The sequence below is a fragment of the Staphylococcus sp. NWU MKU2 genome (genome assembly GCF_033283605.1).
Taxonomy (GTDB): Bacteria; Bacillota; Bacilli; order Staphylococcales; family Staphylococcaceae; genus Staphylococcus; species Staphylococcus haemolyticus.
In genome coordinates this window covers 1-115,343 of sequence record NZ_JAVSMH010000001.1, presented here as the reverse complement: position 1 = coordinate 115,343, position 115,343 = coordinate 1, and the positions used below count along the sequence as shown (strand labels likewise).

Genomic DNA, 115,343 nt, shown 5'->3' with positions numbered 1-115,343 from the left:
GACTTAATGAATCATTATAAACGATTCAAAGAAATTGTTCCCGGCAAAGCAGAAGAAAAGCAATTATTTAAAGAATTTGAAGAAAAAAGTAATTATAATAGTTATAAAGTTGTACAAGAAGTAAAGAACAATCCCGAATTAACATCATTCAGTGCAAAATAACTTATAACGATTTAACGTTAATTATTAAAAATCATAATATCTACATCATTAATTTTAATTAATTTCAAAAAAGTATTGAAGTTAAAGCTATATTTTGTTACTTTTATTAAGCATTAAACAAAATGTTTAATATTACTAAACAAAGTATAGCTTTTTTAAGGTGATTAGCGATGCAAATTGGAAATAAATTACGTAATTTAAGACGTCAAAAGAATTTAACGCAAGAAGAGCTAGCAGAACGAACAGATTTATCAAAAGGGTATATATCTCAAATTGAGAGTCAACATGCTTCTCCTAGTATGGAAACATTTTTAAATATTCTAGAAGTGTTAGGTACTTCTCCTAGTGATTTTTTTAAAGAGAAGTCAAAAGAAAAAGTGCTATACACTAAAAATGAACGAACTATTTATGATGAATATGATAGAGGTTATGTACTTAATTGGTTGGTAATGAAATCTAATGAATTTGAAATGGAACCGCTCATATTATCATTAAAACCAGGTGCGTCTTATAAACATTTTGATCCATCTGAGTCAGATACATTTATTTATTGCTTAAAAGGGTGTGTAACACTTACATTAGGAAATTCACGATATCAGGCAAATGAACAAGATGTTTTATATTTTAGGGCTAATGAAATACATCAACTACATAATGAAACAACCGATGAAATTGAAATTTTAATTGTTGCGACAGCATCATATTTATAAAGGGGGAGTATAGTAATGGAGCCATTGTTATCTTTTAAAGGTGTGACAAAAGGTTTTGACGATGTAACGATATTAAACAAAATGGATTTAGAGATTGAGTCAGGACATTTTTATACATTACTAGGTCCTTCAGGTTGTGGTAAAACCACAATATTAAAACTTATAGCTGGGTTCGAACAACCAGATGATGGAGATATTATATATTTAAATAAATCAATAGGTGATTTACCTGCAAATAAAAGAAAGGTAAACACTGTTTTCCAAGATTATGCTTTATTTCCGCATTTGAATGTTTATGACAATATTGCTTTTGGTTTAAAGTTGAAAAAGCATTCCAAAAAAGATATTGATAAAAAAGTAATGGATGCATTAAAACTAGTAAAATTATCAGGGTATGAACAAAGAAATATTAATGAAATGAGTGGCGGTCAAAAGCAACGCGTTGCTATCGCAAGAGCAATAGTTAATGAGCCAGAAATTTTATTATTAGATGAATCTCTATCTGCTTTGGATTTAAAATTAAGAACTGAAATGCAGTATGAATTACGTGAATTACAAAAACGTTTAGGAATTACCTTCATATTTGTTACTCACGATCAAGAAGAAGCATTAGCGCTAAGTGATTACATATTTGTTATGAAAGATGGTAAAATTCAACAATTTGGTACACCTACAGATATTTATGATGAACCGGTCAATCGTTTTGTAGCTGATTTTATAGGCGAATCCAATATTGTTGAGGGTAAAATGGTTCAGGATTTCGTAGTAAATATATATGGTCAAGATTTTGAATGTGTAGATGCTGGTATACCTTCAGGCAAAAATGTCGAAGTCGTCATTAGACCTGAAGATATTTCATTAATAGAAGCAGACAAAGGGTTATTTAAAGCTACTGTTGATTCAATGCTATTTAGAGGCGTTCATTATGAAATTTGTTGCATTGATAGAAAAGGATATGAATGGGTCATACAGACAACTAAAAAAGCAGAAGTTGGAAGCGAAGTAGGACTCTATTTTGACCCTGAGGCAATACACATCATGGTTCCAGGTGAAACAGAAGAGGAATTTGATAAACGTATTGAAAGTTATGAGGAGTTTGACAATGCGTAATATAAATAAAGTACTAATCATTCCATATTTATTATGGATGGTGTTATTCATAATAGTGCCGGTTATTTTACTTGTATATTTCTCATTCACTGATTTAAATGGTCATTTTAGTTTGACAAACTATGAACAAATATTATCAATGAAATATTTAAAAATGATGTGGGATTCGATTTTTTATGCAGCATTAATTACTATAATCACTCTATTAATTAGCTACCCTGCTGCTTATTTTATTCGTTCGTCAAAAAATCAAAATATGTGGTTGCTCATTTTAATTATTCCGACGTGGATAAATCTATTACTTAAAACATATGCTTTTATTGGTTTACTAAGCCATGAGGGTTTAATAAATAGATTTCTAAATTTTATTCATTTACCTTCGGCTAATCTATTATTTACACCGGGTGCATTTTTATTAGTAGCAAGCTATATTTATATACCATTTATGATTTTACCTATATTTAATAGTATGAAAGCTATCCCAAATAATTTGTTACAAGCTTCTAGTGACTTAGGGGCTAGTCCATTTACTACATTTAGAAAAGTTATCGTACCTCTAACTAAAGAAGGTGTCATGACAGGCATTCAAGTAACATTTATTCCAGCATTATCGCTATTCATGATTACAAGATTAATTGCAGGTAATAAAGTTATCAATATTGGTACATCGATTGAAGAACAATTCCTAGTTATTCAAAATTACGGTATGGGTTCTACAATCGCCATATTCTTGATTGTATTTATGGCATTTATTTTAATCATTACTAAATCGAAATCTACGGACGAAAGAAGGTGAATTAAATGAAGTGGTATGGAAAATTATATATTGGCATTTTATTAGCTATATTATATATTCCGATATTTTTCCTTATGTTTTATTCATTTAATTCAGCGGGAAATATGATTCATTTTGAGCATTTTACTTTGGAACATTACCAAAGTCTATTTCAGAATGATCGTCTGATGTCTGTAATTTTTAATACGGTAGCAGTTGCGCTATTAGCAGCTGCAATTTCTACCATAATAGGAACATTTGGTGCCATTTCATTATATTATTTAAGAAATAAAAAATTTAAAGTAACATTATTAACGCTTAATAATGTGCTAATGGTTTCGTCTGATGTAGTGATTGGTGCCTCATTTTTAATTATGTTTACAGCAATAGGGCATTTAACTGGTTTAGGACTAGGTTTTGGAACAGTGTTAGCGTCGCATATTGCATTTTGCATTCCTATCGTAGTTATCGTAGTGTTACCACAGTTATATGAAATGAATAATAATATTTTAAATGCTGCACGTGATTTAGGTGCTACGGAATCACAAATACTTGGACGTGTATTAATACCTAATTTAATGCCTTCAATTATAGGTGGATTCTTTATGGCGCTAACATACGCTTTAGATGATTTTACAGTAAGTTTCTTTGTAACCGGTAATGGCTTTAGTGTATTATCTGTAGAAGTTTACGCTATGGCACGTAAAGGTATTAGTATGGAAATAAATGCAATTTCAACTATTTTATTTGCAGCTATTGTATTAGGGATTGTTGGTTATTATGCAATACAACATACAGTTAAGAGACGACAATTAACTAAGCGAGGTGTAAATCAGTGAAGCAATTTTTACAGTTAATATTAGGTGCAATTGTCGTTGGATTAATATGCTTAGGTATAAGTCACTGGTTTAAATCGCAGGATAATACTAGTACTGGTGAAAAGATATACGTGTATAATTGGGGAGAATATATAGACCCCGCTTTAATTAAACAATTTGAGAAAGAAACAGGTATTCGTGTTATATATGAAACGTTTGATTCTAATGAGGCCATGGAAGCTAAAATTAGAAATGGTGGAACCCACTATGATGTGGCTTTTCCTAGTGAATATACCGTTCAGAAATTGAAGCGTGAAAATTTATTGGAACCACTAGATCATAGTAAAATTCCAAATATAAAAAATTTAGATTCTGATTACATGAACATGTCATATGATAGACATAATAAGTATTCACTACCTTATTTCTTTGGTACTGTAGGCATCTTATATAATAAAGAGGTATACCCAAATGAAGACTTTAGTAGTTGGCAAGCATTATATCAGCCTAAATATAAAAACGATATTTTATTAGTTGATGGTGCACGAGAAATTATGGGATTAGCTTTGAACAAATTAGGATATAGTTTAAATGATACAAATCCAAGTCATTTAAAAGAAGCAGAGAAAGATTTGAATCACCTTACACCACAAGTTCGTGGCGTTGTTGGAGACGAAGTCACAATGATGCTTGAACAAAATGAGGGGAATATTGCAGTAGTATGGAGTGGTGTTGCAGCTCCTTTAGTGCAAGATAGTGACAAATATAATTATGTTATTCCAAAAGAAGGGTCTAACCTATGGTTTGATAATATGGTTATTCCTAAAACCGCTCAAAATAAAGAAGGGGCTTATAAATTTATGAATTTCCTTCTTGATGCTAAAAATAATAAGCAAAATACAGAATGGGTCGGATATGCTACACCTAATAAAGCGGCTCGTCAGTTGTTACCTAAAGAAGTTAGAGATGATCATCGTTTCTATCCTACTCAAAAAGAGCAATCACGATTAGAAGTCTATAAAGATTTAGGTCCTAAAACTTTAGGAGAATATAACGAAAGTTTCTTAAACTTTAAAATGTCTTTAAAATAGACTATAAATAGTAGTTATTTTATAATGAATTAGATATAATTATTTGATAAGTAAAATAAGGAGTTGTAATACATGTCAGGAGAACGTTACACGCAAATCAAACGGCCTGTGAGTCGTCTGACTGAAAAACTTTTAGGTTGGTTTAGTTGGATTTTCTTACTTATATTGACGGTTATTACAATGTTTATTGCACTCGTGTCATTTAGTAATGATACATCAATTCAAAATCTTGAAAACTCAATGAATAGTAATGAACTAATTCAGCAAATTTTAACAAATAATAGTTTAAATACAACACAATTTGTAATTTGGTTACAAAATGGTGTATGGGCAATTATTGTTTATTTCATAGTGTGTTTGCTTATTTCATTTTTAGCACTTATATCTATGAATATGAGAATACTTTCTGGATTCTTGTTTTTAATTGCCTCAATTATTACATTGCCATTAGTATTATTATTCGTAACATTAATTATTCCTATTTTCTTCTTTATTATTGCAATCATGATGTTTGCAAGGAAGAGCAAGGTCGAGACAGTGCCTATGTATGGTCCATCACACGGCTATGAAAATCAATATTATCCTAGAGATGAATATGATGATCGTTATTATGGATCTGATAGAAATATTAATGATGACTATGATTACGACGATCATAATCAATATAATGATTATGATGAAGACTATGTTGAATCACCACGTAAAACCAAAAAATCTGAACGTCGTACACGTCGTAAAAAGCCTTATTACAATGATGATATCGATAGTAATTATCGAGATAACAACTACGATGAAACAACGATTCGTAATGATGGAGAGCAAGATTTAGCAACTGATACTGAGGAAGATAAATATAATCAATATCCAAAACGTGCAATTACTGGAGAGTATCAATCGGATGCTGATGATGTTGAAGCAACGGGAGTACTCTCTAGACAGGCTAAATACAACAAAAAGGCGAATAAAAAATCACAATTTGATAACACTAGTGATGAAGAGTCTTACGATTTTGCTGAAAATGTAGTAGATACTGAGCCAAAAGTTGATAAAAGAGAAGAAAAAGCACAACGTAAGAGAGAAAAAGCTGAAATTAAAGCTAAGAAAAAAGAAAAGCGCAAAGCTTATAATCAACGTATGAAAGAGCGTCGTAAAAATCAACCAAGTGCTGTTAGTCAACGTCGTATGAACTATGAAGAACGTAAACAAATCTTGAATAAAGATGACATCGAATCAGAGAAAGACGTCAACAACCAAGAAGAAGATAATAAAAACTAATATACATTTAAAACGGTTAAGTCATATATGGCTTAACCGTTTTTGTGTCAATATCCACAATTTAATTCATGAAGTTAGTCGCAAACAGATTACAATTTTAGTATGATTTAATTAAATACTTTAATAATGGAGGCTAAGAAAGTGAGTAGAAAAGTAGAGTTAATTCTTGGATGGATTGCTTGTGGTTTAAGTATTATTTATTTAATTATGTCATCACTATCTTACTTTATGGTTAGAAATAACAATAATACTGAACAATATCAACAAATGCTAAAACAATTTGGAAATCAAGATGTTAAAGTTACACCTGAAATGGTCAACTTTGCTATGGCTTTTTCTATGGGAACATTAATCTTTTCAACGTTGTTAGGCATTATTGGTATGTTAATCATTAAAGGTCGTCCTATTTTAGCAGGTTGTCTTTTAATTGTCGCAGCATTAGTAGGTATATTTAATATGAGTTTAATTGCAGGAATATTGTGGATTGTTGTAGCAATCATATTATTTGTTAAAAAGGATCCTAATCTACCTAAACAAAAACCTAAATCAACAAAAGTAAACACGGATGAATGGCAAACTGAAAAATCATATAATGAACGTAAGAAAGATGATCCATATATTTATTAAAATATAAAACTAAAATCTAACGACTTAGTATTTATAATGCTAAATCGTTAGATTTTTTTATAATTCTTTAAAGGTTTCTATTATTAGATAAATATTTAGGAAACTCAATATGATGATCAAACCCCAAGCACATATATTAACCCACTTTTTATTTTTAAACGGACCCATTAATTTTTCATTACTTGTGGCTAATTGCAGAGGTATTAATGAGAAAGGTAGTGCAATACTTAAGAACACTTGTGAAAATACTAGCAATTGTTCCATTTTAGACTCATTGCCTCGGAAAATAACAAGACATATTAAAACAGGTATGACAGCCAAACTTCTTGTGACTAAGCGTCTCATCCAATTTGGTATAGAAAGTTTTAAGAATCCTTCCATAACTATTTGACCTGCGAGTGTACCAGTGATTGTTGAATTCTGACCGGATGCTAATAATGCTATTGCGAATAGTGTACTCATTATACTTCCCATTACAACACCTAACACAGGTTGTGTTCTTAAAGCTTGATATAAATCATAGAAACCACCTAAGCTATTTGAATTGACGCCATAAAACAAAGCAGCCCCTAGAACAAGTAGCAAGCAATTTACAATAAATGCGATACTTAATTGAATATTAGAATCAATTGTTGCGAATTTAATCGCTTGGGCTTTTTCAGTAAAGCTATGGCGATTATACTTACGTGATTGCACGATTGATGAGTGCAAATATAAATTATGAGGCATAATTGTAGCGCCAATAATACCTAATGCAATATACAAGATACTATGATTAGCAATAATTTGATAATGTGGAACAAATCCGTTTAGTATTTCAATTAAATTTGGAGATGAAATGTAAACTTCAAAAACAAAAATCATTAGTACAGTAAAGATTAAAGTACCGACGATTGCTTCAATCTTTCTAAAACCAAATTTCATTATAAAAAGTAATAAAAATACGTCAAAAACTGTTATTAAAGCACCTATGATTAAAGGAATATTAAAAAGTAAATCCAAAGCAATCGCGCTTCCGATTACTTCAGCAATATCAGTGGCAATGATTGCAAGTTCAGCAATCACCCAAAATATAATTGCAGTTGGTTTGTTTAAATAATGACGAGTCATTTGTGCTAAATCTTTATCAGTAGCGATACCTAAACGAACAGTCATACTTTGTAACAACATTGCTGATAAGCTAGATATTAAAATTACAAATAATAAAGTATAACCAAATTGTGCGCCACCTTGCATTGATGTAATCCAATTTCCTGGATCCATATAACCAACAGCTACAAGTAAACCTGGTCCTAGAAAAGCTAAAAATTTCTGACTAGTACGTTGCGAGCCATTAAATTCGATTGTGCTATTAATTTCATCTAAACTACGTTGTCCTTTGTTGTCTATTACACCCATGAAAAAACTCCTTAAACTAATATATTTTATAATAATCTAACTTTATTTTTAGGTCAATCTAATAAAATTGGGTGTAAAAAAAGTGGGACAGAAATAATATTTTCCAAAATTTATATCGTTGTTTCCCCAACTTGCTCTGCTTGTAGAATTTCTTATTTTGAAATTTTCTTTGTTGGGGCCCGGCTCAGCCCGGCAAGGTTGAATCGAATTAAAAAAGCTTGTTACAAGTGCATTTTTAAATCAGTCAACTACTGCCAAAATATATTTGTAGCCTGAGTCATTGAATTATGGCCCAGGCTCTTACAAAGGTAAACATAGTTTACAACTCATATTGAATTAAATGTTTTATTTATTCATAGAATTTTAAAAATTCATCAAAAGTTTCTTTTACGAAAGATAGGAAGGCTTTATCAGATTTTAATTCAGCATCTTTAGGAGAGAGGGAGCGTGCAACGAAAAACTCTCCTTTCTTAACATTCTTAACACGATCAATTGCTTTATGTAATTCATCGTCACTTAAATCTTTAATGTAGGATTTTTCAGGTTTCATGTGGTCTAAACTCACTTGATAGTCCTCAGGCAATTGTTTAAGCACATCAAAGTGTTTATCAAACACTTTTACACGTTCAGCTTTATCTTTACCTTCATGCATAACACCGAACATTAAAAATAAATGGTCTTTAAATAAACCAATTTGGAAATGAGGTAGCATCTTATATCCACGTTTATTTGGAGCAAAAGCTACCCATGTATCTACAGGAGGATTTACACTTCTACGAGCATGTTTTGCAACATGTGCATAAAAAGTTTCTCCAGTTTGAGAAGTGAAATATTCACTAAAATAGTCTCCTAGTTGATTAAGTTGAGGTCTTACATATTCATTTAATGCTTCCATTCGAGCATCTAGGCCTTCAACTTCAAACGCTTTGAAATCTTTAGGTTTAAATGTATATTGTGTCATTAGCGTTGCTCCTTTTCAGAATAATTAATTTAAAGTTATTGTAGCACAGAATGACTCAATCATTCCAAAAGCAGAATTAAGGTTTCAAGCGTTTAAACTCACAATTATAAGGTATACAATGATGTATAGATAATATTGCCAGAAATTCTGTATAATAGAAGACAACAGGAGATGATGATATGTCACTATATGAATTTGCACAAGGTTTAATACTAGAAGCGGGCAACAAAGTTAGAATAATGATGAAAGAAGATTTAAGTATTGAAACGAAATCGAACCCAAACGACTTAGTAACAAATGTTGATAAAGCAACTGAAAACTATATATACGATGCAATTCTAAGAAGTTATCCTGATCATCGCGTCATTGGTGAGGAAGGACATGGACATCATATGGAAGACGTCAATGGTGTGGTATGGGTTGTTGATCCAATTGATGGAACTTTAAATTTTGTTCATCAAAAAGAGGGATTTGCGATTTCCATAGGTATTTATCGAGATGGCAAGCCATATGCAGGTTTAGTTTATGATGTAATGAAGGATGTACTATACCATGCTAAAGTTGGCGAAGGTGCTTTTGAAAACAATCATGAATTAAAAACCATTGATAACACGCAACTTAACCAAAGTTTAATAGGAATTAATCCAAACTGGGTTACTAAACCAAAAATGGGACCCATTTTTTCAGAAATTGTAAACCAAGCAAGAAGTTGTAGAGCTTTTGGAAGTGCGGCATTAGAAATTATAAGTGTAGCTAAAGGACAATTGGCTGCATATATCACGCCAAGATTGCAACCATGGGATTTTGCAGGTGGTTTGATTATTTTAAATGAAGTTGGTGGAATTGGAAGTAATTTAATGGGTGAACCGCTCACTATTGAAAGTGCTAATTCTATTTTAGTTGGAAATAAAGCAACGCATAATGAGATTCTAGAAAATTATTTAAATCCTCATAATGAGGTATTAACAGAGTTACATCAACGTTTTAGAAAATAAAAAATGTCTCGGTCAGTCAACTTTGAAAGGTGAATTTCTTCCAAATTTTGCTACCGAGACATTTTTCTATATTAAAGCCAGTTATTTTCACGATATTTCTTTTTAAGCGTGAATCCAGCGCCAAAAGTTGCAATGAAAAGTATAAATGTTAAAATCATCATTGGAATACTACCAGCTCCAACACTGAAACTAAAAAGCACTAAAAATATTACTGCTATAATAGATAGCACCCAAAATATACCTTTAGACTTAGGTTTTTCCATCCCATACCCCACCTTTTTGTTATCTTTTACTAATAATATGATATAATAAAAAAGTTGTAATTAAAAGTGGGAGTTTATTCGAGAAAGGAATAATAAAATGACTAATAGAAGAGAAGATGTACGTAATATTGCAATCATTGCGCACGTTGACCATGGTAAAACGACTTTAGTAGATGAATTACTAAAACAATCTGGAATTTTCAGAGAGAACGAACATGTTGACGAAAGAGCAATGGACTCTAATGACTTAGAAAGAGAACGTGGTATTACAATTCTTGCTAAAAATACTGCGATTGACTATAAAGGTACAAGAATTAACATCTTAGATACACCTGGACATGCTGACTTTGGTGGCGAAGTTGAACGTATTATGAAAATGGTTGACGGTGTTGTACTTGTTGTAGATGCTTACGAGGGAACAATGCCACAAACACGTTTTGTACTAAAAAAAGCATTAGAACAAGATTTAAAACCCGTTGTAGTAGTAAATAAAATTGACAAACCATCAGCTAGACCTGAAGGGGTAGTAGATGAAGTTTTAGATTTATTTATCGAATTAGAAGCGAATGATGAACAATTAGACTTCCCAGTAGTATATGCATCAGCTGTCAATGGTACTGCTAGTCTTGATTCAGAGAAACAAGATGAAAACATGCAATCATTATATGAAACAATCATAGATTATGTTCCAGCGCCATTAGATAATCATGATGAACCATTACAATTCCAAGTAGCATTATTAGACTATAATGATTATGTAGGACGTATTGGTGTAGGACGCGTATTTAGAGGTAAAATGCGTGTCGGTGATAACGTGTCACTTATTAAATTAGACGGTACAGTTAAGAATTTCCGTGTGACTAAGATCTTCGGTTATTTTGGATTGAAACGTGAAGAGATCGAAGAAGCACAAGCTGGTGATTTAATTGCGGTTTCAGGAATGGAAGATATTAACGTAGGTGAAACAGTTACACCTACAGACCACCAAGAAGCTCTCCCTGTATTACGTATTGATGAACCAACTCTTGAAATGACATTCAAAGTAAATAATTCACCATTTGCAGGACGTGAGGGTGATTATGTCACTGCACGTCAAATCCAAGAACGTCTAGATCAACAACTTGAAACAGACGTTTCATTAAAAGTTACGCCAACTGATTCTCCTGATACATGGGTAGTTGCAGGTCGTGGTGAGTTACATTTATCTATCTTAATTGAGAATATGAGACGTGAAGGTTTTGAACTTCAAGTATCTAAGCCACAAGTTATTTTACGTGAAATTGACGGTGTTCTAAGTGAACCTTTCGAACGTGTTCAATGTGAAGTGCCTTCTGAAAATGCAGGTTCAGTAATTGAATCATTAGGTGCACGTAAAGGTGAAATGTTAGACATGTCGACTACTGATAACGGATTAACGCGTTTAATCTTTATGGTACCTGCACGTGGTATGATTGGATACACAACTGAATTTATGTCTATGACTCGTGGATATGGTATTATCAACCATACATTCGAAGAGTTCAGACCTCGTGTTAAAGCACAAATTGGAGGTAGACGTAATGGTGCGCTTATCTCAATGGACCAAGGTCAAGCAACTGCATACGCTATCATCAATTTAGAAGATCGTGGTGTTAACTTCATGGAGCCAGGTACTGAAGTGTACGAAGGTATGATTGTTGGTGAACATAATCGTGAAAATGATTTAACTGTTAATATTACTAAAGCGAAACATCAAACAAACGTACGTTCAGCAACTAAAGATCAAACACAAACTATGAACCGACCAAGAATTCTTACGCTTGAAGAAGCTTTAGAATATATTAATGATGATGAACTAGTAGAGGTTACTCCTCAAAGTATTCGTTTAAGAAAGAAAATCTTAAATAAATCATTACGTGAAAAAGAAGCTAAACGTGTTAAACAAATGATGCAAGATGAGTAATTAAAGTTTATAACGTAAAATATAGTTTGAAACATCAAATTTGAAAGCCAGTAAATGAAATTTTGTCATTTCATTTACTGGCTTTTTTGAGTAAAACCTAATTAAATTTACTAAAATAATTACAATTCTTCACTCTTAATAAAGTTAAACGGTTGGTGTTTGTTAAGACGTTGTTTTGGTCTATCTAAACGACTTTTACAATCATCGCACATAAAAGTTCTTATAGGATTATTTCGAAGTCGTTTGGCTTCAACCGTATTTTCATCAATTAAAACCTTTGTATCACAAATGATACACTGAACTTCACGCAAATTAGATCACCTCTATATGCGTAACATACTTAAATTCATGTGAGTATCCTTTTTTATCTGGGTTGAAAACAAAGCTGTCTACTGCATTATCATCATACATACGCTTTCCATCTTTCGCAAATTGGAAAAATAGATAAGGTAATAATTCTATTGGAACTTCAATTGAGAACTCATCATTAAATAATTTTATCGCAGTAGCATTGTCTTTTGGTTCTGCAATTTTAAAGAAAGGTGTCATATTGATTGCAAATGAATCTTCTAATACAGAACGCTTACGATATTTTATCTCTGAGTTTAAAGTAGGTGGATTCGTTTGACCTTCAAGAATCGCTCTATTCCATTCGCGATTATCTTCGAATCTAATTGGTTTCGTTCCTTCAAACACACCACTTTCAATGTCTTCAATTTTTACTTTTCTATCATCGAATATCCAAGTTGTACTATCCAAAGTGATAGGGAACTTGACTAAGCCTTTGATTTGAATCATTTTTTTGCCCACTCCCTAATTTCGTTCTAGTCATTATTTTATCACAATTAAATTCTTGTATTCACTGAATAAACTTGCTTTTTAAAAAGTAGTAAGATAAACTTTTGATATGAAGATATTTAATGATAGGGGGGAGTATGTGATGCCGAAGCAATCGAAGATGAGTAACGTGGCTTATGAGCAATTAAATCAAGATGCTGATAGAATCTTACATTTAATTAAAGTTCAAATGGATAATTTAACTTTACCTTCATGCCCGTTATATGAAGAAGTTCTCGACACACAAATGTTTGGTTTACAAAAAGAAGTTGATTTTGCAGTTAAGCTTGGCTTAGTTGATAAAGAAGACGGCAAAAATTTAATGCTTCGTTTAGAAAAAGAATTATCTAAACTTCATGAAGCGTTTACAAATGTAAAATAACTATCGATTAAATATATAAGTAAAGTTTATTCAATTACTTTTCGTTTATAAATTTGAGTTATTTGTAATATTAATTACATACAAATTATCTCACCATAGTGACTGAAATATTATGTTTATAATATTTTCAGTCATTTTATATTTTAAGCATTATTATCATATTAAATATAGAAATTTTGAAAGTAATGAATAGATTTAAATTTAGTTTATATTTGTTAAACAACGAGCACAAAGTATATAATAGTTTAGACGGAAAATTTGGTTTAAAACGTAATTTTATTTACCATTATAATTTTAAAATTCTAGAATTGGATGATCATTTTTATGAGTAATTTAAAAAATATATTTAGATACATAGGTAGAACTGCAAAGTTCATCGATTATCCATTATTAATTACATACGTTGTTTTATGTCTTTTCGGTTTAATCATGGTTTATAGTGCAAGTATGGTTGCTGCAACTAAAGGGACGTTAACAGGTGGACTTGAAGTATCTGGCACGTATTTTTATAATAGACAACTCATTTACGTTATTATGAGTTTTATTGTCGTATTTTTTATCGCTTTTATGTTGAATATTAAAATATTACAACAACCCAATATTCAAAAATGGATTATGATTATAATCTTCGTATTACTATTTTTAACACTTATTATAGGTAAAAATATTAACGGATCTAAAAGTTGGATAAATCTTGGATTTATGAACTTACAAGCATCGGAATTATTGAAAATTGCATTCATATTGTATATTTCATATGTAATAAGTAGAAAATTACCGCAAGTAAGAGAGAAAATTAAAGTAATTGCTGCGCCACTATTTTTAATAGGCGTATGCTTATTTTTAGTATTGTTGCAAGGTGATATTGGTCAAACGTTGTTAATCATGATTATTATTGTTTCAATGTTTATTTTTGCAGGTATCGGTGTCCAAAAATTAGTAAGAGGACCGGTTTTGCTTATTGCAGGAAGTTTCATCGCGATTGCATTGCTCTTTATTGTAAGTGGAATGATGCCACATTATTTAAAAGCGCGTTTTAGTACATTAATGAACCCATTTAGTTCAGAAGCCGGTACAGGTTATCATTTAACTAACTCATTGATGGCAATTGGTAATGGTGGATTATTTGGTCGTGGTTTAGGCAATGGAATTATGAAACTTGGTTATTTACCAGAAGCACATACTGACTTTATATTTGCAGTCATTTGTGAGGAACTTGGTTTAGTAGGTGGATTATTCGTCATTTGCTTATTATTTTTCATAGTTTATCGTGCTTTCGTATTAGCTACTAAAACACCATCATATTTCTATAAATTAATTTGTGTAGGCGTTGCTAGTTATATTGGCAGTCAGACTTTTGTCAATTTAGGTGGTATTTCAGCAACTATTCCATTAACTGGTGTACCTCTACCATTTATAAGTTTTGGTGGTTCATCAATGTTGAGTTTAAGTATCGCAATGGGTCTACTATTATTAGTCGCAAAACAAATAAAAATTGATGAAAAACGATCACAAAAAGCTAGAAAACAAAAACTAGGTATAACTAGATAATCTCTTAAATAAGGATGATAACCTTTACGTGAAATAAAGCTTAATTTCATGTAAAGGTTTTTACATTTTTATGAAAATATAATATACAACGTCATTGTAAGTGGAGTATTATTATTTAAAATGATAATATAAAGTTATAACTAATGATAATTTTTAGTGATTACCACAGAAATATTTATTTTTAATAGTTTATTAATACGGAAATCATTTTCATTCATTTTAGTTACTTTACAAAGTTTACAACAACTATTTAATAAATAAATATAGCTTTATTATTTGAGTTAGTATAAAATTTTATTATCTAATTAGTTAGAATATTCAAACTTTAAAAGGGGAGTGCCTTTTTTGAAAAATATAAAAAAATTATTAGTAGCTAATCGTGGCGAAATTGCAATTAGAATTTTTAGGGCAGCAACAGAATTAAATATTAAAACAGTGGCAATATACTCAAATGAAGATAAAAACGCTTTGCATAGATATAAAGCAGACGAATCTTATTTAGTAGGAAAGGATTTGGGGCCAGCCGAAAGTTATCTAAACATTGAACGTATTATAGATGTGGCTAAACGAGCTGGTGTAGATGCCATTCATCCTGGTTATGGTTTTTTAAGTGAAAATAAACAATTTGCAAAACGTTGTGATGAAGAAGGAATTAAATTCATTGGTCCGCATATAGAACATTTAGATATGTTTGGAGATAAAGTCAAAGCTAGAACAACTGCAATAAATGCTAATTTGCCTGTTATTCCAGGTACAGATGGACCGATTGAAAACTTTGAAGCAGCAAAAGCATTTGCTCAAGAAGCTGGCTTTCCTTTAATGATTAAAGCTACGAGTGGTGGTGGCGGTAAAGGGATGCGTATCGTACGTGAAGAAGGAGAATTAGAAGACGCATTCCATCGAGCTAAATCTGAAGCCGAAAAGTCATTTGGTAATAGTGAAGTATATATTGAAAGATACATAGATAATCCCAAACATATTGAAGTACAAATTATTGGGGATGAATATGGTAATATTGTTCACTTATATGAACGTGATTGTTCGGTGCAACGTCGTCATCAAAAGGTAGTGGAAGTAGCTCCTTCAGTTGGCTTATCAAAAGAATTACGAGAACGAATTTGTGATGCAGCATTACAATTAATGAATAATATCAAATATGTTAACGCAGGTACGGTAGAATTCTTAGTATCAGGGGATGAGTTCTTCTTTATTGAAGTTAATCCTCGAGTTCAAGTAGAACATACAATAACTGAAATGATTACTGGTATAGATATTGTTAAAACTCAAATTTTAGTTGCTGATGGTGCTAACTTATTTGATGAACGCGTTTCTATGCCACAACAAGAAGAAATTCAAACATTAGGTTATGCAATTCAATGTCGTATAACAACTGAAGATCCATCTAATGACTTTATGCCGGATTCAGGCACTATTATCGCTTATCGATCTAGTGGTGGTTTTGGTGTACGTTTAGATGCTGGTGACGGTTTCCAAGGTGCAGAAATATCTCCTTATTATGATTCACTATTGGTTAAGTTATCAACACATGCGGTTACATTTAAACAAGCTGAAGAAAAGATGGAACGCTCTCTTCGTGAAATGCGTATACGTGGTGTGAAAACTAACATTCCGTTTCTAATTAATGTGATGCGTAATGATCAATTCCGCAGTGGGGATTATACGACTAAATTTATAGAAGAAACACCCGAATTATTTAATATTGCACCGACTCTAGATCGTGGTACTAAAACGTTAGAATATATCGGTAATGTAACGATTAACGGTTTCCCTAATGTTGAAAAAAGACTCAAACCTGATTATGAATCGACAGCTATACCACAAGTGTCACATAGTAAAATTAATACGTTGAACGGAACGAAACAGCTGCTAGATAGTAAAGGACCTAAAGCAGTAGCTGATTGGGTACGAGAGCAAAACGACGTATTAGTCACTGATACTACTTTTCGTGATGCACACCAATCACTCTTAGCAACTCGCGTTCGTACTAAGGATATGATGAATATTACTTCTAAAACTGCTGAAGTGTTTAAAGGTAGTTTCTCTTTAGAAATGTGGGGAGGCGCAACATTTGATGTCGCTTACAATTTTTTAAAAGAAAATCCATGGGAACGACTTGAAAGATTACGTAAAGCAATTCCCAATATTTTATTCCAAATGTTATTACGTGCTTCAAATGCAGTTGGCTATAAAAATTATGCTGATAATGTGATTGAAAAGTTCGTAAAAGAAAGTGCGAATGCAGGCGTAGATGTCTTTAGAATTTTCGACTCACTTAACTGGGTAGATCAAATGAAAGTTGCAAATGAAGCGGTTCAAAATGCAGGTAAGATTTCTGAAGGTGCAATCTGTTATACCGGTGATATATTAAATCCTGAACGTTCAAATGTATTTACACTTGAATACTATGTAAAATTAGCAAAAGAACTTGAACGTGAAGGGTTCCATATCTTAGCAATTAAAGACATGGCAGGATTGTTAAAACCTAAAGCAGCATATGAACTTATCGGAGAATTAAAATCTGCGATAAATTTACCGATACATTTACACACACACGATACAAGTGGAAATGGTCTACTTATCTATAAAGAAGCGATAGATGCAGGTGTAGATATCATTGATACAGCTGTTGCTTCAATGAGTGGTTTAACAAGTCAACCTAGCGCCAATTCGTTGTATTATGGATTAAATGGTTTTAATCGAAATCTAAGAGCAGATATTGAAGGATTAGAAGAACTCAGTCACTATTGGAGTACTGTGCGTCCATACTACAGTGACTTTGAAAGTGACATTAAGTCTCCTAATACCGAAATTTATCAACATGAAATGCCTGGTGGACAATATTCAAATTTAGGGCAACAAGCAAAAAGTTTAGGTTTAGGTGAACGTTTCCACGAGGTCAAAGATATGTATCGACGTGTTAATTTCTTATTTGGCGATATCGTAAAAGTAACGCCATCATCTAAAGTTGTAGGTGATATGGCCCTTTATATGGTGCAAAATGACTTGGATGAGCAATCAGTGATCAAAGAAGGCCATAAGTTAGATTTCCCTGAATCGGTTGTATCTTATTTCAAAGGTGATATAGGTCAGCCAGTCAATGGCTTTAATAAGGAATTGCAAGATGTCATCCTCAAAGGTCAACAACCACTAAAAGAACGTCCAGGTGAGTATTTAGATCCTGTGAATTTTGATGAAATCAGACAAGAACTTGAAGCAAAAGATTATGGTGAAGTGACTGAACAAGATGTAATCAGTTATGTATTATATCCAAAAGTATTTGATCAGTTTATGCAAACAAAACAACAATATGGTGACTTATCATTATTAGATACACCAACGTTCTTCTTCGGTATGCGTAATGGTGAAACAGTTGAAATAGAGATTGATACTGGTAAACGATTAATTATTAAACTTGAAACAATTAGTGAGCCGGATGAAAATGGTTATCGAACAATTTATTATGTTATGAATGGTCAAGCACGTCGTATTTCTATAAAAGATGAAAATATTAAAAAAAATACGAACTTGAAACCTAAAGCTGACAAATCAAATCCTAGTCATATTGGTGCTCAAATGCCTGGTTCGGTAACTGAAGTTAAAGTTACAGTTGGTGAAGAAGTAAAAGTAAACCAACCTTTATTAATTACAGAAGCGATGAAGATGGAGACAACGATTCAAGCACCATTCAATGGAACTATAAAACAAGTAACGGTTGTAAACGGCGATGCGATTGCAACAGGGGACTTACTTATTGAAATTGAAAAAGCAGATTAAAATCAAAATTTATTTTAAAAATGAGCTAATTAATAGATTTCATATTGAAGTTTGAATAGATTAAGTCAATGGAGTAATAAATATTTATAAACGTCATCGTTAATAAAATTTTTAATTAAAAAGAGTCCGGGACATAAAGTTCTTGGATAAGTGAAAAAAAGACAATTTCTATTGAAATAATATAGAAATTGTCTTTTTTATAAATTTTTTGATTATTTTCAGCTCATTGAGCTACTACTTTTCTTATATTAAGTGCCATTAATACAAAGCCAAGTTCTCTTTTGACTTTATTGAGTCCTCGGACAGACATCCGAGTGAAACCCAAAATAGCCTTCATAAATCCAAAAAATAGGTTCCACATCAATTTTTCTTTGACTGTATATATTTTTTGTTTCTGGTTCTGAAAGCTTTTTGTTAATTTGGGTTTTAAAATATTCCCAGTTATAATTCTTCATTATTTTTTTGTTTGCTTTTGAATTGAATTTAAAAATGGAATCATCGTTCTAGTATCCGTTGGATTTTGATACACATTATAAGATAAAACAAATTGGGAATTTGTCGCTATTTGTAAATTATACCCTGGCTTAAGTTGTCCATTTTTCATGTGATCTTCTTTCATTCTCATATATGTCGCATCATGATCTGTCTTAGAATAACTATTTCTATCCTTTAAAATAGATTTTTGAAATTCGTATCGATACTTTCGCTCAAAATAATCATTGATTTGCTTTTTGTATTTTTTGATTTTAGTTCTTTTGAGACGTATTTGTTTTCTTGTTTTAGTACATTTTTCATTGTTGATATGTTGGTTTAAATCTTCGATTTCTTTATCTAAGTGACTACCAATCAAATCTATTTCTTCTTTTGTTAATTCATTATCATGATCTTCTTTAATTTCCGGTATGATTTTATTGGTTACCAATTCATGGTAGAGGGCTTTAGAATCCTCATTCATTTTTGATTCATGGTTTTGAATACTCTTTTTCCATACAAATGTATATCGATTGGCATTTGCTTCAATTTTTGTACCATCAATAAAAATAGCTTTATCATCTATAAGATTTTGTTTTACACACTGACTGTAAAATTGAATAAATAAAGATTCTAATAAAGCATCTACTTTTGGATTTACTCTAAATCGATTAATTGTTTTATAAGAAGGTTATTGATTTTGTGATAGTCACATCATTCGGATGCTATCATTAAGTATTTTTTCTATTTTACGACCTGAGAATACAGATTGTGTGTAGGCATATAGAATCACTTTTAACATCATTTTAGGATGGTACGAAGTTGCACCACGGTGATGTCTGAATTCGTCGAATTCATTGTCAGGAATTGTTTCAACAATATCATTTACATGTCGTGAAATATCATTTGTGGGGATAAGAACTGAAGTTTCCATTGGTAGAGTAAGTTGAGTCATGTTATAATTTTTATACATAAGGCACCTCGTTAATTTAGTTTAGTGATGTTTATTAAATTATACGAAAGTGCTTTATTTTTTTAAAGTATTACAATGTAAAATTACATATAAATACAAAGTATTTTGGCGAGACTCTTGAGGGAACAGGACAAGCTGAAGACTACAGGCTGAAGCTGTCCCCTAAGAAAGCGAGCCAACAATACGGAGTATTGTAAATAAAGAAGCCAGTAAATGAATTTGTTAAAACTCATTTACTGGCTATTTCTCTAGGAATTATGTCCCAGACTCTTTTATACTAATAGGTTATTTGATTTTTTCACTTCTGATGGTACGTAGCATTAACATAATAAAGTAAGCTATCATACCGAATAATATTGTGATAAATAAAGCGTGTAAAAGTGCAATGAATAAATTTACATTAGTCATTACAGATAGAGCTCCAGTAATTACTTGTAAGATGATAAGAATAAATGCAGTTGTATACCCATATCGAATTGTTCTATTCTCAGAGTAATTTTTAACTGCATGAATAAACGTTATCATTATCCAGAAGAACGTTATAAATGCCATACCACGATGCGCAAATTGTACCCAATCTTGCTCTGTATGTGGAATGATGTCATGGAAAGGTAAAGGCCAGCCACCATATGCTAAACTTGCTTTTGCATGTCTAACTAAAGCCCCAGTATAAATCGTTAAATATACAATACCTGTCATCATCCATGTTAATCTTCTTAATGGCTTTCTGATATATAGTTCATCAGCTTCATATTTTTTATCGACTTCAAAAATGATAAGCATTAAAACAAACACTGAAGAGAAACTGATTAAAGATATACCAAAGTGCAGTGCTAATACGTATGAATTTTGTTGCCAAATGACAGCTGCTGCACCAATCAATGCTTGAACTAGTAAAAATGCAATACTAATAATTGCTAATGGCTTTACCTCTCTAATATAGCCAATATGTTTCCATGCTGTAATAGCTAACCACAGTACAACGATTAATGATAAACCAGAGACGGCACGATGACTTAATTCGATAATTGTATCGATGGGTAAATTTTGAGGGAGTAATGCACCGTGACATAAAGGCCAAGATGATCCACATCCATCTTCCGAGCCGGTCTTAGTAACTAATGCACCACCAAGTTGTACAAATGCCATTATGATAGTTGCTAATACAGATAACCACTTAAGGTTTCGTTTGTTAAACAATGTTATACACCCCATAATTAATCAAGAGTATTTTGACAGTGTAGATAAATTAGTACTGAATGCTCTTAATTAATGTCTATTTTTATTACAATTTTATTATTAAAATAATTATACAACAATAGGAACTAACAAAAAATTAGTGAAGTAGAATGTCGTTAAAGTGTCACAATTAAATTTGATATAAACTAGTCAATTTTTAGTAATTGCTATATCATAGTATTATATGAAAATTTTAAGGAGGGGGATCATGAGCAAAGAGCAAACTTTGTCACAACCATCGAGCCGTGTATCGTTTAAAGAGTTACAACAAATTATTAAGATGGGTTTAGTTCAAGGTAACTTAATTCCTGCATTTGCAGGTGCTTGGTTAGCTGTTGTGATGAGCAATCATTCCTTCCTATCGTCAATACCTCAAATTCTATTAATGTTGATTGGATCAACATTAATTATGGGTGGCGCTTGTGCATTAAATAATTATTATGATCAAGATATCGACAGAATAATGCCAAGTAAGCAAAATAGACCGACAGTTAATGATAGAATTTCAGATAAAAATTTATTAATTTTAAGTTTTGGTATGATGTTAGTAGGAGAAGCTTGTTTATTCTTATTAAATGTACCATCAGGTGTACTAGGACTCATCGGCATTGTGGGTTATGTGTCTTATTATTCAATTTGGTCTAAAAGACATACAACTTGGAACACAGTAGTAGGGAGTTTTCCGGGTGCAGTACCACCATTAATTGGTTGGGTTGCTATTGATGGAAATATTAGTCTTATTGCAATTGCATTATTTTTAGTTGTTTTTTGTTGGCAACCAATTCATTTCTATGCTTTAGCAATTAAACGAAGTGATGAATATTCATTAGCTAATATACCTATGTTACCATCTGTTAAAGGATTTAAACGTACTAGAATAAGTATGTTTATATGGTTAGTCTTTTTACTTCCACTACCATTTCTATTATCAAGTCTCGGAACAACATTTGTAGTATTAGCGACATTGCTTAATTTAGGTTGGCTATATGTTGGTTTAACTTCTTTTAAGAAAGCGACAGATCAAACTAAATGGGCAACAAAAATGTTTATTTACTCCCTAAATTATTTAGTAGTATTTTTCGTTTTAGTTGTTGTTATCTCACTGATAAAAATGATTTAAAATATACAAATTAAATAAGGATGAAACATATGAATTTACCAATTCTACCGACGATTAGTACAAGTTGTATTGTGATTAGTGCTATCTTTGTTGCCATTGGATGGTGGCAAATCTGGCATAGAGATATAGATAAGCACAAGAAAACAATGTTATGGGCAGCAATCTTTGCATTAACTTTCTTTATTATCTATGCATCAAGAACTATTTTTATAGGTAATACAGATTTCGGGGGACCAGACTCAGTTAGAACGTATTATAAAATTTTCTTAATTTTCCACATTAATTTAGCTACAATTGGTGGCGTTCTAGGGTTAATTCAAATTATTACAGCATATAAAGATAAATTTAAATGGCATAGAAAAGCAGGTCCAATTGCATCAGTTATATGGTTCTTTACAGCTATCACTGGTGTAGCAGTTTACTTACTTTTATATGTATTTTACCCAGGTGGAGAAACGACTTCACTAATTAAAGCAACATTAGGATTATAATCGAATTTATTGTAACAAATTAAATACAAATTGATTGAGACTAAGACGTCATTGTCTTAGTCTTTTTTGTAACATCAATATCAATTTATTTGTAAAAGGATGACTTGGTAAAAGTAGTAATGCTAAGTAGGATGTCTTGATTAATAAAATAGTTATTTTGTACAATAGATATAATTCAAAATAGGTGGGTGAAAGATGGCAAAATTAATAATTAAAGTTTTAAGTGTAATATTTTTAGTATTATTTCTTATATATTTATTTTACTCACCAAGACTTAAATTTGATTTATTAGAAAATCCAAATAAAACTGTTTCAACTAATCATTCAGAACAAGCGCCTAAGACACATAACACCAGTGAAAATCCATCACCAAAAGAGGGTGTAGGTACTTGGATTGGTAAAGATATAGATGATTTAACTGATAAATTTGGTCAAGCAAGTCGTACATATCCATTTAAAGGGCACTATATGAATTACGTATTTAAAAAAGATGAACAATATTATATTGTTTCAACTAAAGAAAATAAAATAAAATCAGTTTATGCAACGGGAAGTAAAGCTAATGTTGCCCCTTTAAAAATTAATGAGAGTGCATCACATATTTTTGAAAATACAAGTATTAACCCGGACCCTTCTATTAAAGTGAATGGTCAAAGTTATAATTTCGAATTATCTGATGAAGATATAAAAACACAAACATTGATTAAATATGGAAATGTTTATGCACAGGTCTATGTGGATCAACAATCGAATCAAATTATGGGTATTCGCTTTCTTGATAAAGAAGCACTAGCATTTCTTAAGCCATATCCTTTAGCTAATGAATCTGATGATAACTATAATGAAGAAGATTTTGATAAAGCTAAGAAAGATAAACTTCCTTATGAACAAAATCCTAATCAATTAATGACGCTATATGAAATTACGAATGAGATGAGAAAGTTAAAAAATATTAAACCACTAAAAGTCAATTCAGATATAGCTCACATTGCATCAGTAAACTTATATGAAGCAACAGGTTCTAATGATGTTGAATTTACTGAGGATGCTTTGAAAAGCCAATTAAGTAACGAAAACATTTCATTTATTTCTACAAGCCAAAATGTCGGATATGATTTTGATGATGTACCGACACTAATTCATAGTTGGATGAATTCTGATATGCACCGTTCTAGAATGTTGAATACTAAATATGAGGAAATGGGTGGAGAAGTTATGAAAGATTATTATTCACTTATTTTTCTAGAAAAATAATCTATTTATGGAAGGGGAACCATACATTGTATACAGAAGAAACAATGTCAATTCTTGATGATATAGAAGGACTATCGGATATGATTGTTCAATCTGAACTTTATCATGATTTTCGCGCAGCACAAGAGATGCTAAACAATGATGATGAAGCACATCTTATGTATCAGGCTTTTTTGAAATCTAAAGTTGCTTATGATGAAGTTATGCGTTTTGGGAAATATCATCCTGATTATCAAAAGGTTATGTTAGAAACAAGAAGACGTAAAAGAGCTTATGAAATGTTACCAGTCGTCATGGATTACAAATCTAAAGAGGTAGCTCTACAAAATTTAATTGATGAAGTAGTAAGTAAAATAGCATTTTCAGTTTCGGAAAATGTCAAAATTGAAGCGGGAAATCCATTCTTTAAAACAGGTCATGATGGATGTGCGACAGGTGGTACTTGTAATTGTAGTTTGTCATAAAATAAGGAGAAAGAAATCATATTGCATTTGATTTCTTTCTCCTTTTACTTTATAGCGCGTTTATTTCTCAATGTTGAGACTTGATTTGAATTGTTTACCTAAATCTGGGCGATCTGTTACTAATGTATGAACACCTTTATGATATAAATCGGTCATTAGGTCAGTGCTATTAATTCCGTAAAATCCAGGCACTATATTTAATAAGTTTAACCATTGAATAAAACGTTTAGAAGTCAATGGAATACCTTTAAATTGGGTCGGCATTTGAAATGTATCAGCAACGGGTTGATACTTATTTCCTAATCCTAAATTAAATTTGATAAATCCTTCTGCAACTTCTTTTTGACTTGCTCCAATAGCAACTTGTCCTTTACTTATTTCTCTAAAGCGATCATTTTGTTCTTTGTAGAAGCTAGTTACAAGTACGCGATCTTGTGCTTGATTATTAATAATATCTTCATACATTTTTGTTGGCGCAACTGTTCCTTCATAACTATCTGGTGCATCTTTTAAATCAACATTAATATACATATTAGGATACATTTTTAAAAGCTCATCAAAAGTTAAAATTTTTGCTTCATCATGACCACGATATGGAAATTGGCCATTAATATCTTTAAAGTGATAACCAGCATCTAAACGCTTTAATTCTGAAACTCTATAATCACTTACTTTGCCTGAACCATTTGTAGTACGATCTACAGTGGCATCGTGAAAGACAATTAGTTTTTCATCTTTAGTAAGTCGAACATCCGTTTCAAAACCATCTAACTTGTTAGCGACGGCGTTATCGAATGCCAATTTTGTTTGCTCAGGTCTCACTGCCATGCCGCCTCTATGTGCAAAAATGTATGGTGCCTTACCATTAAAGAATTTAGGGATTTCTTTAGTTTTATTTACCTTGTTACCTTTATTTATAAAAAATAAGCTACCCAAAAAACTAACGCTTGCTAAACTTAAATTAAGAACCCATCGTTTTTTGATCGTCATTTATATTGCCTCCTTGTTATTATTGAATTAAGCGTACCAAACTTCACACCAACGAAAAAGTAAATAGCTATTTGATGCACAGGGATACAGTTCATGGGATTAAAGGATTTTATAATATAAATAGTCGTGGTATAGTTATTATGCATAATAAATGGAGTGTGTATAGTATGGAATTAATTCCAAGAGTGAGTTTGATCGTTTATTTAAAACATATTAAGCATGAGCGTCAAATTAGAAAGTATGGACATATTATTTATACGAATAAACAACGTAAATATGTTGTATTGTATGTTAATGAAAATGACGCAGATGCAATTGTTCATAAATTAATGAAACTAAAATACGTTGTGGATATAGACGGATCACCGTATAAATATTTGAAAAAAACTTATGAAAAAGAAAAACATGAAATTCTATAATTTTATTGCATGGGTGGAATCCAATTTTGTAGTCGTAATACACTTATCAAATACTTAAAGTATTGGTCTAACGTGTGGAACGCTTCTGGTGGTTGTACATCTATACCGAATATAGGTACATTATATTGATTTGCTTGATTATTAATGAGTTCAAATTTTTTATTGCTGTCAGGATATGGATATTTAAGCGCATCAAGCATGATGTACATAGCTTGGAAATGATTACCTGAAGTTGGATTCATAATCATTGCAACTGATGAAAGTTGTTTTGAAGATTGTGGTGTATGAAAGTATACAATTTTATTTATCCGGAGATGGTTGTATTCTATTAAGGTATTAAATTCAAATAGGTCTGTTAATCCTTCTCCCAATACGATAAATGACTGTTTCATAATATAATCCTTCTCCTTTTTACAACAAATTATAATAAATAACCTAGAGAAATGGAAGTGTAAGTCAAGATGAGAGTTATTGCTGGAAAACATAAAAGTAAAGCCTTAGAGAGTTTAGAAGGTCGTAATACACGTCCAACTATGGATAAAGTGAAAGAAGGTATATTTAATAGCTTACAAGAAGTACATGGTTTAGGTTTAGACTTATTCGCTGGAAGTGGCGCATTAGGTATTGAAGCATTATCTCGTGGTATGGAAAAAGTCATATTTGTAGATCAAAATTTTAAAGCTGTCAAAGTGACACAAGCTAATTTAAATCAATTAGACCTACGTGATCAATCTGAGGTCTATAAAAATAATGCTGATCGTGCACTGAAAGCTTTAAATAAGAGAGAGATTCAATTTGACTATATTTTTCTTGACCCTCCATATAATAAAGGTTTGATTGATAAAGCTTTAGAGCAAATTGCAGAGTTTAATTTATTGAAAGAAAATGGTATCATCATTTGTGAGTTTAGCAATCATGAGCAAATCAACACAAATGGATTTAAAGTGATTAAACAATATCACTATGGTCTTACTGATACTTTGTTACTAGAAAAAGGAGAGCAAAATGGCTAAAACGAAGGCGGTCATTCCTGGTAGTTTTGATCCTATTACATATGGACACATCGATATCATCGAGAGAAGTGCAGGGCGCTTTGATGAATTACATATTTGTGTGTTAAAGAATAGTAATAAAACTGGGACGTTTAATATTGACGAGCGAATGGCATTAATTGAAGAATCTGTAAAACATTTATCAAATGTTGAAGTACATAATTATAACGGTTTGTTAGTAGATTTTTGTGACAAAATTGGTGCTCAAACAATCATTAGAGGCTTGAGAGCAGTCAGTGATTTTGAGTATGAATTAAGACTAACATCAATGAATAAAAAACTAAATAGTAATGTAGAAACGATGTATATGATGACTAGTACAAACTATTCTTTTATTAGTTCGAGCGTCGTAAAAGAAGTGGCGCAATATAAAGCTGATATATCAGATTTTGTACCTCCAAATGTCGAGAAAGCATTAAAAGAAAAATTTAAAAAGTAATAGATGAGGTTAAAATAATTCCACTCAAAATTATACGAGGCAAATTTAATTTGTATAGGTCTACATTTAATCCGCATTAGCCGACTAGGACTGAGAAAAAGCTTTAAATTAAGCATTTCTCAGTCCTAGTTCTTTTTATTAATAATCACAGGTGTATTAAAATCATTAGCCCTTTGACCAGATATTAAATTATAAATATGAGTTGCTTTAATTTCATTTTTAAATAAAGAGGCAGTTTCCTTGTTAATATTTGTTACATAAAAGCGATTAGGGAATTGTTTTTTTAAGTGCTTTAAATACTGTTGCCCTCTTTGATTCATGCCTAGAATTCGCACTCCCCGAATTTCATCATCAAAATCACTTTTGTTAATATTTAGTAATATTTGCATCAGAACGCGCTGTATGTGCGTGTATGTGAAACGTTTAGTTTTAATTAAAGACATAAACGTGTCGAAATCTTGCGCATTTTGAATGTTTGATTTGAGACGATGTTCAAAGCCCTCAGACATGGTATAAATGTGTGATAATTCTTCAGAGGAACGACTTAAAATATTATATTTAATAAAATTAAACGTTTGCTTCTTCAAAAGGTGAGGCGTTTCATATAAATGCTTTATATCTGTTGGTACGACATCTTTCCAGGTATTTTCTTTATTTAATAAAGCGTGTCTAATAGCTGAGCCACTTGCGAAACTGTCATGTTTAATCTCTTGATCGTGATGTGCGGTAGATTGACGTTGGATAGCGATTCTTTTTATAGTTGGAGCTATATTGCTAATGGCCTTTATGTATGCTACACCAAGTATATTGTTAGGAGAGCGTAACACTTGTTGATCATCAATTAGGTCATGTACAATTTTGGCGTAACTGTTCCCTTGTTTAATTAAATCTTGAAAATATGACGATTGTTCAAGCGAGTTAATATTAGATGCTACGTTCTCTAGACGTGAAATGTCATTGGTTTCACTACCAAATGCAATAGTATCGATATCTAAATAGTGAGCTACTTTAATTGCAAAAGTTGCAAAATAATCACTCGATGAAAGACTAGCAATCGCTGGAAGTTCAACAACTAAATCAACGCCTGACAAAGCCATCTTTGTTCTCAAGAATTTATTATAAATTGCTGGCTCGCCACGCATGACGAAATTGCCACTCATAATTGCAATACTTATCTCCGCGTCGGACTGTAACTTAGATTGTTGAGCGTGATATAAATGGCCATTATGAAATGGATTATATTCTGTGATTAGTCCAACACTTTTCATTTGCAATTCATCCTTTCGATATTCATTATTAGTATTGTAACAGATGAAAGTATGTTAAGAAAAAATCTTGACAACTTATACTTGTAAAGTTAAAATAAATTTTGTGTTTGTTAGAGGTGAAGCCATATGAAATGGTCAATAACGCAATTAAGAAAATATCAAGGTAAGCCATTTGAATTCAATCAAACGGCAAATTTTGAACATTTAAAAGAACCTTTAGGCTTGATTGATTTATCAGAAATCAATGTTGAAGGTGAATTAACCGTTAAAGCCAATGAAGTTATTGCAGATATTCATTTAACTGGAACATATACAATGCCTTGTGCACGTACGCTTGTACCTGTGGAAGTTCCTTTAGATGTAAGAACATCTGAAATATTTGATTTGGAAGGTTATAATAGTTATACCGATGAAGAAGTAGAAGAGGATGAACACTATCATCTAGCTACTGATGGTATGATTAATATTCGAGACATTGCTGAAGAATTGGTAATCATTGAGAAACCGATGAGAGCTTTCTCTGAGAATAGCGATCAGATGCTTACAGAAGGTAATGGTTGGGAAGTTATTGACGAAGATCAAATGATCGAACTTGAAAAAGAAAAAGACAATGATGATTCCCAAACGCAACAAGTTGATCCTAGGCTTCAAAAATTACAACAATTATACGATAAAGAGTAATAGCAGGTTGTTTTATATTATTGTATAATGATTTAATGACCTAACACTTAAGATATGTGTTTAATATTAAGGAGGATATATCATGGCAGTACCAAAAAGAAGAACGTCTAAAACTAGAAAAAACAAACGTCGTACTCACTTCAAAATTTCAGTACCTGGTATGACTGAATGCCCAAGTTGTGGAGAATACAAATTATCTCACCGCGTATGTAAAAACTGTGGTTCTTACAACGGTGAAGAAGTCGTTTCTAAATAATCGACTTAATGATTTTAGTGAAGCATGGACAATTTAATTTTGTTCGATGCTTCTTTTTTTATCAATAATCAAATTTTATAATAATCGGCGATAAAAATGGTTATACATATAATGTTTAAGTTTCCATTATAATCGATTTAGTTATGTTAATATAAATTAGTAAACAACATCAATAATAGCTACTATAAAATGGAGAACTATATGGAACAAATTACGTCAGCACAAAACAGTAAGATAAAAAATGCGAATAAATTAAAGAAAAAGCGAGATCGTGATAAAACTGGACAAGCATTGATTGAAGGTATTCATTTAATCGAAGAAGCTTACCAAAGCGGCATTGTCATTAAGCAACTATTTGTAATTGAACCAAATAGAACAGATGAAGCGCTTAAGGATTATGCTGAAGAGACATTTGAAATTAATATGAAAGTTGCAGAATCATTATCAGGTACGATAACACCTCAAGGTTTTTTTGCTGTAATTGAAAAGCCTAAATATGATGTTACGCAAGCAAAACAAGTATTATTAATCGATCGTATTCAAGATCCGGGTAATTTAGGCACATTAATTCGTACTTCTGATGCAGCGGGAATAGATTTGATTGTAATGGAAAAAGGTACAGCCGATCCATATCAAGACAAGGTTTTACGAGCAAGTCAAGGTAGTGTATTTCATATTCCGGTTATTACCGCAGATTTGAAAACATTTATCGCTGATTTTAATGGACCAGTTTATGGTACTGCACTTGAGAATGCGCAACCATATAAGGAGGTAGCATCTCAAGATATATTTGCCTTATTACTAGGTAATGAAGGTGAAGGTGTGAACAAGGCATTATTAAATGAAACATCACAAAATTTAACAATACCAATTTACGGCAAGGCGGAAAGCTTAAACGTAGCTATTGCTGGAAGTATTTTACTTTATCATTTGAAAGGTTGACCCTGAGAAATAAAATCGGCTATACTTAGATGTACACAATAATCAATGTAAATTAATAACTTATGTTATAAAAATTGAAAATATAACCGATAAAAAGACCTTAACTGATATAAAGTGTTGTACAGGGAGAGTAAACGTGACTGCAATTTACTCCAACATGTATTAGTTTCTTTCATCTTTTTGGTTACTTAAAGAAATTTAAGTCGGAGTACGTCTTCGTTACCAACGTTTACAAGTGTATGCATATGCATAAATTTGGGTGGTACCACGGAAAGACTTTCGTCCCAGTTTTGGGATGGAAGTCTTTTTTTATGAAAAAATGTTAACAATAAATAGTGAATATAATGTGAGAGGTGTAAGTCAATGACTCAAAACGATTCAATGGCAGAATTAAAACAACAAGCACTTGTTGATATTAATGAAGCTCAAAATGAACGCGAATTACAAGATGTTAAAGTTAAATACTTAGGTAAAAAAGGCTCAGTAAGTGGATTAATGAAAAATATGAAAGATTTACCTAATGAAGAAAAGCCAGCATATGGTCAAAAAGTAAATGAACTACGTCAAACAATTCAAAAAGAATTAGATGAGAAGCAAGAATTGTTAAAAAATGAAAAATTAAATCAACAATTAGCAGAAGAAACAATCGATGTAACATTGCCAAGTCGACAAATTAGTATAGGTTCTAAACATCCTTTAACACGAACAGTTGAAGAAATTGAAGATTTATTCTTAGGTCTAGGTTACGAAATTGTTGATGGCTATGAAGTAGAACAAGATTATTATAACTTTGAAGCTTTAAATTTACCTAAATCCCATCCGGCACGTGATATGCAAGATAGTTTTTATATTACTGATGAAATCTTAATGCGTACACACACATCTCCAGTACAAGCACGCACAATGGAAAAACGCAATGGACAAGGACCAGTTAAAATTATTTGTCCTGGTAAAGTTTATCGCCGTGATTCAGATGATGCGACACATAGTCATCAGTTCACACAAATTGAAGGACTTGTTGTTGATAAAAACATTAAAATGAGTGATTTAAAAGGTACATTAGAATTAGTGGCGAAAAAATTATTCGGTGCAGACCGTGAAATTCGATTACGTCCTAGTTACTTCCCATTCACTGAACCTTCTGTAGAAGTGGACGTATCATGTTTCAAATGTAAAGGTAAAGGCTGTAACGTATGTAAACATACAGGATGGATTGAAATTTTAGGTGCGGGTATGGTGCACCCGAATGTACTTGAAATGGCCGGATTCGATTCCAATGAGTATTCTGGTTTCGCATTTGGTATGGGTCCTGACCGTATCGCGATGTTGAAATATGGTATTGAAGATATTCGTCATTTCTATACAAATGATGTTCGATTCCTTGAACAATTTAAAGCTGTTGAAGATAGAGGTGAAGCATAATGTTGATTTCTAATGAATGGTTAAAAGATTACGTAGATGCAGGGGTTGAGGTTGAAGATTTAGCAGAACGTATTACCCGTACAGGTATTGAAGTAGATGACATGATTGATTATACAAAAGATATTAGAAATCTAGTAGTCGGCTATATTCAATCAAAAGAAAAGCATCCTGATGCAGATAAATTAAATATTTGCCAAGTAGACATTGGTGAGGAAGAACCTGTTCAAATCGTTTGCGGTGCACCCAATGTAGATGCTGGTCAACACGTCATTGTTGCGAAAGTTGGTGGTCGCTTACCAGGAGGCATTAAAATTAAACGTGCTAAATTACGTGGTGAGCGTTCAGAAGGTATGATTTGTTCATTACAAGAAATTGGTATTTCAAGTAATGTGGTACCTAAAGCATATGAAAATGGTATTTTTGTCTTTCCGACAGAAGTTGAGCCAGGAACGGATGCATTAACAGCACTATATTTAAATGATCAAGTGATGGAATTTGATTTAACACCTAACCGTGCCGATGCATTGAGTATGGTTGGGACTGCGTATGAAGTAGCGGCATTATATCAAACTGAAATGACGAAACCAGCTACTCAAAGTAACGAAACTTCAGAATCTGCAACAAATGAATTATCAGTAACAATCAATAATCCTGAAAAAGTCCCTTATTATAGTGCGCGTGTTGTTAAAAACGTAAGCATAGAACCATCTCCAATTTGGATGCAAGCACGTTTAATAAAAGCAGGCATACGACCTATTAATAATGTTGTAGATATTTCAAACTATGTTTTATTAGAATATGGTCAACCGTTACACATGTTTGATCAAGATCATATCGGCTCTAAAGAAATTGTTGTACGACAAGCGAAAGATGAAGAGACAATGACTACATTAGACAATAATGAGCGCAAGCTAGTAGACACTGATATCGTTATTTCTAATGGTCAAGAACCTATTGCATTGGCAGGCGTAATGGGTGGCGACTTTTCAGAAGTAACTGAACAAACTACTAACGTAGTAATAGAAGGTGCAATATTCGACCCAGTATCAATTCGTCACACTTCACGTCGTTTAAACTTACGTAGTGAAGCCTCTAGTCGTTTTGAAAAAGGTATCGCAACAGAATTTGTTGACGAAGCGGTTGACAGAGCATGTTACTTATTACAAGAATTAGCTTCTGGTGAAGTACTAAAAGATAGAGTATCTTCAGGAGATTTAGGATCATTTGTGACACCAATCGATATTACAGCTGAAAAGGTAAACAAAACAATTGGTTTTAATTTGTCTAATGACGAAATTCAAGCTATCTTTAAACAATTAGGTTTCGAAACAACATTAAAAGGCGAAACATTAACGGTCAATGTGCCTTCACGTCGTAAAGATATTACTATTAAAGAAGACTTAATTGAAGAAGTCGCACGTATTTATGGTTACGATGAAATCCCTTCATCATTACCAGTATTTGGCGAAGTAACAAGTGGAGAATTAACGGATCGTCAACATAAAACACGTACCGTTAAAGAAACGCTTGAAGGTGCTGGATTGAACCAAGCAATCACATATTCATTAGTTTCTAAAGATCATGCTAAGGACTTCGCACTTCAAGAACGTCCAACAATCAGTTTATTAATGCCTATGAGTGAAGCACATGCTACTTTACGTCAGAGCTTATTACCGCATTTAATTGAAGCAACTGCATATAATGTAGCTCGTAAAAATAAAGATGTTAGATTATATGAAGTTGGTCGTGTTTTCTTTGGCAATGGTGAAGGCGAACTTCCAGATGAAGTTGAATATTTAAGTGGTATTTTAACTGGAGAATATGCTGTTAATGCTTGGCAAGGTAAAAAGGAAGAAATTGACTTCTTTATCGCTAAAGGAGTTGTAGACCGAGTTGCGGAAAAATTAAATTTAGAATTTAGTTATAAAGCTGGAAAAATTGAAGGTTTACATCCAGGACGTACAGCGATTGTATCTTTAGAAGGACAAGACATTGGTTTCATTGGTGAATTACACCCACAAGTTGCAGCAGATAATGATTTAAAACGCACGTATGTGTTTGAATTAAATTATGATGCAATGATGCAAGTAGCGGTTGGATATATTAATTATGAACAAATCCCTAAATTCCCTGGTGTGACAAGAGATATTGCATTAGAAGTTAATCATGATGTACCTTCTTCTGAATTGAAACAAATTATTCATAATAATGGTGAAGACATCTTACAAAGTACATTAGTATTTGATGTTTATGAAGGTGAACATTTAGAAAAAGGCAAAAAATCAGTAGCAATCCGACTAAATTATTTAGACACAGAAGACACTTTAACTGATGAACGCGTATCTAAAATTCATGATAAGATTTTGGAAGCATTACAAGCTCAAGGTGCTACAATTAGATAATGAAGTGAAAGAGACGAATTCTGTATTAATGGAATTCGTCTCTTTATAAATTTATTTATATTTTTTAGTCACTAAATTTTGGGCTTTTTGTCGATTTTTAAAATGTTTTTTTGATATCATATCTAATGTTTCTATTCCATGTTTATCAATAATTTGAGCAGCTATCAAATCTACTTTATTACTAGCACCTTTAGGGATATCTTGTTTCATTTTATGTGATATATGATCCATATGTTTAACAAAGGCGTATCTTGAAATAATACTAGCAGCTGCGATTGCTAATGTTTTAGATTCACCTTTCGTTTCAAATTTAGTTTTTTGTGGGTAAGGTAGTGAACTTAAAGCATAGCGTTGATAAACACCACGTACTGCAAATTGATCAATTACGATATAATTTAACTCATTGCAATTAATTTTTTGGGTGACGTTTTTGATAGCTTCATTATGTAATACAGCTTTCATTTTAACTTGGGACCAACCAATAGCCTGTCTATCGTTATATTTTGGATTATCAAGCGTTAAAAGTGAATGAGGAATAAATGTAATCAATTGTTCAGCAAGTTCGATTATTTTTTGATCATTTAATTTTTTTGAATCATCCACACCAAGTGTTTTTAAAATTTTAACATTCTCCTTAGACACATAAGCAGCACAAACAGTTAGAGGGCCGAAGTAGTCACCACTTCCTGCTTCATCACTTCCTATACAATTATAATGATTATAAGCTAATGTTTCACCTGAAGATTGGTTAGAAGATGATGAATTCTTGGAAGTAGTGGTATGATCTGGAAGTAATTGTTGGGCAACAGCTTCCGCATTTTTTCCTTGAAACATGACTTTGCCTGAATTATAAATATTTATCACAGATTGTTTGTATTTAGTTCTCGCTTTCATTCCTGGAGGTAATTGAGATGTTTCAAATGTAATTTGTTGTAAGAGATGTTGGATTTCAGATTCTGATAATTTATGAACGACGTTTGACATAAGCTAGTTGATCCTCACTTTTAAAAATATAATAAAACATAGATAAGCATAACATATTAAGGACGTTCATCAGAACAGTTATATAGTTCAAATTTACATTAATTAAAATGATTACGCGTTAGCTACTTACCAAACAACATATCCTAATGTATAATAAGTTGTGATATTCTACTACATAAATTGCGTAAAGTGCATACTAAATCGAAGTACAAGATGAGATGGTTATTTACATGTAACCATTGATAGGCTTAAAAAATAAATAATGTCAGGAGTTATTGCTATGGGAGAATTTAGAAATCGAATCAATGTCACGATTAACGATCAGAATTATACTATCATTGGTGAAGACAGCCCCGAGCATATTCGTTACGTAGCACATTTAGTTGATGAAAAGTTAAAAGAAATGGGACGTAAATCAACAGGATTAGATACTACAAGAAAAGCAATCCTAACAGCGGTTAATATTATGCATGAAAAGGTTAAATTAGAAGAAGAAAATCGTAAACTATTACAAGAAATACAACAATTAAAACAACGAGAAGAATAGATGATTATTGATTTTACGATAGCTATTATAATTGTGTATGGTCTTATTATAGGGTATAGAAGAGGGGTATGGTTGAATAGTTTACATTTATTTTCAACGATAGTCTCATTAGTTATAGCACATCAATTTTATCAGCGAATTAGTTCGCAGTTAATTGTATTTATACCTTTTCCAAAGACAATTGCATATGATATGAAGTATGCTTTTCATTTTAATGATTTGCAGCAACGCTTTGATACAATTATTGCATTTTTACTAATTGCCTCACTTTGTAAGTTGATTTTATATCTTATAATAATTACTTTTGATAATATAGTGACGTATCGAATGATTAACCAAATCAGTAGACAATTTGGTAGTTTAATAAGTGTAGTGATGGCAGTCGTTGCAATACAGTTATCAATCTATGTGCTAGCATTGTATCCAATTGAGTGGTTACAACACAATTTACAACATGCGTACATAGGCAAACTTATCTTGTTTCATACACCATTTTTCTCGTCTTATATTTTAAATTTATAAAACAAAACTGATATAAGGTCAGGACAAGGCTACTTTGTTAAATGTCCTGGTCTTCTTTTTATGGAGTGATTGGAATGACAAAAAAAGATGTAATTCAATTATTAGAAAAAATAGCTATATATATGGAATTAAAAGGGGAAAATACGTTTAAAGTATCTGCGTATAGAAAAGCAGCTCAAAGCTTAGAAATTGATGAACGACCACTTGATGAAATTGAGGATGTTACTGAATTAAAAGGTATTGGTAAAGGTGTAGGGGAAGTCATTGATGAATATCGTAAAACAGGTGAATCAAGTTATTTAAAAGAATTACAACAACTTGTTCCAGAAGGCTTGATTCCATTGATGAAGATTCAAGGATTAGGTAGTAAAAAAATAGCTAAATTATATAAAGAACTTAATATTACAGATAAAGAAAGTTTACAATTGGCTTGTGAAAGTGGAAAAGTGAGCGAACTAAGTGGTTTTGCTAAAAAAACTGAACAAAATATACTTGAAGCAGTTAAAGCTTTAGGAGCAAAAAAAGATAGCTATCCAATAGACACTATGCGAGGTTTAAATCGTGTCATAATCGATTATTTAGAAACAATTGATAGTATTGAGAGATACTCAGAAGCAGGAAGCTTCCGTCGTTATAAAGAAATGAGTAAAGATTTGGATTATATTATTAGTACGGAGCATCCAGACGAAGTACAACAACAACTTTTAAATATACCTAATAAAGTGAAAGATGTTGCTGTTGGCCAAACGAAAGTTTCATTAGAGTTGACGTACGATGATGAGACTATTGGCGTAGATTTTCGCCTTATTGAGCCAGTTGCGTTCTATCACACATTACAACATTTTACAGGTTCTAAAGATCATAACATTCGTATAAGACAAATGGCTAAAGCGCAAAATGAAAAAATAAGTGAATATGGAATTGAACAGCAAGATGGCTCTTTACTACAGTTACAGAGTGAGGAAGAGATTTATCAACATTTCGGTAGTGAATGGATTGCACCCGCTTTACGTGAAGACGGTAGCGAATTTGATAAAGATTTAAGTGATATTATTACTTTGGATGATATTAACGGAGATATTCATATGCATACCACATATAGTGATGGTGCTTTTTCTATTAGAGATATGATTGAAGCAAATATAAAAAAAGGCTATCAATTCATGGTGATTACTGACCATTCACAAAGCCTTAAAGTCGCAAATGGGTTACAAGTTGAACGTTTATTACGTCAAAATGAAGAAATTAAGAAGCTAAATGAAGAATATGCAGAAATAGATATCTATTCAGGCACAGAGATGGATATTCTTCCTGATGGCTCGTTAGATTATGATGATGATGTGTTATCACAACTTGACTATGTTATAGCTGCTATTCACCAAAGCTTTAATCAATCAGAAGAAGAGATTATGAAACGTTTGGAAAATGCATGTCGAAATCCATATGTACGACACATCGCTCATCCAACAGGACGTATTATCGGTCGAAGAGAAGGGTACAAACCGAATATCGATCGATTAATGAAGTTAGCAGAAGAAACAAATACAATAATGGAAATTAACGCAAATCCTAAGCGATTAGACTTAAATGCTGAAACAGTTAAAAAATATCCTAATGTAAAATTAACAATTAATACAGATGCTCATCATATTGATCATTTAGACTTTATGAAATATGGTGTAGCCACTGCTCAAAAAGGGTTTGTAAATAAAGATCGAGTAATTAACACAATGTCTCGTCAAGCATTTAAGGATTTTGTTGGAAATAATAAAAAGTTGAAGAAATAGAGGGATTGTATGAGACAAAAAACATTAGACGTCTTAGAATTTGATAAAATCAAGTCATTTGTAGCTTCGGAAACAATAAGTGACTTAGGGCGTGAAAAAGTGTCTAAGATGTCTCCAGCCACTGACTTTGAAACAGTAGAATTTCAAATGAATGAGACAGATGAAATTTCACAAATTTATAATAAACATCGTTTGCCAAGTTTAAGTGGTTTAGCCAAAATTTCACCATTGATTCATCGTGCAAATATAGGTGGCGTATTAAATGTTACAGAGCTAAATTTAGTTAAACGTTTAATTCAAGTTCAAAATCAATTTAAGACATTTTATAATCAATTATTAGAAGAAGATGAACAAGTTGTTAAGTATCCAATTTTGAATGATAAAATGAACCAATTACCAATTTTATCGGATCTTTTCCAAGAGATAAATGAAAAATGTGATACACACGATTTATATGATAGCGCAAGTTATGAATTGCAAGGTATACGAAGTAAAATTTCAAGTACAAACCAACGCATACGACAAAATTTAGACCGTATCGTTAAAAGCCAAGCCAATCAGAAGAAATTATCTGATGCTATTATAACGGTACGTAATGATCGTAATGTTATACCGGTTAAAGCCGAATATCGCCAAGATTTCAAAGGGATTGTTCACGATCAATCTGCCTCTGGACAAACGCTTTATATCGAACCATCATCGATTGTAGAAATGAATAATCAAATCAGTCGTTTACGAAATGATGAAGCAGTAGAACGTGAGCGTATTTTAACAGAATTAACAGGTATGGTTGCTGCCGAAGCAGATAGTTGCTTAATTGCTGAATCAGTCATGGGACAAATTGACTTTTTAACAGCTAAAGCACGATATGCACGCTCAATTAAAGGAACGAAACCTACATTTTACAAAGATAGAACCGTTTATTTACCTAATGCATATCACCCACTATTAAATAAAGATACGGTTGTAGCTAATACAATTGAATTTGTTGATGATATTGAAACTGTCATAATTACAGGTCCAAATACGGGTGGTAAAACAGTTACATTAAAGACACTTGGATTAATTATTATTATGGCACAATCAGGTTTACTAATTCCGACATTAGATGGTAGTCAGTTAAGTGTCTTTGAAAATGTTTATTGTGATATAGGTGATGAGCAATCAATTGAACAATCACTATCCACTTTTTCTTCACATATGAAGAATATTGTGGAAATTTTGCAAGAGACAGATAAAAATAGTTTAGTTTTATTTGATGAATTAGGTGCAGGTACTGATCCAAGTGAAGGTGCAGCCTTAGCGATGAGTATCTTAGATCACGTTCGTGAAATAGGTTCATTAGTAATGGCTACAACACATTATCCAGAATTGAAAGCATATAGTTATAATCGTGAAGGTGTCATGAACGCTAGTGTTGAATTTGATGTTAATACGTTAAGTCCCACGTATAAATTGTTGATGGGTGTACCTGGTCGTTCAAATGCATTTGATATCTCCCGCAAATTAGGACTTAGCTTAGGTATTATTAATAAAGCTAAGACCATGATTGGGACTGATGAACAAGAAATTAATTCAATGATTGAATCTCTTGAAAAGAATTCAAAACGTGTTGATGAACAACGAATAGAATTAGATAGACTTTTAAAAGAAGCTAAAATAACTCATGACGATCTAGAGCAACAATACGAGCAGTATAAAAATTATGAGAAAAGATTGATGGATGAAGCTAAAGAAAAAGCAAATCAACGTGTTAAATCTGCTACTAAAGAAGCGGATACAATCTTAAAAGAGTTAAGAACATTACGTGATCAAAAAGGTGCAGATGTCAAAGAACACGAACTTATTGATAAAAAGAAACAATTAGATGATCAATATGAAGAGAGATCAATAAAACAAGATGTGCAAAAACAAAAATATGATGAAATACATGAAGGTGACGAGGTCAAAGTATTATCATATGGTCAAAAGGGCGAAGTATTAGAACTTGTAAATGAAGAAGAAGCAGTTGTTCAAATGGGTATTATTAAAATGAAATTACCTATTGAGGACCTTGAAAAAACTAAAAAGAAAAAAGAGAAGCCAACTAAGATGGTAACTCGACAAAATCGTCAAACAATTAAAACTGAATTAGATTTACGTGGTTATCGTTATGAGGAAGCAGTTGGCGAATTAGATCAATATATTGACCAAGCTGTCTTGAGTAATTATGAGCAAGTTTATATTATTCATGGGAAAGGTACCGGTGCACTTCAAAAAGCCGTACAGAATCACTTGAAAAAACATAAAAGTGTTAAATCATATCGTGGTGGTATGCCAAGTGAAGGTGGTTTTGGTGTGACAGTAGCTGAACTTAAATAAGGTATATTAAAGTGTAAGCAGTGTTGTTGATTTTTTTAGAAAATAACGTACAATTAAGCCAGTGAAAATAAAATGATATGAGTGAGATTCGACAATTATTGATAGATAGTTAATAAGTGAGCAACTGCAATGCACGTACTACTAAAGTCTGTTATAATTTGCTCATCATTCAAAATTTAAGGAGGATTGGCATTTATGGCAATCGTAAAAGTAACGGATTCAAACTTTGATGAAAATATTCAATCAGGCGTTAAATTAGTTGATTTCTGGGCAACTTGGTGTGGACCTTGTAAAATGATCGCACCAGTTTTAGAAGAATTAGCTGGAGATTATGATGGAAAAGCTGATATTTTAAAATTAGATGTTGATGAAAACCCATCAACAGCAGCTAAATTTGAAGTAATGAGTATCCCAACTTTAATCGTATTTAAAGACGGTGAACCAGTTGATAAAGTAGTAGGTTTCCAACCTAAAGAAAACTTAGCTGAAGTATTAGATAAACATCTTTAAGAATAATTTGAACGTATATGAGACTGGGGCATTACATAGAATGTAATAGCTCCGTCTTTTTTATGTGTAGTTAATTTTATGGGAAGGAGGATAAATGTTGTCAGACTACAAAGAGAAAATTAAAAATAAATTAAGTGTAGTTCCATTTGAACCGGGTTGTTACTTAATGAAAGATCGTAATGATCAAGTGATTTATGTCGGCAAAGCCAAGCGTTTAAGAAATAGATTACGTTCATACTTCACAGGTGCACATGATGCAAAAACTACTCGGTTGGTAGGAGAAATCCGAAATTTTGAATTTATAGTAACTTCAAGTGAAACTGAATCCTTGCTTTTAGAATTAAATTTAATTAAACAGTATCAGCCTCGCTACAATATTCTATTAAAAGATGATAAAAGTTATCCATTTATAAAAATTACTAAAGAAAAGCATCCAAAGTTAATTGTTACGCGTACAGTTAAAAAAGGTACTGGAAAATATTTTGGACCATACCCTAATGCTTATTCAGCTCAAGAGACAAAAAAGTTATTAGACCGTATTTATCCTTTTAGAAAATGTGATAAAATGCCTGATAAATTATGTCTTTATTATCACATTGGACAATGTATGGGACCATGTGTATATGATGTTGATCAACAAGTTTATGCACAAATGACTCGTGAAATAAGTGATTTTTTAAATGGTGAAGATAAAACTATACTTAAAAATTTAGAAGATCGTATGATGGATGCTAGTGAAAAATTAGATTTTGAACGTGCAAAAGAATATCGTGATTTAATACAACATATTCATAATTTAACTAAAAAACAAAAAATTATGTCATCTGATAATACGATTCGAGATGTGTTTGGTTATAGTGTCTCTAAAGGGTGGATGTGCATTCAAGTCTTCTTTATTCGTCAAGGTAATTTGATACAAAGAGATGCTACAATGATTCCTTTACAACAGCAATCTGAAGAAGAAGAATTTTATACATTTATAGGCCAATTCTATAGTTTAAATCAGCATATATTACCCAAAGAAGTACATGTTCCTAAAAATTTAGATAAAGATATGATTCAATCTGTAGTAGATACTAAAATTGTACAGCCAGCTCGTGGCGCAAAAAAAGAGATGGTAGATTTAGCAAACCATAATGCTGAAGTCGCTCTTGAAAATAAATTCGAGCTAATTGCTAGAGATGAATCACGTACAATAAAGGCAATAGAGGAGCTCGGTGAACGAATGGGTATTCAAACACCTATTCGTATTGAAGCATTTGATAACTCAAACATACAAGGTGTAGACCCTGTGTCTGCTATGGTAACCTTTGTTGATGGAAAAGCAGATAAAAAAGGTTATAGAAAATATAAAATCAAAACAGTTGATGGACCTGATGACTACAAATCAATGAGAGAAGTTGTTCGTCGTAGATACACACGTGTTCTAAATGAAGGCTTACCATTACCTGATTTGATTATAGTTGATGGTGGGAAAGGACATATGTCAGGTGTATTAGATGTTCTTGAGAATGAACTAGGACTGGATATTCCGGTCGCTGGATTAAGAAAAAATGATAAACACCAAACGTCAGAGTTACTTTATGGACCAAATGCAGAAGTTGTACCATTGAAGAAGAATAGTCAAGCATTCTATTTATTACATCGAATTCAAGATGAAGTACACCGTTTCGCAATTACATTCCATCGTCAAACACGTCAAAAAACAGGATTACAATCAGTATTGGACACTGTTGATGGAATTGGAAGTAAACGCAAGACAAGTTTATTAAGAACATTTGGTTCGATTAAGAAAATGAAGGAAGCGAGTGTAGCGGATTTGAAGAAAGCGGGACTTCCTGAAAAGGTTGCAATAAACTTGCAGCAAGCACTATCAAATGATTAATTAAAAAAAGGGCTATGAGAATTATTCTCATAGCCCAAAAACATATAAAAAATGTTACAATACAGTTAACAAAAAGTTTATTTTTTTAAGAAAGTATGGAAGCGTTTTCTAATTGAGAAACATTATCATTAAAGTGTTTTTATTAATGATTAATGTAATACTAGCATTTCTCATTAAAACAAATATGATTTATTTACTTTTTTAAGTCCTACTTGTTTACATAGTTCTTAATAGAACCGATATTTATTGATTATTGTCACAATAATTTAACAATGGACAAGTACTAAATAAAATAGTAAATCATTATGATGTTTCTTGATTGAAAAGACTTTCTTACAAATAAACTATTTAAATCAATAGTTTTACAGGGGGGACTCCTTTTGGCAAAGTCTAAAAATGAATTCTACCTTAGACGTGTTCACTCGTTACTAGGTATTATTCCAATTGGTGCATTTTTAGTTGTTCATTTAATTGTGAACCATCAAGCAACACAAGGGGCAGAGGCTTTTAATAAGGCAGCTGGCTTTATGGAATCAATTCCATTTTTATTAGCAGTTGAATTTTTATTAATTTATATTCCAATTTTATATCACGGTTTGTATGGTATTCACATTGCATTTACAGCTAAAGAAAATATCGGTCATTATTCTTTATTTAGAAACTGGATGTTTGCATTACAAAGATTTTCAGGTATTGTGACATTCGTATTTATCTTCATGCATTTATGGCAAACTACAATTCAAAAATACTTCTTTGGTAAAGCAGTTGATTTTGAATTGATGCACAAAACACTTGAAAATCCAATTTGGGTTATCGTATATATCGTTTGTGTTTTATGTGTTATTTTCCATTTCTCAAATGGTTTATGGTCATTCTTTGTAACATGGGGATTCTTACAATCTAAACAATCACAACGTGTATTCACTTGGATTTCTTTAATCGTATTCTTAGTTTTAGGATACATTGGAGTATCTGCAATTTTCGCATTTGTATAAAACACAATTTGTAATCATATATAGTACGTTGAATTTTAGATAAGTATTTATATCAAGTACTTATCAAATGAGCTTAAGCAATTACGTTAAGCTATCGATATATTTTAGGGGAGTGACTTTTCTATGGCAGAGAAAAAAATTATTGTTGTCGGTGGAGGACTTGCCGGTCTGATGTCAACAATTAAAGCTGCAGAACAAGGTGCGCATGTAGATTTATTCTCAATTGTACCTGTTAAACGTTCGCACTCTGTTTGTGCCCAAGGTGGTATTAACGGTGCGGTAAATACCAAAGGTGAAGGGGATTCTCCTTGGATTCACTTTGATGATACAGTTTATGGTGGGGACTTCTTAGCAAACCAACCACCTGTTAAAGCTATGGCTGAAGCTGCTCCATCAATCATTCATTTATTGGACCGTATGGGCGTTATGTTTAGTAGAACAAAAGAAGGTCTATTAGACTTTAGACGTTTCGGTGGTACGCTTTATCACAGAACTGCTTTTGCAGGTGCAACTACTGGTCAACAATTATTGTACGCACTTGATGAACAAGTACGTTCATTTGAAGTAGATGGATTAGTAACTAAGTATGAGGGTTGGGAATTCCTAGGAATTGTTAAAGATGAGGACAATGCTGCAAGAGGTATCGTAGCTCAAAATATGACAACTTCTGAAATTAAATCTTTTGGTTCAGATGCCGTTATTATGGCAACTGGTGGACCTGGTATCATCTTCGGTAAAACAACAAACTCAATGATTAATACAGGTTCAGCGGCATCAATTGCATACCAACAAGGTGCTAAATATGCAAATGGTGAATTTATTCAAATTCACCCAACAGCTATTCCTGGTGATGATAAATTACGCCTAATGAGTGAATCAGCACGTGGTGAAGGTGGTCGTATTTGGACATACAAAGACGGTAAACCTTGGTACTTCTTAGAAGAGAAATATCCTGATTATGGTAACTTAGTACCTCGTGATATTGCAACGCGTGAAATCTTTGATGTATGTATCAATCAGAAATTAGGTATAAACGGGGAAAACATGGTTTATCTTGATTTATCTCATAAAGATCCACATGAATTAGATGTTAAACTTGGTGGTATTATTGAAATTTATGAGAAATTTACGGGTGATGACCCACGTAAAGTACCAATGAAAATCTTCCCGGCCGTTCACTATTCAATGGGTGGCTTATACGTAGACTATGATCAAATGACTAATATTAAAGGAATGTTCGCAGCTGGGGAATGTGATTTCTCTCAACATGGTGGTAACCGTTTAGGTGCCAACTCATTATTATCTGCAATCTACGGTGGTACTGTAGCTGGCCCTAATGCAATAAAATATGTTGAGAATGTAGAAACAACATATACTGAATTAGATGACAGCATTTATCAAAAACGTGTCGATGAAGAGCAAGAACGCTTTGATAAATTATTAAATATGCGTGGAACTGAAAATGCATATAAACTTCACCGTGAACTTGGTGAAATTATGACAGCGAACGTAACAGTTGTTCGTGAAAACGATAAATTATTAGAAACAGATAAAAAAATCGTCGAATTAATGAAACGTTATGAAAATATTGATATGGAAGATACACAAACTTGGAGTAACCAAGCTGTATTCTTCACTCGTCAATTGTGGAACATGTTAGTTTTAGCACGTGTAATTACAATTGGGGCTTACAATCGTAACGAATCTCGTGGCGCACATTACAAACCAGAATTCCCTGACCGTAATGATGATGAATGGTTAAAAACAACATTAGCTGAATATCAAGGTAGAGAAGAAGCGCCTAAATTTACTTATGAACCAGTTGATGTAAGTTTAATTCCACCACGTAAACGTGACTATACAAGTAAGTCTAAAGGAGGTAAAAAATAATGGCTGACAATCAATCAGTAAAAGACACTCCCGAAGAACTTAGCCAAAACGACAGCAATACAAATGAAAAAGAGCAAAAAGAACCAAAACAAAAATCAATTAAGTTGATTATCAAACGACAAGATAATCAAGATTCTAAACCGTATGAAGAAACGTTTGAAATTCCTTATAAAGAAAATATGAACGTAATCGCATGTTTAATGGAAATCAGACGTAATCCAGTAAATAACAAAGGTGAAAAAACAACACCTGTTACATGGGATATGAACTGTTTAGAAGAAGTTTGTGGTGCTTGTTCAATGGTCATCAATGGACGTGCTAGACAATCATGCTCAGCAATTGTTGATCAATTAGAACAACCTATTCGTCTTGAACCAATGAGTACATTCCCTGTTATTCGTGATTTACAAGTGGATCGTACTAGAATGTTTGATAACTTAAAACGTATGAAAGCTTGGATTCCGATTGATGGTACGTATGATTTAGGACCAGGACCACGTATGCCTGAGAAAAAACGTCAAACAGCTTATGAGTTATCTAAATGTATGACATGTGGTGTTTGTTTAGAAGTTTGTCCTAATGTAACGCAAAATAATAAATTCGTTGGTGCTCAGGCAATTTCTCAAGTTCGTTTATTCAACTTACATCCAACTGGTGCAATGACTAAAGACGAACGATTAGACGCTTTAATGAGTGCTGGCGGTTTGCAAGAATGTGGTAATTCTCAAAACTGTGTAAATGCTTGTCCGAAAGGTATTCCTTTGACAACTTCTATCGCAGCTATGAACAGAGAAACAACATTCCATATGTTTAAATCATTCTTCGGTTCAGACCACAAAGTAGATTAATATATACATTTAATTATAATTTGAAAAGTAGTTAATGATTCTTAATTGAATTGATTAACTACTTTTTTCTATATAAAGCATTTTAAGTTATGTATATGAATGCTTAATCGGATTAGTCAAACTCTTAGCATGTATATGATAAAATAAATGTATTATGTGTTATAAGGATGAATGAAGATGAATAAACCAATTGGTGTTATAGATTCAGGTGTTGGTGGGTTGACAGTTGCTAAAGAAATCATGCGTCAATTACCTAACGAAACAATTTACTATCTAGGGGATATTGCAAGATGTCCTTATGGTCCAAGACCTGGTGATGAAGTTAAACAATTTACTACTCAACTTGCTAATAAATTAATGCAATTTGATATTAAAATGCTTGTAATAGCTTGTAATACAGCTACCGCTGTAGCATTAGAACATTTGCAACAAATGTTGCCTATTCCAGTTATTGGAGTTATTGAGCCAGGGTCAAGAACAGCTATTATGACTACTAAAAATCAAAATGTTTTAATTTTAGGGACTGAAGGAACTATTAAATCTGAGGCGTATAGACATCATATTAAGCGCATTAATCCAAACGTCCATGTTTATGGTGTAGCTTGCCCAGGGTTTGTTCCACTAGTTGAACAAATGCGCTACGATGATCCTACAATTACAAGTATTGTCATTCATCAAACGTTAAAGCAGTGGAGAAATACTGATGCAGATACGATAATTTTAGGTTGCACACACTATCCATTGTTATATAAGCCTATAAATGATTATTTTGGAGGAGAGAAAAAAGTTATTTCCTCTGGATTAGAAACAGCACGTGAAGTTAGTGCTTTATTAACTTTTAGTAATGAACATGCGAGCTATACACAACATCCAGAGCATAGATTCTTTGCTACTGGAGATACAGTGCATATTAAAAATATCATTTTACAATGGTTAAAATTAGATGTTGAAGTTGAACGCATCAGTGTAGATGAATAATCAAGGAGGAATATGAATGGCAGACATCGTAATTGCTACAAATAATAAAGGTAAAATTAATGATTTTAAATCAATTTTTCCCAATGACAATGTGATAGGTATATCAGAACTAATAAAAGACTTTGATGTAGAGGAAACGGGAACAACTTTTGAAGAGAATGCACGATTAAAGTCTGAAGAAGCTGCAAAAGTATTGAATAAACGTGTGATAGCAGATGATAGTGGATTAGAGGTATTAGCTCTAAATGGCGAACCTGGCGTTTATTCAGCTAGATATGCAGGATTAGATAAGAGTGATGATGCTAATATTGATAAATTATTAAAAAATTTAGATGGTATCGAAAATCGAGATGCACAATTTGTTTGCGTCATTAGTATGAGTGCACCTAATGAAACTACTCAAACTTTCAAAGGTACTGTTTCTGGAGTGATTACTACTGAAAGACAGGGTGAGCATGGTTTTGGTTATGATCCTATTTTCTATGTGCCTGAAAAAGGTAAAACTATGGCTCAACTTACTGCAACAGAAAAGAGTGAAATCAGTCATAGAGGTAATGCAATTAAGAAATTGAATGCTTATTTGGAGAGTGAAAAGTAATGACAAAGTGGCTTATCGTCAGTGACAATCATACAGAATCTGGTATTTTATATCACTTATATGAAGCGCATAAGGATGCTGATGTTTTATTACATTTAGGGGATTCAGAATTTGAATATAATGATACTGAACTAAGTCTATATAGAAGAGTAAAAGGGAATTGTGACTTTTATCCTGAATTTCCTAATGAAGAAGAAGTGGTAATAAATGGTATAAAGGCTTTATATACTCATGGACATTTGTATTCAGTAAATCAAACTCGTATGCATTTAGCACAAAAAGCCAAATCTCAGGGATGTCAATTTGCATTTTATGGTCATACTCATGTTGCAAAATATGAGCATTTAGATGGTGTACATGTCATAAATCCAGGCAGTATATCACAATCTCGCAGTAGTATTGAAGAAACGTTTGCCGAACTCGTTATTGATGAAGTAAATGGTAGTGCTATTCTAAACTATAGAAATCGAGATAATCATATTATAGAAACGATTGAATTTGAAGTTTGATATATAGACACTTAAGCATTTAATTAACTCCTAAGTGTTTATTCCAATACATATAATATTGGTTATTAGAATATTAATATTGAATGGAGTTTTTAAATTGAGAAGTGAAAAACTAACGTCTTTAACGTTTTATTTTGCAATAGTCACTTTGGTCATTTCAATAATTAATTTAATACTTACATTTAAAAACTAAATTATTTAGGTAAAAAAGTTGTTGATCACGTGTCAAATATGTGTCGAAAATTTTTAAACTAACAGTATAACAATATTATCTCAGAAACTCGTCATAACATGGCGGGTTTTTCTATTTTTGGTGCAGTTTAGCTTAGTTTCTATGGTATCTAATTACAAGACAAAATAAAAAGAACGCCGTCATAACAGCGTTCTCAACCTAAAAATATATGTAATTTTTAGTTAATGACGTCCTGGGAGGGATACTATAAACCTTATAACGACGGGTTTCATGGGGTTTTGGGTCCCTAATGGGTCCCTAAAAATCACATTGCGCTTATTATTTGCGTTGCTTTTTCATCTTCTTCTTTGTATGTTTCTTCAAGTAAATGTGAATAAAATTCAGTAGTAACTGATATATTTTTGTGTCCTAGTCTTTTCGAAATGTAATATATAGAAATACCTTTAGCTAATAAATATGAACAGTGAGTATGACGTAAAGCATGTGAAGTGATTTCTTTGATACCTAAATTGTTACAATATATTTTTAAACGTTTGTTAACTGCATTGTTTGTTAGTCCACCAAATATAGTTCCGTCAATTGTTCTAGGTAATTGATCAATAGACTTAATGATATGGTTCATATCTTTTTGACTAATAGACACGTAACGTGGTGACGAATCTGTTTTATGCTCATCAATATATATTTCACTTTTAACTTGGTTAATATATTCACGTTTTAGATTCAAAGCACCACTTATGCGACAACCAGTACAAATCATGATGAATAGTACGAGTGATGATGCGTTGTCTTTAGTCATCAAATGCTGCTTTAATAATTCATAGTCTTTTAGATTGATATACTTACTATCTTCACTTTTGTTTGGGTTACTAGCTCTATAACTAACTTTAAAAGTAGGGTTCTTTGCTATAAGCCCTTCGTATACTGCATCATCTAAAGATGTTCTAATATAACCGTTTAGCTTTCTAATAGATTCTTTAGAATGGTGTTTTGAAAATTCATTAATAAAATCTTGATAATGATATCTGGATAAGTCTTTCAGTTTCTTTTTACCGATAGGGTGATTGTTGATATGTTCAATCGCAGAGGTATAGGACTTATATGTTTTAGGTGTCACTGTTGATTTTTTAAACGTTTCGCACCAGGTTTTGAAATAGTCGTATAACGTTAAATTAGGTTCGTATTCAATACCTTGCTTTAATTCATTCAACTTATCTAACCCAGCAGAATTCGCCTCACGTTTCGTTCTAAAGCCTTTCTTTCTATATCTCTTACCCTCATATTTAAACTCGTATTGCCATTTTTTACCGTCATAACATCGTGTTTGCATGCTATCCCTCCTCAAAAAAGGTAAAAAAATAATAAGGGTACGGTGGTGTACCCGTTAAATTCTTTCTAAAACCTCATTTTCTTTTCGTTTCATGTATTGTTCCATGAAGTAATAGTCGGGTTGGTTGTTTTTAGTGGGAAGTTTAATGATTTGTCTTTTCATTCTTGTACTATTAAATTTATAACCATATTGGTATTTTTCTTTTTGTTTTAAAATCATATTTTTAATAAATAAATACATGTATTTATTCCCATTAATTTTTAACGAAAGTCTTTTTACATCATCAGAAAAAAGAGCTTTATAAGGATGATAAAAATTTTCTACTACACTTCCATTATAATTAACTCCTAAAACATTAAAATCTTCGCTTGAATTATGATTATCCACAAAGTTTGTAACTCCATTATTGTGATCTGATGAGCCAATAAAAGGCTTACTACCTTTTGTAAATTCTTTCTTTGTCAGTCTTTTACCGGGTTTTATTTGGAATAAAGATTCAATAAAATAATCCTCCCACTCAACATCATTTAATCCTCGCCAATCAGTGATTTCATGTTTTTGTTTTTCTTTAATTTGTGATTTTAGATTAAAATACTTTTCTTTAATGTAGTCTTCCATGAAGTTGTAGTCGGGAGTGTTTTCGTTAGTGATTGGAATTTTAAATTTTAGCTTCTTTATTCTTTTTGAAGAAGCCATCCTATTATACGAAAATATATTTTTACCAGACTTTTCTAATACAGCTATAAGAAACATTAATGTAAATGAAGAAATGTTTACCTTAGCTGACAAAATATTAATTCTACCATGTGATACACTATAAAATTCATAAGGATGATAAAAAATCTTTCCAAACATATCAAATGTCAATTTGTCTTTTGAAAACTTTTGGCTTTTTTCATCTCCTTTAATCACAAATTTGACAATGCCATTATTGCTATCACCAGATGAAATTAAAGGGGTATTACCTTTAACTAAATGATTGGGTTTATTATCTCCTTTCGATAATTCAACATGAAAAATATCTTCTAATTTAAATTCTTTCCACTCTCTATCACTCAGTTTCATCATCGAAAAGATACCCCCTGCCGTGCAATTTCATATCAAATTCAAAAGATAAGTAATCAGCGATTGTCTTTTCAAAATCCTCATCTGTAGGGATTTCTTCATTGTAATAGAAGAAACTATGCAACCACTCGTCCTCCCATGTAATAGGGGCTTTAACTAAAAAATTAGTGTCAGCATCTTCATAGTCATTGAGAACGTTTAAAAGATACTCTTTTTTAGATTTCTCTGTGCCGTCTCCAACTAGTCCAACATGTTTACGTACGACATATCCATCATCAGAAAAGTTAACAAAGTTAACACGTTTCTTATCATCCTGTGGGATACCTGCAGTGAAAACCGCAATACATGGATTCACTCCTACTCCATAAAAAGTATCTTTATTAAGCGTAATTACAGTATCTAATGAATGATTTTCTAATATTTCACGCTTATAGTTTTTATCATTCTTAGTCTTTCCTATCATTGTACTTTGAGGGACAATAGCGGCTAACTTAGCCCCGTTTTTCATTAATGATAATGTTTCTTTGATAAAGCTGATCTCTGACAAGTGACTTAAGTTTTTAGTTTTAGCTTGTGAGTAGGGTGGGTTGATTAATGCTTTTGTGATTTTATTTGTATATAACTCTTTTTCAACATGAAATATATCGTCTCGTTTTAAATTACTTTTACCATCGCCACGTAAAATCATATTTGTAGTTGCGATAGTAAATAGTTTTTGTTGCAATTCAATACCGTGTAATTGTTCTTGTTTGATGTGAACTTTTTTACTTTCATCTGTTGTTTGATTTAACATCTTATTCATTGCAGCTATTAAAAAGCCACCCGAACCACAACACGGATCTAATACATAGTCATTTTCGTTTATATCAATTAAATCACACATTAGGTTTGTAATGTGTCTAGGGGTTAAAACAATACCTAGAGAGTTACCGTCACTACCGCCATATTTTACAAACTCTCCATAGAAATTACCTAAAATATCCATATCAGAGTGCTTGATGTTTTTCTTCAATTTCTCATTTAATTTAATAGTGAAGTATTTTAAAGGTGTCATTCCTAAATCTTCTCTTACTCTATTTAAAGTTAAGTCATTTTGAATAAAAGTAAAATTATCTTTTAATTCACCGATTTTAGCATGAGGCATTAAACTATTATTTCTCAAATATTTATCGATAGCATCAAATAAAATTTCACCATCTTTTACGCCTTCACCTTGTAATCCTTGCAGTTTATCGACATTGAAAATAACATCTTCATTTTCTAAAGCTAGTAAAATTGCAGACACAACAGACGCTTTCTTTTCTCCTTCAAGAGAACCATAATTTCTTAAATCTTCGTGTAAGTCAGCAGCGATTTTATTTACTTCTTTTAATTCTCTTTCTTCCTTCGGCAACTCTCCTAAAACTGAAACACGGTAAAACTCTTCGATATTTTCTTCTTTTAAATCGTTGAGATTATTTACATCAGAAATAAATTTATATTCATTTTCGTCCACAAAATAAATGCTAATTTTATTTGAATGTCCATTACCGGAAGCGCCAATAGCAAAAGCTTTGCTTACTATATCGGTATTGTTGATAATATGTTTAGCGTAGTGTATAGCACCATTAACAGCGTATTTAGGTACAATATTTTCATCGTCTAAAATAATCGTGTCATCTTCGGAATAGATATGTAAATTTATGTCATTTTTATCTTCAATAACAACAAGGAATTCTCTACTAAAAAAAGTGAACTCTGGTTTGCCAACATTGCCATTAAGACGTTTACTAGCAGATTTCAAAGCATTCTGTACTTCTATGTTACCGCTGGATTCTCTATAATACTTAACGCCTAACGATTTAATTTCATCATTCATAAATTCATCTATACCAGATTTTTCATTAGGGTTCATAAATTGTTTGCTCCTTTTCAAAATGTTTAAATATAGTTTATATTAAAATGCTTATTATCTCTATTATTCGCGATACGTTGCAACCTAAATACTCTCAACGGCTCAAACGTAATAGCGTAATTGCCGTAGTGAGGTAAAATAATTTATCTCAAACCGCCACTAGGACGCTTATTAAAATAGTTTTTGACTTGCTACAACTCTACCGATTATTTTTACTTCATCGTCTTTGCCATACACTTGTGGGTAGTGGCTAGAATTGTTTGATTCTGGAATTAATATAATTTGGTCGCCATTGTATCTAATACGTTTAACGGTAGCGTTATAACCATTAATCATAACGACACCTAATTGACCGTTTTCAACAACAGAGTCTTTTTCTACCACAACGATATCGCCATCTTGGAAAATCTTATCCATACTATCGCCAGACACTTTTAAACCAAATTCTTCTTTATCAGAATTAAGTTTGTTAGTTGCAAAGTATATGTAATCAATTAAATTTTCTTCACTATAGATAGGTAAGCCGGCAGATATCTTTGAAACAACCGGAATCTTTTTGACTGGTAGAGTTTCTAGTTGACGTTGTTCTTCGTCGATTCCCATAATATATGACGGAGATACTCTTAACGCTTTTGCTAGTTTTACAATTTTATCTCTTTTCATATTTTCTATATCGCCAGTTTCCCATTTTCTTACAGTAGATTTTCCAACGCCTACTAAATCTCCAACTTGTTCTAGAGTTAAATTCAATTCTTTACGTCTACTTTTAATGTCGGGTTTCATGTTAAATTTCCTCCTAATTGGTATGTACTAAATATAGCACTTAAGTATCTTAAAAGCAACACTTATATAGGAAATAAAAATAAAAATGTATTTTTAGACACTTTTGTATTGACTTAGCATTTTATAGCGTGTATTATTAAAGTGTCCTAAAAGACACAGGAGGTGTTAAATAATGAACAAAGCAAAGCTTTATTCTGCTTTGGCGATGAAAGAGATGCATGTAAACGATTTTTTAAAAGAATTAAACGAACATGGACTGAAACTTTCTAAAAGCGCCTATTATAGCAGGATTAGAGGAGAACAGGAATTCGACATCAAAGAAATTAAAACTATTGTTAAAGTTCTCAATTTAACTAGAGACCAAATGAATGATATTTTTTTTGAAGAATTAGTGTCATAAAAGACACTTATAAGGAAGTGAATTAGATTGAATGAATTACAACTTAGTAATGACTTACCAGTCATAGAATCTGAATTAAAAGTTTTTAAAGAAATGAACGGTTATAGCATGTATGAAATTGGTCGAAGATTAAAACATGTTAAAGAAAACGATTTGGTTCACGGTGAGTGGATTGAATGGTTAGAAAAAGTAGATATACATCCTAGAGAGGCTCAAAGGTTCATAAAAATTGTTTCTGACCCTCAATTAAAAACGACCACGTGGTCGCATTTAGGAAGTAGAACCCTATATGAAATTACTGGTGTTCCAGTTGAAGAAAGAGAAAAGAAACATTTAACCGAAAAAGGTGAAGAAAAAACAGTTGATGAAATGACGGTTAAAGAAATACAAGATTTAAAACGTCAACTCAAACAACGTGACGAACAAAACGCTCAACTCCAATCTCAAGTAGAACAAGCGCAACGTTCCGAAGAGATTGCGAAGAAACAACTAGAGGACGCAGAGAGTAGAGAACCAGAAGTGATTGAGAAGTATATGGAACCTGAGGATTATCAAGAAACTAAAAACGCTCTAGCGCAATCAAGACACCAACAAAAACTCATTGAACAACGTAACGAAAAATTAGAAAAAGACATCAAAAATATGGAGCAACGCAGAGATGAAGTGAGTGAGAAGTCACAGAAATATGACGAATTGAATAAAGCTATCAATGACATGAACGCCAAATTGAATGATGGTCAACAAAGATTAAAAGCACAAAAAGAAATTTATGATTTGGTCAAAGGTAGTGAAAAAATCATTCGAGAAGTAGCACCACTTTGTTACTTAGCTTTTTCAAAAGATATCATCGACAACGATTATGCTAGAAAACCTATTGAAAAAATTATCGAAGATTTAACTGATATGGCAAACAGATTAAGAAAACAATTAAAAAAAGGAGAAGTTATAGATGTCTAATCAAATAATGGAATTAACACGAAATCAAATGGAAAACATGGTAGCTCAAGCGAATTCAATTCTACAAATGTATGACGAAATTACAGAAATGAAAAGTGAATTCAGAGGGTTGTACGACGAAATACGAAAAGAGTTTGACGACTTTAGAAATACAGTACCTTTAACTGGTCCACAAGCTGATAGATTACATTCTTTTTGTTCTAGAAAAGGTCATCAATTCACTAGAGAATATTTCGGTCAACAAGTATCTCAAGAATTATATTCAAAAAAATATGGCCATCTAATTAGAGGTATTTTTACAGTCATTAAAAAGAAATATGAAGTTAATAAATACAACCAAGTAAGAAGTGTAGACGGTGAAGATGCGATTGCGTTTGTAGAAAGTTTAACTTTAGATGATTTACCTATCAACTATAAACGACTTACAGATAGTCAGATAGATACAGCAGAAAGACATGGAGATTACGGAGTTTTAGAAAGATTGGGTTAGGGGGATTAGCGTGACAAACGAAGATGTAATAAAAGTTATAGAACTTCAACGTGAACACACCAGACTTTTAGGCCAAATTGAAGCGTACAACAAAACTTTATCTAAAGTTGAAGAAGTCAGAAAATTATTTAACGGATTATTTGATGAAACGGAAGATAAAGGTGTGTATGCAGGTATAACTGTTGTTGAAAATAAAGTAATTAATGAATGCCAACAAGCTATTAAAGAAATAAATAAGATTTCTAAAGAGATTGATGCACTTTCTGGGATTGAAATTAACGATACAGTAACAGATTTAGAAGAGTGGAAGATGTTAAACCGATAACGACATTCTACCCACAATCGAACAAACAACTTAAGGAGGATAACAAATGCGAGAACAAAATAAAAAACCTCAAACTACTCATGGCAGTGAGCAGAATGAGGCTTGCAGTTTGAAAACAATCAAACTAGTTGTTAACAAAAGCGGAAGCTATATCGTTTCTCATGGTGAAACAACAACTAATTCTGTTGAATTCTAGGTAAAAAAGATCCGTTTCCCATATCATCTAATTCCCAATTAGATTTAAGGATAATTTTTTCGGCAGTTTGTATAAATATGATGTGAAATCCGTTTTCATAACGCTGCTCTATAACATGAAGTTCATCGTCAGCATAGATTACATCACGTTCCATCTGATCTATTAAATCTCTATCCTCATCTAACCAACGAATTTCGATATCAAGATTCGATGAACCCCTATTTGCAGGTACTTCAACTTTATATTCAAATGGAAATTTTTCGACATTTGCACTTGAATCCATGAATATCACCTCCTTAGGTTGATAACTAAATTATACATGAAAGGAGTATTTAAGATGACGCAAACTTTAACTGTATCTGTACCAATACCCGACACACACGTACTTGTCGCTAAAGACGAATACGACGAGTTAATAAACTACTCACTAGACCCAGTTTGGGATATGAACGATTTAAAAAAGAAACTCAAAATGACATCTGACAAAACTGTAAAAGAGCGACTATTGGAAAGACATAAATTCATGAAAGAGTTAAGAGATGAAGGGATCGTACATTATCCAGACGAAAATTTTAATCGTTGGAGATTTAACGCTAGAAAGATGAGTAAATTCATCGACGAACATTTTGAAGAAATTCACAAAGGGGTGAAGAAATGACTAACGAAGATAAAACGTTTGTACTAACAGGTTTTATGTTTATTGCAGTGTTCTTTCTATTATTAATCGTATTAAATGTGTTTATCACTAATGCAGCTGCATTTGCATTGTTAGTAGCTATGCTAACCTATTTATTCTTTGACACTTGTTACTACGCAAAAAAAAAAGACTGATACCCACGGCAATGAGTAACAGTCAAGCACTTAAGAAAAAATTCATCTTAATCATATAACGGGAGGCACATATATGCAAGAGGTAACTCTATCTTTAAAAGAATATAACAACTTGCTCAAAGACAGTAGAGATTTAATGCTAGTTAGTTTAGAAAACAAACATCTAAAAAGACAGCTAGATACTGCTAATGAGCATATCAATGATTTAAACGACAATATCAATTTATATATAAGCCTATATCAAAGTGCAGATGCTAGAGCGGACAGAGCAGGTAAACGATTGGAGGAGTACGTGAATGCAAGAGCCAATATTAAATTGTGAAGTAGAGTATCGCATTAAAGATAATCACTTTGGACGCTGGATCACTAATAAACCTACTGCTCAAGAATATGCTAATTACAATGCTTTAAGAAGTAATGCTCGTAAATTTAACGGTTTAGATGAAATAGATATAGATTGGGATAAACATTTGATTGAAGTATCAACAATCGAAACAAAAGAAACACGTAAAGTATACAATTTTGAAGATTTGGAGGAGGTAAACGATGACGTTTAATATATCGAGCGCTAAAGATATTACAACAGACAAATCAACGTATCTTATCTATGCGAAACCTGGCACAGGTAAGACACACACATTAAATTTCTTACCCGGTAAAACACTCTATGTGAATGTAGATAAATCAGAACGACCTTTAAAAGGCAACGAGAACATCGACATTCTGAATTTTAATACCCACGATGCATGGGAAGAGTGGGGCGAATTAATGAAATGGTTTAACGATAACAAAGATATAGTTAATCAATACGACACGATTGTCATCGACAATATATCAGAATTGTTCCGTTCAATGCTAGCTAATCTAGGGCGTAATGGTAAAAACGAACGTGTACCCGAAATGTCACATTATCAACGTGTAGACTTCTTTACGATTGATAGCTTGCGTTTCCTGCAATCTCTAGGGAAACGACTTGTATTTATTGCTTGGGAAACGAACTTTGAAAATTACACTCCAGCAGGTCAACAAATTACTCAAGCAGTACCAGACATTCGTAAAACTATTCGTGATAATGTCGCAGGTATTTGCCAAGTGGTTGCTCGATTAGTTTTTAACGAAAAATCAGGCAAACGTGGTTTTATCTTAAGTCCTAGCAACAATGTATTTGCTAAAAATCAATTAGATAATAGAGAACATTGTTTGCAAGAAGATTTGTTTAAAGTCGGTGATGTGGATGACGGAGTTTAAACTCTACGACTACCAAGAAAATCTTGTTGATCAAGCAAGACATATATTGCTAAAAAAATCTGGTGTACTAATTCAAAGTCCTCCAGGAAGTGGTAAGTCGGTCATGATTGCAGAAGTTGTAAAAAATGCTGTGAACAAAGGTAGCCACATTCTGTTTATTGTTCATCGTAAAGAATTGAGTTATCAAATCGAGAACACTTTAAAAAAACATGGTGTCGATTTAACCCATGTAGATATTCTTTCAGAAAAACGTGCTAAAAATATTTTATCTGAACTTACACCACCTAAGATTATCGTTACTGATGAAACACATCATAGTAGAGCGAAAACGTATAAAGACATTTATGATTATTTTCCTAACGCTTTACGGGTTGGTTTCACTGCAACTCCTTGGCGAGCAAATGGTAAAGGTTTTACAGATATTTACGACGTAATGGTCAAAGGTCCATCAGTTGAGTGGTTAATTAAAAATAACAAACTAGCAGACTACGAATATAAAAGTGTGGTGCTTGCAGATGAAAGTAAGTTAAAGAAATCTAGCACAGGCGACTACACAAAGAAGTCGATGGATAATGCCATACCTAAAGCAATATACGGCAACATCGTTGAGAATTATAAAAAGTTTGCTAACGGCCAAAAAACTATACTCTATGCCCACAGTGTGGAGACGAGTAAAGATATTGCAGAACAGTTTAGAAATGCCGGTATTAACGCAGAACATGCAGACGCTAAAACAAGTGCAAACGAGCGTGACAGAATTATGTCCGATTTTAAAAACGGCACTATCAAAGTTTTATGCAACGTTGATTTAATCTCTGAAGGCTTTGACGTTCCAGATTGTACGTGTGTCATTTTAGCACGTCCTACTGACTCACTTGTTTTATTTATGCAGCAAGCTATGCGATCAATGCGATATCAACCTAATAAAAAAGCTTTAATTATTGATCATGTTGGAAATTATGCAAGACATGGCTTACCCGATACCCCACATGATTGGGAACGTTATTTTGAAGGGTCACAATCTAAGCGTAAAAAGAAACAAAACGACGCACCTGCATTAGCAGAATGTACAGAATGCTTCACAGTTTTTGAAAGCAAATTAAAAAGATGCCCCAATTGTGGCCATGAATTAGAACTTGAAGAACAAAAAGGTTTAGAACAAAAGGATGCAGAACTTACCGACATCAAACCGTTTAAAGTTGATTACACACTTAAACGATATAGCAAAGATTTAAAAGATAAGAAAGATCTAAAGTCTTTAGAAGATTTTTATCTCTATACAAAAGCAAACAACTACAAAGAATCATGGATTAAATTTAATCATCCATATTACAAACAAGCACCATTTCCGGTTTTATATGCAGACTTAAAGCCAATTAAACAAAAATATAATTATTAAGGAGATTTATTATTATGACATTATTTACTACAGATTACTCAAATTTAGAAAGCAATGATTTCAGTCCACTACCTGAAGGCGAATACGAAGTGGTTATTAAGAGCGCAACAGAACGTGCAACTAAAAACGGTAAAGAAGAAACACAACTTCAATTGGTAGTCAGAAACGATTTAAAGAAAACATCAGAATTACAAGCAAAATATGCTAATAGAGTGATTTTCGTTGATGAATGGAAACGCACAATCGATGGTCAATATAAATATAAAATGGATAACTTCATGCACTATTTAAACGGTATAGGTGTGCCAGAGGGTACTGCAATTGAAAGTATCGAACAATTACTTGATATGTTCAGAGGTAAACCAGTCAGAGTTTATGTTAAGCAAGAAGAAAACGAATATAAAGGCGAGAAGCAAATCGTCAATCGTGTAGCACCATGGAACTTTAAAAATACTAAATTCCCACAAGTTAACCACGAGTGGAAGTCAGACGATAAACCAGAACAAAATGCGTTTGCAGGTGGTGTAGATTTAAACAATGATGAATACCCTTTCTAATATTCCAGATGAATTAAAACAACTTAATAACTGGTGTGTGTGGAAGTTTGAAAAGCGTAATGGTAAACGTACAAAAATACCTTTTAATGCCGAAACTGGCGAGTTCGCTAAATCAAATGATAAAAGCACATGGTCTAGTTACGAAACAGCAGTCAATGCTGAAGGTGTCGACGGTATAGGGTTCTTTTTTGAACCCCCATACCTTGGCATTGATATTGATGATATTGATGATGATCTTCATAGATTTAAGCAAGGCGATAAGTTAGACAATATTGTTAGCGAATTTAACGAAGCTTTCAAAAGTTATACAGAGGTCAGTCCAAGTGGTAACGGTTTACACATTATTGTAAAAGGCAAGATACCCGGCACTCGTCGCCGTAAAGGCAATATTGAAATGTACGATAGCGGTCGATTTTTTACCATGACGGGTAAGTCAATCGGTAAATATAAAGACGTAACGGAAGTATCAAAACAAGTATTCAAAACAATCTATGATAAGTATTTACCAGATAACACAGTGCAATATCCAACCACAAACAATTATCAACAAAATATCCATAACTTATCAGAAATCGATGTTATCAATGAAATCTACAAATCAAAGCAAGCTAAATTATTTGATGATTTAATGAAAGGTAACTACGAGCCTTATTACACCTCTCATTCAGAAGCAGATATGGCACTTGCAAATATACTAGCTTTCTGGTGTGCCAAAGATTACTCACAAATGGATAGTATTTTTAGACAGTCAAACCTATACCGTGATAAGTGGGATGAAAAAAGAAAGAATTCCACATACGGTGAACAAACCTTATTCAAAGCAATTAATGAAGCCAACAATATTTATACCCCTAAGCAGCAAACAGATGACAATCCACTTAGATATGCGTTAAGTAAACTATTTGATAATCAAGAAGAAACAAAAGAATATCCAATTCGAAGTTATGACGATACAGGTAACGCAGACCGATTTATAGATAGATACGGCAATCTTTACAAATATAGTTATATCGCTAATAAATTTTATATCTATGACGGTATGAAATGGAAGGTTGATGATAAAGGGTCAATTCGTAAATTAATCGATGAAATGATTGAAAGTATTAAAAATGAAAAAGTACTTCATAGCGAAGATGTAACAGAAGAAGAAGCTAGAGAAGTCTTTCAAAAATATTATAAAAAAACACGTGGCACTCAAGCTAAAAAGAACATCATGAATGAACTCATGCACCGACGACCTGCTACACCTGATGACTTTGATAGAGACGACATGCTTATAAATGTTGCGAATGGTTATATTGATTTAACTTCAAGAGAGCTTTATAAACACGATATCAATAAAATGTTTTCACAAATTACCAACACTGATTATACAGAAAAAATGCAACCCGCAGTATGGTTAGATTTCTTGAACGATATTTTTGCAGGTGATCAAAAAGTTATCCGCTACATTCAAAAAGCATTAGGTTATTCGCTTACTGGTAGTACAAGAGAACAAATCATGTTCATTCTATTTGGTAAGGGTCGTAATGGTAAAAGTATCTTTGTAGAAGTTATTTCTGAAATACTTGGGGATTATTCCAACAACATGCAAGCAAAGTCATTAATGGTTAAGAAAAACGACAATGTTAATACCGACATTGCACGGTTAAGCAAAGCGAGATTTGTAACAAGCTCTGAACCAAATGAAGGTTTTCGTTTTGATGAAGGTTTAATCAAACAGTTAACTGGTGGCGACAAAGTTACAGCACGTTTCTTATATGCTGAAGAATTCGAATATACACCTAAATTTAAAATATGGGTGTCTACTAACCACAAACCTATAATTCGTGGTACCGATGATGGTATTTGGAGACGTTTAGTATTAATTCCATTCGATGTACAAATACCTGAAGAAAAAGTCGATAAAGATCTTAAATATAAATTGTTAAGAGAAGCACCGGCGATTTTAAATTGGATGGCTGAAGGCGCCTATATGTGGATGCAGGAAGGTTTGGCTATGCCAGAGAAACTTAAAGAGGCAGTACAGAAATATCGTAATGAGATGGATACGTTAGGACAATTTATAGAGGATTGTTGCAAAGTTGATAAAAACAGTTCTGAAAAAGTTAGTAATTTACATCAAGCATATAAAACATGGTCTAACGATAACCTTACTTCAACTAAAGTTTTAGGGATGAAAAGTTTTAGTCAGAAAATGGAAGAGCGTTTTGTTAAAGAATCTAGACGAGACGCAAACTATTTTGTTGGAATTGAAATAGATAACAAAAAAAGTTTTGAAGAACAAAAATACCCAGGTATAAGAGCGGTTTTTGATTAGTGTGGAAGGTCGTGGAACTTGTGTGGAACATTAAATGTACCAAGTTCCACCATTCGAAGTATTGATATAACAACGTTTTTATCTATTTGTGGAACGTGTGGAACTTAAAATAAGAAAAGTTAATATACGTAAAATAAAAATTTGTTATATAAAGGTTAGACAGTTTATAAGAAATACCCTCCACACGTTCCACAGATTTATCTAATTCATTGGCACACAAGGGTTTAAAGTGTGGAACTTCAAAAAATAAAATTCCACAAAGTTCCGCAAACCTTCCACAAATTTTTGGAGGTAATTGAATGAATAATAAAATAATACAAATATTGAATACTAATAAAAATGTGGCAGCGCAATACGATAGCGGTGATGGAAATATATTCGAATGCCCAGTCGTATGTTTAGCATTGGTTGAAAATAATGAGGGTCACCGATATGTAGAACTAATGGATATGACGAGTGATGGTGAAATAGACTTTTCCGGCTATGATGATAGTCACTTTCTAGGTGTAAAAGTTTATGACTGAACAACAAATACAAAACGATATCATTTTAGAAATAAATAAGCGCGGTCACAGATTGTGGAGAGCAAACGCAGGTAAGGTCGTAACCAAAGACAATCGCGTTATTAAGTTGTTGCCTAAAGGGTTTCCTGACACATTCGGATATCGAAAAACAGACGGTAAGTTTATCGCAATTGAAGTGAAAACTGAAAAAGGCAAGTTAAGACCTGAACAAAAGAAATTTAAAGCATTCGCAGAAACACAAAACATTTTATATGGCGTAGCAAGGAATGTGGAAGAAGCAATCGAAATTGTGGAAGGAGAATAAATCATGCAGGAAGAAACACTAAAACTCACATTCGATTTAACCGTAGAAGTAGAACAGTCTATTTGGATAAACAAACATGCCGATAGAGAAAACTATATCGAACATTACTCTGATAGATATAAAAATGACCCTGACAATTTACTGGATAATATCAAAAACGTTACAGACGTTAGTGTCAGTTACGCAGATTGGAAGTGAAACAATGCCGAAAGTGAATTTAGACGGTAAACGTTACAGATTATGTGATGTATATAAATATTTTGATGTATCTGATAGCACAGTGCGTAAAAGATATAAAGAAGGCTTACGTGGACCAGAACTAATACATGGCAAAGGAGTTTATGAATATGGTGCAGACATACGAAAGAAACGAAAAGCAATTAACGGCTAAGCAGTTGTATGAGATACAGCAAGCTGAACTTAGACACGAAAGAGCGTTGAAACGTAAACGTAGAGAAGAACGCATTGCTAGGGCTAAACGTGCAGAACGTGAAGTTGCTAGGCATAGAGTGAACACTAGGTACTTTAAAAATCTAGTACAGAATAATCTTATGGTTAAAATCAAAACAGATCAATACGGCAATGTGCAGAGGGGGTAACGGAATGGAAAACGTAAGAATAATTGATTTGAAAGTAGATAATATTGTTCAGTTCCAAGCACCATTTAAAGGTATTACTGCTATGCAAACGGCCATAGTCAATCGTGTGTATGCAAAAGAAAAAGGTTTGAAAACAGTTTGGTATGCAGAGGTTGAGAATGCAGGCGGTTATAAATTTATACTTACTGATAATGATGATTTTATCAGAGTAAACGAGCCATTCACACGTAAAGTTGATATGCAGGAAGAACAAGACATGGTAAACGAACCGCCACATTATCAATTCGGTAAGTTCTCAGCACGAGTGATTATCGAATTAGTAGGCAAGACGTACAAATCAGCGTCAGTATTCTATCACGTAGGGAACGCACTCAAATACTTAATGAGAGCGCCTAGAAAGAACGGTTTACAAGATTTAAAGAAAGCTAAGAAAAGTGTTGAATTTGCGATAGAAAATTGGGAGTGATGGTATATGAGTGTTCATTTTAGCAGTAAATCAAATGAATGGACTACACCGCAATATTTATTTGATGAATTGAATGAAGAATTTAATTTCACGTTAGATCCATGCGCAACTGACGAAAATGCTAAGTGTAGTAAATACTTCACTATTGAAGATGACGGTTTAAGTAAAGATTGGTCAAATGATGTTGTGTTCATGAACCCACCTTATGGAAGAGAAATAAAAAAATGGATCAAGAAAGCGTACGAAGAAAGTTTGAATGGTGCAACGGTTGTTTGTTTGATACCAGCAAGAACAGATACAACATACTGGCACGATTTTATTTTCGATAAAGCAGATGACATTAAATTTTTAAAAGGTCGCTTGAAGTTCGGAAATAGTAAAAATAGTGCACCTTTCCCAAGTGCAATAGTCATTTATGAATGTAAGGAGGCCGAACAATGATCTATTTAGGTGTCAACGGCTTTGTGGTTAAGGTGGCAGGAAGTAGAGTGACGATGTTGGTAAGTGAGAACGATATTAAAAGGAACAGGGAGTGTTTGAGATGAACGAAGAAGAATATGAAATTAGATATTTACAATCGCCACATTTAATGGAACATTATCCGAGATTTGATAACTGTAATCAATACATCTTTGATAGTACAGGCGATTATTTATTAAGTGTTGTTAACGAATTAGATTTACACAACTTACATTTGCATAAGACTGGTTTATATGAAATCGCAAAAGTGCATGGTGGAAAATTAATAAGTGAACCTATAAGAAATTTAACGGTAGATGAAATACTAGATATTGTTAATAAAGAAAATGAGTACGGACCAGTAGAAACAAAAAGATTACCGGAGGACGAGTAAATGACTAACACATTAGATCAATTAGTAGAACAAGTCCAACAATGGAGTATCGATAAAGGGTTGCACAATGGTAATAGCTTTACACAATACGCTAAAAGCTCTGAGGAGATGGGCGAGGTTGCTGCTGCTTTATGCAGAAACGATACAGAAGCTCTCAGAGACGGTATAGGAGACGTTGTTGTTACTTTAGTGATATTGGCCCAACAAAACAATATGACGTTGCAGGAGTGCTTAGAACAGGCTTATGGAGAGATTAAAGATAGAAAAGGAGTTATGTCTAAAGATGGGAGTTTCATCAAAGAAGCAGACCTTAAAGAGTAAGGACATAGTAGAAAAAGTGAAAGAGGTGCTGGGGAAGTGAGTATCATAACTATTCATAAGGCTAAAAAGAAACCTATAGAAATCGAATTTATTCAATTTAAAAATATGGTAAGTGCAGGCGAGATTGAAAGGTGGACTAATTTACAAGCTGTTCATGATGATAGTAGCGGTAAAGATTTAATGTATATTGATACGCTAGAAGGTGTCATGACAGCTACCATAAATGACTATATCGTTAAAGGTAAAAAAGGAGAATTCTATCCAGTTAAACCAGATATATTTGAACGAACTTATGATATTTTACCAGATGTTATTAAAGCTGATTATATATAGGATAAGGAGTGAGACCGTGCCACAATACCTAATACGTCAATTCAAAGACAGCACAGGACACATTCACACAGATATAGAGAAAGCACGTGAAAATGAAACGCTACACATTGTGGAGGCTAAAGATAAGACTGAGGCGCTTAATAAATTTAAGGAGGCAAACAATGATTAAACGAATATTAAAGATTTGGTTTACTATCGCTATGTATGAGTTAGGTAAGTACATTACTAATCAGATAATCATTAAGTTACAAAGTGAGGACGAGGTGGACCAAGCGCCACAGGATTTTAATAAGTATGATCATATCCATTTGAATGCGGAGGTGTCTTACCGATGTTGATAATCGTAATACTATTAACCATAGCGCTCATAACATCAATAGGTGTACAGGTTGAGCAACGTAAGGAGATAGAGTTACTGAGAGATATCAATAGAATGATTAGAGATAGTTTACGTAATAAGTAGGAGGTAATCACTTGTACACACACGAACAAATAAGGGATATGATATTTGAATACCATTGGCGTAGAAATAGATTAGTAGACGAGGGATATACTAAAGAGAGTAACGGTACTGCTCAATATGGTATAGATGCTACTATGCCTAAAGGTAAAGGACATACTTCAAATAAGGTATTGAATATCGTCACACGTAATGACACATTGTACAGAGTGTTGTACAAACATATAGAAGTTGTAGAGTTTATAGATAAGTATGAACATAAGATAAATGATGATATGAACCTTAACATCTTGTATGAGTTTAAGAAAGGAAAGAACTTCACTCAAGTCAAAAAGATTATGAAGATTGGTAGAGATACCTTAAACAAAAGAATAGATGAGATTGTGAACAGTTATATCAATCAACAAGAACAACACAAACAACAACATCAACACAATCAACAACTTCAACAAGATAAGCAACATCAACACTAATTTTAAATATACTTATATAAGTTTTATAATTGAGTTAATACGATATGAATATACAGGCACATCACTGGGGGGTGTGTCTTTTATTATGGAGGCGAACTTGTGGACATCATTATAGTATATGGTCCACCTGCGAGTGGCAAGACTACATATGTTAAGCAACACATAACAAACGACGATATGGTTTATGATTATGATGCAATATCACAATCAATCACACTAAGTGAGTATCAGCACTATATGCCACAGGCTCATGACACTTGTATACTCATACGCAATATGATGCTCGATTATACTCGACATATAAGTAAAGGTAAGTTATATGTCATTACTACTTATTTATCCAAGAAGATAACAGACAGAGTATCTAACTATCACATAGTTAGAATGGATACTGATATAGATACGTGTATCGAACGTGTGAACAACAGTGATAGACCGGACAAAGATAAAGTCAAGCAAGTTATAAGAGAATGGTTTAATGATGGTAAAAGTAAACCCGCAAGTGATCGCCATGTAGATAAAGAGACAATGAGGTTCTATAAATCAAAAAAGTGGCGTGAACTCAGAGAAAAAGTTTTACAAAGAGATAATTATGAATGTCAAGAATGCAAGAAAAACGGCATAGTAAAAACTATTGATCGTACAAAACATAAATCTCTTGATGTAGACCATATTAAAGAGTTAGATAGTTATCCTGATTTAGCTTACGATATGGATAATTTAGTCACGTTATGTGTGAGTTGTCATAACAAAAAGCACAATAGATATCAGAAAGGAAAAACATTTCCTAAAAAAGAATCAAAATGGACTGGTGATGAATGGTGGTAAAAAAATAAAGCGTAGCCCCCCACCTAATTATTTTTGAATAAAATATTTTGCGGGGAAACGGGGCAGGGGAATCTTCTCCCGAGATTTATTATAAAATTCTCATGTGTAACCCCCTAGGGGTATAATTGAAAGAGGTGAAGTACATGGAACGTAACGAAGAACAGATTAAACAACATGAAGCACGTGTAAAAAAAGAAAAACAACGACTGGATAAAATATTTAAATCTATACCTGATGATAAAAAACGAGTGGCTCAAGGTCTTATTGTTCAAGCTGCGAGAATGCGTATATTGTTAGATGATGCATGGGTGGATATTCAGGAAAAAGGTGATTATGAGTTATTTACTCAATCTGAGAATGCTCCTCCATATGAAAGGGAAAGACCTATTGCTAAACTTTTCAATTCAAGAGATGCGGCTTATCAAAAGATAATCATGCAATTATCTAAACTACTGCCAGAAGAAATAGATGTTGTGGTTGATAAAGAGACTGGCAATTTAAGGAGTTTGTTGAATGGAAATAAATAAACATGTCAAATGGTACATCGATAAGTATAAACATGGTGAAATTAGACTTAATAGCGATAGGATAAAACTTATTGATCATTTAGAAAATAATGTCTTATATAGAGATGATTTGTATTTTGATAATGAGCAAATCGAATTGTGTATTGCTTTTATTGAAAGGTTTTACTTTAAATTACAGCCTTTTCAAAAATTCCTAATTGCATTTGTATTTCTCTTTGATGAGGAAGATGAACTTTATTTCGAACAATTCTTTTGGCTTGTTGCACGTGGTGCTGGTAAAAACGGTCTAATAAGTGGATTATCGACATATTTCATTAGTGAATTGCATGGTATCGAAAATTATGACGGAACAGTTGTTGCGAACACAGAAAAACAAGCTAAAACGTCATTTGAAGAAATGCATAGAATGATAATCAAACACGGTTTATACGAGGGCAAGATAAACGAAGTAGAAGGTGAAGGCGTATTCGACCTTACAAAACTGAGAATCACATCTACAAAAACTCAAAGTAAATTTGAATATGCAACAAGTAATGCTGGTAGTAAAGATGGTGGACGTGAAGGTTTTATTATTTATGATGAGGTTCATAGATATGAAAATAATGATATTGTGGACGTATTCTCTAGTGGTTTAGGTAAAGTAAAACACCCTAGAGAATTTTTTATTGGTACAGATGGATTTGTTCGAGAGGGGTTCTTAGACAAAATGAAGGAGCGTTCGAAAGAAATATTGGAAGGACGCGCAATGGATGACCGTTTGTTTCCGTTTATCTGTCGATTAGATCATAAAGATGAGAAAGACGACCCTTCAACATGGTCAAAAGCAAATCCTATGTTTGAAGAGCCTATGAGCGACTATGGAAAGCGTCTTTATCGTAAAGTATTAAATCAATATCATGATTTAAAACATAGTCCTAGCGGTTATGAGAACTTTATGACTAAACGTATGAACCTTCCCGAAGAAGATTCAAGTAAAATTGTAGCGTCACGTGATGATGTATTAGCGACAAGTCGAGATATACCCCCACTTAAAAATAAAACTGCCATTGGTGGGGTGGATTACGCAAGTATTAAAGATTTTGCTGCAGTAGGTCTACTTTTCAAACAAGGAGAAGATGTTGTTTGGTTATCCCACTCGTTCGCTAGAAAAGAATATTTAGATCAAGCACAATTAAAGCCTCCAATCAAGGAATGGGAAAGACGAGGTCATTTAACAATTGTGGATGAACCATCAATTAATCCTGCACACATAGTGAATTGGTTTATAAAAATGCGCGAAAAATATGCGATTCAAAAAGTTGTAGCAGATAATTTCCGTATGGATTTAATGCGACCTTTATTTGAAGAAGCTGGATTTGAGATTGAAGTGTTACGAAATCCAAGAGGTGTGCATAGTAAATTAGCACCTCGTATAGAAACATTATTTGCCAACCATAGAATTATATTTGGAGACAATCCTTTAATGCGTTGGTATACAAATAATGTTGCAGTTCACGTCAAAAAGGATGGCAACAAAGAATTCATCAAGAAGGATGAACATAGACGGAAAACTGATGGCTTTCATGCTTTTTTACATGCGCTCTACGCTGTGGATGAGATACAAGAAATCGATTTAGATAAAGCATTTGATTTATTAGATCAACTTAATTTTTAGTAATAAAGGAGGTGGTTAATTGGGCTTTCTGGATGCAGTATTTAAACGTAATTTAGAATTAAGAGATATGCTCGATTTAGATTTAGCTAACGACCCCGCAAACCGTTCATACTTAAAGAGAATGGCGCTTGAGACATCAATTAATTTTATTGCTAGAACATTTAGTCAATCAGAATTTTGGGTTAAAGATGGTCAAGAATTAAAAAGAGATAAGTTGTATTACAAGTTGAATGTTAGGCCTAACACAGATTCAAGTGCATCAGACTTCTGGCATAAGGTTATTTATAAGCTTGTTTATGACAATGAAGTTTTAATTATTAAAACTGATACAGACGATTTGTTGATAGCTGACGATTTTTACAGAGAAGAATTTGCGGTTTACGAAGATATTTTTAAAGATGTTGTAGTCAAAGATTTTAAATTTGAACGTTCATTTAAGATGAACGAAGTCATTTATTTGAACTATAACAATGATAAATTACAACGTTTTGTAGAAAGTTTATTTGCTGATTATGGCGAATTATTTGGTCGCATGATGGATACACAACTTCGCAAAAATCAAATTAGAGGTATTGTGAGCGTTGATTCTGGGGGCGGGAACATTGATAATGCAAAAATGACAAAGTTACAAAAATATATTGATAAAATTTATAGCCAATTTAAGAATAATGGTGTTGCGCTCGTGCCTCAAGTACCAGGATTTGAATATCATGAGCTTTCGAAAGATAGTACAAATGGTAACGATAATGGTGGGGAGAATTTACAAAAAGTAAAACGGATGATTATTGATGATGTTGCCAAGATTATTGGGATTCCATCGAACTTGATTCATGGGGATGTTGCAGATTTAAGCAATGCTATGACTGCATATATAGATTTCTGCATTAATCCTTTAATTTCAAAAATCGAGGATGAATTGAATAGCAAGTTTTTTACTGAAAGCGAATTTTTAAGTGGTAAACGTATAAAAGTTGTTGGTATCAATACGGTAGATCCAATCAAAAATGCAGAAAAAGTAGACAAATTAATATCATCAAGCGCAGCTAAACAAAATGAAGTTCGTGAAATGCTCGGTCTTGCACCTGTTGAAGGTGGAGACCGTTTTATTTTGACTAAAAACTATCAACCTGAGGATGAATTGAAAGGGGGTGAGAATGAAAATGAAGACGAAACAAGAGCTAATGAAAGCAACGTCTAAATATGATTTTAAAAACGAAGTGAAAGACGATAAAGTTGTTCTCACTCTTAGCGGACCGGTGGCGCAATCTTCTATCTTTGCTGATGAAACCATTAACAGTCAAGATATTGCCGAAGCATTAGATGGTGTAGATAAAGATATTGTAATTCGCTTAAACAGCCCTGGTGGTGACGCCTTTCAAGGAATTGAAATTTATAATTATCTAAAAAATCACTCTTCGCACATCACAATTGAAGTTACTGCTTTGGCTGCAAGTGCGGCATCTATCATTGCAATGGCGGCCGATGAGCTTATCATGAGCAAAGGTGCTTCGCTGATGATTCATGAAGCAGCGACCATCGCAATTGGTAATAAGGCGGACGTTAAGAAGACGCTAAATGCCTTAGAAACAGTGGATGCATCTATTGTTGAAGTTTATAAGGATAAAACGGGACTTGATAATGAAGAGATTGAACAACTCATGACTGACGAAACTTGGTTTACAGCAAAAGATGCCGTAGACAAAGGTTTTGCGGATAAAACGAAAGATAAGGTTGAAACACCTAAAGAAGCTCAAGAAGAAGTGGAGAACAATAGTGAAGTAGTCGCTATGAAGAATGAAATCGAGGGGTTAAAAATTCAATTAGCTAATTTCAAAAATAGTAATAATAAACCAAAGAAAAAACGTTATCTATAGGAGGAAAAATTATGACAATGAAATTTAAAGATTCAATCAACAAAGATGTTGAGAATTTAAAGAATGAATATTTTGAGGCAGTAAGAAATGACGCTGACTCTGAAACGATTGAAAATAAATATGCGGAATACATGGCTGCTTTCTCTTCTAATTTGCAGAACGAAGTGTTAAAAGAAGCGCGTGAAGAAGTTTATAACACTTCGACAGATAAGCAAGTGCGTATGAATCGAGGGGAAAACATTCTTACTGCTGAGGAATCACGTTTCTTTACTAACTTAGTAGAAGATGACGCAAACTTAGACACTTACAAAGAAGAGGTTATCTTACCTGAATCTACAGTATTACGTGTGTTTGAAGATATGCAAAAAGCACGACCTCTATTATCTAAAATTAATTTTCAAATCGCCGGTATTAAAACACGTCTAATCGTCGGTGACCCTAAAGGTGCTGCTGTTTGGGGAGAAGTATTCGGTAAGATTCAAGGGCAAATTCAAGCAAATTTTAAAGAATTGAATTTCTCACAAAATAAATTAACTGCATTTGCCATCGTGCCTAAAGATATGTTGGAGTTTGGCCCAGAATGGATTGAGCGTTATGTTCGCTTGCAATTAGCGGAAGCGATGGCACTTAAATTAGAAGAAGGTATTGTTAAAGGCAACGGTGCAGCATCAAATCAACCATATGGATTAACCAAAGATTTAACGTATGATACAGATGGTGTAACAGTAACAGGTGCTAAAGAAAAGACTGCATCAGGCACCCTCACATTCGCAGATGCACAAACAACTGCAAATGAATTAGCACAAGCGCTTACGACACTTTCAACTAAAGAGAATGGAGCGCAAGTAGATGTTAGTACAGGTGTAACACTTCTGGTTAACCCAGCAGATCAATTCTATGTAAAAGCACAAAACACTATGCAAACAGTAAACGGTGCTTGGGTAACGTCGTTGCCATTTAACGTAGATGTTGTAGCATCAGAGTTTGTAGACCCTGATAAAGCTATTTTTGTTGTGGGAAGTCGTTATTATGCAGTCCAAACCGGCTCAGTAACAATCAAGTCATATGACCAAACGCTTGCGTTAGAAGATGCTGATGTGTTTATCGCAAAACAGTTTGCACATGGTATGCCAGACGATAATAAAGTAGCTTTAGTTTACGACTTGGATATCGCTTCAAAACCATCTGCTGACTCAGTATCACCTGATGTAGGCGCATAATTGAAAGGGGTGATTAAATGATCACTCAAAATCATGTTAAAGAAATGAAGCGACGATTAAAAATATTTCATACGTTCGAAGATGAGCATATACACTCATTACTCGAACAATCCTATGAAGATATTAAATATCGTTGCCAAGAATTTGATATGAATGAGAATAACCGTGGAGCTGAGCTTGTATATGAGCGTACAAGGTATGCTTATAATGATAGTTTAGAATTTTTCCACGATAACTTTCTAGGTCAAATCACCTCTTTCGCACTTGAAAATATGAGGGAGGTAGATTATGAACAAGAATTATAAACCACCTAAAATAAGTAGCGGAGACTTACGAGTACCCGTTACTTTTTTTCGTATGGTAGAAAATGACGGTCCATTTCCGGGAAGTAAAAAGAAAAAAGAGGTGTTTACGACGCTTTGTGAAGTTTATGAAAGTTCTACGAAAGATTTAGAAAAAACAAACGGTATAACTGGTGTCCATAAAATTACGATTAATTTTAGAAATCCGCATGCTGATTATCAAATCAATCACTCAGATACGTTCGAACTTATTTATGGATTGTATGAAAATTCTACATTTAAAATAATCGACTTTGCGCCTAATTCAAGTAACAAAGAAATGATTAAAGTAGTAGGTGTAGCAAATGGCGATTAAATTAAAAGGTATGAAAGAATTGGAACGCGAACTTGAAAATAGATATGGCAGAGCAAAAATGAAACGCATTGTGGATGAAGCTTTAGTTGCTGGTGGTCATGTAATTGTTCAAAAAATCAAAAGCAACTTTGAAAGTTTTAAAGACACAGGTGCTAGTAAAGCTGAAGTAAAATTATCTAAACCTTTCACTTTAAATGGCGTTCGAACCATTAAAATACATTGGAAAGGTCCTAAGGAGCGCTACAGAATTATTCATTTAAATGAATTTGGTACGGTCAAGAACCCTAACCCCCGAGGAAAAGGTGCGGTAGAACGTGCTTTAAGAAGTGGTCAAGAGACTTATTTCCAAATTGTTAAACAAAGATTGAAAAGGGGTTGATACGATTGAGAGATATTTTAATGGAAATTTATAACATTCTTATTAAGGATGATTTAGTACAAAAATATGTCGGCAATCGTATTAAGTTTTATGAGTACCCCGAACCATCAGACATGACAAAACCTTATATTGTAATGAGTGAGATTGATGACACATTACCTGTCGAATACGCTGATAACGACAACCTTGCATTAAGTTATCTAGTACAAATCGATGTATTTGTGCCTGAATCTGAGGAGTATCAAGCATATTTTGTAAGGAATAAAGTCAGTTATCACATTTCACGATTAATGAAAGAACAATTGAAGATGGAAAACACATCAAATGCAAAACCGGAATACGACGAAGAATTAAAAATGTACAGGTCCGCTCGAAGATACGAGGGGACCTTTTATCGTTCTGAATTAAATTTATAGGAGGAATTACGAATGGCAAAAAAATATAATTCATTTACAGGTATTACAGGATTTTACTATATGCCTTTAAATTCAGAGAAGGTTTCAGGTGTAACAGATCCTGAGCGTATTAAATATTTACAAGAAATTCAGGTATCAAAAGAACAATCTATTGAAAAAGCATATGGGGATAATAGTGTTGCTGAATTAGCCGTTTCAAATGGGACTGTTGAATTAGAATCTACATTCCACCACTTACCGATTGAAGATAGAGAAGTGTTGTTCGGTTTAGATAAATCTGATGATGGTGTGATTGGTGTAGGTAATAATACACCACCATATGTAGCAGTTATCTTTGAAAAAACGACAGAAACTGGCGCGTCTGAATATGTTGGATTGCTTAAAGGTATGTTCACATTCCCTGAAGTTAGTGGACAAACTAAAGAAGATGGTGTCGAATTCTCTCAAGATCAATCTACAGCTGAGTTCATGCCTGCAGAAGTTGAAGGCTTTGATAAAGAACAAACAATGCTTCTAGGTCGTGATGAAAAAGGTGTAACTGTTATGCGTGATGCTATTTGGCAAAAAGTTTTCGGTAAACCACACCCTAATGCGACTGTTTCCGAGGAACCAAGTTCATCTGACCTTGGTGCATAATTCAAAGGAGGAATTCGTTAATGGCTAAATATCAAGTGTTAAAAACTTTTAAAGATTTGCAAGACAACGATAAATTATATGAAAAAGGTAAGACATTTCCACGTCCTGCGAACAAAAAAATTGACGAAGAACGTATTCTTGAGCTTTCTTCAAGCGACAATCGTCAACGTAAACCATTGATTAAAAAGATTGAAGACTAATTTCGAGGGCTATATGCCCTCTTTTTATTTGCAAATAAAAATCATTATATTAAAAGGAGTTTTACAAATGGCTAAAAAAATTAATTTCATTAAATTAGTAGCATTAGATAAAGAAGGTAATGTTAAGGAAGATAAAAACGGAAATTTCGAGGTTGAGACATATTTCACGCCTAATTTTATTCCGTTCCGTAAAATTTATGAAGCGACTGATATTATGGAGGGAACTTCTGAAGATGGTAGTGAATTAACAGAAAAAGAAATGTTTAAACGTATGACTGACTTTGTTGTTGATGTGTATAACAATCAATTTACTAGTGATGATTTGTTAGATCGTTTGCATGCTCCTGATGCAATTGAAGAGATTAGATCACAAATTCAATTTATTGCTCAGGGTGAAATGGACGAACAGAGAAAAAAGCAGTTAGCGAAGATGATATAAATAATAAAGTGATTACATGGGCAGAACATAAGCAAAATTTAAAAAAAGTAGCATATGACATGATGAAAGAGGGCGGTAAAGATATCAACGATATCTTGGACATGCCCTTTTCTTTTTTTATGGATGTTATTGAAGATGGTAGGAAGCCAACCAAATCAGTTGATAAAAAAGACAGCATGTTAGACGCATTCACCAATTTATAAGTAAGGAGGTGGAAATATGGCAGAAAGAATTAAAGGTTTGCAGATTGACCTATCTATGCAGGATATGGGCATTGGCTCGACATTAGCTGGCATTAGGCGCAGCTTTAGACAATTGAATTCTGACTTGAAATTATCGAGTAACAACTTTAAATACTCAGAAAAGTCTATGACAAGTTATAAAAATAGAATTCGTGAGCTAGATGCTGCGACTAAGCAACAGAGGAATAATGTTAAAGAACTGCGTAATCAATATATGCAGACTGCGAAAGAGCAAGGTGCAAATAGCGCAAAAGCGGTTAGATTAAGAACTGAATATAATAAACAAGCTGATACATTAAATAGACTCGAACACGAGCTAGACCAAACTGTAGATGGTTTCAAAAGGTTTCAAAAAGAAGCGCAAGAAGCAGCTAGAGTCTCTAATAGTAGTTTTGGTCGATTAGGTCAAAAGTTTACTGATATCGGACCTAAACTTACTAGCGTTGGAGCAACAATGAAAAGCGTTGGTCGTTCCATGTCTATGTATGTGACGGCACCAGTAGTAGCCGGTTTTGGTCTAGCGGCTAAGAAAAGCATAGATTTTGATGACTCAATGCGTAAGGTAAAAGCAACATCTGGCGCAACTAGTGGAGAGTTTCAACAATTAAGAGATAAAGCACTAGAAATGGGAGCTAAAACTAAGTTTAGTGCATCCGAATCAGCAGAAGCTCTTAACTACATGGCCTTGGCCGGATGGGATACCAAAGATATGCTAGGTGGTATCGATGGTGTCATGCAGTTAGCAGCTGCATCAGGTGAAGATTTAGGAGCTGTATCAGACATTGTTACAGACTCATTAACAGCATTTGGTTTAAAAGCAAAAGACAGTGGACGGTTTGCAGATGTATTAGCACAGACAAGTTCTAAAGCTAATACAGATGTACGTGGTTTAGGCGAAGCGTTTAAATATGCTGCTCCGGTTGCAGGCGCGTTGGGATATACTGTGGAAGATACATCAATAGCTATTGGCCTTATGAGTAATGCTGGGATAAAAGGTGAAAAAGCCGGTACAGCATTACGTACAATGTTCACTAACTTGGCCAAACCAACAAAAGCTATGAAAGATAAAATGGAAGAGTTAGGTATATCTATAACAGACAGTAACGGTAAAATGCTACCTATGCGAGATGTAATGGGGCAGTTGCGTGATAAATTTAAAGGCTTATCAAAAGACCAACAAGCAAGTGCGGCAGCTACTATATTTGGTAAAGAAGCAATGAGTGGTGCCTTAGCTGTCATCAATGCTTCAGATGAGGATTACAAAAAATTGACTAAGTCTATTGATAACTCAACAGGTGCTGCTAAACGTATGAGCGACGAAATGGAAGGTGGCATCGGAGGTTCGATTCGAAAAATGAAGTCAGCTATCGAATCAATGGCAATTAGTATAGGTGATGTTCTAGCACCTCATATACGTAAAGCTGCTGATTTTCTTGCAATATTAGCTGATAAGTTTACAAAAATGCCTGGTTGGGTGAAAACAGGAGTAGTAGGATTAGGTATATTCGCTGCAGCTTTAGGGCCTTTAATCTTAACCACAGGTGCGTTTACCGCAGCACTAGGAAGTATTATGACTACAATAGGTCCTGTGATGACAGGTATCACAAAAGCTGGCGGTTTAATGAATTTCCTAGGAACTAAAGCCCCGTTTGCTGCTAAAGGGTTAACTTTAGTAGGTGGCGCATTTAAATTCATGCTTGGACCAGTAGGATTAGCGATAACTGCAATAGTAGCAATCGGTACAGCTTTTGTAGTTGCTTATAAAAAATCTGAGACATTTAGAAATATTGTTCATACAGTCATAGATCCGGTCGTGAATGCATTAAAAAACCTTTGGAATACAGCTGAAGTAGTGTTCAATGCGTTGAAGAATCTATTTTCAGGAAACACTTTACCTACTGTAGACATTCTTTCAAAAATTATGCCTAAAGCCACAGCTATTAAAGTAACGGCAACTTTAATGCAAATTAGACAAGTATTTATTGATGTATTCAATGCCATTTGGCAATTTGGTCAGGATATAGGACTCAAGTTAGGTCAGTTCTGGAATCAAAATGGCGCTACTATCATGCAGGCTGTAACTAATATCTGGAATACGATTGTTACAGTATTCACTGAAGTTAAAAACTTTTTATGGCCGATACTACAAGAATTAGGTGGCGTTGTAAAAACGGTGTTTATGAATGTGATTGTTCCTGCAGTCAAAATAGGTATGCAGATTATCTGGGGAGTCATGAAATTTTTATGGCCGTTAATCAAGACTTTAGTAGTTGATACTTGGAATAATATTAAAAATATTATCAACGGGGCTTTGGACATTATATTAGGTATCGTAAAAATATTCAGTGGATTATTTACAGGACAATGGAAACAAGTTTGGAACGGTATAAAACAAGTGTTCAGTGGAGCATTGACGCTTATATGGAATCTTATCCAACTTTGGCTTATCGGCAAAATACTCAAAGTTGTTAAAATATTTGGTGGATTTTTCAAAAGTATAATTAGTAAGGCGTTTAATGGTGTTAAAAGTGTAATCGGAACCGTACTGAAGTTTATATGGTCTATTATTAGTACTATCTTTAAGAGAATACTTTCAATAACGCGTTCTATTTTTGGTGCTGTATTGAAATTTATACGTTTTATTTTTAATAGTATTAAAAATTTCATTTCAAAAACTGTGAAAGCAGTATATAACAATGTGAAGAAATGGTTTACATCAGTATGGAATGTTACGAAAGCCATATTTGGAAAATTAAAAAATTGGGTCATTAAATTATGGACTTCTTTAAAAAATAAAATAGTTAGCGTTGCCAAATCTTTATATAATAGTGTTAAATCGCGTTGGAATGCGCTTTGGAACACGACTAAGTCTATCTTTTCAAAGCTCAAGAATTGGGCGATAAAAACGTGGAACGGATTAAAAAATAAAATTATTAGTATCGTGAAATCTTTGTGGAACGGTGTGAAAAATCGCTGGAATGCACTCTGGAGTGTAACGAAATCTATATTTAATAGACTGAAAAATTGGGTTGTAAAACTTTGGAGTTCTTTAAAAAACAAAGTAGTAGGTTTAGCAAAAAGCTTGTGGAACGGTGTGAAAAGTAGATGGACAGCCTTGTGGAATGGTACAAAATCTATTTTTAACAGGGTTAAAAATTTCATGACGAACACATGGACTAAAATCAAATCGTCTGTTGTTAATATTGTAAAATCTCTATGGTCTAAAGTTAGAGGTACATTTAACAATATGAATAATGGTCTTAAAAATATCATTGGTAAGATTAAAAATCATATCGGTGGAATGGTTAGTGCAATTAAAAAAGGTTTGAATGGACTGATTAAAGGATTGAATTGGGTAGGTTCTAAATTAAGCTTACCTAAGATACCCGAATTATCTACCGGTACTCAAAGAATCAATCGTCACATTACTACCACTTCAGATGGTCGACTAAAACAAGGTACGATGGCAGTCGTTGGAGATAAAGGTCCAGGTAATGGAAGAGGTATTGATGGTAGACGCGAATTAATCCAATATCCAAATGGACGTACTGCGTTAACACCCGCAAAAGATACTACTACATTTTTACCTAGAGGATCACGTGTTATTAGTGGTGGAATGCGACAAAAATATGAAGAAGCTGAAGGTGCAGGCATGTCACCTCGGTTTAGCACAGGTACATTGCCTAGATTGAGTATAGGTACTTGGTTTGGTAATGCTAAAGATTGGGTTGGAGATAAACTTAAAGGTGCCGGTAAGGCTGTTGGTAATAGTGCAAAGTGGCTTTCTGAAAAGATCGGGGATGTCATGGACTACATGGACAATCCAGGAAAATTACTTAACAAAGTGCTTTCCATGATGGGCGTTGACTTTAGTTCTCTCACAAAAGGTATGGGAATCGTAGGAGATATTACACGTGCTGCATGGAAAAAAATTAAAAAAGGAGCACTAGATTGGATTAAAGGTGGTTTCGAAGCTCAAGCAGGAGATGGTTCTGTTTTCGACGGTTTTAAAATATTACAACCTTATTCAGCACCACCTAAAGCACCTAACCCGAATTATCCATTTAATGGTGGAGTTCATCATGGTGTAGATTATGATACACCTACTGGAACGCCAATACGTACACCGATGGCTGGTCGTGTTAGAAGTTGGTACGATAATTATGGTGGCGGTAAAGCTATCACAGTTCAGAAAGGTAAAACATTCTTATGGTTTATGCATTTGAGCGAACAGTTACGCAAAACTGGTGAACAAATTAAAGCAGGACAACTAATTGGTAAATCAGGTAATACAGGTTCTATGACAAACTATCGTCATCTACACTTCCAGGTCAACCAAGGGGGAGAAGGTAATAGATTCTCAAAAGACCCAATTCCATGGTTACGCAAAAATGATAAAACAGGCAATGGTAAAGGTTACCCTTCAGGAAGTGGTGCAGCATACGCAAGTAGAGTGATTAAACAAGCACAAAACATATTAGGTGGTCGCTATAAATCTAGATATATTCATGATGCTATGATGAGACTGGCCAAACGTGAATCTAATTACCAACCGAATGCAGTTAACAATTGGGATATAAATGCTCAACGTGGTACGCCATCTAAAGGCTTATTCCAAATGATTCAACCGTCGTTTATGGCTAATGCAAAACCAGGATATACAAACTTTAACAATCCGGTACACCAAGGTGTATCAGCATTACAATACATCGTTAGAAGATATGGTTGGGGTGGCTTTAATCGTGCTGCAGCTTATGCATATAAAACAGGTGGCCTAATCAAAAATGCAGGTTGGTACAACCTTGCAGAAGGTGGCTATCCTGAATGGATTATTCCTACTGACCCTAATAGAAGAACAGACGCGATGAAATTGTTAGCACTTGCTGCAAAAGACATTGAAGGTAGAAAAACATCAGGCAATAAACGACCAAGTAATTTTAGTAATAGAATTACCTCATCAAGTAGTAATGATGCAGAAATGCTAATGAAGATGATTGAGTTACAACAACAACAAATCAACGTTCTTGCTGAAATAGCTAGAACTAATAAAGATATTGCGGATAAAGATTTCGAGCCAATCATTGATCAATATGCACATGAAAAACAAGTATTCAATTCAATTGATAAATACAGCAGACAAAAATCAAGAAAAGTAAAATTCAATCCAGTGGGAGGTTAAAGGATGCTTGATACTATAAAAGTAAATGACAAAACACTTCCATGGTTGATAGTAGAAAGAGGGTTTGAAATACCCTCTTTTAATTTTGAAATTGAAACTGAAGAAATTTCAGGGAGACCTGGAAGTATTGTTAAAAATAGAAGGTTAAAAGAATATAGATTTGAATTACCGCTTATAATTCGTAATGATTATTTATCTCCAGGTGGAATGAAGAAAGTAAACGATGTGTTAAATGAAGTCGTTAAGTTTTTTGATTATGATAAAGCAATTAAATTACAGTTCACATCTCAAAATTGGTACTGGAACGCCTATATAGAAGGACCTATTGATTTAAATAAAGATAGAATAGGTTTTTGGTCTTTTAAAATTAATGTTGTTTTAGCAGACCCCTACAAATACGCAGTTGAAGGCACAAAAAACACGGCAATATCTGACCAAGTATCAGTAGTAAGTACAGGAACAGCAGATAGTCCAATCATCGTACAAGCAACAGCGTTAAAGAATGCGAGTTACTTCTCTATTACGAAGAATAACGAAGATTATTTCATGATAGGCGATGATGATTTAGATAAGAAAGTCGAAGATTATACACCGACTTTATTTAATGATGAGATGCGTTCTTTCTTCGGATGGACTAAAGTTACTAACGGTACTATTAACGACAATGTAACTGGCGGAACAGTTGGTGGTGCTATGGCAATGAGTTCTTCGAAAGATGCTTTTATGCTTGATGAAAGTAGCATTACAGGTACAAGTGGATGGAATGGTGCAGAATATAAGCATTCATTCGGTAAAAGTACTCAAGATTTTAGTTCGACAATTAAAATACATGTTAATCAAGGTAAAAAAGGTGCAACACATGCAACTCAATATATATATGACACAGATAACCGTGTGATTGCTTCTATTGGTTATAGCAACCCTAGGGCAACACAAAATATAGGCACAATACATGTGACATTATTCGACCAAAACGGTAATCAAAAGAAAATATACAGTTATACAAACGCACCTAAGTTTTACACATGGAAACATATAGTAATTTATATGCGTTTAAAACGTATTGGAGATAAGTTTTATATAAAAACATGGAAATATGATGAAGTGGACTATCCTAAACGAATAACTCCAGTAGATGTTACAGAAAAGGTGTTTATTGACGCAGGAAACTTCTATCAACGACCTATATCAGCAGTAAGTATCTACATTGCTAAGAACGGTAATAATTATCATATGCCAACAACGATATTAGGTAGTTATAATCATGAGATTTTACCTAAACCACCTAAAGCAAGAGATTTGATCATTAAAAAAGGTGATTTAATTAATATTAATATGGAAGAAAAGACGGTAACAATTAACGAAGAACCTGCACTTGATTTAAAAACATTTGGTAGTGACTTCTTCAACATAAATAAAGGGATGAATGAGTGTATGATTTATCCTGAAAACACATATGATACCACAGTATATTGGCAAGACAGATATTTATAGATTGGAGGTGGGAAAGTGAAAAATGTAGGAATACATGTACTTGATTTTAATGACAATATTATTGATTTTATTAGCCAAAGTGATGGTGCATTGATTAACGCTGAAATGAGTATGAATGTAGAAGAAAAAACAGAAACTTTTGATTTTACAATTGAAAATACTCGAGCAGAGAAATTAAGAGAACGTAATCGTATTATTGCTCAAGACAATAACGGTACATTCAGAGAGTTTATCATCATCCACATTACAGATAATTTTGACGGTACAACCGAAATCGAATGTAATGCAAGTTACTTAGAAGATTTGAAAACAGCTAAACCCATTAAACCTGGTAAATTTGAAGCACATACAACAACACAAGCGTTACTCAAAATACTTGCTGATACAGGTTGGGAAGTGTCTGATGATACAGAATATGGTGGCAACAGAACAACATCATGGACTTCTCATACTAATCCGTTTGATTTAATTTACATGCTTTGTACTACTTATAGTATGGTCCCTGAATTCTATATTGAGTTAAGCGCACATACTGTTGAACATCGTTATGTATCAATCACCAAACCTAAAAACTTATTCAAAGGTAAGGAAATCACTAAAGGTAAAGACTTAACAGGTATGACAAGAACGATTGATCTATCTGAAGTCAAAACTGCTTTACTTGCAGTAGGTCCTGAAAAAGAAGATGGCTCAAGAATTGAAACTGTTGTAGTAGATGATGAAGCACAAGAGATTTTTGGACTTCCTAATCGTTACATTTGGGATGTATATGAACCTGAAAGTAATGATGAGAACATGACACTTGAACGTTTAACCACTCTTGCTAAAACAGAACTCAACAAACGTAATCAAGCAGCAATTAGTTATGAAGTCTCATCTTTAGATATTCATAAATATTATAACGATGTAACAGTACATCTAAGAGATATTGTAAGAGTTAAAGATAGAGATTTCAGACCACCTTTATATATAGAAGCAGAAGTTATCGGTATTAAGTACAACTGGTTAGCAGATGAAAGTGAATTTACGTTTGGTAACGTTATTGAATATGAAGAAACGAAGTTAAGAGAATTCTTTAACAAAAGATTAGATGAAATTACTAAAAAAATGAATGACAACTTCTCAAACGTTCATACGATTGTGAGTGACGTTGTAGCTGGGGAAATGGAATATTATGAACGTAAGATATTCAAAGGTACAGAACCACCAGAAAACCCACAAAACGATACATTATGGTATGATACGTCAAATCCTGATGTTGCAGTATTACGTCGTTACTGGAATGGCGAATGGATCACTCAAACAGCTGATGATGTAGAAAAAATCGGTGGTTTAAGACGTGAGCAAGTGATGTATCGAGATTTAAATAATAGTTTCATCAATTTAACTATCCAACACAGTAAGTTACAAAATGATGTATATGATGTATTAAATAGTGAATACCTTGTCGATGATGATTTGAAAACAAACTTAAATCAAGCATTACTAGATTTAGATAGTGTATATCAAAACATCAAAGCAAATTTAAATAGTATGGATGAAGAGACAGCAACGATAGGTAAGTTGGTTGACACTCAAACTTTATTTACAGTGTATCGAGAAAAGTTACAAACATTATATAAATATGTTACTGAGGCTAAAATTTCTATTGATAGACGTTTAAAGTTACTTCAATCACAGTACACTGATGAGAAATTTAATGACGCAATGGATAAAATAGCACAAACGTTACCTAATGGTCGTTGGGATAGTGAAAATCAACAATTATATGCTGATGTTCCTAATAAATCAGAGCTTAGTGATTTAAGACATTCATTACAAGAATATGCTGATGGAAAAATTCAAGAATTGAATACTGTTTTAGGGAAAGAAATTGATAGTAAAATTAAAAATACTAAAGATGAAATTAGTGCAAATATCAGTAGCGTTGAGCGTAAGATAGATGGTATTGAAGTCGGTGGAAGAAACTTAGTTTTAAAAAGTGATGTGCCATATTCTAATTCAAGTTATTTAATTGCTAATTACACACTTTCTAAACCACTTGAAGTCGGAAAGGTGTACACAATCACAGTAAAAGGCAATGTAGAAAATTCCAACGGTGGTTTAGCGATTTTACGTGATAACGGTAGATACTTTATAACATCAAACGCAGATAAGATTTCAGATGAACTATATAAAGTGACATTTGAAGCAAAAAACGACACATTCATCACAGATAATATTAGCTTATATAACTATCCGAGAGATACCCAAGTAAAATCAAATATCGAGTGGGTAAAGTTAGAAGAAGGTAATATGCCAACCGATTGGATGCCAGCACCGGAAGATATTCAACGATTAATAACACAATCTAAACAAGAAGCAGAAGAAGCGGCAAAAGCATATGCAAAAGCTCAAGACGAAGTAAGACAAACAGAATCAAACGCTTATGCAGATGGTATTGTGTCTGATGAAGAACAAAGAGCAATAGCTGACGCCATAGCAAAACGTGATGAAGCAAAAGAATACGCAGAACAAAAATCGCATGAAGCTCAAGAAATGGCAAATAAAAACACAAATAATTTGCTCAAACCTATTAATTCAAGAGTAATAAAAAATGAAGCTGACATAAAAGCATTAGATGGACAAATCAATCTAATGGCTAAAAGTGAAGATGTATCACAAAAACTACAAAATATAAATGGTCGTCTAACACCACTTGAAACAGATGTGAAAAGCAATAAAGCAACGCTTGATATTTTACCTACACAAATTGACAGTAAGGTATCAAAACAAGATTACACTTTGGATAAAAATAATATAGTTCAACGCTTAGATAGTGCTGATAGCGAAAGAAAACAACTTTCAAATGAAATCACTGATAAAGTTACTTTAACTAAATTTGAGAGTGGTATTTCTGACGCTAAATATTATACAGATAACCAAGTAAATAATTTAAGTATTGGTGGTCGTAATTTACTTGCAGATACGTCAGGACCTTTTACAGAAAACTCTTATTTAATCAAAGAATTTCCAATTGTAGATAAATTAGAACCAGGAGATATAGTTACAATTTCTATTAAAGGTGATTTAGGTGATAATAGAACAGCATTCTTAATTTACAATACTAATTCTATGGTAAAAATTGGAGATCTAAACAATTCAGATAAAAATAATAGTGATGTATTTATTAAGACTTTTGAATGGGTTGATAAAAGATGGGACGGTTCTAATAAAGTAGACAGCTCATCTCTAAGGATATATCAATACCCTAATAGTGCAACTTCTTTCTCTACTATTGAATGGATAAAACTTGAAAAAGGTAATAAAGCGACTGATTGGACACCAGCTAACGAAGATGTTAAAAAAGACATACAACAAGCTGAAACAAACGCTAAAAATTACACAGACGATTATAAACGATCTAATGATGTAGCCATGACTAAACTAGAAACATCAATCACTCAAAATGGCGATAAAATAGCGTTAAAAGTTGATGAACAAAAATTTAATGCAAGTCAAAAAACACTATCACAAGTTATTTCAGAAATATCGGCCACAACTAAGGGGATAAATTTAAGTTACGATGAAAACGGTAATATTCAATCTTACACAATGGATAGAAACGGTATTCAACTTAGAGGCGATAAAGTAGATATTACAGTCAATAAAGACTTCAACGTTATGGCAAGTAGAGTTGATGATAAAGTTGGTAAAAATGAAATTATAAACCGTTTAAATTTAAGTCCAGAAGGCTTAGACATTGATGTAAACAAAGTTGGCATACGCGGTGGCGACAGTACGAATTATATTTATTTAAGTCAAGATAAAATCGAAATGGCTGGTACGTTCCAACGTACTTTTAGAGGAAACACTCAAAAAGATAATGTATTTATGCGAGCGCAAGGAGGTTATTTACGATTTAGAAACAATAACCAAAACCGTTCGCTTTATTATTCTGACTTTGGTATATCAACATATATAGACGGAGATAGTAGCGAGGCGTCTGGTACATTACAATTCTTTGATTATACTTATTCGCCTACTAACAGTGTTAGAGGTGTAACGCTAAATAGTGCGGGTGGTGCAATCGCCTTAAATTCTGAACGCAACCGTATTGTGTTAGACGCCAATGCCACTGTAAACATTGAGAGTAAAACAAGTTCCGTTTATATTAGACCAATGAAAAACAATCGTGCAGGTACAAATGAATTTAGATTTTGGACTAAACTGAATGACAGCGTCGCAGATACAGACGGCGTTTTATCTTATGGAACAATAACTGAATTAGTAGAAAAAGCGCCAGCGTCTTATAGTTTTGGTTCTGGAATACGATTTGATAAATCGCCTAAATCAAGATACATCTACGCAACTGATAAAGACGGTAATATTGGTACTGGAGATTTTTATGCTCGTAATTTATTAGGAGATTGGTGGGCTAAAAATAACAATTTATATGCCTTAGTAGACCCGGAAGAAGGCAAACTAAGAATAACTGATTATAATGGATATAATAATGGAAGCCCTAAATACAAAGATTTGCAGTGCGACGATATACAAGCAAATTCAGTTCGTGTAAATGGTGGAAAAAACTTTTATATTGGAGTATCTACCAATGAACTATGGGTAACTAACAACTTACGTTATAACGGTGGAAATACAGGGTTCAAACCAGTCAGAGCAAGTGACTTTATAAAAGCGTCTAGTGCTGAATTTAAGCATGATATTAAAAAATGGGACTATGACGCATTAAATGTTATTTCTAACGAATTACAGTTATATAGTTACAAATACAACGATGATGAAAAGGAAACAATACATCACGGACCAGTAATTGGCGACGGCTACGACATTCCAGTAGAATTTGTTTTTAATAGTGGTGTGAATACTAATGAAATGCTATCTTGGGCATTAAGAGCAATACAACAATTAAACGAAAAAATTAATACGCTGGAGGAACAATTAAATGAATAATCAATTACAAGCTAACCCTAATTACGTTATTGAGGAGTTAAGTTCACAAAATGCGCAACTAACACAAGAAAATGCAATGTTACGTGCAATCATTAGAGAATATCAAGAACAACAAAATAATGAACAAACAAGTGCTGAAGGAGAGTAACCTTTAGCACTCTTTTTATACCAAATTTTAGGAGGAAATTATCATGGCAAATGAAATCGTAAAAAACACAGAAAGTTATATCTTAGTACAAGTGAATGAAAAAGGAGAAGAAGCTGTTTTAGATAATGATTACAGAGGTCAATTCTATCCAACTAGTAACGTGAATATCGCAACTAAGTTTGACGAATTAGATAAAGTTAAAGCACTTGCTGAACGTTTAAATAGTCTAAACGAATTAAACTATGAATTCGGTATTATTGCTGAAAAAGTGACAGTCAAACCAGTAAAGTTAACAACTTTACTAGAGTACGTGGAAGAAACAACTGAAACTGACGCAGAATAGAGGTGCAAGAATGGAGGATAGTCAAGGACGCGATTATGAAACAAGAATAAAACGGTTAGAAGATAATGACGAAAAGATATTCGCATCTTTGGAACAAATAAAAGATGGGCAACATAATCAAGAACTCATTAATCAAAAAATGAACTTTACCTTAGATAGTATTAATCGAGAGCGTCAAATTGACCAAGAGAACAAAAAAGAGAATAAAAAGAATATCAAAGAAGTAAAAATGTTAACGTTAGGAACGATTTTCACGATCGCCTCTACATTAATAGTTACAATTTTACGTATGGTTTTTGGTATATAAAGGAGGAGAGAACTATGTTGAACTTTGTATTAGGTGCCAACTTTTGGGGCTGTTTTTGGTTTGGTAAATGTAAATAAGGATTAGTTTTAGAGCTGGCGCTATGCGTCGGCTTTTTATCTTGAATAGGAGTGGAAGAAATGGAAAAAGACAAAATCAAACAATATATTTCTCAATTCGGTGGGATGCTTGCACTTTTATATCTAGCATTACAAGCAAGTGGAATTGAAGTAGAGTTTTTAAATCCTGACCATGTGCAACCATGGATAAACTTTTTAATGGTGTTTATCCCAGCATTAATTGGTCTGTATGGTGTGTATAAAAACTCATACATCTTACGTAAAAAGTCACGTGAGCAAGAAAAAGTTTTAAAAGATAACAACTTAAAATAGGAGTGATTAAATGTTAACTGCAATCGATTATTTAACACAAAAAGGTTGGAAAATTAGTTCTGATCCACGTCAATACGACAATTATCCTAATGATTATGGATTTAGAAACTATGTTGAAAATGGTATTAACTATGATGAATTCTGTGGTGGCTATCATAGAGCATTTGATTTATACAATAACTCTACTAACGATATTCCAGCAGTTACAAGTGGTACGGTTATTACGTCTGAAACGCATGGCAATTTCGGTGGAACGATCGAGATTAGAGACGCTAACGGAAACGATTGGATTTATGGCCACTTACAAAGACAATCACTCAAATATAGTGAAGGTGACAAAGTTAATCAAGGCGATATTATCGGTTTGCAGGGTTCAAGTAACTACTATGATAATCCAATGAACGCACATTTACATCTTCAGTTACGTCCTAAAGGCACTAACTTGAAAGATGAAAAGGCAGAAGTATGTAGTGGTATTCCTATTGAAAAATACGATATTTCAAAATTAAACCAAAAACTAGAAAAAGGGAGTAATGTTAAAATGAAAGATATTTATTCATCACATATCAATGGTTCTAAAATCACTAATCGTAAAGCAAGTATTGCAGGAGCAGTTATTCATAACGATTACGGAAGTATGACACCAAGCCAATATTTACCGTGGCTATATGCAAGAGAACAAAACGGTACACATGTAAATGGTTTTGCTAGTGTGTATGTTAATCGTAATGAGCGTTTATGGTATCATCCAACTAACTTTGTTGAATGGCACTGTGCTAACTTTTGGGCAAATAACAACTTAATTGGTTTCGAAGTATGTGAAAGCTATCCAGGACGTATTTCTGATAAGTTATTCCTAGAAAATGAAGAAGCAACATTAAAAACTGTTGCTGAAGTAATGGTATCTTATAACTTACCTATTAATAGAGACACAGTACATTTACACAATGAATATTCTCAAACATCTTGTCCACATAGATCATGGGAAATTCACATTGGTAAAGGACAACCTTACACAAGAAGAAACCAATTAAAATTAATTGACTACTTTATCAGTCGTATTAAGTTTTATGCTAACGGTGGTGAATTAGATACATCTAACGCAGAAGAAGTTACTGAAAAGCATATCGAACAAGAAGTGAAAAAAGAAATCGCTAAACAAGAAGTATTACCTACTGGTTGGAAGAAAAATAAATATGGTACTTACTACAAAGCACAAAAAGGTTCATTCATTAATGGTAATCAACCTATTCAAGCACGTTACGTTGGTCCATTCAGATTGAGAAATAATGAAGCAGGTGATTTACCAGCCAACACTAAAATTGAATATGATGAATTAATGTTACAAGATAAGCATGTATGGGTAGGATATGACAGTTTTGAAGGCGAAAGAATTTATTTACCAGTAGGGACTTGGAACGGTAAAAAACCACCTAAAAACAAAATGAAACAAGTATGGGGAATTTTAAAATAATATGATATAATCAGCAAACATTAACCTATTTGTTTGACACATTTTTGGGGACAAGTTTCGTGCTTGTCCCTGTTTTTTTTATGCAAAATTTTATAGAAAGCTCTTGTATAATAAACATTTGTTTAGTATAATTATATTTGTAAGTTAGTTAATAGCTTACAAACCACCATGAGAGGAGGTGGTTAAATTGGACGACATCATAAAAATGCTGATGCTCATCGTACTTGTTACAGTACAAAGAACACCAGCAATATTAAAACAACTTAGAAAATGGCACCTCGATTATCTTAAAGCCAAGAAAGATAATCAGAAAAATGATTAATCCAACAGGGGCGAAAGCCCCTACCTCTTTTCATGGTTATTATATAACAGATAGGTGATGAATTCAAATGAATATCATTTTTAAAGTAATGCTTATCGTATGTATTTTATTATTGCCCGAAATAATTAAATTTGCAAGAATCCAACATATGAAAAAATTAGGATATAGATATGAAGGTGAAGAACTTGTCAGAATACAAAAAGAAGATAATTGAATTGATTGAAAGTGATATAACAGGATATAAAATATATAAAGCTACTGGTGTATCACAATATGTACTATCACAATTAAGACAAGGTAAGCGTGAAGTTGATAATCTAACTTTGAATACTACAGAAAAGCTATACGCGTACGCATGTAAAGTGTTATAGTAGTGATGAGGAAACAGTGTTTAACACTGGCATACTATCATTTGGTATGTTTTATTATGTGCAGAGGACTTGCTCGCGTTTAACAGTAAGTATCTGACTGCACCGTTTACTTTTAACCACCCACAGATGCCACTGGGTGGTTTTTTTATGTTATAATAAATATCATTAAAGTAAGCTATTGAGATGACAATTAGCTACCGTCTTAGGCCTAAAATTGAAAAGGCTACTCAATTGTTTGCGATTAATCATTAACCGTATCTTAATAGGTACGGTTATTTTTTTATGTTAAAATAATACTTAGCTCGTTCGTATTAAATATTCTAAACCCCGTCGAATTCGACGGGTTATTTTATGTGAGGGACTCGGGTCCCTAAAAAGTCCCTAAAAATTTGTATTATATGGTGTGTTATTAATAAGCAAAATAAAAAGAACCCCGTCGTTATGGGATTCTTAATTTCGAAAAGTGTTTAATTTTCGGTTAATAGCGTCCTGGGAGGGATTCGAACCCCCGACCGATGGCTTAGAAGGCCATTGCTCTATCCAGCTGAGCTACCAGGACATGAATTTTTAACACAAGAATTATTATAGCTAAAGAAACCTTATTTAGCAATAGCTTTAATATAAAAAAAGTTTATATTTTTCACTAATTATGTGTATTTGTAACTCATATCGACTATGTGCAAGTGCAATAACACATAAAGTCGAGCAATTGAATTAATATTTTCAAGCCATATGGACGCAGAAGTAATCAAATGTATAGAACCAATAGGAGACATTATAAGCAACTATGAACAAACTATGAACATCTATGAATGAATAAAGTAATAAATAGATCCTAAGTGTTGAAATAATTCTCATCTACTATTCATATACTCAATCCAATTACTAAATAAAAGTATCATGATAAATAGTGAAATACAGAAATTAATAAAGTTGCAATGATTAACATTACGATTAATTAAATAGTTGAAAAGGACTAGAATATATTCACTTGTCTGTTTAAATAAATGGTTGTATTGAGAATCCTAGACTTGCAATGGATCTACTAGTAGGTTAAAGCGTTTATAAAACAAGGTGAATTTTAAAAAAATATAAAGCCAATGTAAAGTTCTTGTAAACGTTTGCAGAATTGTCAGATTTTGCACAACATATTTGAATGCCTAAGTGTGTTTTATATAATCAAAGGTCTACAGTTTTGATGTCTAATTTATAAGTTAAGAAAGATAGAACGCAAATAGCATAAATCACTATATAGTATAAGTAACAAAACGATAGGTAAACAAAAACTTACCAATTAATCGTTTTTGGTTTTAAGAAATAGCTTAATGTATCTATTGAATTTCATACATTAAGATTTAAATACTTTAAATAAAAAGAAATGGAGCGATTTAAATTTCAAAATTAGTACAAGCAATTTCAGATGCAGTTCAAGCAGGTCAAAACCAAGATTGGGCTAAATTAGGTACAAGCATTGTAGGTATCGTAGAAAACGGTGTTGGCATTTTAGGTAAATTATTCGGATTCTAAGTTTCCACATATAACATTTATTGAAAATATAAATAAACATTATAAAGGAGATAGTAATCATGGAAAAAATCGCAAACGCAGTAAAAAGTGCAATCGAAGCAGGTCAAAACCAAGACTGGACTAAATTAGGTACAAGCATCTTAGATATCGTTTCAAACGGTGTTACAGAATTAAGTAAAATCTTCGGTTTCTAAAACTAAAAGGCAAACAATTTAAATATATAAAATTAAAAGAATGGAGCGATTTAAATGTCAAAATTAGTACAAGCAATTTCAGATGCAGTTCAAGCAGGCCAAAACCAAGACTGGGCTAAATTAGGTACAAGCATTGTAGGTATCGTAGAAAACGGTGTTGGCATTCTAGGTAAATTATTCGGATTCTAAGTTCGACTGATAACATTTTATTAATATAAATAAACAATACAAAGGAGATAATGATCATGGAAAAAATCGCAAACGCAGTAAAGAGTGCAATTGAAGCAGGTCAAAACCAAGACTGGACTAAATTAGGTACAAGTATCTTAGATATCGTTTCAAACGGTGTAACTGAATTAAGTAAAATCTTTGGTTTCTAATTTAACGTTTATTTTAAAACTTAGTTTGAATCATAAAAAAATATAGAGAAATGGAGAGATAAATATGCAAAAATTAGCAGAAGCAATTGCAGCAGCAGTACAAGCAGGACAAGATAAAGACTGGGGTAAAATGGGTACAAGCATCGTAGGTATCGTAGAAAATGGAATCAGTGCTTTAGGTAAAATTTTCGGCTTCTAATTTGAAATTTTAATTATCATGGACCAGGGCAAGCGCTCTGGTCTTTTTTTAATTTATAAATATATTTCTGTTAAAATAGATTTTAGAAAATAAACGTTAAGGATGAAAATATGAAATATAATACAATATTATTAGACTTCGATGATACATTAGTTGATTTTTATGATGCTGAAGATAAAGCTTTTCACAATATGGCCAAACATTATCATCATTACCCAACAGCAGAAGACTTTCAATTTTTTAAACAAATTAATCAGGCACATTGGGAGGCTTTTCAAAAGAATAAACTAACTAAAGAAGAAGTTCTTTCACACAGATTCATTGAATATTTTAATTATTATGGTATTGAAGTGGATGGTAAACAAGCAGATGTTACTTTTAGGGATGAATTAGCAAAAGCACCCATTAAGCATTTTGATTCCACTCTAGAAACGATAGATCGATTAGTTCAAAACAATGAGCTTTATATTGTTACTAATGGTGTTACAGATACTCAAAAAAGACGTATCGCTCAATTACAATTTAAAGACACATTTGATGGTGTATTTATATCAGAGGAAACGGGTTATCAAAAGCCAATGATTGAGTTTTTTTGATTATGTGTTTGAAAAAATTGGTAAGGACAAACGAAAATCTACCATTATTGTAGGTGATTCATTAACTTCAGATGTATTAGGCGGAAAAAATGCGGGAATAGCTACATGCTGGTTTAATGTAAGAAATAAAAAGAATAATTCTGATATAAATCCAGATTACGAAATTAAATCATTGAGTGAATTAGTTGATTTAATTGAAAATGAGTAAAAACATTTTATGCAAAAAGTTGGAGTGGTAAAGATTCTGATAGAATTTTTATCACTCCATAGCTTTTCCATATTCTATTTAATTATTTAGGAGACCATACGAGTACATCATGACCTTCAGGATTTTTAGCGTGTACATCCTCAAAATCTTGATTCATTAAAAATTCTTTAGAATTTTGACGTGCAATGGCTTTGATAGGCATATGATAAGATTTTGCATAATCAATAAGTGACTGACCGTACCCTTTATTTTTATAGTTATCTAAAACTTCTAGTTTCCAAAGTAGTAAATAATCATCGAATTCTGGGAAGTAAATTTCTTCAACGTCACCCTTTTTTAGTAAAGCCATTCGGGCAACAAGGTTTTCACCGTGAAAGATGCCATAGAATGGTGATTCAGAACTGGCATCGATCATTTGGCCTTGTAGTTCTTCAACCATGTATAAATCTTTGTTACCGAATTCTCTAAAAGCTTCAAACAATTCGTCTGTTTTATAATTAATTTCAAGATGTTTTACTTCACTCATTTGCGTTATCCCCCTTATTTCTTTTGTTATATTATAACTTAAATAATATGTAAATTTCATTCAATTGTATTTTTAGGACGAAAGGGTAAATTTCACTTCAAAAATTACAAATTTTTAAGCCGTTAAATTGTCATACAATGCTATAATCTTTATACTATATGAGTAATAGCTATGTTGAAGGAGTATAGATATGGACTGTCGAGTAACTCATTTTAAAGAAAAAGATTCATTTATTTCAAAATTAAAAGAAAGTGATAAAAGTTTATTAGAATTTTATCAATATAACCCAGTTGAGACAGCTAGTTTCACGACTAGGATGAAACGTCCTAATAATGGTAGAGAAAAACAATTAGCACAAATCATTAAAGACTATATGGCCGATTTGAAATTAACTACTTCTCAGCTAGAGCATATTGAGGCGCTTGAACAAGGAGCTAAAGTAGTTATTGGAGGTCAACAAGCAGGATTGTTTGGGGGACCTTTATACACTTTCCATAAAATTCTTTCGATAGTAACGTTAAGTAGTCAACTAACTAAAGAATACGGTGAAACGGTTGTTCCTGTGTTTTGGATTGCTGGAGAGGATCATGATTTTGATGAAGTGAATCATACGTATGTTTATAATGCGAATGAGGCGCAATTAAAGAAAGTAAAGTACCATACAATGACGCCTCCAGAAACAAATGTTTCAAGATATACTCCTGATAAGGAAGCTATGCTTAATGCATTAAATCTTTTCTTCGAAGAATTAAAAGAAACTAAACATTCTAAACCTTTATATAAATTATGCGTGGAAATTATTAATGAGTTTGATACTTGGTCTGATATATTTAAGGCTTTATTGCATGCGGTCTTTAAAGAACACGGTGTGCTACTCATCGATGCACAGAACGATAAGCTTAGACAACTTGAAAAGCCATTACTCAAACAAATAGTAAATAATCATTCTAAAATTAATCAAGTATTCAGACAAACACAAGAGCAAACCATTGCATCGGGATTAACACAAATGGTACAGACAGATACTAATGTACATTTGTTCCTTCATGAGGATGGTATGCGTCAATTAATATCAAAAGAAGATAATCATTTTAAATTAAGTAAATCTGATATTACTTACTCTGAAGAGGAATTAATTGAATTAATAGAGACAGAGCCGGAGCGTTTCTCAAACAACGTCGTTACGAGACCAGTCATGGAAGAATGGTTATTTAATACAGTAGCATTCATAGGTGGTCCAAGTGAAATTAAATATTGGGCAGAACTAAATAATGTATTCAAATTACTTAATGTAGAAATGCCGATCGTTCTTCCACGTATGAAGATGACATATATGATGGAAAGAACACAAAAACTACTTAAACAATACAGCCTAAATGTTGAAAAAGTTATTCAAAATGGTATCGATGATGACAAAAATGAATTTGTACGTGAAAAAGCTTCCAATACGTTTATACAACAAGTAGAAGAATTGAAAGCAAAACATAAAAATGTGTATCAACAATTATTAAATGAAGTTAAGGAAAATCAAGATAATTTAAATTTAGTAACTAAAAATGAAGAAATTCATAATAAACAATTTGATTATTTATTGAAACGCTATTTGTTAAATATTGAACGTGAGAATGATATTAGTATGAGACAATTTAGAGAATTGGATTTAGTATTACATCCTCACCACGGATTACAAGAAAGAATCTGGAATCCACTACAAATTATGAATGATTTTGGGATTGATGTGTTTAGTCCCTCCACTTTCCCACCACTTGAATATACATTTGATCAAATCATCATTAAACCTTAATAAATCAAGCTTTAGACCTATTTTATCGAATGATAAAATAGGTTTTTTTGTATAAAAAAAAGAATTTTAAGATATTTTACAGAATTAGTGGAGGATAGTGGGGATATGTGGTAAATTATAAATAAGGTGAGGTGATAATAATGTTCATGGGAGAATACGAACATCAACTTGATGCTAAAGGACGTATGATAATTCCATCTAAGTTTAGATATGACTTAAACGAACGTTTTATTATCACGCGAGGCCTTGATAAATGTTTATTCGGTTACACACTTGAAGAGTGGCAACAAATAGAAGAAAAAATGAAAACCTTACCTATGACAAAGAAAGACGCACGTAAGTTTATGCGTATGTTCTTCTCAGGTGCCATCGAAGTAGAATTGGATAAGCAAGGGCGTATTAACATTCCTCAAAATTTGAGGAAGTACGCTAGTTTAACTAAAGAATGTACAGTAATAGGTGTTTCAAATCGAATTGAAATTTGGGATAGAGAAACTTGGAATGATTTTTATGATGAATCTGAAGAGAGTTTCGAAGATATTGCTGAAGATTTAATAGATTTTGATTTTTAATGGAGGAATAAGTCGTGTTTCATCATATTAGCGTTATGCTTAACGAAACAATTGATTATTTAGACATCAAAGAAGATGGTATTTACGTAGACTGTACGCTTGGTGGCGCGGGTCATGCACTCTATTTATTAAATCAATTAAACGATGACGGTAGATTAATTGCGATTGATCAAGACACTACAGCATTAGATAATGCTAAAGAAGTATTGAAAGATCATCTACATAAAGTCACGTTCGTACATAGTAACTTTAGAGAATTAACTGACATTTTAAAAAACTTAAACATTGAAAAGGTAGACGGAATTTATTATGACTTAGGCGTTTCTAGTCCACAGTTGGATGTTCCAGAGCGAGGATTTAGTTATCATCATGATGCTAAACTTGATATGAGAATGGATCAAACGCAGCAACTTAGCGCATACGAAGTAGTCAATCAATGGCCATATGAAGCACTTGTGAAGATTTTTTATCGCTATGGTGAAGAAAAATTTTCTAAACAAATAGCGAGACGAATCGAAGCACATCGTGAACATCAGCCTATCGAAACTACATTAGAGCTAGTTGACATCATTAAAGAAGGCATTCCTGCTAAAGCTCGAAGAAAAGGTGGTCATCCTGCAAAACGTGTATTTCAAGCTATACGTATTGCTGTTAATGACGAATTATCTGCATTCGAAGATTCAATTGAGCAGGCAATCGAGCTTGTAAAAGTTGGAGGCAGAATTTCAGTAATCACTTTCCACTCTTTAGAAGACAGATTATGCAAACAGATGTTTCAAGAGTATGAAAATGGTCCTGATGTGCCTAGAGGATTACCAATTATTCCTGAAGCTTACACACCTAAACTCAAGAGAGTAAATCGCAAACCAATTACGGCAACGGATACAGATTTGGATGAAAATAACAGAGCGCGCAGTGCAAAATTACGTGTTGCAGAAATTTTAAAATAAGGAGTAATTGACGATGGCTGTAGAAGAAATATATGAACCATATGAAGACGTCCAGCACAATAGTATACCGAAACAACAACCTCAATCGGAACCACAAACAAGAACTGTTACTAAGAAGGTTGTAGTTCAACTCACAAGATTTGAGAAATACTTATACATAACACTTGTTACTGCAATTGCAGTTATTGCTATTTATATGCTATCTTTAAAAATGGATGCGTATGATACGAATGGAAAGATTGCAGATTTAGACTCCAAAATTGAACAACAATCAAGTGAAAATAGCGCAATTCAATCTGAAATTAAAAAAAGTTCTTCTTACCAACGCATTTACGACAAGGCTAAAGCACAAGGTATGAGCCTAAATAACGACAATGTAAAGGTAGTGCGTACAAATGGCGAAGCGAAAAATTAAAATTAGAAAAAATAAATTAGGAGCAGTCCTCCTTGTTGGTATATTCGGACTGCTCTTTTTTATATTGGTTTTAAGATATTCATATATTATGATCACAGGGCATTCTGATGGACAAGATTTAGTAATGCGAGCGAATGAAAAATATTTAGTTCAAAACAATGAACAAGCTGAACGAGGCAAGATTTATGATAGAAACGGTAAAATTCTTGCCGAAGATGTCGAAAGATATAAAGTTGTAGCGGTAGTCGATAAGAGCGCAGGTAAAAGTGGAGACAAACCTCGCTATGTAGAGGATAAAAAGAAGACTGCTAAAGAACTTTCTAAAATTATAGACATGAAACCGGAAGAAATTGAAAAACGACTTAATCAGAAAAAAGCATTCCAAGTGGAATTTGGTCAAAAAGGAACTAATTTAACTTATCAAGATAAACAGAAACTGGAAAAAATGGACTTACCAGGTATTACACTATATCCAGAAACTGAACGCTTTTATCCAAATGGTAATTTTGCGTCTCACTTAATAGGAATGGCACAAAAAAATCCAGATACAGGCGAATTAAAAGGTGCACTTGGTGTTGAAAAAATCTTTGATAGTTATTTAAGTGGAACTAAAGGTGCATTATCTTATATACAAGATATTTGGGGATATATTGCTCCAAATACTAAAAATGAAAAATCACCTAAACGTGGTGATGATGTTCATTTAACAATTGATTCAAATATTCAAGTATTCGTTGAGGAAGCATTGGATGATATGGTTAAGAGATATCAACCAAAAGATTTATTTGCTGTTGTCATGGATGCTAAAACAGGTGAAATCTTAGCATTCAGTCAACGTCCTACGTTTAATCCTGAGACAGGTGAAGATTTCGGGAAAAAATGGGCGAATGATTTATATCAAAATACGTATGAACCAGGTTCTACTTTTAAATCATTTGGTTTAGCGGCAGCTATACAGGAAGGTAAGTTTGATCCTAAGAAAAAATATGAGTCTGGACATCGTGATATCATGGGTTCTAGAATTTCCGACTGGAATAAAACTGGTTGGGGCGAAATTCCAATGTCATTAGGCTTTACTTATTCTTCAAATACACTGATGATGCACTTACAAGACTTAGTAGGTGCTGACAAAATGAAATCATGGTACGAAAGATTTGGTTTTAGCAAACCAACTGGTGGTCTGTTTGATGGTGAAGCAGAAGGTAATATTGCTTGGTCGAATGAATTACAACAAAAAACGTCAGCATTCGGGCAATCAACAACTGTTACGCCGGTACAAATGATTCAGGCACAATCTGCTTTCTTTAATAAAGGGAATATGCTTAAACCATGGTTTGTGGATAGTATTAAAAATCCAATTTCCAAAAAGACATTCTATCAAGGCAAAAAAGAAATTGCTGGCAAACCAATTACTGCTTCTACCGCAAGTAAAGTGGAAACAGAATTAGATAAAGTAGTTAATAGTAAGAAGAGTCATGCGATGAATTATAGAGTAGATGGTTATGATATTGAAGGTAAGACAGGTACTGCCCAAGTGGCGGATGAAAAGAGCGGCGGATATGTTAAGGGTGAAAATCCATACTTTGTAAGTTTCATTGGTGATGCGCCTAAGAAAAATCCTGAAGTTATTGTTTATGCCGGTATGAGCTTAGCTCAAAAGAATGATCAAGAAGCTTATGAAATGGGTGTAAGTAAGGCTTTCAAACCAATTATGGAAAATACACTTAAATATTTAAATGTAGGTTCTAAAAAAGATGAAACTAAATCTGCACAATATTCAAAAGTACCAAATGTAACTGGACAATCTACTGATAAAGCAAAAGAAAGTTTGAAATCTGAAGATTTACAAGCAACCGTTATTGGTAATGGAGATAACGTCAAATCTCAATCAATTAAAGCCAATAAAAAATTATTGCCTAATAGTAAGGTGCTCTTATTAACTGATGGTGATATTACAATGCCAAATATGAAAGGTTGGACAAAAGATGATGTACTTGCCTTCCAAGAATTAACTGGCATTAACGTTACAACTAAAGGTAGTGGCTATGTAACAAAACAATCGGTTAACATTGGAACTACATTAAAAGACAATAGTAAGGTTGAAATTGAATTATCTCCAGAAGATCCTGACGATACATCGACGAATACGAATGACAATGAGACAGCATCAAATGACTCTTCTAATAAAGATGAAGCCAGTTCTTCTTCAGACGATAAGGAAAAAGACAATAAGAATGATACTTCAAGCTCTTCTGAACAAGAACAACAGACAAACAATAGTCAAGATTCTAACGAGTAATTATAATTTGACTTGAAAAAGTAGATGATAAGTTATGAGAATTGAATGAACGTCTAAAAGTTGTGACAAGCACAGTGAGTATAGGTTACAAAATAAAACTTTAGTAGCAAATATAAGTGAAGGGGTGGTTATATCATTCCCTTCTTAGCTCGTGTTACTTCGAAGGACGTCATTCGATCTCATACAAATTTTAAATGAATTTACTTTAAAATATTGATAAAATGAACGAGATATTATCAATTAATAAACTCAGAAGACAAAACTAAAATTAAATATATAAAGGAGACAATTATGCTTTTTATACTTGCGGTAATCGCACTATTAATTACTTTTATCTTAGTACCTATTTTAATTCCAGCGCTTAAGCGAATGAAATTTGGACAAAGCATTCGTGAAGAAGGTCCACAAAGCCATATGAAAAAAACAGGCACACCGACAATGGGTGGTTTGACTTTTCTAATTAGTATTATCATTACCTCAATTTTTGCAATTTTCTTTGTAGATAATTCAAATCCAATCATTTTATTATTATTTGTGACAATTGGTTTTGGTTTAATAGGTTTTATTGATGATTACATCATCGTAGTTAAGAAAAACAACCAAGGTTTAACAAGTAAGCAGAAATTTTTAGCACAAATTGCAATTGCAGTTGTATTCTTTTTACTAAGTGATGTTTTCCATCTTGTAGAATTTTCAACTAATCTAAACATACCTTTTACAAATATTAGTATTCCATTATCTTTTGCATATGTGATTTTTATTGTTTTTTGGCAAGTTGGATTCTCAAATGCTGTGAATTTAACAGATGGTTTAGATGGTTTAGCAACAGGATTATCAATCATTGGTTTTACAATGTACGCCATTATGAGCTTTGTTTTAGATTCACCAGCAATTGGAGCATTTTGTATTATAATGATTTTTGCATTATTAGGATTTTTACCGTATAACCTTAATCCTGCAAAGGTATTTATGGGAGACACTGGTAGTTTAGCTTTAGGTGGAATTTTCGCAACGATATCAATTATGCTAAATCAAGAATTATCATTGTTACTAATTGGACTAGTATTTGTAATTGAAACAGCTTCAGTTATGTTGCAAGTTGCTTCATATAAACTTACAAAAAAGCGTATTTTTAAGATGAGCCCGATTCATCATCACTTTGAATTAAGTGGTTGGGGAGAATGGAAAGTAGTGACAGTGTTCTGGACAGCAGGTTTAATTTCAGGATTAATCGGATTATGGATAGGAGTGCATTAGCATGCTCAATTATACAGGATTAGAAAATAAAGATGTTCTTGTAGTAGGACTAGCCAAAAGCGGATATGAAGCAGCTAAATTATTAATCAAATTAGGTGCCAATGTGACTGTAAATGATGGCAAAGACTTGTCACAAGATCCTCATGCCAAGGATTTAGAGGCGCTAGGAGTTAAAATAGTTGATGGTGGACATCCTTTATCACTGTTAGATAATGAGCCAATTATAGTAAAAAATCCTGGTATTCCTTATACAGTTTCTATAATTCAGGAAGCATATCAGCGACATTTAAAAATATTAACTGAAGTAGAATTAAGTTATTTAATATCAGAAGCACCGATTATAGCTGTAACTGGAACTAATGGTAAAACAACTACGACTTCTTTAATTGGCGATATGTTTAAGAAAAGTAGATTGACTGGGAGACTCTCTGGAAATATAGGCTATGTAGCATCTAAAGTAGCACAAGAAACCTCACCTAATGAATATCTAATAACTGAATTATCTTCATTCCAATTATTAGGTGTAGAGCAATATCGTCCGCATATTGCGATTATCACAAATATATATTCTGCTCATCTAGATTATCACGAAACACTTGAAAACTATCAAAACGCAAAGAAACAGATTTACAAAAATCAAACAGAAAATGATTACCTAATATGTAATTATCATCAAAGACATTTAATTGAGTCTGAAAATTTGAAAGCTAAAACATTGTATTTCTCTACTCAACAAGAAGTAGACGGTATTTATATTGAAGATGGGTTTATTGTTTACAAAGGAATAAGAATCATTAATATAGATGATTTAGTATTACCTGGGGAACATAATTTAGAAAATATTCTAGCTGCAGTATTAGCTTCAATCTTAGCTGGTGTTCCAATAAAAGCAATTATAGATAGTTTAACGACATTCTCTGGTATAGATCACAGATTACAATATATAGGTACAAATCGCACTAACAAGTATTACAATGACTCTAAAGCTACAAACACACTTGCTACACAATTTGCATTAAATTCATTCAAGCAACCAATAGTTTGGTTATGTGGTGGCTTAGATCGTGGTAATGATTTCGATGAATTAATACCTTATATGAAGAATGTACGTGTCATGGTTGTTTTTGGTCAAACTCAAGAAAAATTTGCTAAGCTTGGCAATAGTCAAGGTAAGTTAGTGGTGAAAGCTACAGATATTGAAGACGCTGTTAAAAAGGTACAAGATGTAGTCGAACCGAATGACGTTGTCTTACTATCACCTGCATGTGCAAGTTGGGATCAATATAAAACATTTGAAGAACGTGGTGAAAGATTTATAGAAAGTTTCCGTGCCCACTTACCATCTTATTAAAGGTTGTGAAATCAAGTGAAAGATAAACGACGTAAAGATAATAAGGTGAGCTCGATTCAAAGTCTTATTGAAAAAAGAAATCGAGAATTAAACAATGAAGAACACCTTTCAAATCATGATGCTAATCATAAGGATAAGAATAAAATTTCCACAGATGACGCTCAATTGTATAAAATTAATAAGCCTAATGAGACCTCTAAACAACAAGATCAAAATCAATCAATAGATGAAGATAACTTTAATAATCAATCCAATGAATCCGAACAATTGGAACAAAATGAAGCAATTGAACAATCTAACGAAACATCTGATGAAGATGCTCAAAGCGTTGAAAGTACAAAAACGAATGATAGTCACAGACTCTCCACTAATTCTAGTGAAAACACATATAAGCTATCTATTAAAGATAGAGTTAAAGAGTTCAATGACAATCGTAAAAGAAAAAAACATGCCAAGAGTACACAATTTGATCATTTATCACCACAAGAGAGAAAAGAACAATTAAGAATTCAGCGAAGGAAGCGTCAAAAAAGAATTCAGTATATTATCATTACACTTTTAGTATTATTAATAATTTTATTTTTACTCTACATGTTTACACCACTAAGTAGAATTCCTAATATTAAAATTAGTGGAAATAACAATGTGAGTAACAGTCAAGTTGAAAAAGCTTTGGATGTAAAAGATAATTCAAGAATGTATACCTATAGTAAACGTAAAGGTATTCAAAATCTGAAGAAGAATGATTTAATAAAAGACGTGAAAATTAAAAAGCAATTACCGAATACGTTGAAAGTGCAAATAACTGAAAATCAAGTTGTGGGTGTTGTTAAAGAAAAGAATAAATATGTGCCAATTATAGAAGGAAATCAAGAATTGAAAAACTTTGATGGTAATATTGCCGGAAGTGGACCTATTTTAGAAGGATTTAAAGGTGAAGAAAAAAGCAACATGATTAAATCTTTATCTAAGATGTCCCCAGACATTAGAGATATGATTTCAGAAATTAAGTACGCACCTAAGCAAAATAACCCTAATCGAATTCTTTTATATATGCAAGATGATATGCAAGTAGTTGGCAACATAAAAACGATTGCTAATAAAATTAAATATTATCCTCAAATGTCACAATCTTTATCAAAAGACGACTCTGGTAACTTGAAAACCCAAGGTTATATAGATTTATCTGTAGGTGCATCATTTATACCGTATAATGAAAACAGTAGCGGAGATTCAAAATTCGATCAAAATGTTCGTCAAAAATCACAACAAGAAACTGATGCAAAAGATGAGTTACAAAGCGCTTTAAATAAAATTAACGAACAATCAGATTCAAATAATTAAAAAATTTCGATATTAATATGTGTTTATAGTTCACAAGCCTTACGACGTATTGTAAACTAAACATAGTGTATTTTAATAGTAATTTGTCAGGAGGTGCCTATCTATGGAGGAACATTACTATGTAAGCATAGATATTGGTTCATCAAGTGTAAAAACAATAGTAGGCGAAAAATTTCACAATGGAATAAATGTGATAGGTACAGGACAAACCTACACTAGCGGTATCAAGAACGGATTAATTGATGATTTCGACATTGCTAAACAAGCAGTTAAAGATACAATTAAAAAAGCTTCTATCGCATCAGGTGTAGACATTAAAGAAGTTTTCTTAAAATTACCTATCATAGGTACTGAAGTATATGATGAAGCAAATGAAATTGATTTTTATGAAGATACTGAAATAAACGGCACACACATTGAAGAAGTGCTAGAAGGTATTCGTCAAAAAAATGATGTAGCGGATACTGATGTAATTGATGTATTCCCTATTCGTTTTATTGTGGATGGGGATAATGAAGTATCAGACCCTAAAGAATTGATTGCTAGACACTCATTAAGAGTTGAAGCAGGAGTTATTGCAATTCATAAATCTATCTTAATCAACATGATTAAATGTGTAGAATCATGTGGCGTAGATGTTTTAGATGTTTATTCAGATGCTTATAATTACGGCTCAATTCTTACAGCTACTGAAAAAGAATTAGGAGCATGTGTAATAGATATTGGTGAAGATTTAACTCAAATTGCCTTTTATGAGCGTGGAGAATTAGTAGACGCTGATTCAATTGAATTATCAGGTCGCGATATTACTGATGATATTGCTGAAGAACTAAATACTACATATGAAACGGCTGAAAAGATTAAACATCAATATGGTCATGCTTATGCTAATTCTGCATCAGATCAAGATGTATTTAGTGTAGATCAAGTAGACAGTGATGAATTAGTTGAATATACTCAAAAAGATTTAAGTGCTGTAATTGAGAGAACAATGCAAGATATCTTTGATGAGGTGTTTGATGTATTAGTTGACTTAGGATTAACTAGAGTGAACGGTGGTTTCATTGTAACTGGCGGTTCTTCAAACTTATTAGGAGTTAAAGAATTACTTAATACGATGGTAAATGAAAAGATTAGAGTTCATACACCGTCACAAATGGGTATCAGAAAGCCAGAATTTACATCAGCTATTTCTACTATATCTAGTAGCATCACTTTTGATGAGTTGCTCGATTATGTTACAATGAGTTATCAAGATAATGATGAGTTTGAAGAAGAAGTTATTGAAGATAACGAGAGAGAACATACTTCTAAATCAGGTGGATTTGACTGGTTTAAACGTAAGTCAAATAAAAATGAAGATACTTATGAAGAAGACTACAACGAACCACATGAAAGAACAGATAAAGTAGACGACTATGATAAGTATGATAGCAACGAAAGTCATCACGATACGACAGAACATTATGATGATGATCAAGAGCAACCTCAAAAAGAAGAGGGCAAATTTAAAAAACTTATGAAATCTCTATTTGAATGATGGGCCAAAAAGACTAGGAGGAAATATAAATGTTAGAATTTGAACAAGGATTTAATCATTTAGCGACATTAAAAGTCATCGGTGTAGGTGGCGGTGGTAACAACGCTGTTAACCGTATGATCGACCATGGCATGAACAATGTAGAATTTATTGCAATTAATACAGACGGACAAGCTTTAAACTTATCTAAAGCAGAATCTAAAATCCAAATTGGTGAGAAATTAACACGCGGACTTGGTGCTGGTGCAAATCCAGAAATTGGTAAAAAAGCAGCTGAAGAGTCACGTGAACAAATTGAAGATGCAATCCAAGGTGCAGATATGGTATTCGTAACTGCTGGTATGGGTGGCGGTACTGGTACAGGTGCTGCACCAGTAGTAGCTAAGATTGCTAAAGAAATGGGAGCATTAACTGTTGGTGTAGTAACACGTCCATTCGGTTTTGAAGGACGTAAACGTTCAACTCAAGCAGCAGCTGGTGTTGAATCTATGAAAGCAGCAGTTGATACACTAATTGTTATCCCTAACGATCGCTTATTAGATATCGTTGATAAATCAACTCCAATGATGGAAGCATTTAAAGAAGCAGACAATGTATTACGTCAAGGTGTTCAAGGTATCTCTGACTTAATCGCTGTATCAGGTGAAGTAAACTTAGACTTTGCTGACGTTAAAACAATTATGTCTAACCAAGGTTCTGCTTTAATGGGTATTGGTGTCTCTTCTGGAGAGAACAGAGCAGTTGAAGCAGCTAAAAAAGCAATTTCATCACCATTACTTGAAACTTCAATCGTTGGTGCTCAAGGTGTGTTAATGAACATCACTGGTGGGGAATCACTATCATTATTTGAAGCTCAAGAAGCGGCTGACATCGTGCAAGATGCTGCAGATGAAGATGTAAATATGATCTTTGGTACAGTTATCAATCCTGAACTACAAGATGAAATCGTAGTAACTGTAATTGCTACTGGTTTTGAAGATAAACCAACTTCACAAGGACGTAAAGCTTCAAGTACTGGTTTCGGAACAAGTGCAACTTCAAGCACTTCAACACAAACAAGTACGCCAAGAGAAGAATCATTCTCTCAAAGCTCATCAAGCTCTCGTTCTTCTGAAAGTGTATCAGAAAGAAGTCATACTACTAAAGATGACGATATTCCTAGCTTTATCAGAAATAGAGAAGAAAGACGTTCTAGAAGAACTAGACGTTAATTGAAAATAAGTTTTGTCTATATTTCGTTGTATGATTAAGTGTATTTATCGTCTTAATCATTCCTAATTGGGAGTAGAACGGCGAATTCACTTGTGGATTCATGTTCGCTCCCTTTTTTATTTACTTTCAAGTAAAGTGAAGATTGTTATATAATATATCTATATTCAATTTTAGAGTAAGGTTTTTAGAAATCGACAAAAATAAAACTTTTAATTAAGGTGGTTTGATCTCGTGTCAGAGAAATTTGTAAAGTATCCCCATCACTTGAAATATGAATCTCAAGACTTGAAGCATGTTAAATTAGGATTCACTACAAGAGAAGGTGGCTATAGTCTATATCCAGAATCATCATTCAATATGGCAAGATATGTGGATGATAATCCTGAAAATATTACTAAACACCAAGAAATGTTGGCGGACGCGATTGGGTTTGAAAGAGCACAATGGGTATTTCCAATTCAAACTCATGAAAATCGAGTAATGGAAATTTCGCAAAGTCATCGTGGAACTAACATCGATACATTAACAGATGATATGTATGGTATTGATGGGATTTATACATATGACCCTGATACGTTATTAACGATGTGCTACGCTGATTGTGTACCAGTTTATTTCTATAGTGAAAAACATCACTATGTAGGATTAGCACATGCTGGCTGGCGAGGTACATATGGTCAAATTGTTAGTGAAATGTTAAAGCAAATTGATTTTGATTATAATGATCTAAAGATTGTAATTGGACCATCTACTTCAACTACATATGAAATAAACGATGATATTAAAACGAAGTTTGAAACATTACCAATTAATGTTAAAGATTATATTGAAACTCGTGGAGAGAATCGACATGGTATTGATTTAAAACGTGCTAATGCGCTATTACTTAATCATTATGGTGTACCATTCGAAAACATATATATAACTGATTATGCTACATCAGAGGATTTATCACTTTTCTTTTCATATCGAGTTGAAAAAGGTCAAACAGGTAGAATGTTGGCCTTTATAGGCCAAAAATAATCTCATTAGATTAGTCATATAAATAATAAATATTTAAATGCATATGTATTTATTAGTGATAACTAAACTTAACAAATGGTGAAGAGGTTGAGTAGAATATGGATGTAAAACAAAATTTAAGAAACATTGAAAGTGAAATACAATCACATTTTAAAAATAGTGAAGCGTCTACCTTGCCAAACGTGATTGCAGTAACAAAATATGTTACAATAGACCGTGCTAAAGAAGCTTATGATGCTGGCCTTAGACATTTTGGTGAAAATAGATTAGAAGGCTTTTTAGAGAAGAAATCTGCTTTGCCAAACGATGTTACTATGCACTTTATAGGTTCTTTACAATCTAGAAAAGTAAAAGAAGTCATTAACGAAATTGATTACCTACATGCACTAGATAGACTTAGTTTAGCTAAGGAAATTAATAAAAGAGCGGATCATGAGATTGCCTGCTTCATACAAGTCAATGTCTCAGGAGAAGAATCTAAACATGGTATTGCTTTAAATGAAGTTAATCACTTTATAGAACAAATTGAACAATATGATAAAATAAAAATTGTTGGATTAATGACAATGGCACCTTATATAGAAGACACTACATATATTCGACAGTTATTTAAACAATTACGAGTAAAACGAGATGAAATCAAAAACCTTAATTTAGATTATGCACCATGCGACTATTTATCTATGGGAATGAGTAATGATTATGCAATTGCTGTAGAAGAAGGTGCTTCATTTATAAGAATTGGGACTAAACTTGTAGGAGAATAGGAGTGAGCCCCGTGGCTATTAAAGATTTATTTAATAATTTTTTTCTAATGGATGATGAAGAAGAAGTAGAAAGCCCTGAAGAGCGACAACGTCGTGTAGTTCAGAATGAAGAAAATGAAACAAATAATGTTCAACAGAATCAACCGCAACAATCAGAACGTTCATATAGTAATCAAAGTAAATTGAAAACAGTACCACAAAAGAAAACAACAAGAAATTATAACTCAGAAGAAAGGAATGTGCGTATGAATCAACCGCCATCAAAGTCAAACGGCAAAAATGTTGTTACAATGAATCAAACGTCGCAAGGTTATAGTGGTTATGAAAGTTCAAAAATGTGCTTATTCGAGCCACGAGTATTTTCAGATACACAAGATATCGCGGATGAATTAAAAAACCGTCGTGCTACTTTAGTGAATTTACAACGTATTGATAAAATTTCAGCTAAACGCATTATTGATTTCTTAAGTGGAACAGTTTATGCAATTGGTGGAGATATTCAACGTGTAGGTACTGACATATTCCTTTGTACACCTGATAATGTAGAAGTTGCGGGAAGTATTACAGATCATATTGAACAAATGGAATCGCAACACTACGAATAAGGAGAACGTTATATGGATGTAGGTTTACTAGCTACCATTTTTAATTTTATAATTTTTCTAGTTCAAATATATTACTTTGGAATGATTATTTATTTCTTTACATCTTGGGTACCTAATATTAGAGAATCTAAGTTCGGTGAAATACTAGGTAAATTATATGAACCATTTTTAGAACCATTTAGAAAGATTATTCCTCCAATAGGGATGATTGATATTTCTTCACTTGTAGCTTTGTTTGTACTTGTATTATTCCAAGCTGGTTTAAGAAGTATCTTTAATATGATAATAGTTCATTTAATGTAATAATATATGATGTTTAAGAGGCTGAGACAATACATGAGAGGTTGTTTCAACCTCTTTTATCATTTAATTTAGAATCAGAGAGGTGTAAGATAATCGATATTTATCAGCATTTTAGAGACGAAGAGCAAGGGTTAATAGATCAATTAATAGATAAGTGTGATCAAGTTGAAAAGCAGTATGCGCCAATTCTGACAAATTTTCTCGATCCGAGAGGACAATATATACTTGAAGTCATAACAGGCAGTTATGAAGATATGAAAGTGACTTTTTTTGGTGGGGATAACGCAGAGAGAAAACGAGGTCTCATTGCCCCTAATTATTTTGAACCTGGGGAAGCTGACTTTGAAGAAGTATTAATTCAAATCAACTATCCAGAGAAGTTTGTTAATATACAACATCAACATGTCCTAGGAACACTTATGTCATTAGGAATAGAAAGGGAACAAGTTGGTGATATTATTGTCGGCGACAGTATTCAATTTGTTTTGACAAAGCAATTAGAATCGTATATTATGTTGGAATTAACAAAGATAAAAGGTGCTACAGTTAAACTTAATTCTATTCCATTTAAAGATATGATACAATCAGTAGAGAATTGGAAAATTCAAGGTAGTACTGTAAGTGCATTGAGATTAGACGTCGTTTTAAAGGAAATGATTCATAAATCTCGAACAATAGCGAAACAATTAATTGAAAAGAAGCGTGTGAAAGTTAATCACACAATTATTGATTCACCAGATTTTCAAGTTCAAACTAATGATTTATTATCTATTCAAGGATTTGGAAGAGCTCAAATCATTGATATAGGTGGTAGGACTAAAAAAGACAAAATACACATAAATTATCGAACGCTATTTAAGTAATAAATATAAGTCAATTTAATGTTGATTTAAGGAGGATGTAGGATGCCTTTTACACCTAGTGAAATTAAAAATAAAGAATTTACAAAAGTGAAAAATGGTTTAGAACCAGCTGAAGTAAGTGATTACTTAAATCAATTAAGTAATGAAATTGAACGTTTAAAAGAAGAAAAAAAACAGCTTGAAAAAGTAATTGAAGAGAGAGATACTAATATTAAATCTTATCAACAAGTTCATCAATCAGTAAGTGATGCTCTTGTTCAAGCTCAACAAGCTGGAGAAGAGACTAAATTGGCTGCTAATAAAGAAGCTGAAGCTGTTATTAGTAAAGCTCAAGCACAAGCAGATTTAATTGTTAATGACGCTATCGAAAAAGCACGTCATTTATCATTCCAAACTGAAGATATGAAACGTCAATCTAAAATATTCAGATCACGTTTCCGCATGCTAGTTGAAGCTCAATTAGATTTACTTAAAAATGATGATTGGGATTATTTATTAAACTATGATATCGATGCAGAAAAAGTCACACAAGAAAATTTCCAACATTTAAATAGCCAAGACATTACACCTGAAGAACAACTTAGCGCTCAATCTCAACAATCTGAAAGTGTGCTTGCAAGCGAGAGAAATAACAGTACATCAAATTCACTAAGTACAAGTGACTCAACTAGTACAAGTGAGAACGTTACTTCACAATCAAGCGTGAGTCAAAGCGAATCAACATCAAATAAATAATTGTTATAAAATAAGTCAGACAAGTAGGAGATAATAAACTTTTCACAGCGAATTAGGGTTGGTGTAAGCCTAATAAAAGTCTATCTCTTATATCACTGATTTTTACAAAGTAATATTATATATGAGAGAACTCTAAGTTGAGTTAACAAGGGTGGTACCGCGGTAATTCCGTCCCTTTTTAATTGAACTTAGAGTTCTTTTTACATTTAAGGAGTGAAATCAATTATGAACTATAAAGATACTTTATTAATGCCAAAGACTGACTTTCCTATGCGTGGTGGATTGCCAAATAAAGAACCGCAAATCCAAGAACAATGGGAAGCTAACAATCAATACCAAAAAGCATTAGAAAAAAATAAAGGTAACCAATCTTACATCTTACATGATGGACCACCGTATGCGAATGGTAATTTGCATATGGGGCATGCGTTAAACAAAATCATTAAGGATATTATTGTACGTTATAAAACGATGCAAGGTTTTTACGCACCATACGTTCCAGGTTGGGATACACATGGCTTACCAATTGAACAAGCTTTGACTAAAAAGGGCGTAGATCGCAAAAAAATGTCAATTGCTGAATTTAGAGAAAAATGTAAGGAATTTGCGTTAGAACAAATTGAATTACAAAAGAAAGATTTCAAACGCCTTGGTGTACGAGGAGACTTTAATGATCCTTATATCACGCTTAAACCTGAATATGAAGCTGCTCAAATTCGTTTATTTGGTGAGATGGCGGATAAAGGATTAATTTATAAAGGTAAGAAACCAGTTTATTGGTCACCGTCAAGTGAATCATCTTTAGCTGAAGCTGAAATTGAATATCATGATAAACGTTCTGCATCTATCTATGTAGCATTTGACGTGAAAGATACTAAAGGTGTAGTAGATGAGGATGCTCAATTCATTATTTGGACAACTACTTCATGGACTATTCCATCTAACGTAGCGATTACAGTTCATCCTGATTTAAAATATGGTCAATATAATGTGAATGGCAAGAAATATATTATCGCACAAGCATTATCTGAAGATGTAGCAGAAGCTTTAGAATGGGATAAAGATGCCATTCAATTAGAAAAAGAATTTACAGGTAAAGAGTTAGAGTATGTTGAAGCGCAACATCCTTTCTTAGATAGAATCTCACTTGTAATTAATGGTAATCATGTTACAACTGATGCTGGTACAGGTTGTGTTCATACCGCTCCTGGTCATGGTGAAGATGACTATATCGTTGGTCAAAAATATGATTTACCAGTTATTAGTCCTTTAGATGATAAAGGTGTGTTTACTGAAGAAGGTGGACAATTTGAAGGTATGTTTTATGATAAAGCTAACAAAGCAGTTACTGATTTATTAACTGAAAAAGACGCTTTATTAAAACTAAACTTTATTACACATAGTTACCCTCATGATTGGCGTACTAAGAAACCAGTTATTTTCCGTGCTACACCACAATGGTTTGCCTCAATTAATAAAGTAAGACAAAATATTTTAGATGCTATTGAAGAAACAGATTTCAAAGTGGATTGGGGTAAAACACGTATTTACAATATGATCCGTGATCGTGGAGAATGGGTTATTTCTCGTCAACGTGTATGGGGAGTTCCATTACCTGTATTCTATGCCGAGAATGGCGATATCATTATGACGAAAGAAACAGTTAACCACGTAGCTGATTTATTTGAAGAGCATGGTTCAAATATTTGGTTTGAAAAAGAAGCAAAAGACTTATTACCTGAAGGCTTTACACACCCTGGTAGTCCAAATGGTACTTTCACAAAAGAAATGGACATTATGGATGTTTGGTTTGACTCTGGTTCATCACATCGTGGTGTATTAGAAAATCGTCCAGAATTAAGTTTCCCAGCTAATTTATACTTTGAAGGTAGTGACCAATATCGTGGTTGGTTTAACTCTTCAATTACAACTGCTGTAGCAACTAGAGGTCAAGCACCTTATAAATTCTTATTATCACACGGCTTTGTAATGGACGGAGAAGGTAAGAAAATGAGTAAATCACTAGGTAATGTTATTGTTCCTGACCAAGTTGTAAAACAAAAAGGTGCTGACATTGCACGTTTATGGGTAAGCAGTACTGATTATTTAGCAGACGTTCGTATTTCGGATGAAATCTTAAAACAAACTTCTGATGTTTATCGTAAAATTAGAAATACTTTAAGATTTATGCTTGGTAATATTAATGATTTTAATCCTGATACTGATGCAATTCCTGAAGCAGAATTACTTGAAGTCGATCGTTATTTACTAAATCGTTTACGTGAGTTTACTGCTAGCACAATTGAACATTATGATAACTTTGATTATTTAAATATTTATCAAGAAGTACAAAACTTTATTAATGTTGAATTGAGTAATTTCTACTTAGATTACGGTAAAGATATTCTTTATATTGAAGAGAAAAACGCGCATAAACGTCGTAGTATGCAAACTGTTCTATACCAAATCTTAGTTGATATGACTAAATTATTAGCACCTATTTTAGTTCACACAGCTGAAGAAGTTTGGACACACACACCACATGTAAAAGAAGAAAGTGTTCATTTAGCTGACATGCCTAAGGTAGTTGAAGTTGATCAAGCATTGCTTGACAAATGGAATCAATTCATGGCATTACGTGATGATGTAAACCGTGCGTTAGAAGTTGCACGTAATAATAAAGTTATTGGTAAGTCTCTTGAAGCTAAAGTTGTAATTGGTAATAACGACAACTTTAAAGCTGCAGAGTTCTTACAACAATTTGAAGATTTACAACAATTATTCATTGTTTCACAAGTTGAAGTTTCAGATTCTGTAGACAATGCAGAGGCTTATCAACATGGTGATATTAGAATTGACCATGCAGTAGGTGAAAAATGTGAAAGATGTTGGAACTATACTGAAGAATTAGGTTCAGTAGGTGAATTAGAACACTTATGTCCAAGATGCCAAGAAGTAGTTAAAACTTTAGTTTAATAAATATATTTTTGAAAACACATGGGACATAAATAATATAATAATCCTATTTTGCAATTTATTGTAGCTGACTGAACTGATAAAACGCTTAAATCAAGCTTTTCTTAGTTCTAGTCATCCTTGTGGGCGGGCCCTAACGAAGAAAATTTCATAAAAAAATTCTACAAGCAAAGCAAGTTGGGAGTTGGACAACGAATTTGAGAAGAATTCAGTCCGACTCCCTTCCTACGATTAGTCAAGCATTTACAAATAAAATAAGCATTACTTAACTAAACCGTTCAATTTTAATTTTTTGAATAAGGTGTTAAACTGTATTTGATTGTACGTTTGGCTAA

Annotated in this window: 127 protein-coding genes, 1 tRNA gene and 2 pseudogenes (1 of these 130 running past the window's edge); 112 read left to right on the top strand and 18 right to left on the bottom strand. The window is 32.9% G+C overall.

All coding sequences use genetic code 11. From position 1 onward, the window contains the following. The 8 genes from SBL15_RS00650 to SBL15_RS00615 form a co-directional block, all read left to right on the top strand. On the top strand, positions 1 to 162 hold the 3' portion of the coding sequence (locus SBL15_RS00650) for a UPF0223 family protein (protein ID WP_107612285.1). Its footprint begins 111 nt before the window's first position; only the last 162 of its 273 coding nucleotides appear in the window; its start codon lies beyond the left edge, outside the window; its stop codon occupies positions 160 to 162. Positions 163 to 332: 170 nt separating this feature from the next. After that, on the top strand, positions 333 to 872 hold the full coding sequence (locus tag SBL15_RS00645) for a helix-turn-helix domain-containing protein (protein ID WP_011276130.1): 540 nt from the start codon (positions 333 to 335) through the stop codon (positions 870 to 872). 15 nt (positions 873 to 887) lie between these two features. Further along, the gene (locus SBL15_RS00640) at positions 888 to 1,982 is read left to right on the top strand and encodes an ABC transporter ATP-binding protein (RefSeq protein WP_107612287.1); all 1,095 of its coding nucleotides are present in this window, start codon (positions 888 to 890) and stop codon (positions 1,980 to 1,982) included. Further along, positions 1,975 to 2,778, top strand: coding sequence for an ABC transporter permease (locus SBL15_RS00635; protein ID WP_037535609.1), 804 nt, complete (start codon positions 1,975 to 1,977; stop codon positions 2,776 to 2,778). Before SBL15_RS00640 ends, SBL15_RS00635 begins: the two co-directional genes overlap by 8 nt. A 5-nt stretch (positions 2,779 to 2,783) precedes the next feature. After that, positions 2,784 to 3,596 carry an ABC transporter permease gene (locus SBL15_RS00630; protein WP_317954867.1) on the top strand — a complete coding sequence of 271 codons (813 nt, stop codon included), beginning with the start codon at positions 2,784 to 2,786 and terminating at the stop codon, positions 3,594 to 3,596. After that, a complete protein-coding gene (locus SBL15_RS00625) occupies positions 3,593 to 4,666 on the top strand; it encodes a PotD/PotF family extracellular solute-binding protein (RefSeq protein ID WP_107612288.1) in 1,074 nt (357 codons plus the stop codon). Before SBL15_RS00630 ends, SBL15_RS00625 begins: the two co-directional genes overlap by 4 nt. Before the next feature lie 72 nt (positions 4,667 to 4,738). Beyond that, positions 4,739 to 5,941, top strand: coding sequence for a lipoteichoic acid stability factor AuxB (gene auxB / locus SBL15_RS00620; RefSeq protein ID WP_037535615.1), 1,203 nt, complete (start codon positions 4,739 to 4,741; stop codon positions 5,939 to 5,941). A gap of 141 nt (positions 5,942 to 6,082) precedes the next feature. Further along, positions 6,083 to 6,568 (top strand): DUF4064 domain-containing protein, encoded by a 486-nt coding sequence (locus tag SBL15_RS00615; RefSeq protein ID WP_317954865.1) that lies wholly within the window; start codon positions 6,083 to 6,085, stop codon positions 6,566 to 6,568. Positions 6,569 to 6,625: 57 nt separating this feature from the next. Here SBL15_RS00615 and SBL15_RS00610 read toward each other — a convergent pair whose 3' ends face one another. Then, positions 6,626 to 7,966 (bottom strand): Nramp family divalent metal transporter, encoded by a 1,341-nt coding sequence (locus tag SBL15_RS00610; protein ID WP_053017971.1) that lies wholly within the window; start codon positions 7,964 to 7,966, stop codon positions 6,626 to 6,628. Between the two features lie 349 nt (positions 7,967 to 8,315). Beyond that, positions 8,316 to 8,927, bottom strand: coding sequence for a YktB family protein (locus SBL15_RS00605; RefSeq protein ID WP_011276122.1), 612 nt, complete (start codon positions 8,925 to 8,927; stop codon positions 8,316 to 8,318). 179 nt (positions 8,928 to 9,106) lie between these two features. Here SBL15_RS00605 and SBL15_RS00600 point away from each other — a divergent pair, with 179 nt between their 5' ends. Then, entirely contained in the window at positions 9,107 to 9,922 is an 816-nt protein-coding gene (locus SBL15_RS00600) for an inositol monophosphatase family protein (protein ID WP_107612290.1), read from the top strand. 71 nt (positions 9,923 to 9,993) lie between these two features. Here SBL15_RS00600 and SBL15_RS00595 read toward each other — a convergent pair whose 3' ends face one another. Further along, on the bottom strand, positions 9,994 to 10,185 hold the full coding sequence (locus SBL15_RS00595; protein ID WP_011276120.1) for a DUF5325 family protein: 192 nt from the start codon (positions 10,183 to 10,185) through the stop codon (positions 9,994 to 9,996). A 97-nt stretch (positions 10,186 to 10,282) separates the two neighbouring features. Here SBL15_RS00595 and typA point away from each other — a divergent pair, with 97 nt between their 5' ends. Next, a complete protein-coding gene (typA, locus tag SBL15_RS00590) occupies positions 10,283 to 12,127 on the top strand; it encodes a translational GTPase TypA (protein ID WP_011276119.1) in 1,845 nt (614 codons plus the stop codon). 119 nt (positions 12,128 to 12,246) lie between these two features. Here the strand turns inward: typA and SBL15_RS00585 are convergent, their stop codons facing one another. Next, complete coding sequence (locus tag SBL15_RS00585; protein ID WP_011276118.1) at positions 12,247 to 12,438, bottom strand: YlaI family protein; 192 nt, start codon at positions 12,436 to 12,438, stop codon at positions 12,247 to 12,249. Between the two features lies 1 nt (position 12,439). Further along, positions 12,440 to 12,925 carry a hypothetical protein gene (locus SBL15_RS00580; protein ID WP_107612291.1) on the bottom strand — a complete coding sequence of 162 codons (486 nt, stop codon included), beginning with the start codon at positions 12,923 to 12,925 and terminating at the stop codon, positions 12,440 to 12,442. Between the two features lie 142 nt (positions 12,926 to 13,067). On the opposite strand from SBL15_RS00580, the gene SBL15_RS00575 reads away from it, so the two are divergent. The 3 genes from SBL15_RS00575 (at position 13,068) to SBL15_RS00565 (ending at position 18,692) form a co-directional block, all read left to right on the top strand. After that, a complete protein-coding gene (locus SBL15_RS00575) occupies positions 13,068 to 13,346 on the top strand; it encodes a YlaN family protein (RefSeq protein WP_011276116.1) in 279 nt (92 codons plus the stop codon). A gap of 324 nt (positions 13,347 to 13,670) precedes the next feature. After that, complete coding sequence (gene ftsW, locus SBL15_RS00570; protein WP_037536194.1) at positions 13,671 to 14,897, top strand: cell division peptidoglycan polymerase FtsW; 1,227 nt, start codon at positions 13,671 to 13,673, stop codon at positions 14,895 to 14,897. A gap of 345 nt (positions 14,898 to 15,242) precedes the next feature. Beyond that, complete coding sequence (locus SBL15_RS00565; RefSeq protein WP_317954863.1) at positions 15,243 to 18,692, top strand: pyruvate carboxylase; 3,450 nt, start codon at positions 15,243 to 15,245, stop codon at positions 18,690 to 18,692. Positions 18,693 to 18,803: 111 nt separating this feature from the next. Here the strand turns inward: SBL15_RS00565 and SBL15_RS00560 are convergent. Next, a pseudogene (locus SBL15_RS00560) lies at positions 18,804 to 20,136 on the bottom strand (transposase). Between the two features lie 285 nt (positions 20,137 to 20,421). After that, the gene (locus SBL15_RS00555) at positions 20,422 to 21,336 is read right to left on the bottom strand and encodes a COX15/CtaA family protein (protein WP_037549405.1); all 915 of its coding nucleotides are present in this window, start codon (positions 21,334 to 21,336) and stop codon (positions 20,422 to 20,424) included. 247 nt (positions 21,337 to 21,583) lie between these two features. On the opposite strand from SBL15_RS00555, the gene cyoE reads away from it, so the two are divergent. The 4 genes from cyoE to SBL15_RS00535 all read left to right on the top strand — a co-directional run bounded on the left by cyoE (position 21,584) and on the right by SBL15_RS00535 (position 24,704). Then, the gene (gene cyoE / locus SBL15_RS00550) at positions 21,584 to 22,495 is read left to right on the top strand and encodes a heme o synthase (protein WP_037536202.1); all 912 of its coding nucleotides are present in this window, start codon (positions 21,584 to 21,586) and stop codon (positions 22,493 to 22,495) included. 29 nt (positions 22,496 to 22,524) lie between these two features. Beyond that, positions 22,525 to 22,986 carry a DUF420 domain-containing protein gene (locus SBL15_RS00545; RefSeq protein ID WP_011276111.1) on the top strand — a complete coding sequence of 154 codons (462 nt, stop codon included), beginning with the start codon at positions 22,525 to 22,527 and terminating at the stop codon, positions 22,984 to 22,986. A gap of 195 nt (positions 22,987 to 23,181) precedes the next feature. Continuing rightward, positions 23,182 to 24,240, top strand: coding sequence for a CAP-associated domain-containing protein (locus SBL15_RS00540; RefSeq protein ID WP_317954861.1), 1,059 nt, complete (start codon positions 23,182 to 23,184; stop codon positions 24,238 to 24,240). A gap of 26 nt (positions 24,241 to 24,266) precedes the next feature. Next, positions 24,267 to 24,704 (top strand): YlbF family regulator, encoded by a 438-nt coding sequence (locus tag SBL15_RS00535; protein WP_037536210.1) that lies wholly within the window; start codon positions 24,267 to 24,269, stop codon positions 24,702 to 24,704. Between the two features lie 60 nt (positions 24,705 to 24,764). Here the strand turns inward: SBL15_RS00535 and SBL15_RS00530 are convergent, their stop codons facing one another. Beyond that, on the bottom strand, positions 24,765 to 25,694 hold the full coding sequence (locus SBL15_RS00530; protein WP_107611875.1) for a glycerophosphodiester phosphodiesterase: 930 nt from the start codon (positions 25,692 to 25,694) through the stop codon (positions 24,765 to 24,767). Between the two features lie 167 nt (positions 25,695 to 25,861). Between SBL15_RS00530 and SBL15_RS00525 the strand changes: the two genes are divergently transcribed. Continuing rightward, positions 25,862 to 26,113 (top strand): DUF2129 domain-containing protein, encoded by a 252-nt coding sequence (locus SBL15_RS00525; protein ID WP_037536213.1) that lies wholly within the window; start codon positions 25,862 to 25,864, stop codon positions 26,111 to 26,113. A 2-nt stretch (positions 26,114 to 26,115) separates the two neighbouring features. Here SBL15_RS00525 and SBL15_RS00520 read toward each other — a convergent pair whose 3' ends face one another. Then, positions 26,116 to 26,505: a hypothetical protein gene (locus SBL15_RS00520; RefSeq protein ID WP_037536215.1), complete on the bottom strand. Its 390-nt coding sequence runs from the start codon at positions 26,503 to 26,505 to the stop codon at positions 26,116 to 26,118. Between the two features lie 69 nt (positions 26,506 to 26,574). On the opposite strand from SBL15_RS00520, the gene rsmD reads away from it, so the two are divergent. Both rsmD and coaD read left to right on the top strand, forming a co-directional pair. Further along, entirely contained in the window at positions 26,575 to 27,126 is a 552-nt protein-coding gene (gene rsmD / locus SBL15_RS00515; protein WP_107611876.1) for a 16S rRNA (guanine(966)-N(2))-methyltransferase RsmD, read from the top strand. Next, on the top strand, positions 27,119 to 27,604 hold the full coding sequence (gene coaD, locus SBL15_RS00510) for a pantetheine-phosphate adenylyltransferase (RefSeq protein ID WP_011276104.1): 486 nt from the start codon (positions 27,119 to 27,121) through the stop codon (positions 27,602 to 27,604). Before rsmD ends, coaD begins: the two co-directional genes overlap by 8 nt. Before the next feature lie 125 nt (positions 27,605 to 27,729). Here coaD and SBL15_RS00505 read toward each other — a convergent pair whose 3' ends face one another. Further along, the gene (locus SBL15_RS00505) at positions 27,730 to 28,872 is read right to left on the bottom strand and encodes a nucleotidyltransferase (RefSeq protein WP_107611877.1); all 1,143 of its coding nucleotides are present in this window, start codon (positions 28,870 to 28,872) and stop codon (positions 27,730 to 27,732) included. A 126-nt stretch (positions 28,873 to 28,998) separates the two neighbouring features. Here SBL15_RS00505 and SBL15_RS00500 point away from each other — a divergent pair, with 126 nt between their 5' ends. The 5 genes from SBL15_RS00500 (at position 28,999) to pheT (ending at position 34,575) form a co-directional block, all read left to right on the top strand. Beyond that, positions 28,999 to 29,553 carry a YceD family protein gene (locus tag SBL15_RS00500; RefSeq protein ID WP_107611878.1) on the top strand — a complete coding sequence of 185 codons (555 nt, stop codon included), beginning with the start codon at positions 28,999 to 29,001 and terminating at the stop codon, positions 29,551 to 29,553. An 82-nt stretch (positions 29,554 to 29,635) separates the two neighbouring features. Continuing rightward, positions 29,636 to 29,809: a 50S ribosomal protein L32 gene (gene rpmF / locus SBL15_RS00495; RefSeq protein WP_002435373.1), complete on the top strand. Its 174-nt coding sequence runs from the start codon at positions 29,636 to 29,638 to the stop codon at positions 29,807 to 29,809. Between the two features lie 201 nt (positions 29,810 to 30,010). After that, the gene (locus SBL15_RS00490; RefSeq protein ID WP_037536222.1) at positions 30,011 to 30,751 is read left to right on the top strand and encodes a TrmH family RNA methyltransferase; all 741 of its coding nucleotides are present in this window, start codon (positions 30,011 to 30,013) and stop codon (positions 30,749 to 30,751) included. A gap of 363 nt (positions 30,752 to 31,114) precedes the next feature. Beyond that, positions 31,115 to 32,173: a phenylalanine--tRNA ligase subunit alpha gene (gene pheS, locus SBL15_RS00485; RefSeq protein WP_037536224.1), complete on the top strand. Its 1,059-nt coding sequence runs from the start codon at positions 31,115 to 31,117 to the stop codon at positions 32,171 to 32,173. Then, complete coding sequence (gene pheT, locus SBL15_RS00480; protein WP_107613523.1) at positions 32,173 to 34,575, top strand: phenylalanine--tRNA ligase subunit beta; 2,403 nt, start codon at positions 32,173 to 32,175, stop codon at positions 34,573 to 34,575. Before pheS ends, pheT begins: the two co-directional genes overlap by 1 nt. Before the next feature lie 51 nt (positions 34,576 to 34,626). Here pheT and rnhC read toward each other — a convergent pair whose 3' ends face one another. Continuing rightward, the gene (rnhC, locus tag SBL15_RS00475) at positions 34,627 to 35,559 is read right to left on the bottom strand and encodes a ribonuclease HIII (RefSeq protein WP_317954859.1); all 933 of its coding nucleotides are present in this window, start codon (positions 35,557 to 35,559) and stop codon (positions 34,627 to 34,629) included. Positions 35,560 to 35,839: 280 nt separating this feature from the next. On the opposite strand from rnhC, the gene zapA reads away from it, so the two are divergent. The 12 genes from zapA to SBL15_RS00415 all read left to right on the top strand — a co-directional run bounded on the left by zapA (position 35,840) and on the right by SBL15_RS00415 (position 48,989). Then, positions 35,840 to 36,106, top strand: a complete 267-nt coding sequence (gene zapA / locus SBL15_RS00470) for a cell division protein ZapA (protein WP_317954857.1) — start codon at positions 35,840 to 35,842, stop codon at positions 36,104 to 36,106. Next, positions 36,107 to 36,628 (top strand): CvpA family protein, encoded by a 522-nt coding sequence (locus tag SBL15_RS00465; protein WP_107611881.1) that lies wholly within the window; start codon positions 36,107 to 36,109, stop codon positions 36,626 to 36,628. 74 nt (positions 36,629 to 36,702) lie between these two features. Then, on the top strand, positions 36,703 to 38,415 hold the full coding sequence (gene polX / locus SBL15_RS00460; RefSeq protein ID WP_037536239.1) for a DNA polymerase/3'-5' exonuclease PolX: 1,713 nt from the start codon (positions 36,703 to 36,705) through the stop codon (positions 38,413 to 38,415). Positions 38,416 to 38,424: 9 nt separating this feature from the next. Then, positions 38,425 to 40,776 (top strand): endonuclease MutS2, encoded by a 2,352-nt coding sequence (locus SBL15_RS00455; RefSeq protein ID WP_317954855.1) that lies wholly within the window; start codon positions 38,425 to 38,427, stop codon positions 40,774 to 40,776. A 195-nt stretch (positions 40,777 to 40,971) separates the two neighbouring features. Next, positions 40,972 to 41,286: a thioredoxin gene (gene trxA, locus SBL15_RS00450; protein ID WP_011276093.1), complete on the top strand. Its 315-nt coding sequence runs from the start codon at positions 40,972 to 40,974 to the stop codon at positions 41,284 to 41,286. A gap of 97 nt (positions 41,287 to 41,383) precedes the next feature. Further along, positions 41,384 to 43,171 carry an excinuclease ABC subunit UvrC gene (uvrC, locus tag SBL15_RS00445; RefSeq protein ID WP_182477415.1) on the top strand — a complete coding sequence of 596 codons (1,788 nt, stop codon included), beginning with the start codon at positions 41,384 to 41,386 and terminating at the stop codon, positions 43,169 to 43,171. Positions 43,172 to 43,551: 380 nt separating this feature from the next. Then, positions 43,552 to 44,166, top strand: a complete 615-nt coding sequence (locus SBL15_RS00440) for a succinate dehydrogenase cytochrome b558 subunit (RefSeq protein ID WP_011276091.1) — start codon at positions 43,552 to 43,554, stop codon at positions 44,164 to 44,166. A 123-nt stretch (positions 44,167 to 44,289) separates the two neighbouring features. Continuing rightward, a complete protein-coding gene (sdhA, locus tag SBL15_RS00435; RefSeq protein ID WP_317954853.1) occupies positions 44,290 to 46,056 on the top strand; it encodes a succinate dehydrogenase flavoprotein subunit in 1,767 nt (588 codons plus the stop codon). Next, complete coding sequence (sdhB, locus tag SBL15_RS00430) at positions 46,056 to 46,904, top strand: succinate dehydrogenase iron-sulfur subunit (protein WP_317954851.1); 849 nt, start codon at positions 46,056 to 46,058, stop codon at positions 46,902 to 46,904. Before sdhA ends, sdhB begins: the two co-directional genes overlap by 1 nt. A gap of 177 nt (positions 46,905 to 47,081) precedes the next feature. After that, a complete protein-coding gene (gene racE / locus SBL15_RS00425; protein WP_037536248.1) occupies positions 47,082 to 47,882 on the top strand; it encodes a glutamate racemase in 801 nt (266 codons plus the stop codon). A 16-nt stretch (positions 47,883 to 47,898) separates the two neighbouring features. Continuing rightward, entirely contained in the window at positions 47,899 to 48,480 is a 582-nt protein-coding gene (locus tag SBL15_RS00420) for an XTP/dITP diphosphatase (protein WP_053018965.1), read from the top strand. After that, positions 48,480 to 48,989: a YfcE family phosphodiesterase gene (locus SBL15_RS00415; RefSeq protein WP_107611885.1), complete on the top strand. Its 510-nt coding sequence runs from the start codon at positions 48,480 to 48,482 to the stop codon at positions 48,987 to 48,989. The genes SBL15_RS00420 and SBL15_RS00415 overlap by 1 nt, the downstream gene beginning before the upstream one ends. A gap of 497 nt (positions 48,990 to 49,486) precedes the next feature. Here SBL15_RS00415 and SBL15_RS00410 read toward each other — a convergent pair whose 3' ends face one another. The 4 genes from SBL15_RS00410 to SBL15_RS00395 form a co-directional block, all read right to left on the bottom strand. Beyond that, positions 49,487 to 50,512, bottom strand: a complete 1,026-nt coding sequence (locus SBL15_RS00410) for a tyrosine-type recombinase/integrase (protein ID WP_317954849.1) — start codon at positions 50,510 to 50,512, stop codon at positions 49,487 to 49,489. Positions 50,513 to 50,566: 54 nt separating this feature from the next. Next, complete coding sequence (locus SBL15_RS00405; protein ID WP_317954847.1) at positions 50,567 to 51,580, bottom strand: restriction endonuclease subunit S; 1,014 nt, start codon at positions 51,578 to 51,580, stop codon at positions 50,567 to 50,569. Then, positions 51,564 to 53,471 (bottom strand): class I SAM-dependent DNA methyltransferase, encoded by a 1,908-nt coding sequence (locus SBL15_RS00400; RefSeq protein WP_317954845.1) that lies wholly within the window; start codon positions 53,469 to 53,471, stop codon positions 51,564 to 51,566. Before SBL15_RS00400 ends, SBL15_RS00405 begins: the two co-directional genes overlap by 17 nt. Positions 53,472 to 53,642: 171 nt before the next feature. After that, a complete protein-coding gene (locus tag SBL15_RS00395; RefSeq protein ID WP_317954844.1) occupies positions 53,643 to 54,254 on the bottom strand; it encodes a LexA family protein in 612 nt (203 codons plus the stop codon). A gap of 172 nt (positions 54,255 to 54,426) precedes the next feature. On the opposite strand from SBL15_RS00395, the gene SBL15_RS00390 reads away from it, so the two are divergent. From SBL15_RS00390 to SBL15_RS00370, 5 genes are read left to right on the top strand one after another with little or no spacing between them, the layout of a single operon-like run. Next, positions 54,427 to 54,654: a hypothetical protein gene (locus tag SBL15_RS00390; RefSeq protein ID WP_002474229.1), complete on the top strand. Its 228-nt coding sequence runs from the start codon at positions 54,427 to 54,429 to the stop codon at positions 54,652 to 54,654. 27 nt (positions 54,655 to 54,681) lie between these two features. Next, positions 54,682 to 55,611, top strand: a complete 930-nt coding sequence (locus SBL15_RS00385) for a DUF3102 domain-containing protein (RefSeq protein WP_317954839.1) — start codon at positions 54,682 to 54,684, stop codon at positions 55,609 to 55,611. After that, entirely contained in the window at positions 55,604 to 56,101 is a 498-nt protein-coding gene (locus tag SBL15_RS00380) for an ORF6C domain-containing protein (protein WP_107637438.1), read from the top strand. The genes SBL15_RS00385 and SBL15_RS00380 overlap by 8 nt, the downstream gene beginning before the upstream one ends. Positions 56,102 to 56,111: 10 nt before the next feature. Further along, complete coding sequence (locus tag SBL15_RS00375) at positions 56,112 to 56,426, top strand: hypothetical protein (protein ID WP_317954837.1); 315 nt, start codon at positions 56,112 to 56,114, stop codon at positions 56,424 to 56,426. Between the two features lie 46 nt (positions 56,427 to 56,472). Next, complete coding sequence (locus SBL15_RS00370) at positions 56,473 to 56,622, top strand: hypothetical protein (protein WP_317954836.1); 150 nt, start codon at positions 56,473 to 56,475, stop codon at positions 56,620 to 56,622. Here the strand turns inward: SBL15_RS00370 and SBL15_RS00365 are convergent. Next, positions 56,603 to 56,905 (bottom strand): hypothetical protein, encoded by a 303-nt coding sequence (locus SBL15_RS00365; protein WP_317954834.1) that lies wholly within the window; start codon positions 56,903 to 56,905, stop codon positions 56,603 to 56,605. The two genes, SBL15_RS00370 and SBL15_RS00365, sit on opposite strands and share 20 nt — an antisense overlap. 54 nt (positions 56,906 to 56,959) lie before the next feature. Here SBL15_RS00365 and SBL15_RS00360 point away from each other — a divergent pair, with 54 nt between their 5' ends. The 47 genes from SBL15_RS00360 to SBL15_RS00130 all read left to right on the top strand — a co-directional run bounded on the left by SBL15_RS00360 (position 56,960) and on the right by SBL15_RS00130 (position 91,362). Then, complete coding sequence (locus tag SBL15_RS00360; RefSeq protein WP_107609710.1) at positions 56,960 to 57,280, top strand: DUF771 domain-containing protein; 321 nt, start codon at positions 56,960 to 56,962, stop codon at positions 57,278 to 57,280. Next, positions 57,277 to 57,453 carry a hypothetical protein gene (locus tag SBL15_RS00355; RefSeq protein ID WP_317954830.1) on the top strand — a complete coding sequence of 59 codons (177 nt, stop codon included), beginning with the start codon at positions 57,277 to 57,279 and terminating at the stop codon, positions 57,451 to 57,453. Before SBL15_RS00360 ends, SBL15_RS00355 begins: the two co-directional genes overlap by 4 nt. 73 nt (positions 57,454 to 57,526) lie before the next feature. Then, positions 57,527 to 57,775 (top strand): hypothetical protein, encoded by a 249-nt coding sequence (locus SBL15_RS00350; protein ID WP_317954828.1) that lies wholly within the window; start codon positions 57,527 to 57,529, stop codon positions 57,773 to 57,775. Then, positions 57,750 to 58,010, top strand: coding sequence for a DUF2483 family protein (locus SBL15_RS00345; RefSeq protein ID WP_317954827.1), 261 nt, complete (start codon positions 57,750 to 57,752; stop codon positions 58,008 to 58,010). Before SBL15_RS00350 ends, SBL15_RS00345 begins: the two co-directional genes overlap by 26 nt. Further along, positions 58,000 to 58,701 (top strand): AAA family ATPase, encoded by a 702-nt coding sequence (locus SBL15_RS00340; RefSeq protein WP_317954825.1) that lies wholly within the window; start codon positions 58,000 to 58,002, stop codon positions 58,699 to 58,701. Before SBL15_RS00345 ends, SBL15_RS00340 begins: the two co-directional genes overlap by 11 nt. Continuing rightward, positions 58,688 to 60,100, top strand: coding sequence for a DEAD/DEAH box helicase (locus SBL15_RS00335; RefSeq protein WP_142837038.1), 1,413 nt, complete (start codon positions 58,688 to 58,690; stop codon positions 60,098 to 60,100). The genes SBL15_RS00340 and SBL15_RS00335 overlap by 14 nt, the downstream gene beginning before the upstream one ends. Before the next feature lie 14 nt (positions 60,101 to 60,114). Next, positions 60,115 to 60,657, top strand: a complete 543-nt coding sequence (locus SBL15_RS00330; protein ID WP_233643365.1) for a DUF669 domain-containing protein — start codon at positions 60,115 to 60,117, stop codon at positions 60,655 to 60,657. Beyond that, a complete protein-coding gene (locus SBL15_RS00325) occupies positions 60,638 to 62,977 on the top strand; it encodes a phage/plasmid primase, P4 family (RefSeq protein WP_317952378.1) in 2,340 nt (779 codons plus the stop codon). Before SBL15_RS00330 ends, SBL15_RS00325 begins: the two co-directional genes overlap by 20 nt. A 299-nt stretch (positions 62,978 to 63,276) precedes the next feature. Next, positions 63,277 to 63,501 carry a hypothetical protein gene (locus tag SBL15_RS00320; protein WP_317952376.1) on the top strand — a complete coding sequence of 75 codons (225 nt, stop codon included), beginning with the start codon at positions 63,277 to 63,279 and terminating at the stop codon, positions 63,499 to 63,501. Further along, positions 63,494 to 63,805 carry a VRR-NUC domain-containing protein gene (locus tag SBL15_RS00315; RefSeq protein ID WP_317954823.1) on the top strand — a complete coding sequence of 104 codons (312 nt, stop codon included), beginning with the start codon at positions 63,494 to 63,496 and terminating at the stop codon, positions 63,803 to 63,805. Before SBL15_RS00320 ends, SBL15_RS00315 begins: the two co-directional genes overlap by 8 nt. A gap of 3 nt (positions 63,806 to 63,808) precedes the next feature. Then, positions 63,809 to 64,003, top strand: coding sequence for a hypothetical protein (locus tag SBL15_RS00310; protein WP_317954821.1), 195 nt, complete (start codon positions 63,809 to 63,811; stop codon positions 64,001 to 64,003). Between the two features lie 4 nt (positions 64,004 to 64,007). Then, complete coding sequence (locus SBL15_RS00305; protein WP_107614276.1) at positions 64,008 to 64,196, top strand: hypothetical protein; 189 nt, start codon at positions 64,008 to 64,010, stop codon at positions 64,194 to 64,196. Continuing rightward, complete coding sequence (locus SBL15_RS00300) at positions 64,153 to 64,404, top strand: hypothetical protein (RefSeq protein WP_317954820.1); 252 nt, start codon at positions 64,153 to 64,155, stop codon at positions 64,402 to 64,404. Before SBL15_RS00305 ends, SBL15_RS00300 begins: the two co-directional genes overlap by 44 nt. A 4-nt stretch (positions 64,405 to 64,408) precedes the next feature. Further along, positions 64,409 to 64,870: a DUF3310 domain-containing protein gene (locus SBL15_RS00295; protein ID WP_317954818.1), complete on the top strand. Its 462-nt coding sequence runs from the start codon at positions 64,409 to 64,411 to the stop codon at positions 64,868 to 64,870. A 6-nt stretch (positions 64,871 to 64,876) separates the two neighbouring features. Then, on the top strand, positions 64,877 to 65,311 hold the full coding sequence (locus tag SBL15_RS00290) for a DNA N-6-adenine-methyltransferase (protein WP_053038484.1): 435 nt from the start codon (positions 64,877 to 64,879) through the stop codon (positions 65,309 to 65,311). 100 nt (positions 65,312 to 65,411) lie between these two features. After that, positions 65,412 to 65,723: a hypothetical protein gene (locus SBL15_RS00285; protein ID WP_233667494.1), complete on the top strand. Its 312-nt coding sequence runs from the start codon at positions 65,412 to 65,414 to the stop codon at positions 65,721 to 65,723. Then, on the top strand, positions 65,724 to 66,044 hold the full coding sequence (locus tag SBL15_RS00280) for a MazG-like family protein (RefSeq protein WP_317954814.1): 321 nt from the start codon (positions 65,724 to 65,726) through the stop codon (positions 66,042 to 66,044). A 45-nt stretch (positions 66,045 to 66,089) separates the two neighbouring features. Beyond that, entirely contained in the window at positions 66,090 to 66,377 is a 288-nt protein-coding gene (locus SBL15_RS00275) for a hypothetical protein (protein WP_411861510.1), read from the top strand. Positions 66,378 to 66,393: 16 nt separating this feature from the next. Continuing rightward, entirely contained in the window at positions 66,394 to 66,546 is a 153-nt protein-coding gene (locus tag SBL15_RS00270; RefSeq protein ID WP_317954811.1) for a DUF1381 domain-containing protein, read from the top strand. Then, entirely contained in the window at positions 66,539 to 66,715 is a 177-nt protein-coding gene (gene rinB, locus SBL15_RS00265) for a transcriptional activator RinB (RefSeq protein WP_233667496.1), read from the top strand. Before SBL15_RS00270 ends, rinB begins: the two co-directional genes overlap by 8 nt. Beyond that, on the top strand, positions 66,709 to 66,840 hold the full coding sequence (locus SBL15_RS00260) for a hypothetical protein (protein WP_267921084.1): 132 nt from the start codon (positions 66,709 to 66,711) through the stop codon (positions 66,838 to 66,840). Before rinB ends, SBL15_RS00260 begins: the two co-directional genes overlap by 7 nt. An 11-nt stretch (positions 66,841 to 66,851) precedes the next feature. Then, positions 66,852 to 67,310, top strand: a complete 459-nt coding sequence (locus SBL15_RS00255; protein WP_107520203.1) for a hypothetical protein — start codon at positions 66,852 to 66,854, stop codon at positions 67,308 to 67,310. 528 nt (positions 67,311 to 67,838) lie between these two features. Then, on the top strand, positions 67,839 to 68,138 hold the full coding sequence (locus tag SBL15_RS00250) for an HNH endonuclease (RefSeq protein ID WP_317955110.1): 300 nt from the start codon (positions 67,839 to 67,841) through the stop codon (positions 68,136 to 68,138). Positions 68,139 to 68,281: 143 nt separating this feature from the next. After that, positions 68,282 to 68,665: a hypothetical protein gene (locus tag SBL15_RS00245; RefSeq protein WP_107371945.1), complete on the top strand. Its 384-nt coding sequence runs from the start codon at positions 68,282 to 68,284 to the stop codon at positions 68,663 to 68,665. After that, a complete protein-coding gene (locus tag SBL15_RS00240; protein WP_317954798.1) occupies positions 68,652 to 70,319 on the top strand; it encodes a terminase TerL endonuclease subunit in 1,668 nt (555 codons plus the stop codon). The genes SBL15_RS00245 and SBL15_RS00240 overlap by 14 nt, the downstream gene beginning before the upstream one ends. A 19-nt stretch (positions 70,320 to 70,338) precedes the next feature. After that, complete coding sequence (locus tag SBL15_RS00235) at positions 70,339 to 71,517, top strand: phage portal protein (RefSeq protein ID WP_317954796.1); 1,179 nt, start codon at positions 70,339 to 70,341, stop codon at positions 71,515 to 71,517. Next, complete coding sequence (locus SBL15_RS00230; protein WP_107637462.1) at positions 71,480 to 72,193, top strand: head maturation protease, ClpP-related; 714 nt, start codon at positions 71,480 to 71,482, stop codon at positions 72,191 to 72,193. Before SBL15_RS00235 ends, SBL15_RS00230 begins: the two co-directional genes overlap by 38 nt. An 11-nt stretch (positions 72,194 to 72,204) precedes the next feature. Continuing rightward, positions 72,205 to 73,413 carry a phage major capsid protein gene (locus SBL15_RS00225; protein WP_107637463.1) on the top strand — a complete coding sequence of 403 codons (1,209 nt, stop codon included), beginning with the start codon at positions 72,205 to 72,207 and terminating at the stop codon, positions 73,411 to 73,413. A 17-nt stretch (positions 73,414 to 73,430) separates the two neighbouring features. Then, positions 73,431 to 73,718 (top strand): hypothetical protein, encoded by a 288-nt coding sequence (locus SBL15_RS00220; protein WP_107637464.1) that lies wholly within the window; start codon positions 73,431 to 73,433, stop codon positions 73,716 to 73,718. Continuing rightward, positions 73,702 to 74,070 carry a hypothetical protein gene (locus SBL15_RS00215; RefSeq protein WP_107505780.1) on the top strand — a complete coding sequence of 123 codons (369 nt, stop codon included), beginning with the start codon at positions 73,702 to 73,704 and terminating at the stop codon, positions 74,068 to 74,070. Before SBL15_RS00220 ends, SBL15_RS00215 begins: the two co-directional genes overlap by 17 nt. Continuing rightward, a complete protein-coding gene (locus tag SBL15_RS00210) occupies positions 74,060 to 74,449 on the top strand; it encodes an HK97 gp10 family phage protein (protein ID WP_107637465.1) in 390 nt (129 codons plus the stop codon). Before SBL15_RS00215 ends, SBL15_RS00210 begins: the two co-directional genes overlap by 11 nt. Positions 74,450 to 74,454: 5 nt before the next feature. After that, a complete protein-coding gene (locus tag SBL15_RS00205; protein ID WP_233641699.1) occupies positions 74,455 to 74,865 on the top strand; it encodes a hypothetical protein in 411 nt (136 codons plus the stop codon). Positions 74,866 to 74,877: 12 nt separating this feature from the next. Then, positions 74,878 to 75,501: a major tail protein gene (locus SBL15_RS00200; protein ID WP_233643344.1), complete on the top strand. Its 624-nt coding sequence runs from the start codon at positions 74,878 to 74,880 to the stop codon at positions 75,499 to 75,501. 20 nt (positions 75,502 to 75,521) lie between these two features. Continuing rightward, positions 75,522 to 75,701 carry a hypothetical protein gene (locus tag SBL15_RS00195; RefSeq protein ID WP_107637467.1) on the top strand — a complete coding sequence of 60 codons (180 nt, stop codon included), beginning with the start codon at positions 75,522 to 75,524 and terminating at the stop codon, positions 75,699 to 75,701. A 67-nt stretch (positions 75,702 to 75,768) separates the two neighbouring features. Further along, complete coding sequence (gpG, locus tag SBL15_RS00190) at positions 75,769 to 76,140, top strand: phage tail assembly chaperone G (RefSeq protein WP_216729629.1); 372 nt, start codon at positions 75,769 to 75,771, stop codon at positions 76,138 to 76,140. A 59-nt stretch (positions 76,141 to 76,199) separates the two neighbouring features. Next, positions 76,200 to 76,343, top strand: a complete 144-nt coding sequence (gpGT, locus tag SBL15_RS00185) for a phage tail assembly chaperone GT (RefSeq protein ID WP_302008972.1) — start codon at positions 76,200 to 76,202, stop codon at positions 76,341 to 76,343. 16 nt (positions 76,344 to 76,359) lie between these two features. Next, the gene (locus SBL15_RS00180; protein ID WP_317954778.1) at positions 76,360 to 81,561 is read left to right on the top strand and encodes a phage tail tape measure protein; all 5,202 of its coding nucleotides are present in this window, start codon (positions 76,360 to 76,362) and stop codon (positions 81,559 to 81,561) included. 3 nt (positions 81,562 to 81,564) lie between these two features. After that, positions 81,565 to 83,055 (top strand): phage distal tail protein, encoded by a 1,491-nt coding sequence (locus SBL15_RS00175; RefSeq protein WP_317954776.1) that lies wholly within the window; start codon positions 81,565 to 81,567, stop codon positions 83,053 to 83,055. 15 nt (positions 83,056 to 83,070) lie between these two features. Continuing rightward, complete coding sequence (locus SBL15_RS00170; RefSeq protein WP_317954774.1) at positions 83,071 to 88,008, top strand: phage tail spike protein; 4,938 nt, start codon at positions 83,071 to 83,073, stop codon at positions 88,006 to 88,008. Further along, complete coding sequence (locus tag SBL15_RS00165) at positions 88,001 to 88,156, top strand: hypothetical protein (protein ID WP_048668059.1); 156 nt, start codon at positions 88,001 to 88,003, stop codon at positions 88,154 to 88,156. The genes SBL15_RS00170 and SBL15_RS00165 overlap by 8 nt, the downstream gene beginning before the upstream one ends. A gap of 43 nt (positions 88,157 to 88,199) precedes the next feature. Continuing rightward, a complete protein-coding gene (locus SBL15_RS00160) occupies positions 88,200 to 88,499 on the top strand; it encodes a hypothetical protein (protein ID WP_317954771.1) in 300 nt (99 codons plus the stop codon). A 10-nt stretch (positions 88,500 to 88,509) separates the two neighbouring features. Beyond that, a complete protein-coding gene (locus SBL15_RS00155) occupies positions 88,510 to 88,806 on the top strand; it encodes a DUF2951 family protein (protein WP_107619697.1) in 297 nt (98 codons plus the stop codon). A 137-nt stretch (positions 88,807 to 88,943) separates the two neighbouring features. Next, the gene (locus tag SBL15_RS00150; RefSeq protein ID WP_107635948.1) at positions 88,944 to 89,195 is read left to right on the top strand and encodes a phage holin; all 252 of its coding nucleotides are present in this window, start codon (positions 88,944 to 88,946) and stop codon (positions 89,193 to 89,195) included. 10 nt (positions 89,196 to 89,205) lie between these two features. Beyond that, complete coding sequence (locus tag SBL15_RS00145) at positions 89,206 to 90,669, top strand: peptidoglycan DD-metalloendopeptidase family protein (protein ID WP_317954765.1); 1,464 nt, start codon at positions 89,206 to 89,208, stop codon at positions 90,667 to 90,669. 187 nt (positions 90,670 to 90,856) lie between these two features. Next, complete coding sequence (locus tag SBL15_RS00140; protein ID WP_259337590.1) at positions 90,857 to 90,991, top strand: hypothetical protein; 135 nt, start codon at positions 90,857 to 90,859, stop codon at positions 90,989 to 90,991. Between the two features lie 67 nt (positions 90,992 to 91,058). Further along, complete coding sequence (locus SBL15_RS00135) at positions 91,059 to 91,205, top strand: hypothetical protein (protein WP_158260251.1); 147 nt, start codon at positions 91,059 to 91,061, stop codon at positions 91,203 to 91,205. Beyond that, complete coding sequence (locus SBL15_RS00130; RefSeq protein WP_317954761.1) at positions 91,177 to 91,362, top strand: hypothetical protein; 186 nt, start codon at positions 91,177 to 91,179, stop codon at positions 91,360 to 91,362. Before SBL15_RS00135 ends, SBL15_RS00130 begins: the two co-directional genes overlap by 29 nt. Positions 91,363 to 91,847: 485 nt before the next feature. On the opposite strand, the gene SBL15_RS00125 is transcribed toward SBL15_RS00130, so the two are convergent. Then, a tRNA-Arg gene (locus SBL15_RS00125) sits at positions 91,848 to 91,921 on the bottom strand. An 833-nt stretch (positions 91,922 to 92,754) separates the two neighbouring features. Between SBL15_RS00125 and SBL15_RS00120 the strand changes: the two genes are divergently transcribed. The 6 genes and pseudogenes from SBL15_RS00120 (at position 92,755) to SBL15_RS00095 (ending at position 94,466) form a co-directional block, all read left to right on the top strand. Continuing rightward, positions 92,755 to 92,889, top strand: coding sequence for a phenol-soluble modulin PSM-beta-3 (locus tag SBL15_RS00120; RefSeq protein WP_011276028.1), 135 nt, complete (start codon positions 92,755 to 92,757; stop codon positions 92,887 to 92,889). A 59-nt stretch (positions 92,890 to 92,948) separates the two neighbouring features. Continuing rightward, a complete protein-coding gene (locus SBL15_RS00115) occupies positions 92,949 to 93,083 on the top strand; it encodes a phenol-soluble modulin PSM-beta-2 (protein ID WP_011276027.1) in 135 nt (44 codons plus the stop codon). Positions 93,084 to 93,137: 54 nt separating this feature from the next. After that, entirely contained in the window at positions 93,138 to 93,272 is a 135-nt protein-coding gene (locus SBL15_RS00110; RefSeq protein ID WP_011276028.1) for a phenol-soluble modulin PSM-beta-3, read from the top strand. A 56-nt stretch (positions 93,273 to 93,328) separates the two neighbouring features. Further along, positions 93,329 to 93,463: a phenol-soluble modulin PSM-beta-2 gene (locus SBL15_RS00105; protein WP_011276027.1), complete on the top strand. Its 135-nt coding sequence runs from the start codon at positions 93,329 to 93,331 to the stop codon at positions 93,461 to 93,463. A gap of 64 nt (positions 93,464 to 93,527) precedes the next feature. Next, entirely contained in the window at positions 93,528 to 93,662 is a 135-nt protein-coding gene (locus SBL15_RS00100) for a phenol-soluble modulin PSM-beta-1 (protein ID WP_037536258.1), read from the top strand. Between the two features lie 110 nt (positions 93,663 to 93,772). Then, positions 93,773 to 94,466, top strand: a pseudogene (locus tag SBL15_RS00095) (YjjG family noncanonical pyrimidine nucleotidase). Between the two features lie 82 nt (positions 94,467 to 94,548). Here SBL15_RS00095 and SBL15_RS00090 read toward each other — a convergent pair. Continuing rightward, positions 94,549 to 94,992, bottom strand: coding sequence for an N-acetyltransferase (locus tag SBL15_RS00090; RefSeq protein ID WP_107613261.1), 444 nt, complete (start codon positions 94,990 to 94,992; stop codon positions 94,549 to 94,551). A 190-nt stretch (positions 94,993 to 95,182) separates the two neighbouring features. On the opposite strand from SBL15_RS00090, the gene bshC reads away from it, so the two are divergent. The 17 genes from bshC to ileS all read left to right on the top strand — a co-directional run bounded on the left by bshC (position 95,183) and on the right by ileS (position 115,008). Beyond that, the gene (bshC, locus tag SBL15_RS00085; protein ID WP_317954758.1) at positions 95,183 to 96,796 is read left to right on the top strand and encodes a bacillithiol biosynthesis cysteine-adding enzyme BshC; all 1,614 of its coding nucleotides are present in this window, start codon (positions 95,183 to 95,185) and stop codon (positions 96,794 to 96,796) included. 140 nt (positions 96,797 to 96,936) lie between these two features. Continuing rightward, on the top strand, positions 96,937 to 97,368 hold the full coding sequence (gene mraZ, locus SBL15_RS00080; RefSeq protein WP_011276022.1) for a division/cell wall cluster transcriptional repressor MraZ: 432 nt from the start codon (positions 96,937 to 96,939) through the stop codon (positions 97,366 to 97,368). A 14-nt stretch (positions 97,369 to 97,382) separates the two neighbouring features. After that, a complete protein-coding gene (gene rsmH, locus SBL15_RS00075; RefSeq protein WP_107611888.1) occupies positions 97,383 to 98,318 on the top strand; it encodes a 16S rRNA (cytosine(1402)-N(4))-methyltransferase RsmH in 936 nt (311 codons plus the stop codon). Between the two features lie 13 nt (positions 98,319 to 98,331). Continuing rightward, a complete protein-coding gene (gene ftsL / locus SBL15_RS00070) occupies positions 98,332 to 98,733 on the top strand; it encodes a cell division protein FtsL (RefSeq protein ID WP_016930703.1) in 402 nt (133 codons plus the stop codon). Further along, a complete protein-coding gene (locus SBL15_RS00065) occupies positions 98,714 to 101,032 on the top strand; it encodes a penicillin-binding protein (protein WP_107613257.1) in 2,319 nt (772 codons plus the stop codon). Before ftsL ends, SBL15_RS00065 begins: the two co-directional genes overlap by 20 nt. 291 nt (positions 101,033 to 101,323) lie before the next feature. Continuing rightward, positions 101,324 to 102,289, top strand: a complete 966-nt coding sequence (gene mraY, locus SBL15_RS00060) for a phospho-N-acetylmuramoyl-pentapeptide-transferase (protein WP_317954756.1) — start codon at positions 101,324 to 101,326, stop codon at positions 102,287 to 102,289. A 1-nt stretch (position 102,290) separates the two neighbouring features. Next, the gene (gene murD / locus SBL15_RS00055; RefSeq protein WP_107613256.1) at positions 102,291 to 103,640 is read left to right on the top strand and encodes a UDP-N-acetylmuramoyl-L-alanine--D-glutamate ligase; all 1,350 of its coding nucleotides are present in this window, start codon (positions 102,291 to 102,293) and stop codon (positions 103,638 to 103,640) included. A 15-nt stretch (positions 103,641 to 103,655) separates the two neighbouring features. Then, positions 103,656 to 104,984 (top strand): cell division protein FtsQ/DivIB, encoded by a 1,329-nt coding sequence (locus tag SBL15_RS00050; RefSeq protein WP_317954753.1) that lies wholly within the window; start codon positions 103,656 to 103,658, stop codon positions 104,982 to 104,984. Positions 104,985 to 105,087: 103 nt separating this feature from the next. Further along, positions 105,088 to 106,524 (top strand): cell division protein FtsA, encoded by a 1,437-nt coding sequence (gene ftsA, locus SBL15_RS00045; RefSeq protein ID WP_317954751.1) that lies wholly within the window; start codon positions 105,088 to 105,090, stop codon positions 106,522 to 106,524. A 29-nt stretch (positions 106,525 to 106,553) separates the two neighbouring features. Next, positions 106,554 to 107,735, top strand: coding sequence for a cell division protein FtsZ (gene ftsZ, locus SBL15_RS00040; RefSeq protein ID WP_011276014.1), 1,182 nt, complete (start codon positions 106,554 to 106,556; stop codon positions 107,733 to 107,735). 232 nt (positions 107,736 to 107,967) lie between these two features. Beyond that, the gene (pgeF, locus tag SBL15_RS00035) at positions 107,968 to 108,759 is read left to right on the top strand and encodes a peptidoglycan editing factor PgeF (protein WP_107611894.1); all 792 of its coding nucleotides are present in this window, start codon (positions 107,968 to 107,970) and stop codon (positions 108,757 to 108,759) included. Between the two features lie 98 nt (positions 108,760 to 108,857). After that, positions 108,858 to 109,526: a YggS family pyridoxal phosphate-dependent enzyme gene (locus tag SBL15_RS00030; protein WP_107611895.1), complete on the top strand. Its 669-nt coding sequence runs from the start codon at positions 108,858 to 108,860 to the stop codon at positions 109,524 to 109,526. An 11-nt stretch (positions 109,527 to 109,537) separates the two neighbouring features. Continuing rightward, positions 109,538 to 110,131, top strand: coding sequence for a cell division protein SepF (locus SBL15_RS00025; RefSeq protein WP_107611896.1), 594 nt, complete (start codon positions 109,538 to 109,540; stop codon positions 110,129 to 110,131). 12 nt (positions 110,132 to 110,143) lie between these two features. Beyond that, positions 110,144 to 110,434: a YggT family protein gene (locus tag SBL15_RS00020; protein WP_011276010.1), complete on the top strand. Its 291-nt coding sequence runs from the start codon at positions 110,144 to 110,146 to the stop codon at positions 110,432 to 110,434. 41 nt (positions 110,435 to 110,475) lie between these two features. Continuing rightward, positions 110,476 to 111,297, top strand: a complete 822-nt coding sequence (locus SBL15_RS00015; RefSeq protein ID WP_202111982.1) for an RNA-binding protein — start codon at positions 110,476 to 110,478, stop codon at positions 111,295 to 111,297. Between the two features lie 42 nt (positions 111,298 to 111,339). After that, a complete protein-coding gene (locus SBL15_RS00010) occupies positions 111,340 to 112,032 on the top strand; it encodes a DivIVA domain-containing protein (RefSeq protein ID WP_107611897.1) in 693 nt (230 codons plus the stop codon). A gap of 225 nt (positions 112,033 to 112,257) precedes the next feature. Beyond that, entirely contained in the window at positions 112,258 to 115,008 is a 2,751-nt protein-coding gene (gene ileS / locus SBL15_RS00005) for an isoleucine--tRNA ligase (protein WP_317954748.1), read from the top strand. Positions 115,009 to 115,343 lie beyond the last annotated feature (335 nt).

Coding starts and splice junctions, on each gene's coding strand:
- SBL15_RS00645 (WP_011276130.1), top strand. CDS start 333: ATGCAAATTGGAAATAAATTACGTAATTTAAGACGTCAAAAGAATTTA.
- SBL15_RS00640 (WP_107612287.1), top strand. CDS start 888: ATGGAGCCATTGTTATCTTTTAAAGGTGTGACAAAAGGTTTTGACGAT.
- SBL15_RS00635 (WP_037535609.1), top strand. CDS start 1,975: ATGCGTAATATAAATAAAGTACTAATCATTCCATATTTATTATGGATG.
- SBL15_RS00630 (WP_317954867.1), top strand. CDS start 2,784: ATGAAGTGGTATGGAAAATTATATATTGGCATTTTATTAGCTATATTA.
- auxB (WP_037535615.1), top strand. CDS start 4,739: ATGTCAGGAGAACGTTACACGCAAATCAAACGGCCTGTGAGTCGTCTG.
- SBL15_RS00610 (WP_053017971.1), bottom strand. CDS start 7,966: ATGGGTGTAATAGACAACAAAGGACAACGTAGTTTAGATGAAATTAAT.
- SBL15_RS00605 (WP_011276122.1), bottom strand. CDS start 8,927: ATGACACAATATACATTTAAACCTAAAGATTTCAAAGCGTTTGAAGTT.
- SBL15_RS00600 (WP_107612290.1), top strand. CDS start 9,107: ATGTCACTATATGAATTTGCACAAGGTTTAATACTAGAAGCGGGCAAC.
- SBL15_RS00595 (WP_011276120.1), bottom strand. CDS start 10,185: ATGGAAAAACCTAAGTCTAAAGGTATATTTTGGGTGCTATCTATTATA.
- typA (WP_011276119.1), top strand. CDS start 10,283: ATGACTAATAGAAGAGAAGATGTACGTAATATTGCAATCATTGCGCAC.
- SBL15_RS00580 (WP_107612291.1), bottom strand. CDS start 12,925: ATGATTCAAATCAAAGGCTTAGTCAAGTTCCCTATCACTTTGGATAGT.
- SBL15_RS00575 (WP_011276116.1), top strand. CDS start 13,068: ATGCCGAAGCAATCGAAGATGAGTAACGTGGCTTATGAGCAATTAAAT.
- ftsW (WP_037536194.1), top strand. CDS start 13,671: ATGAGTAATTTAAAAAATATATTTAGATACATAGGTAGAACTGCAAAG.
- cyoE (WP_037536202.1), top strand. CDS start 21,584: ATGAGCAAAGAGCAAACTTTGTCACAACCATCGAGCCGTGTATCGTTT.
- SBL15_RS00545 (WP_011276111.1), top strand. CDS start 22,525: ATGAATTTACCAATTCTACCGACGATTAGTACAAGTTGTATTGTGATT.
- SBL15_RS00540 (WP_317954861.1), top strand. CDS start 23,182: ATGGCAAAATTAATAATTAAAGTTTTAAGTGTAATATTTTTAGTATTA.
- SBL15_RS00530 (WP_107611875.1), bottom strand. CDS start 25,694: ATGACGATCAAAAAACGATGGGTTCTTAATTTAAGTTTAGCAAGCGTT.
- SBL15_RS00525 (WP_037536213.1), top strand. CDS start 25,862: ATGGAATTAATTCCAAGAGTGAGTTTGATCGTTTATTTAAAACATATT.
- SBL15_RS00520 (WP_037536215.1), bottom strand. CDS start 26,505: ATGAAACAGTCATTTATCGTATTGGGAGAAGGATTAACAGACCTATTT.
- rsmD (WP_107611876.1), top strand. CDS start 26,575: ATGAGAGTTATTGCTGGAAAACATAAAAGTAAAGCCTTAGAGAGTTTA.
- coaD (WP_011276104.1), top strand. CDS start 27,119: ATGGCTAAAACGAAGGCGGTCATTCCTGGTAGTTTTGATCCTATTACA.
- SBL15_RS00505 (WP_107611877.1), bottom strand. CDS start 28,872: ATGAAAAGTGTTGGACTAATCACAGAATATAATCCATTTCATAATGGC.
- SBL15_RS00500 (WP_107611878.1), top strand. CDS start 28,999: ATGAAATGGTCAATAACGCAATTAAGAAAATATCAAGGTAAGCCATTT.
- rpmF (WP_002435373.1), top strand. CDS start 29,636: ATGGCAGTACCAAAAAGAAGAACGTCTAAAACTAGAAAAAACAAACGT.
- SBL15_RS00490 (WP_037536222.1), top strand. CDS start 30,011: ATGGAACAAATTACGTCAGCACAAAACAGTAAGATAAAAAATGCGAAT.
- pheS (WP_037536224.1), top strand. CDS start 31,115: ATGACTCAAAACGATTCAATGGCAGAATTAAAACAACAAGCACTTGTT.
- pheT (WP_107613523.1), top strand. CDS start 32,173: ATGTTGATTTCTAATGAATGGTTAAAAGATTACGTAGATGCAGGGGTT.
- rnhC (WP_317954859.1), bottom strand. CDS start 35,559: ATGTCAAACGTCGTTCATAAATTATCAGAATCTGAAATCCAACATCTC.
- zapA (WP_317954857.1), top strand. CDS start 35,840: ATGGGAGAATTTAGAAATCGAATCAATGTCACGATTAACGATCAGAAT.
- SBL15_RS00465 (WP_107611881.1), top strand. CDS start 36,107: ATGATTATTGATTTTACGATAGCTATTATAATTGTGTATGGTCTTATT.
- polX (WP_037536239.1), top strand. CDS start 36,703: ATGACAAAAAAAGATGTAATTCAATTATTAGAAAAAATAGCTATATAT.
- SBL15_RS00455 (WP_317954855.1), top strand. CDS start 38,425: ATGAGACAAAAAACATTAGACGTCTTAGAATTTGATAAAATCAAGTCA.
- trxA (WP_011276093.1), top strand. CDS start 40,972: ATGGCAATCGTAAAAGTAACGGATTCAAACTTTGATGAAAATATTCAA.
- sdhA (WP_317954853.1), top strand. CDS start 44,290: ATGGCAGAGAAAAAAATTATTGTTGTCGGTGGAGGACTTGCCGGTCTG.
- sdhB (WP_317954851.1), top strand. CDS start 46,056: ATGGCTGACAATCAATCAGTAAAAGACACTCCCGAAGAACTTAGCCAA.
- racE (WP_037536248.1), top strand. CDS start 47,082: ATGAATAAACCAATTGGTGTTATAGATTCAGGTGTTGGTGGGTTGACA.
- SBL15_RS00420 (WP_053018965.1), top strand. CDS start 47,899: ATGGCAGACATCGTAATTGCTACAAATAATAAAGGTAAAATTAATGAT.
- SBL15_RS00415 (WP_107611885.1), top strand. CDS start 48,480: ATGACAAAGTGGCTTATCGTCAGTGACAATCATACAGAATCTGGTATT.
- SBL15_RS00410 (WP_317954849.1), bottom strand. CDS start 50,512: ATGCAAACACGATGTTATGACGGTAAAAAATGGCAATACGAGTTTAAA.
- SBL15_RS00405 (WP_317954847.1), bottom strand. CDS start 51,580: ATGATGAAACTGAGTGATAGAGAGTGGAAAGAATTTAAATTAGAAGAT.
- SBL15_RS00400 (WP_317954845.1), bottom strand. CDS start 53,471: ATGAACCCTAATGAAAAATCTGGTATAGATGAATTTATGAATGATGAA.
- SBL15_RS00395 (WP_317954844.1), bottom strand. CDS start 54,254: ATGAAACCCGACATTAAAAGTAGACGTAAAGAATTGAATTTAACTCTA.
- SBL15_RS00390 (WP_002474229.1), top strand. CDS start 54,427: ATGAACAAAGCAAAGCTTTATTCTGCTTTGGCGATGAAAGAGATGCAT.
- SBL15_RS00380 (WP_107637438.1), top strand. CDS start 55,604: ATGTCTAATCAAATAATGGAATTAACACGAAATCAAATGGAAAACATG.
- SBL15_RS00370 (WP_317954836.1), top strand. CDS start 56,473: ATGCGAGAACAAAATAAAAAACCTCAAACTACTCATGGCAGTGAGCAG.
- SBL15_RS00365 (WP_317954834.1), bottom strand. CDS start 56,905: ATGGATTCAAGTGCAAATGTCGAAAAATTTCCATTTGAATATAAAGTT.
- SBL15_RS00360 (WP_107609710.1), top strand. CDS start 56,960: ATGACGCAAACTTTAACTGTATCTGTACCAATACCCGACACACACGTA.
- SBL15_RS00355 (WP_317954830.1), top strand. CDS start 57,277: ATGACTAACGAAGATAAAACGTTTGTACTAACAGGTTTTATGTTTATT.
- SBL15_RS00350 (WP_317954828.1), top strand. CDS start 57,527: ATGCAAGAGGTAACTCTATCTTTAAAAGAATATAACAACTTGCTCAAA.
- SBL15_RS00345 (WP_317954827.1), top strand. CDS start 57,750: ATGCAAGAGCCAATATTAAATTGTGAAGTAGAGTATCGCATTAAAGAT.
- SBL15_RS00340 (WP_317954825.1), top strand. CDS start 58,000: ATGACGTTTAATATATCGAGCGCTAAAGATATTACAACAGACAAATCA.
- SBL15_RS00335 (WP_142837038.1), top strand. CDS start 58,688: ATGACGGAGTTTAAACTCTACGACTACCAAGAAAATCTTGTTGATCAA.
- SBL15_RS00330 (WP_233643365.1), top strand. CDS start 60,115: ATGACATTATTTACTACAGATTACTCAAATTTAGAAAGCAATGATTTC.
- SBL15_RS00325 (WP_317952378.1), top strand. CDS start 60,638: ATGATGAATACCCTTTCTAATATTCCAGATGAATTAAAACAACTTAAT.
- SBL15_RS00320 (WP_317952376.1), top strand. CDS start 63,277: ATGAATAATAAAATAATACAAATATTGAATACTAATAAAAATGTGGCA.
- SBL15_RS00315 (WP_317954823.1), top strand. CDS start 63,494: ATGACTGAACAACAAATACAAAACGATATCATTTTAGAAATAAATAAG.
- SBL15_RS00310 (WP_317954821.1), top strand. CDS start 63,809: ATGCAGGAAGAAACACTAAAACTCACATTCGATTTAACCGTAGAAGTA.
- SBL15_RS00305 (WP_107614276.1), top strand. CDS start 64,008: ATGCCGAAAGTGAATTTAGACGGTAAACGTTACAGATTATGTGATGTA.
- SBL15_RS00300 (WP_317954820.1), top strand. CDS start 64,153: ATGGTGCAGACATACGAAAGAAACGAAAAGCAATTAACGGCTAAGCAG.
- SBL15_RS00295 (WP_317954818.1), top strand. CDS start 64,409: ATGGAAAACGTAAGAATAATTGATTTGAAAGTAGATAATATTGTTCAG.
- SBL15_RS00290 (WP_053038484.1), top strand. CDS start 64,877: ATGAGTGTTCATTTTAGCAGTAAATCAAATGAATGGACTACACCGCAA.
- SBL15_RS00285 (WP_233667494.1), top strand. CDS start 65,412: ATGAACGAAGAAGAATATGAAATTAGATATTTACAATCGCCACATTTA.
- SBL15_RS00280 (WP_317954814.1), top strand. CDS start 65,724: ATGACTAACACATTAGATCAATTAGTAGAACAAGTCCAACAATGGAGT.
- rinB (WP_233667496.1), top strand. CDS start 66,539: ATGATTAAACGAATATTAAAGATTTGGTTTACTATCGCTATGTATGAG.
- SBL15_RS00260 (WP_267921084.1), top strand. CDS start 66,709: ATGTTGATAATCGTAATACTATTAACCATAGCGCTCATAACATCAATA.
- SBL15_RS00250 (WP_317955110.1), top strand. CDS start 67,839: ATGAGGTTCTATAAATCAAAAAAGTGGCGTGAACTCAGAGAAAAAGTT.
- SBL15_RS00245 (WP_107371945.1), top strand. CDS start 68,282: ATGGAACGTAACGAAGAACAGATTAAACAACATGAAGCACGTGTAAAA.
- SBL15_RS00240 (WP_317954798.1), top strand. CDS start 68,652: ATGGAAATAAATAAACATGTCAAATGGTACATCGATAAGTATAAACAT.
- SBL15_RS00230 (WP_107637462.1), top strand. CDS start 71,480: ATGAAGACGAAACAAGAGCTAATGAAAGCAACGTCTAAATATGATTTT.
- SBL15_RS00225 (WP_107637463.1), top strand. CDS start 72,205: ATGACAATGAAATTTAAAGATTCAATCAACAAAGATGTTGAGAATTTA.
- SBL15_RS00220 (WP_107637464.1), top strand. CDS start 73,431: ATGATCACTCAAAATCATGTTAAAGAAATGAAGCGACGATTAAAAATA.
- SBL15_RS00215 (WP_107505780.1), top strand. CDS start 73,702: ATGAACAAGAATTATAAACCACCTAAAATAAGTAGCGGAGACTTACGA.
- SBL15_RS00210 (WP_107637465.1), top strand. CDS start 74,060: ATGGCGATTAAATTAAAAGGTATGAAAGAATTGGAACGCGAACTTGAA.
- SBL15_RS00200 (WP_233643344.1), top strand. CDS start 74,878: ATGGCAAAAAAATATAATTCATTTACAGGTATTACAGGATTTTACTAT.
- SBL15_RS00195 (WP_107637467.1), top strand. CDS start 75,522: ATGGCTAAATATCAAGTGTTAAAAACTTTTAAAGATTTGCAAGACAAC.
- gpG (WP_216729629.1), top strand. CDS start 75,769: ATGGCTAAAAAAATTAATTTCATTAAATTAGTAGCATTAGATAAAGAA.
- gpGT (WP_302008972.1), top strand. CDS start 76,200: ATGATGAAAGAGGGCGGTAAAGATATCAACGATATCTTGGACATGCCC.
- SBL15_RS00180 (WP_317954778.1), top strand. CDS start 76,360: ATGGCAGAAAGAATTAAAGGTTTGCAGATTGACCTATCTATGCAGGAT.
- SBL15_RS00175 (WP_317954776.1), top strand. CDS start 81,565: ATGCTTGATACTATAAAAGTAAATGACAAAACACTTCCATGGTTGATA.
- SBL15_RS00165 (WP_048668059.1), top strand. CDS start 88,001: ATGAATAATCAATTACAAGCTAACCCTAATTACGTTATTGAGGAGTTA.
- SBL15_RS00160 (WP_317954771.1), top strand. CDS start 88,200: ATGGCAAATGAAATCGTAAAAAACACAGAAAGTTATATCTTAGTACAA.
- SBL15_RS00155 (WP_107619697.1), top strand. CDS start 88,510: ATGGAGGATAGTCAAGGACGCGATTATGAAACAAGAATAAAACGGTTA.
- SBL15_RS00150 (WP_107635948.1), top strand. CDS start 88,944: ATGGAAAAAGACAAAATCAAACAATATATTTCTCAATTCGGTGGGATG.
- SBL15_RS00145 (WP_317954765.1), top strand. CDS start 89,206: ATGTTAACTGCAATCGATTATTTAACACAAAAAGGTTGGAAAATTAGT.
- SBL15_RS00135 (WP_158260251.1), top strand. CDS start 91,059: ATGAATATCATTTTTAAAGTAATGCTTATCGTATGTATTTTATTATTG.
- SBL15_RS00115 (WP_011276027.1), top strand. CDS start 92,949: ATGGAAAAAATCGCAAACGCAGTAAAAAGTGCAATCGAAGCAGGTCAA.
- SBL15_RS00110 (WP_011276028.1), top strand. CDS start 93,138: ATGTCAAAATTAGTACAAGCAATTTCAGATGCAGTTCAAGCAGGCCAA.
- SBL15_RS00105 (WP_011276027.1), top strand. CDS start 93,329: ATGGAAAAAATCGCAAACGCAGTAAAGAGTGCAATTGAAGCAGGTCAA.
- SBL15_RS00100 (WP_037536258.1), top strand. CDS start 93,528: ATGCAAAAATTAGCAGAAGCAATTGCAGCAGCAGTACAAGCAGGACAA.
- SBL15_RS00090 (WP_107613261.1), bottom strand. CDS start 94,992: ATGAGTGAAGTAAAACATCTTGAAATTAATTATAAAACAGACGAATTG.
- bshC (WP_317954758.1), top strand. CDS start 95,183: ATGGACTGTCGAGTAACTCATTTTAAAGAAAAAGATTCATTTATTTCA.
- mraZ (WP_011276022.1), top strand. CDS start 96,937: ATGTTCATGGGAGAATACGAACATCAACTTGATGCTAAAGGACGTATG.
- ftsL (WP_016930703.1), top strand. CDS start 98,332: ATGGCTGTAGAAGAAATATATGAACCATATGAAGACGTCCAGCACAAT.
- SBL15_RS00065 (WP_107613257.1), top strand. CDS start 98,714: ATGGCGAAGCGAAAAATTAAAATTAGAAAAAATAAATTAGGAGCAGTC.
- mraY (WP_317954756.1), top strand. CDS start 101,324: ATGCTTTTTATACTTGCGGTAATCGCACTATTAATTACTTTTATCTTA.
- murD (WP_107613256.1), top strand. CDS start 102,291: ATGCTCAATTATACAGGATTAGAAAATAAAGATGTTCTTGTAGTAGGA.
- ftsA (WP_317954751.1), top strand. CDS start 105,088: ATGGAGGAACATTACTATGTAAGCATAGATATTGGTTCATCAAGTGTA.
- ftsZ (WP_011276014.1), top strand. CDS start 106,554: ATGTTAGAATTTGAACAAGGATTTAATCATTTAGCGACATTAAAAGTC.
- SBL15_RS00030 (WP_107611895.1), top strand. CDS start 108,858: ATGGATGTAAAACAAAATTTAAGAAACATTGAAAGTGAAATACAATCA.
- SBL15_RS00020 (WP_011276010.1), top strand. CDS start 110,144: ATGGATGTAGGTTTACTAGCTACCATTTTTAATTTTATAATTTTTCTA.
- SBL15_RS00010 (WP_107611897.1), top strand. CDS start 111,340: ATGCCTTTTACACCTAGTGAAATTAAAAATAAAGAATTTACAAAAGTG.
- ileS (WP_317954748.1), top strand. CDS start 112,258: ATGAACTATAAAGATACTTTATTAATGCCAAAGACTGACTTTCCTATG.